Raw genomic sequence first — 115343 nt, 5'->3', positions numbered from 1 at the left:
TTTGTGCATTCTCTCTGACGGCGACAACTCCTCTTCCGAGTTTTTCTCGCTGCAGTTTACTGAAATCATAATTCGTTTGTGCGGAGCTGAGTACTCCCAGGCTGCAGGCAGCCAATGCCATGAGCCATTTCCTTTGTGTCTTCATTTTATGTGATATTTGATTATTGATTTATTGTGATTGAAACGTCTTCTCCATTCTCCCGAATATCTGTAAAGCGGATGTTTTCTACATCTTTGGTTACGAATAAAGGACGTCCATCCGGTTTCTCATAATAGAAATTGATATGATGAAACGAGATATTCTTAGCATGTGAAATGTAGAAGCCTTTTGCCGGGATAGTACCGAACATCCATGGTTCAGGATATACCTTTTCTTGTTCCGGAAGCTCTCTTTTTCCATCTTCTTTTGTATATCCTCCTTTATAATACAAGTGAATATGGTCGAAGGTAACATCTTCTATAATCCCATTAGGGATACCGCTGATAATGGAAGAATAACGGGAATCTACATCGTATGCATTGATGTGACTGATACGGATGCGCTTCATGCTTCCGGCTGGAGTTCCTTCGGGGCTTCGCATACGGGCCCCCAGACGGAGAAAGATGCCGGCATTGACAATGTGTCGCATGGTGATATGGCTGATTTCGATGTCTTCCAGATGCCCTCCGTCTACCGTTTCCAAAGCCAGTCCCCTGCAATGTTCGAAAATGCAGTTGGTTACGGTGATATTCTTAAATCCTCCACTAGATTCTGTACCCAGTTTGATACGTCCTGTACGGTAGCCATGGTCCGGTGCCTGAGGCTCATCCAGTTCCCAAGTACCGCTGAGCATAGTTCCGCGATCGTATCCGCTGACGTAACAGTCGGAGATTGTTACGTTTTCTGTATCTTTAAAGTAGCCTAACGCATAAGATGATTTTAGTACAATAGCATCATCCCATGGAGTATTGACGCTGCATCGGCTGATACGTACATTTTTGCAACAGTCGATGTCAAATCCGTCACGGTTGGTATCTACTTTCAGGTTATCGATGGTCAAGTTGTCTACTCCAGTAGCCAGTAGGGCAAAGTGACCGCAGCGAAACATAGACAGATCTTTCAGTGTAACATTCTTGCATTCTTTCAGACTGATGGCTTTATTGCCTACTCCGTCGCGTCGGCTTTCTTCGCGTGTCAATCCTTTTCCGTCAATCTTTCCTGGACCACTGATTGTAATATCTTCCAGGTTAATTCCCCAGATAAGGGAATTCTTCCAGTGACTGTGTCCGAAGTCTTGATAGCTGTTATGGGGATTGGATTCTGCTTTGTCATATCCCTTTTCGGCCGTAGGGAAAGCAGCCACAATTGTAGCACCTTGTTCCAGATACAGATGAATCTGGCTGGCAAGTCGGATAGAATAACAGGCATATTTTCCAGCAGGAACATATATTGTTCCCCCTCCTTCGCGGGCAGCTTGCACGATAGCCTGATTGATGGCTTCAGAATCAATGTGCTGTCCGTCGCCTACGGCTCCGAAATCTTTTACGTTATAAATTTTTGCTTGCAGTATGTTTGTACAGAGAAACAAAATCCACAAGCAAATGATGATTTTCTTATTCATGGTTGTTGCTTTTCTTGGTAAAACAATGCTGGTAACATGTAGTCGGCATAGTCGGCCTTTGCATTTTGCTTGTATGCACAGAAGTACACTTTTTCTCCTTTACGAATCAGGCAGGTTGCTGCCAGTACGGGAGCATCCGTTTTCTTTCCAGATGTGAAAAGTGCCAACGGAGTATCTTGCTTGTGTCCGTCGGATAAACGAATGGAAGAAGCTGAGGGAACTATAAGATTGGTCACTTTTAGTTGCATAACTTTTCCGTGGTAGACTGTAACTTGTGTACCTTCTACATTGAAAACATTGTCTTTGCAATATTGAGGTTCAATATCTGTTTCTGGAGTGGTCGCATCACATCCTCCAAAAGCCCATCCCAATGTGATATCTTCTCTCTTATTTTCGATTTCTAGAATGAATCCTTTTGTATCACTGAGTGGATGGCAATCGATATGCAGCTGTGTCTGTTTCTCATCCAGCCATTGGCTTGAGTCGTTTTCAATAATGCCTAGTCTGAGTGTACCTGAACCATCGGGCATAGAGAAAGAAAGTGCTTTGTTTTGAGCAGAAATTCCCCCCAAAATGCTCCATAAAAAAAATCCAGTCACAAATGATTTCAGTGAATTCATAGTTCTTGATAAAATGTTGTCCTTGTTTCAGCAAAGTTACGCATCTTGAATTGAAAGGAGCATGGATTATTATACATGTTCCTCGATTATCATACACTTTCCTGAAAAAAATGAGCTATCATGCAGGCTGATTGTGATTTCCTTCTACCTTTGCAAGAGTAATACATTTCAAAACTAATACTTGAATACGATGAAAAAACGTTTGCTTGCAATGGTATGCGGGTGCTTGTTCTATGGGGGAGTTTTTGCTCAGCATACCTGGTTTAATGACAAAGATTTGACCTTGACAGGAGCTTATTATTATCCGGAACATTGGGATGAAAGTCAATGGGAACGCGACCTGAAACAGATGCATGAACTAGGATTTGAATTTACTCATTTTGCAGAATTCGCTTGGGCGCAGCTTGAGCCACAGGAGGGGGTATATGATTTTTCTTGGCTGGACCGGGCAGTTGCCTTGGCGGCCAAATATGATTTGAAGGTCGTGATGTGCACTTCTACAGCTACTCCTCCTGTATGGTTAAGCCGTAAATATCCGGAGATTTTGCTGAAGTCCGAAGATGGCACTGTGCAAGATCATGGGGCACGCCAGCATGCTTCTTTTGCTTCTCCTGTTTACCGGAAACTCGCTTATCGTATGATTGAAGAACTGGCCCGCCATTATGGAAAGGATTCGCGCATAATTGGCTGGCAGTTGGATAATGAGCCTACTGTACAATTTGATTATAATCAGGCAGCAGAAGAAGCTTTCCGGGAATTCTTGAAAGAAAAATACCATCACAATATTCAGGAACTGAATGCAGCCTGGGGCACTGCCTTCTGGAGTGAAGTCTATTCTCGGTTTGAGGAAATCACCTTACCTAAAACTGCCCAGATATTTATGAATCATCATCAGATTCTGGATTATCGTCGGTTTGCAGCCAAGCAGACTAATGATTTCTTGAATGAACAATGCAGGTTAATCAAGAAATATGCCAAGAACCAGTGGGTGACTACCAATTATATTCCAGATTATGATAAAGGACATATTGGAGGTAGCAAGGACCTGGATTTTGTCAGCTATACCCGCTATATGGTATATGGTGACAATGAAGGTATCGGTCGTAGAGGATATCGTGTGGGAAATCCTTTACGGATTGCCATGGCAAATGATTTTTTCCGTCCGGTAGACGGTACTTACGGGGTAATGGAGTTGCAGCCGGGACAGGTAAACTGGGGAAGTATCAACCCTCAACCCTTGCCAGGTGCTGTCCGTTTGTGGTTATGGAGTGTATTTGCCGGAGGCTCTGATTTTATCTGTACGTATCGCTATCGTCAGCCTTTGTATGGAACTGAACAGTACCATTATGGTATTGTGGGCACAGACGGTGTAACTGTGACACCAGGCGGACGAGAGTATGAACAGTTTATGAAAGAAATCCGTTCTTTGAGAAAAGATTATCGCCCGAAGGAAGATAAACCGGAAACCTATCTGAAACGGAAGACAGCTATTTTATGGAATCCGGAAAATTATTGGAGCATTGATCGTCAGAAACAGAATGCAACATGGAATACTTTTGCTCATGTAGATAAATATTATCGTACACTTAAGTCTTATGCAGCTCCTGTAGATTTTATTTCTGAAGAGAAAGATTTCTCACAATATCCGGTGATGATAGTTCCGGCATATCAGTTGGCCGATAAAGAACTGGTAGCAAGGTGGAAAAAATATGTGGAAGAAGGAGGAAACTTGGTGCTGACTTGCCGTACCGCACAGAAAGACCGTTTTGGACGTTTACCGGAGGCTCCTTTTGGTTCAATGATTGATGAGTTGACTGGAAATCACATGGAGTTTTATGATTTGTTGTTGCCTCAAGATCCAGGACAAGTAAAGATGGATGGAAAAATCTATACTTGGAATACTTGGGGAGAGATTTTGCAACCCAGTGCTTCCAATGAGGTTTGGGCTACTTATACGAATGAATTTTATGAAGGAAAACCTGCGGTTACTTTCCGTAAATTAGGAAAGGGGTCTGTGACTTATATCGGAGTAGACAGTTCAGACGGGGCTTTGGAGCGTCAGGTTTTGGATAAGTTGTATAGTCGTCTGCAAATCGAAGTAATGAATTTACCTTACGGTGTGACAATGGAATACCGTAACGGATTAGGTATAGTGCTAAACTATAGTGACCAGCCTTATCAGTTTGCACTTCCTCAAGGAGCAAAAGTGTTGATTGGTACTCCTAATATTGCTACAGCCGGTGTATTGGTCTTCAAATTTTAGAAGAGAGAAAATATAGAATGTAAAAAACGGCTTTAAATGATGTTTTCCTGTCATTTAAAGCCGTTTTTATTATCTATTAATATGGTGTTACTGCGGAATTACCTCCTGCATATAAATCGCATCCAGACTCCACAAAGCAGCATCATTGGTGCTGATTGTCTTACATTCATCCATAGTTGCCGGAACTTCTGGAGGAAGCACTTTTTCTATCTTGAATTCCGGTGCCGGAGTATGTTCCAGTTTGCTCCATAAATCCTTCCAGGCCTCTGCAGCTGTTTTCGGGTCATACAGATGGGATGCAGCGTATGCCATCAGTCTGCAAACCCGGAAACGATTATGCGTAATTTCGAGTGCTTTTTGTTTGTAGTCACGTGCATGTTCCAGCCATACTTTGTTGAACTCCGGAACCTGAATCATTTCCTGCATTTCATTCATTATTTCAAAGCCTCCCATAATAGTCATCAGGTGATTGGTATTTTGTTTATTGGGGTCTCCCTCATAACTGATAACTCCAGTTGCCGGGTCATATCCTAAGGCCATATTTCCGGTGAACAATCCATTTTTCAGGGCTGCAATGCTCTTCATGCCTGTGATAATCTTGTCACGGTACTTCGTATTTTGCGTACGTTCCCATTCAGTCATCCAATTACCAGCGTAGGCCAGCCAGTCGGGGCCGATGCGTAATCGGGCAGGTGCGCTGCATGGGAACTGACTCTTCGGCTCAGCCAAACGCATCGGGTCAAGTGTATACAGCTTCTGGTCTGCATCGGTTACTTCTTTCATTAAGTCGCCGGCTCTTTCGTCTGTGGTCAGGTAATAATAGAAACGATTCCAGGCGGCCTGACTGATACGAGCCTCTTTTGCACCGCATCCCCAGTGACTGACGTTGTGACGGCTTCCTAAGCCTGCATTGGGACCAATGTGATATACATCCACTTCTGCCGTATGACGTGTGATGGCTTCTGCCATTTTCCAGATGTCCTGCCGTCCTGTACGCAGGAAATTATACCACAGCCACATGTTGGATGCTAGTTCGGTGTTATCCCACGCATATCCGCCTACATCGTATCTCCAAGAGTGGCGTATCGGATCGTAAGCATGCATTAAGTCACCATAGTTCCAAAAGCCATACCATTTATGTTGGGCAATAGCGTTTTGATATAAATCGATATAAGCATTCAGGCGGTCTTCTACCTTACTGCGCTGCGCATTACTTCTGTCAGGTAATGACCAGATGCCAAAAGCCCGGCAGGCATGGAGATATTCCGGTGTACACATCAGCGGAGCTGCTTCTGATAGAATCTGTGCCGTTTCTGCAATGCCGGCTTTACCTGGATAAGCAGCTTGTGGAACAACGGTCAGTGTGTGTGTGCGAGCAATACCATAGGGGGTACTCATTCCTTCCTGTACGTCTTCGTAGCTGGCTATCAGGTCATGTGCCACCTTGTCATAGTGTCTTAAGTCCATAGCTTCTGACTCCGGACTCCATAGCCAGACAATCAGTGAAGCTTCCTGGCTGCGTGCATGTTGTACTTCCAGGGTAGAAGGATAAGCTTGCCAGAAATCCTGTAAGGCAACTCCTATTCCTCCACTGACATCACCGGCAAAAGCATATCCTCCGGCTTGTGTGCCGGTAAACGTACCAATCCAGGGACTGTCTTCTGTGGCCCGTTTGCGGATGCTGAAAGAATTGTCTGTAAGTTGAGAGAGACGGAAATTATCCCATGCAGCCCAATTGTCAATCAAACTTCTGTTTTTTGCATCAAAACGTTGGTATTCAGGAATGCGTTTTCCTTCCATCTGTTGTTTCTGCCAGCTTTGGTCTTTGTCGAGTGTCAGGATTCTTCTTCCCACCAGCGGTTTAACCGGTTCGCTCCATACACCTCCGTCGGCACAGGCGAAGGCTACATGACGGTTATATAAATCCTCTCTCATCGGAACCTGGAATCGTACTCCTAGTGAGCGGATAAAATCTTTGTTTTGGTCTCCATCGTAGATGAAAGAGTGTACCATTTTGATTTGCTCATTTCCTGCGTAAAAATACATACGCAGAGTGAACGGAAGCCATTCACGTCCGTCTTTTCCCTGCTGTACACCCTCCAGTTTGATGGTAGTACGTATTTTTCCTTGCTGTTCAATTACGGCTTTTTTGATGAGGCTATTGAATGACTGATAATGAATCTCAGTGGCATCTTCTCGTGATGGAGAATCTTGTGTGCTGGCAATTAAATCCGCCTTTCCACCTACTTTCACATTCCCATACAGAAGACTGTCTAGAATACAAGTTCCAGATTTAGGGATAAAAGCAGTAATTTTTCCAGTGGCTATAGTCAGTTGGTTATCGGATTCTGTGACATGAATTTCTTCTGTATTGGTCGTTTTTTTCTTTTTAGAAGAAGGTATTACTTTTACTGAACGGGTATTACCCGGAATAACAGCAGCCATACCTGCCCATTTTACAGATCCATCGGGCCAGTATGCTGTGGTCCATGTGTCGGCCTCCACTAATTCTCCGTTTTCAGTTTGTACACACAAGGGGGTACCTGATTTTACTTTACCTTGTTTGAACGGAACTCCAAAACTGATGGGGCGTGCTTGTTCTGGAACCTTTCCAATCCAGTGTAAAGGAGCTTCAGTAGCTTTTTCTTTTTCAATGGAGTATTTGAAATTAGTAATACGGGTTCGGGACAATGTGGTACGGAAACCGAACCAGCCGGAAGTCAGTGGTGACGGGTCATAAAAGTCGACAAGTAATTTCCCATCGATGTAATAGCGTACCCTGTTGTCTGTATTTTGAATCTTAATGTGATACCATTTATTTGCTGTCAACAGATTATCTTGGTCTTTGTATTCTTTCAAAATGGCAGGACGTACCTTTTCATCTGTTACCGCGGCTTCATTGCCGTCATAACGGCGGAAACGAGTGGTAGAATTGTAGTTACCTCCATATCCCAGATAATACAGCTGAAGGCTGTAGCAGTTTACGAAAACTCCGTTTCGCCAGTTCATGCGTTTCCAGATGTCAGAAGCTTTCGGGTCGGAAGCCATCCAGAAGCAGTTTAAGTCGCTTAGTCTGTCACCTGGTTTCCCTTCTACTGCCACACAGGCATCGTATTCAATGGTGACGTTGCCCGACATTTTTTCTTTTCTCCACAGAGTCAGTCCTTTAGGAGACAAAATTTCACAGGTATCTCCTGAAAAGGAAACTTTATAGTCAGGAGATTCGGATTCCACCTTCCAGTATTTGCTGAAATGGCTTTTGTCCAGTCCGGATGTTGTTCCGGATTGTGCATTCATCGTAAACGGACTATACATCAAAAGTCCTATTAACCACAGTTTCTTCATAGTTTTATTGGAAAAATAATCATTTTACAAAGTACGGGAAAGCTTCTGTCTTAGGGACTGGAGTATTGTACATGTTGCTGTAAATTTGTATAAAAAGAGACGCTTCTCTTTTTTGAAAAGCGTCTCTTAAAATTGTATGGAAAAATAAGGTTTTGGTTAATAGCCAGGATTCTGCATTGCTTGTTTTTCCTCATTGGTCAAAGCTGCTCCACTCTCATTTGTGATACCATCAAGGAATGATTGTGGAATTGGGCGATAGTAATGTTTGTCTGGGTTAAACTCACCGATACCACGGCTTACACCGTCGTTAAATGCATGCCAGCGTGCATCAAGAGTTTTTGTACGTGCCAGGTCTTCCCATCTATATCCTTCACCACAAAGTTCACGTGTACGTTCGTTCAACAAGAAGCACATCATTTTTTCTGCATTGCTAGTGCAATTCAGTGCCTGATAGATAGGTGCATCTGTTTGAGAATTATATACATCGTCTACGCTGTTCAGGTGCATGCCTGAAAGAGATGACTGTGCATTGTAAACACTTTCCTGTCCTTCCAGGTTATTAGATTCATAATAAGTGTTCTGTTCAGAATAGATGGCTCCGTCAGCAGAGTAACCTCCTCCTTTTCCGGAGCAGTATGTGTTGTTTTTGTAAGATTGACCACCATCCACGTTTACACTTCTGTCTTCACCTTCTTTATAGGCAGCACGGTCACGCAATTTGTTAATCCAGGTGATAGCGTCTGCATAATGGCTTTCTCCTTTACGGATATAAGCTTCTGCTACCATTAGCACATCATCAGCTGAACGTGCGATAATGGCATCACGAGTTCCAAACTGAGAAGCAATAGAGTTACGCGAACCGTCACGGAACTTAGACAATGCAACAGAGCGTTTGTGAGGAATAATGTTATAATAGTTTCCTGTGTGTGTAGAGAGGTTCCAGTTCAGCTGATTTTCACCTTTGAAATAACGTACAAATGTGTGTGGTGCACAAATCTCTCCATTTTTCTTTACTTTGATATCAGCTGCCCCTGTTGAGTAGTTTTCAAAACGGTCGTCTCCCGGTTCGTTAACGATATATTTGATACCTACTTCTCCAGCGATAAAACGCTTATCTCCCACATTAACACCTGCGGGTGCGCCGTTATTTATATCTTCTTCAGTCCATGTAGGTGCTCCGGCTGTGTCGTTTGCTCCATAGCAAGTAATAAATGATTTCCAGAATCTGGAGTCATTAACTCGGTCGAATACCTGCATGGTATATTCAGTTGCACTTACATAAGAGAATTCACGGCCACCAGAGATGTCACGTTTAGTTCCCTGTATATCCTGGTATACAGATGGGTAATACAGATGCATCTGATTACCGTAACGTCCCCATGTAGATTCATCGTTTGAGAACTGTGCTGCCAATACGACTTCACTGACTTTTTCATTTGCTCCATTAGGTTCCTGGTAGTCCCAAAGTTCTACGTAGTTAGTACATATCGGGTGTTTGCTTACCACTTCCGAACCGTACTGAATTACGGCGTCCAAGTCTTCAGCAACATAGCTTGAGTTCCATCCACTGTATAACTCAGAAGCACGGAACAGATGTGCTTTAGCTAAAAAATGGGCAGCGGCATATTTTGTAATACGGCCTGTCTGCTCTGGGCTTTCTGGCAACAAGTTATAAGCTTCTTGGAAGTCGCTGATAATCTGTTTGTAAACATCTTCTTCAGATGCGCGTGTGAAATAGGTCTCTACACTGGTTGAAGGGGTTAGCTTAAGGGGCACACCGCCAAATTGTTTAACCAGTTCAAAATAGGCAAACGCTCTTAAAAAATAGCCTTCTCCCAAACGGGTTTTATAGGTAGCACTATTTTTATCGTAATATTGAGGCATATTGGCAATGATGATATTTGCCGGTTCTACCAAGCCATAGAAATTATCCCAGACCGGTTGGTTAGCGCCTGTTTCTGCAGAGTTCAAGTCTTGGCTGTAGTGATTCCATGCAGGCATAGTATTGTTTGCATCGGTAAATTCATCTACTCCCATGTTGTAGCATTCGATTGCCCAAATGTAGTTATATTTAAATTTCAATTTCTGATATGCACCGGTAACCAGTTCATCGAGACCTTCTTGGGTTTCAAACCGGTCAGTACTATATTGGGTAATTAGTTCTTCATCCAGGAAAGAATCTTTACATGAAGACAGACTGCTTCCCATAGAACTGATCATTAATGCAGTATATAATATTTTATTTAGTTTCATAGTTCCTTAATTTTATGATTAGAATCCAATATTAACACCGATAACAAAGCTCTTCAGAGTTGTTGCAGAACCAAATGTTTTAGTGTTATTATCATAGTTAAGCAAATCAGTATCCAACCAGTCACAAGCTTTATAAATAGTGAATGGGTTCATGGCCTGTACGTATACTTTAAGATTGTTCAATCCTACATTTTTCAGTTGCTTAGAAGTAAAGTTATATCCCAAAGAAATATTACGTACTTTGATGTATGAACCATCCTGATAGTTCATAGAAGAGCTGTATGTATCTGCAGCCTCTCCATTTGAACCCGGAGAGTAATATTGTGCATTTTCGTTGGTGCCAGCTACCCAATAGTCCAATTTACGCATCATGTAACGGCCGTCAAGAGTGGCAGCTCCTTGTGGAACGGTAAAGCCCCAACGTGAAAGGATAAAGAATGAAAGTTCAAAATTCTTGTAGCTGAATGTATTATTCCATCCGGCAGTCCAGTCAGGACGTACTTTACCGACAATCTGACGGTCGTTTGTGGCATCAATAGAACCATCCTGATTTAAATCTTTTACTTTAATCTGACCAGGTTTACGACCATATTTTGCAGCTTCTTCAGCTTCAGATGTTTTCCAGATTCCATCATATACATAATCATAGTATACACCGATTTCTTCACCTACAAACCATCTGTTGTTTACATCTTCAGTTCTTCCATTAGATAACTGTTCAATCTTGTTACGGTCCATAGACCATGTCAATGTAGTATTCCAAGAGAAATCTTTTGTTTGAACAGGAATGGCATTTACCTGTAAGTCAATACCCCATCCGGATGTCTTTCCTACGTTGGCATATGTAGAAGTGTAACCTGTTAATGAAGGAATTGTCATACCGAGCAACAAGTCATTGGTCTTAGTCTTATAGGCATCAATACTACCACTTAAGCGGTTATTAAAGAATCCATAATCGATACCTACGTTGTACTGAGTTGTTTTTTCCCATCCTAAATCCTGATTAGCCATCTTAGCCGGATCTTTTGCAGAAGGATCTGAAGGAACATATCCTAATGAAGAATCTGTTTGTCCCCAGTTGTAGTATAATCCGGTAATAGCTCCTTTAGTGGCATAAGCTGCAATAGCGGCATTACCTGTGATACCAAATCCAAGACGTAATTTCAATTGGCTTAACCAGTTAACGTCTTTCAGGAAGTTTTCCTGATCCAGGCGCCATGCCAACGCCATAGAAGGGAAGCTTGCCCATTTATGTCCTGGAGCTAACTGTGAAGCACCATCCCAACGCATAGATGCAGTCAGTAAGTATTTATCCATGAATCCGTAGTTTGCACGAATCATGTAAGAAGTCATCTGGGTTTCTGTCAGTCCAGTGCCGAATGAACTTAATGTACCAGCTGTAGACATATTATACCATAATTCTTCTGATGAAGCAACATTAGTAGCACGCATATCACCCATTTCATAGTGATAAGCAGAAGCTGATTGCATCAAAGTCAATCCTAAATTATGTTTTTCAGCAAATGTCTTGTTGTAATAAATCAAGTTATCCAGTGTCCATGAACGTTTCTGTTCATTTTTGTATTGAGCTCCATTGTTTCCATCTCCGTTGATACCTTCTGCAGCATTGGCTATTCCCAGAGTATAATACTGGAATTCAGGACCAAACTGAATTCTATAAGAAAGTCCTTCCAGTGGTTCCCAGATTTTTCCGAAGTCTACTTGTGCATACATGCTGGCATTAGCTCGGAATGTACGGCGCTGGTTGGTATTGTAATCCAGTTCACGAATAGGGTTGATGATGTTTACATCACCATTCGGGTTACGAATGTATTCTCCGTTTTCATCATAAGGTACAGTCCATGGCAGCATGCTTCTCAATGCTCCATAAAGGTCTCCAGAACCTGTAACAGATTTTGTGAAGCTGTAACCATAATCCTGATCTGAATAAGATGCGTTGATTGAAGAACCCATCTTAAAGAAACTCAGAGGAGAAGCGTCGAAAGAAGTTTTTAATGTATAGCGTTCATAGGATTGTCCGGGCTGTGTACCTTTCTGATTTAAATATCCGAATGAAGCATAACCCTGGAATTTGTCTGTACCGCCAGAAGCGCTTAATGTATGTTCATGAGTGATACCCGTTTGTTTGCCATTGGAAGCCCAATCATAGGAACCTACTTTTGAAGGGTCATAAGTTCCTCCTTCCCATGCTTTTTCAATGTTTGCCCAAGAAGCGGCTACACTGCCAAACGCAGCTTTATCAGCTTCGTAATCAGGAGTTGCAGATGCATAAGATCCCATGTTATATTTGGCAAGACGAGCGTAATCCAACCATTCTGAAGCAGACATCATTTCTGTTACATCATGCAGGGTCTCAAAGGTTACGGTTCCTGAATAATTCAATGAAATCTTTCCTTCTTTTCCTTTCTTAGTAGTAACCAAGATTACACCATTGGCACCGCGCGAACCATAAATAGCAGTAGCAGAAGCATCTTTCAATACGTCGATAGATTCAATATCACTCGGGTTGATATTTTCGATACCGCCGTTTTGGATAATCATACCATCTACTACATACAGCGGGCCTTGATCGGCAGTGATAGAACGTACACCACGGATATTAATGCTTCCTACTTCACCCGGACGCTGGCTGGAAGTAATGTCCACACCGGCGGTTTTACCTTGCATACCTTCCAGTGCATTTTTAACAGGCATCGCTTTCAATTCTTTTTCTCCGACACGTGCCATTGCACCAGTAACATCCGATTTTTTCTGTACACCGTAACCTACTACGACAACTTCATCGAGCACTTCGGTGTCTTCTGCCATTGTGACATTAAATGTTGTTTTTCCTTGTACCGGAATCACTTGAGTCTTGTAGCCAACAAAGCTGATTTCAAGTGAAGCGTCATTAGGTACATTAGATAAGGTAAACTTACCGTCAAAGTCAGTAATTGTACCGTTAGTAGTTCCTTTTACTACTACACTTGCACCAATTACAGATTCCCCACTTTTATCGAGTACCGTACCCGACACCGTCTTACCTTGTGCATACGCTCCAATAGCGATAACAGAGAACAAGGCTAAGAAGAACAGGCGTTGCAAGTTAGAAGCGCAACGCATCAGACTAGAATAAGTTCTGTCTTTCATACCTCTAATTTGGTTAAGTTAAACAAAAGTTAGTTTCATTATATCTTTGTATTTTGCATTTTTGAATGCGATGTAAAAGTACAATTGTATGAGAGGGTAAACAATGTAAAATTGTGTAGAAACATGGAAAAATCAGCACGAGATTATTGGATACAGGTGGATAGGTATATTTTGCATTAAAAAGCTTTCTTCACCTCTTCCGAAGAAGTGATGTACTTATTTCTTTTTGAAATGTTAATAATAGAATTGATTTTAAGTTTTTAATTTAACATCTTAACGTACGTTTTAATATAGTTGGGAAAACTCAATAGCAAAGAGCCGAATTTGTGCTTGTAAATTTTATGTGTTGCTTATCGGAAATATATGTTTTTCAGTCCTAAAACGTAGGTTTGCAGATTGAGAAACTTATGGATTCAGATAAGAATACATAGAACTGGTAAAAGGATTTTCTGTTTAATCCTTTGGGATTTTTATTCAGATAAAATTCTGTTAGTTTGAATCTTGTCCCGCATGAAATGTAAAGAATTTCTGATAACCATCATTTATTCCATCTTAACTATCTATTTTTCCTATACCTTGTAGAAACAAAAAACATACCTTTGCTAAGTAGTTAAAAAGGCAATACTATGAGGTACATTCTAATAAGTTTATTCATTTTTATGGCTTTAGGGCATATTCATGCCGCAGAGCGGGAGAAGTATAATTTCAACAGCGACTGGAAATTAAAGGTGGGTGATATAGTTCAGGCAGAGGAGATGGACTATTCGGATGCAGAATGGAAGTCGGTTACACTTCCTCATGCATTCAATGAGGATGAAGCTTTCAAACTGAATATCAAGGATCTTACCGATACAATTGTATGGTATCGAAAACATTTTCGTTTACCTGCTGATGCGAAAGGACGAAAGGTGTTCATTGAATTTGAAGGAGCACGACAAGGAATTGATCTGTATGTGAACGGTCACCTGGTCGGCCAGCATGAAAATGGAGTGATGGCTTTTGGTTTTGACCTTACTGCATTTGTAAAGCCCGGTAAGGAAAATGTCATTGCTGCACGTATTGATAACAATTGGGACTATGCAGAGAAGGCTACTGGCGTAAAGTATCAGTGGAGTAACCGTAATTTTAATGCAAATTATGGAGGCTTACCCAAGAATGTGTGGTTGTATGTGACGGATAAATTATACCAGACCTTACCTTTATATAGTAATCTGCAAACTACGGGTGTCTATATTTATGCGGAAGATATTCAGGTACGTGCTCGTAAAGCTCGGATTCATGCCGAATCGGAAGTGAAAAATGAAACAAAGAAAAGCCAGACGGTTGGTTATCTGGTGGAACTTTTTGACCGTGACGGGAAGCTTGTAAAGTCGTTCTGTGGCGAGGAGAAGAAAATTAATCCAGGAGAAAAAATAGTGCTTTCAGCTGAAAGTGAAGTAGAAGGTTTACATTTCTGGAGCTGGGGGTATGGCTATCTGTATACGGTAAAGACTGCTTTGTGCATAGAGGGAAAGAAAACGGATGAAGTAATTACGCGTACAGGTTTTCGCAAGACACGATTTGCTGATGGAAAAGTATGGTTGAACGACCGGGTGATTCAGTTGAAGGGATTTGCTCAGCGAACAAGTAATGAATGGCCTGCTGTAGGAATGTCGGTACCGGCCTGGTTGAGTGATTATAGCAATGGCCTCATGGTGAAAGCCAATGCTAATCTGGTGCGTTGGATGCATGTAACTCCCTGGAAGCAAGATGTAGAGTCATGCGACCGTGTCGGTTTGATTCAGGCCATGCCGGCAGGAGATGCAGAAAAAGACTGCAAAGGACGTCAGTGGGAACAGCGTAAACTGGTAATGAGGGATGCAATTATCTATAACCGCAACAATCCGAGTATCCTTTTTTATGAATGTGGCAATGAATCAATCAGCCGTGAACACATGCTGGAGATGAAGAAGATACGTGATGAGTTTGATTATCATGGTGGGCGTGCAATCGGTTCTCGTGAGATGCTGGATATTCGTGATGCCGAGTATGGGGGAGAGATGTTGTATATTAACAAAAGTGCGCATCATCCTATGTGGGCCATGGAGTATTGCCGTGATGAAGGCTTGCGCAAGTATTGGGATAATTACTCCTATCCATATCATAAGGATGGAGAAGGAAACAGTGCTTATCATTCTGCGGCTACCGGAAAAACGAAAAAACAGGCAGATGCCAGTGTATACAATCGCAATCAGGACTCTTTCACCATTGAGAATGTGATTCGTTGGTTTGATTACTGGCGTGAACGTCCGGGTACGGGCAAAAGGGTAAGCTCAGGCGGCGCTAAGATTATTTTTTCAGATACAAATACTCATTTTCGTGGGGTAGAGAATTACCGGCGTAGTGGAGATACAGACCCGATGCGTATTCCGAAAGATTCTTATTTCGCTCATCAAGTGATGTGGGACGGATGGGTAGATACGGAAAATCCTCGTTTGCATATCGTAGGACACTGGAATTATGAACCGGGAGTGGTCAAGCCTGTGTATGTGGTTTCTAATACGGATAGTGTGGCGTTATTTTTAAACGGAAAACCAATGGGACAGGCTCAGCGTGACTATCATTTCTTGTTTACTTTTGATAAAATCGCCTTCACTCCTGGAGTATTGGAAGCTGTGGGGTACAATGACGGAAAAGAAGCTGCGCGTATGCAGTTAAGAACCGCAGGTAAACCAGCTAAATTGAATTTAGCTGCCATTCAGCATCCGAAAGGATGGAAAGCCGATGGAGCCGATTTGGTGTTGTTGCAAGTGGAGGTTGTCGATGCGGAAGGGAATCGTTGTCCGCTGGCGAACGATTTGATTCATTTTACGGTAGAAGGTCCGGCAGAATGGCGAGGAGGTATAGCACAAGGCCCGGATAATTATATCTTGTCGGAAAAACTTCCCGTGGAATGTGGGGTGAACCGTGCGTTATTACGCTCGTCTGTTACAGCAGGGAAGGTGGTTGTACGAGCTGAAGCAGAAGGATTGGCTTCCGCTTCATTGGAACTGGTTTCTTCTCCTGTAGAAGTACAAAACGGATTGAGTACATACATTCCTGGAGATGATTTGGAAGGAAGTTTAGATCGTGGAGAAACCCCTTTGTCTCCTTCTTATATAGATCGTGCGGTGGATGTGGCTGTGCTCTCTGCAGAGGCTGGAATAAATACGGAAGAAGCTTGTAAGAGTTGTGATGACAATGAATTGAGTGAATGGAAAAATGATGGAAAAGCTTCCACTGCATGGATTAAGTATCATCTTGAAAGGGTAGCGCGTGTGGATAAGGTATGTATGAAACTTACAGGATGGCGTATGCGCAGTTATCCTTTGGAAATTTATGCGGGCGATGAACTGATTTGGAGCGGAGAAACTGAAAAAAGTCTGGGTTACGTTCATCTGAAAGTGAAACCGGTTCCTGCTTCTGAAATAACTATCCGGTTGAAGGGTTCAAGTAAAGAGGATGATGCCTTTGGACAGATTGTGGAAGTGGCTGCTCCAGTAGCCAATGAATTGGATTTGTTTAAGGCGAAAGATGGAGATAAAACCAATCATGAACTTCGTATTGTAGAAGTTGAATTTAAGGAAAGCCTGAACAGATAGCAGGCTGGGTGAAAATATAAACGGGGAAAAGCAGACATAACGTGGTTGCTTTTCCCCGCTGTTGTTTTGAGGGTTATTTTACTTCGATTTGTATCTTTCCTGATTTCAGCCCTTTTGCGGTGACTTGTAACTCAAGGGTACCTGCTTCTTTTCCTGATTGCACAATTGCAGTCAGCATGCCGTTGAAGGCGTGCATCTGAGGCAGGTGGAACAAATCCAGACAAGTTGGATCTCCATTGGCTGAGGCTTTGTAGCTTCCAGCTCCTTTTACTTTAAATTTCACCAAGCGCATATCTGTGGGGCAGAGATTTCCGTCTTTGTCCACAACACGTACGGTTACGTAAGCCAAATCTTTTCCATCGGCTGTGAGCGACTGGCGTGAAGAAACCAATTCAATATGGTGAGGTTTGCCTGCCGTGCGGATTATCTTTTCTGCTTTAGCCGTACCGTGTTCATCGTATGCCACGACTTTTACTTCTCCCGGTTCGTAAATGGCGTTGTGCCACATCAGGCGGTAACGGTTCTCTACGCTTTGGTTGTTCTTCGTCTGTTTCCCATAACTTTTTCCGTTGATGAAAAGTTCGGCTGTCGGATAGTTGGTATAGACGAATACAGGTACTTCTTTTCCTTCTCTGCCCTCCCAGTTCCAATGAGGAAGAATATGAAGTGTTTCAGCTTGCTTGTTCCATATGCTGCGGTATAAATAGTACCGGTCTTTGGGTAAGGAAGCCAGGTCGATAATACCGAACATAGAGCTGTGGTTGGGCCATGCATCCGTATCGTATGGACTGGGTTCACCCAGATAATCAAAACCTGTCCAGACAAACTGCCCCAAAGTCCATTGGTGGTCATCAGCCAGAGCAAAGTCTATATCGGGAATGTTAGACCAGGAGCAGTATTCCAAGTCGTAAGAAGAAGACTGATGGTCTTCGTATTTTGCATCGGCTTTACGCTCTGCCGGGAATTTGTATACACCGCGTGAACTGACGGTAGAAGAGGTTTCTGAGCCTAATACAAGATTTTGAGGCAGGCGTTGGTAAGCTTCTTCATAGCGGTGTGCGCGATAATTGAATCCCGGAATGTCGAGCATGGCCGCAAATCCGTTGTCGAGTACACAACTAACCTGGTCCATGCCGCAGGTAACCGGACGGGTAGGGTCTTCCCGATGGCAAATGTCTTGCAGGAACTTGGCTACTTTGTATCCTTCACTGCTGCATTGGGTGGGTACTTCATTACCGATACTCCACATCACCACACAGGGATTATTCCGGTATTGCCGTAGCATGTTTACCATGTCTTTTTCGGCCCATTCGTTGAAATAGCGGTGGTATCCGTTTTCACACTTGGCAATGTCCCATTCATCGAAAGGCTCAATCATCATCATGAATCCCATTTCATCGCAGAGTCTGACAAGCTCGGGTGCCGGCATGTTGTGTGCGGTACGAATGGCATCGCAGCCCATGTCTTTTAATAATGTAAGCTGGTGGCGTAGAGCCGATACGTTGATGGCAGCTCCTAAAGGACCTAAGTCGTGGTGGTTGCATACCCCCTGGAATTTACGGTGCTGGCCGTTCAGGAAAAAGCCCTTGTCGGCTACAAATTCGATGGAACGGATACCAAAGCGGGTGGTATAAGTATCTGTAAGTTTTCCGTTGGCATAGATTTTAGATACGGCCTGATATAAGAACGGTGTTTCAGGTGACCACAATTGCGGGTTTTCCACAATGAAATTTTGTGTAAACGGTTGCCCGTGATTGATGCGTCCGCTGTTCTTCTTGAAAGAAACTTTTTTCCCGTTCGGGTCCAGTATTTCTGTTTCTATGGTAATTTCTTCTTTTCCCACATTCTGTAAAGAGGTACGAAGGCAAACAGAAGCATAGTCATTAGCTACGTGTGGGGTGGTAACCTGTGTTCCCCATACAGGTACATGTATTTTTTCTGCAGTAATCAGATGGACATTCCGGTAAAGTCCGGCTCCCGGATACCAGCGGGAAGATTGAGGACGGTTTTCCAGACGTACAGCCAATACATTGTCTTTTCCTTCTTTGTGCAGAAGCTCAGTAATGTCACAATGGAAGGAATTGTAACCGAAAGGCCAGAAGCAGGCTTCTTTTCCATTGACATACACGCGGGCTTCACTCATGGCTCCATCAAAAACCAGTGTTGTCTTTTTGTCAGGGTCTGCATCGAAACGGGTGCGATACCATCCTACTCCCACATAAGGAAGTCCTCCGGTACGTCCGGTCTTGACAGATGCCTGTTTCTCCAAGTTCTGAGTAATGGCTACATTTTGTAAATCATTATTACGGTCAAACGGTCCATAAATGGCCCAGTCGTGTGGAATACAGACAGATTCCCATTGAGAATCATTAAATGAAACAGTTTCAGCTCCATTGGTTTCTCCTTTGTGGAATTTCCAGCCGGTTTCCAAGAGTTGTTCATGTCGCTGTGCGTTGAGACTGCATACACTACAGAGGATAGTAGCGAGCAGAAAGAATTTACGGATGTGCATAGATTTCTAAGATTAGGTTTTCATTTATCAAGCAAAGATAAACTTTTCGTTCGAAACTATCCTTATTTATTCCTGAACTCTTACTATATTTGCGGAGAAATTGGAGAAATACGTAATAATCAATCATATAATATTTCGCTATGGAATATAATTTCAGAGAAATTGAGAAGAAGTGGCAGCAGAGATGGGTGGAACGTAAGACCTATAAAGTTGTCGAAGATGAATCCAAGAAAAAGTTCTACGTGTTGAACATGTTCCCTTATCCGTCGGGAGCGGGACTTCACGTAGGTCATCCGCTGGGATACATTGCCAGCGATATTTATGCACGTTACAAACGATTGCAAGGATTCAATGTGTTGAATCCGATGGGATATGATGCATACGGTTTGCCTGCTGAACAGTATGCCATTCAAACGGGCCAGCATCCGGCCGTTACTACCGCAGCTAACATTGCACGCTATCGCGAGCAGTTGGACAAGATTGGTTTTTCGTTCGACTGGGATCGTGAGGTACGTACGTGCGAACCTGGATATTATCACTGGACACAGTGGGCTTTCCAGAAAATGTTCAACAGCTTCTATTGTAATTCATGTCAGAAAGCACAGCCTATCAGCAAACTGATTGCTCATTTTGAGGCTGAAGGAACAAAGGGGCTGGATGTAGCATGCAGCGAAGAACTGAATTTTACTGCAGAAGAATGGAAAGCTAAGACAGAAAAGGAACAGCAGGAAATTCTGATGAACTACCGTATCGCTTACTTAGGAGAGACCATGGTAAACTGGTGTCCGGCATTGGGTACGGTATTGGCCAACGATGAAGTAGTAGACGGGGTATCTGAACGTGGTGGACATCCGGTGGTGCAGAAAAAGATGCGCCAGTGGTGTTTGCGTGTGTCTGCTTATGCACAGCGTTTACTTGACGGACTGGAAACGGTAGACTGGACAGATTCTTTGAAAGAAACTCAGCGTAACTGGATTGGTCGTTCAGAAGGTACTGAAGTACGTTTCAAGGTAAAAAACAGCGATTTGGAATTTACTATCTTTACTACGCGTGCCGATACGATGTTCGGTGTGACTTTCATGGTACTTGCACCTGAAAGTGAACTGGTGCCGATGCTGACGACTGAAGCACAGCGTGCAGAAGTTGAGGCTTATCTGGACCGTACAAAGAAGCGTACAGAACGTGAACGTATTGCTGACCGTCGTGTAACGGGTGTGTTCAGTGGTTCGTATGCTGTAAATCCGTTTACAGGAGAATCTGTTCCAGTATGGATTAGTGATTATGTATTGGCTGGTTATGGAACAGGAGCCATCATGGCGGTACCTGCGCACGATAGTCGTGACTATGCATTTGCCAAACATTTCAACTTGCCGATTGTACCGTTGGTAGAAGGTTGTGACGTAAGCGAAGAAAGCTTCGATGCGAAGGAAGGAATCGTTTGCAACTCTCCGAAAGCCGGGGTAACTCCTTATTGCGAGTTGACGCTGAATGGCCTGACAATTAAAGAAGCCATTGCAGCTACCAAGAAATATGTGAAAGAGCATAATCTGGGCCGTGTGAAAGTCAACTTCCGTTTGCGTGATGCGATTTTCTCTCGCCAGCGTTATTGGGGTGAACCGTTCCCGGTATATTACAAGGACGGCATGCCGTATATGATTGACGAAAGCAAGCTTCCGCTGGAGCTTCCTGAGGTTGCTAAGTTCTTGCCTACAGAAAGTGGAGAACCTCCTTTGGGACATGCAACCCGTTGGGCATGGGATGTAGCCAAAGGTGAAGTCGTAGAAAATACGAAGATTGATAACGTGAATGTATTCCCTCTGGAATTGAATACCATGCCAGGATTTGCCGGTTCCAGTGCATATTATTTGCGTTACATGGATCCGCATAACAATGAAGCGCTGGTTTCTGAGAAGGCAGATCATTACTGGCAGAATGTAGACCTTTATGTAGGAGGTACGGAACATGCTACTGGTCACTTGATTTATTCTCGTTTCTGGAATAAGTTCTTGTTCGACTTGGGTATCAGCATTAAGGAAGAACCATTCCAGAAACTGGTGAATCAGGGAATGATTCAGGGACGAAGCAACTTTGTATATCGTATCAAGGATACCAATACTTTTGTGTCATTGGGATTGAAAGACCAGTATGAAGTAACTCCGTTGCACGTAGATGTAAACATTGTATCGAATGATGTACTGGATGTGGAAGCCTTCAAGAACTGGCGCCCGGAATATCATAATGCAGAGTTTATTTTGGAAGATGGCAAGTATATCTGTGGTTGGGCAGTTGAAAAGATGAGTAAGTCCATGTATAACGTGGTGAACCCGGATATGATTGTAGAACGTTATGGAGCAGATACATTGCGTATGTATGAAATGTTCCTTGGCCCGGTAGAACAGTCTAAGCCATGGGATACCAATGGTATTGACGGAGTACACCGCTTCCTGAAGAAGCTTTGGAATTTGTTCTATGACCGTCAGGGTACTTTCTTGCCTGCTGAAGGAGAAGCTACCAAAGAAGAACTGAAAGCCATTCATAAATTGATTAAGAAGGTGACAGGAGATATTGAAACCTTCTCTTACAACACCTCTATCAGCGCCTTTATGATTTGTGTCAATGAATTGACTTCATTGAAATGTCGCAACAAGGCTGTGATGAGCAATCTGGTAGTGCTTTTGGCTCCGTTTGCTCCGCATTTGGCAGAAGAATTGTGGGAAGCTTTGGGCAATACTTCTTCTGTATGCGATGCACATTGGCCGGAATTCAATGAGGAATATTTGAAAGAAGACAGCGTAAAATATACTATTTCTTTCAATGGTAAGGCTCGCTTTACAATGGAGTTCCCTGCCGATGCAGACAATAATACCATCCAGGCTGCTGTACTGGCTGAAGAACAGTCACAGAAGTGGATTGAGGGCAAGACTCCGAAGAAGGTGATTATTGTACCGAAGAAAATTGTAAATATTGTACTTTAACCTTTTAAATGCTCGTCCGGAATGAACAGGAGGTATCTTCTGTTCATTCCGGACTGTTTTTTTATTGTCTATGGAAGCTTTATTAAAGAAAAAGTTGGGCCGGGAGTCCAGAGACTATCTGGCCATAACCTTCGGGCTGATTTGTTATTCCATTGGCTGGGCTGCATTTATGCTTCCCTATCAGATTACTACCGGAGGAGTAACGGGTATTGCGGCAATTATTTATTATGCCACAGGCATAGAGATTCAGGTCTCCTATTTTGTGATTAATGCAATATTCTTGGGTTTTGCCTTGAAAATATTAGGGCCTAAATTTAGTATTAAGACCATCTTTGCCATCTTTATGCTGACTTTCCTGCTCTGGTTCTTTCAGATGATTTTGAAGGATGAGAATGGCAATCTTCCTCAGTTGTTAGGCCCTGGTCAGGATTTTATGGCTTGTGTGATAGGTGCTGGTCTGCTGGGTTTTGGAATTGGTATCGTGTTCTGTAATAATGGAAGTACGGGTGGAACGGATATCATTGCCTGGATTATCAATAAGTATAAGGATGTTACGTTGGGGCGGATGATGATGTATTGCGATATCGTCATCATTTCATCCTGTTATTTTATTTTTCACGACTGGCGCAGGGTATTGTTCGGTTTTTGTGTCTTATTTGTGATGAGTATCGTCATTGACTATGTGATTAACAGTACACGGCAGTCTGTGCAGTTTCTGATATTCTCACGCAAATATGAGGAGATAGCCGAAGGGATTGCGACAAAGATTGATCGTGGAGTGACTTTGCTTGATGGAAAGGGATGGTATAGTAAACAGGAAATAAAGGTAGTAGTGGTTTTGGCTAAAAAAAGGGAATCACTCGATATCTTCCGTTTAGTAAAGGACATTGATCCGAATGCCTTCATTTCACAAAGTAATGTAGTTGGAGTATATGGCGAAGGCTTTGATAAGCTTAAAGTAAAATAAACTTTTCCCTTAAAAAACTAAAATAAAATAAGTTTTTTCGATTAATTTGGCTTATCGGAAAAACTTATTTTATTTTGTACCTGATATTGCGATACTTGAATCTATAACGTGAAAAATATGTCAAAAGTCACTCTGATGATGTTACTGGCCTTTTTACTGACTTATGGAAATCATGCGTCGGGCAGTAGTTTATCTCAAATCCATCAGCTGCATACTGGATGGGAATTTTCAATGTACGGTAGTAATGAATGGTTGTCTGCACAGGTGCCGGGCACGGTGCATCAGGACCTGATAGCTCATGATAAATTGCCTGATCCTTTTTATGGCATGAATGAGCAGAAAATACAATGGGTAGAAAAGGAAGACTGGTTGTATCGCACTTCATTTGTACTGACAGAAGAGCAACTACATCATGAAGGGGTGTATCTGGTTTTTGAAGGGCTTGATACCTATGCAGATGTTTTCTTAAATGGTTCTTTGTTGCTGAAAGCAGATAATATGTTTGTGGGATATCGGGTACCTGTCAAGTCTGTTTTAAGAAAAGGAGAAAACAGACTTGTAGTACGTTTTCGTTCGCCTATTCGTGAACTGATGCCTCAATGGGAGAGCAACGGTTTTGATTATCCTGCAGATAATGACCATTATCCTCAAAAATTAAGTGTGTTTAGTCGGAAAGCTCCTTATTCCTACGGATGGGACTGGGGCATCCGTATGGTGACTTGTGGTATTTGGCGGCCAGTGTATTTGCAGTTTGCGGACCGGGCGGTAGTGGAAGATTATTTCGTGCACCAGCAGTCAGTCAGTGCTGAACAGGCAGAGGTAGACAATCGTCTAGAAATAAATAATATTGGTAATCATACACAGCAGGCTGTGGTACGTGTGACGTACAGTTATGCGGGTGAGTCAGATAAAAGCATAGAGAAGGTAGTGGAATTGCAGCCGGGGCTTAATCATATTTCTCTTCCTGTAACAGTGGAGCAGCCACATTTGTGGATGCCTAACGGTTGGGGAGAGCCTGCGTTGTATATGTTTGAGGCTTCAGTGTCGGTCGATGGGCAAGTGGTGTCACAGAAGAGTCACCAGATTGGTCTGCGCTCGATACGTGTAGTCCAGGAGGAGGATAAGGACGGTCAGAGTTTCTACTTCGAAGTGAATGGGGTGCCGATGTTTGCCAAAGGTACAAACCTGATTCCGTCGGATGCCCTGCTGCCGCGTGTCACACGCCAGCGCTACAGCCGTCTGCTGGAGGATGTGCAGTCATCCAATATGAATATGATTCGTGTGTGGGGCGGCGGTATCTATGAAGACGATGCGTTCTTTGAGGAAGCCGACAGGCGCGGCATTCTGGTATGGCAGGACTTTATGTTTGCTTGTACCACCTATCCGCATGATCCGGCTTTCCTGCGCAATGTAGCCCGCGAGGTAGAATACAACATTAAGCGTTTGCGCAATCATGCGTCGCTGGCCATGTGGTGCGGTAATAACGAGATATACGAGGGTATACGCTACTGGGGATGGAAGGAGAAATATTCGCCCGAGGTCTATCAGCAGATGCAGGAGGGATACGACGTGCTGTTCCGTCAGCTTTTGCCGCAGAAGGTGAAAGAATTTGATCCGGGGCGCTTCTACCTGGAAGGCTCGCCGCTGGAGGCCAACTGGGGCAGACCGGAGAGCTGGAAGGTGGGCGACAGCCATAACTGGGGCACGTGGTACGGGCAGAAGCCTTTCGAGAGTTTAGATAAGGAGATACCGCGTTTCATGAGCGAGTACGGCTTTCAGGCCTTTCCGGAGATGAAGACCATCCGCACCTTTGCTTCGCCCGAGGATTATGAGCTGGAGTCGCCCGTAATGAATGCGCATCAGAAGAGCACGATAGGGAATGCCTTGATTAAGAAAACCATGAGCCTGTATTATCCGGTGCCGGAGAAGTTTGAAGACTTAGTCTACGTAGGGCTGGTGCTGCAGGGCCACGGCATGCGCCGGGGCATGGTGGCACACCGCCGTAACCGTCCGTACTGCATGGGCAGTCTGCCCTGGCAGCTGAACGACAGCTGGCCCGTGGTGTCGTGGTCGGCCATCGATTATTACGGCAACTGGAAGGCCATGCAGTATCACACGCGCCGTGCCTTTGCGCCCGTGCTGGTGGATGCCATCCGCGAGGGCGACAAGTTGCGTTTCTATGTGCTGTCCGACCGCCTGCAGACGGAGAAGGTGACGCTGCACCTGGCGCTGACGGACTTTCAGGGAAAGGTGATCCGCCGCCATCGGGTGGAAGGGATGCTGCCGGTTAATGCTTCGGAGGTGTTCTTTGAGGAAGACTGGCAGAAGGCTTTCAAGGGCTGTGACACTACGGCTTCGTTCATCCGCATGACGCTCAGGGGCGCGGACGGACGGGAGGTGCTCTCGGACGAGGTGTTCTATCCGGTGTATCCCAAGGAGCAGCGTCTGCCCAGGGCTGAAATAGCCTGCCGCAAGGTGAAGAAGGGTGGGGTGATGGAACTGACCCTGAAGTCGCGTGTGCTGGCGCGCGACGTGTTCGTGGAGGTGCCCTTGCAGGGGGCGCGTTTCTCCGACAATTTCTTCGACCTGCTGCCGGGCGAGACGAAGCGCATCACGGTGTCTTCGGCCGACGGTACGCCGCTGGAGGACGTTTCCGTGGTGATTCACCAGCTGGCCGATGTGATGGAATAAAATCTGATTACTAATCTTTTATATGTATTGATTATGAAACCATTTTCAAAAATGAATTGTATGGGGCTGGCATTTGCCGGAATGCTGATGGCCTCGTGTACGGACAGTCCGATGGCGGTGGCCGACTATCAGGTGGTGCCCATGCCGCTGGAGATTACGGCGGCATCGCAGGGTTCGTTCCTGCTGAAGAGCGGGGAAACCATCTGCTATACGGCAGGGAATGAAAAGATGAAGAAGAACGCCGAGTTCCTGGCGGCTTTTATCAAGGAACAGACGGGCATCGCGCTGAAGGTGGCGGAAGGTGACGGGGAAGAGGGCATCGTGCTCCGCCTGGGGCTGGAGGCTGATTCTCCGGAAGCGTACCGGCTGAAGGTGGACGACCGCAAGGTGGAGATTTCCGCTCCTTCGGAAGCGGGTGTGTTCTATGGCATCCAGACGCTCCGCAAGTCGGTGTCGGTGCATGAGGGGGCAGGAGCGGTGGAACTGCCGGCAGTGGAAATCAACGACTCGCCGCGCTTCAGCTACCGTGGTATGATGCTCGATGTGGGCCGTCACATGTTCAGCATGGATGAAATCAAGACGTACATCGACATGTTGGCTTTGCACAACATCAACCGCTTCCACTGGCATCTGTCGGAAGACCAGGGATGGCGTATCGAAATCAAGAAGTATCCCAAGCTGACGGAAATCGGCTCCAAACGCAGCGAGACGGTGATCGGACGTAACTCGGGCGAGTATGACGGCAAGCCTTACGGCGGTTTCTATACGCAGGAGCAGGCCCGGGAAATCGTGGCCTACGCGGCGGAACGCTATATCACGGTCATTCCGGAAATCGACCTTCCGGGTCACATGCAGGCGGCGCTGGCGGCTTATCCGGAACTGGGATGTACGGGCGGTCCGTATGAAGTGTGGCGCATGTGGGGTATTTCCGACAACGTGCTTTGTGCGGGTAACGACAAGACCATCCAGTTCATCAAGGATGTGCTGGCGGAAATCATCGACATCTTCCCGTCGGAATACATCCATGTGGGTGGCGACGAATGTCCGAAGGTGAAGTGGGAGACTTGTCCGAAGTGTCAGGCACGTATCAAGGCGCTGGGCATCAAGGGCGACAGCAAGCACTCGAAGGAAGAGTATCTGCAGAGCTACGTGATACATGAAGCCGAGAAGTTCCTCACCGAGAACGGCCGCAGCATGATTGGCTGGGATGAAATCTTAGAAGGCGGACTGGCTCCGAATGCCACGGTGATGTCGTGGAGAGGGGAAGCCGGTGGTATTGAAGCGGCCCGTCAGCAGCACAATGTCATCATGACGCCGAACACGTACCTGTATTTCGACTATTATCAGGCAAAGGATACGGACAGTGAACCGCTGGCCATCGGCGGCTATCTGCCTATGGAACGGGTGTACAGCTACGAACCGATGCCGTCTGCCCTTTCTCCGGAAGAACAGAAGTTCATTACCGGTGTGCAGGCGAACCTCTGGACGGAATATATCCCGACCATGGCACAGGCACAGTACATGGTATTGCCGCGTATGGCTGCGCTTTGTGAAACGCAGTGGAGCGCTCCTGAAAAGAAGCAGGATTATCAGGGATTCCTGAAACGCACGGCTCGTCTGACCAGGATTTACCAGCTGAAGGGATGGAACTACGCGACGCATATCTTCGATGTGAATGTGAACATCGCTCCCAACACGGAAACGGGCAAGCTGGATGTAACGGCAAGCACCATCGACGATGCGCCTGTGTACTATACCCTCGACGGTACGGAACCTACCACTGCTTCGTCCAAGTATGAAAACGGACTGACCATTGATGCGGCATGTGTGCTGCGCATGATGGCCGTGCGTCCGGAAGGCAACTCCCGCATTACGCGTGACAGCATTGCGTTCAGCAAGTCTACAGCGAAACCTATCACCATGTTGCAGCCTATCAATAAGCCTTACGAGTTTAAGGGTGCCACTACGCTGGTAGACGGTATGACGGGCGACCGCAACTACAAGACCGGATGCTGGATTGCTTTCTACAAGAATGACATGGAGGCGGTGATTGATTTGAAGGAAGCTACCGAAATCAGTTCCATGACCCTGCGCACTTGCGTGGAAAAGGGCGACTGGACGTTTGATACCAGAGGTATTACCGTAGAGGTGTCGGACGACAACAAGACTTTCAAGAAAGTGGCTTCGGAAGCTTATCCGGCTATGAAGGAAACGGATGCCAACCAGATTTATACCCATACCTTGACGTTTGACCCGGTAAAGACCCGTTACGTGAAGGTAACGGCTTTGTCCGAAAAGAATATCCCGGCATGGCACGGCGGCAAGGGCAATCCCGGATTCTTGTTTGTAGATGAAATCGTATTGAACTAACGGCGCATAGCCTTCGTGATAAAGGCCTGGTCTCCTGAGGGAAGATCAGGCTTTTTTATCGGCTTTTTGCGGCCGTTAGTTGAAATACTGTCGGGCGATGTGTATCTTTGTGCAGAAATGTATAATTGTCAAGAAAAAGTTCAACATGAAAAAGAAACTGGTTTTTGCTACTAACAATGCCCATAAGCTGGAGGAGATACGTGCCATTTTGGGAGATAAAGTGGAAGTGCTGAGTTTGAAAGACATCCGTTGTGAAGCCGATATTCCGGAAACGGCGGATACGCTGGAGGGAAATGCCGCGCTGAAGGCGGAATATATTCATGCGCATTATGGCATGGATTGCTTTGCCGACGATACCGGTCTGGAGGTGGAAGCGCTGGACGGGGCTCCCGGGGTGTATTCGGCACGTTATGCGGGCGGTGAAGGTCACGATTCGGAAGCCAACATGAAGAAGCTGCTGGCAGAACTGAAAGGCAAGGAGAACCGGAAGGCGCAGTTCCGTACGGCTATCTGCCTGATAGAAGGAGGAGAAAAGCATTTGTTCGAAGGCATTGTGAAGGGAGAAATCATCCGGGAGAAAAAAGGAAGCTCCGGCTTCGGCTACGACCCGGTGTTCGTGCCGGAAGGTTATTCCGAGACTTTTGCGGAGATGGGGGCTGAAGAAAAGAACAGGATCAGTCACCGGGCAAGAGCCGTACAGAGGCTGTGTGACTATCTGAACAGTAAATAAAACAGAAAAAAGGCTGTGGATTATTTCTACAAATGTGCAGAAATTCCACAGCCTTTCTTTTTTTTAATCGCGTGTAACGTTCTTGTAATCAAATTTTTAAAAAATAAAGTATAAAAAGGCTGTTTTTGGCGTGTGTTTTGCGAAGTATTCTACGGAATTAAAAACAAAAATCGTCAAAATGCAAAGAATCAGACTTTTAGTTTTATTGCTGCTGTGTGTGGTGTGTCAACAGACTTTTGCACAACAGCGTACCATCAGCGGATTGGTTATCTCAGCGGAAGATCACGAGCCGCTTATCGGTGCTACGATTTCCGTACAGGGAAACGAAGCGCATGGGGTAGTGACCGACATTGATGGAAAGTATACATTGGAAGTGGGACCGGATGACAAGATTCTGGTCGTGGCTTACCTGGGTATGAAAACTCAGTTGATAAAGGTTCCCAAGAAAGAACACCTGAACGTGGTGCTTCAGCCTGAGACCATGAACCTGGAAGAGGTGGTGGTGACGGGATACGGTAATTTCACCAAGTCTTCTTTTACGGGGTCTGCCAATACCCTGAAGGGAGATATGATGAAAGACATCCCCGTGATGAGCGTGGAGCAGAAGCTGCAGGGAATGACCACGGGTGTGTCTATTACCAGCAGTTCCGGACAGCCGGGAGCCAATCAGAGCATCCGTATCCGTGGTATGGGCTCGTTCAATGCCTCTCAGGAACCGCTGTTCGTGATTGACGGGGTGCCGGTTACTTCCGGTAGCCTGAGTGCCGGAGGAGCCGATGCGGCTTACATGAACAACTCAAAGACCAATATCATGAGTACGCTGAATCCGGCCGATATTGAAAACATTACGATTATCAAGGATGCGGCGGCAGCCTCTCTGTATGGTTCGCGTGCGGCCAATGGCGTAATCCTGATTACGACCAAGAAAGGAAAGGCTGGCAAGGCACAGGTTTCCTTTAATATGTCGGGAGGTTTCTCGAATGCGGCGGTTGATTTCCGTCCGACACTGAACGGCGACCAGCGTCGTGAGCTGCTGTACGAGGGCTTGGTAAACTATGCCACGGACAAGCAGATGGCAGACCCTACCGGCTATGCAGACGGTGAGATTGACAAGTATGCGTCTGTGCCTTCCATGGGCTATACCGACTGGAGAAAAGAGTTGCTTCGTACCGCCATCCAGCAGGATTACGAGGCATCCGTATCCGGAGGAAACGAGAAGACCACTTTCTATGCCTCTTTGGGCTATAACAGCCAGGAAGGATTGGCCAAGAACTCCAGCTTGGACCGCTACTCTGCCCGTTTGAACATGACCCAGAAGGTGGGCCGGTACGGTGAGGTAGGTGCCAACATGATGTTTACCCAGATGAACCAGGAGATGAACGAAGAACGTGGCTCTGCCATCAACCCGTATTTGTGTGTGGCGATGACCATGACTCCTTCCATGCTGGTGAGAGATGAAGCCGGGAATTATGTAGGGGCGTACGACGGCACACAGTTGAACCCGCTGCGTGATATTCTGACGGACTATAACCGCACGCGGATGACGCGTATGTTCTCCACCGGCTATGCGGCCGTAGAACCGATAAAGGGCCTGAAAATAAAGGAAACGTTAAGCTATGACTATACCATCCAGAAGGATTCGCGCTACTACAATCCGTTGAGTTCTGCAGGACCGAAGAGCGGTTCCGATGCACAGTCCTCCAAAGGATTCATCGAGTATGGAAAGCTGATTTCTTCTACTTCGGTGAATTACGTGAAGACCTTTGCGCAGAAGCACCATCTGGATGTATTGGCTGCGTACGAAGTGGAAAGCTACCAGACGGATAAGGCATCCGGCGAACGTTCCAACATTCCTTCGTATGCCGGACTGACGGAGCCGGATAACGCAGCGGTGTTGAACAGCTTCGTTTCATCAACACAGGACTATCGTATGCTGTCGTATATTTCACGTTTGAACTACGATTATGACGACCGTTATTATTTGGCAGGAAGCTTCCGCCGCGACGGTAGTTCCCGCCTCTCACCCGATAACCGCTGGGGAAATTTCTGGTCCGTATCGGGTATGTGGCATGTGAGCAACGAAGCGTTCATGCAGCCTGTGAAGCACATTCTGAGCGATTTGAAGATTCGTGCCTCTTACGGTGTGAACGGTAACCAGCCGAGCTCCCTGTACGGCTATATGGGACTGTATGCTTTCGGGCAGAGCTACATGGGCGGTTCCGGTTCGTATGAATCATCTATCCCCAACTCCAATTTGGGATGGGAAAAGAACTATAACCTGAACGTGGGACTGGACGTATCGTTCATCAACCGCATTTTCCTGAGCGTGGAATACTATAACCGCGATACGAAGGATTTGCTGTATAGCCTTCCTATCAGTGCCACCACCGGATTTACGAACTACCTGAGCAATGTGGGACAGTTGAACAACCGGGGTGTGGAACTGGAACTGCGTACCATCAACTTTGCCAATGACAACTTTAACTGGACAACGGTCTTCAATCTGAGCCACAACAAGAACAAGATTGTGTCACTCAATGGACAGCTGGAGCAGTCAATCGAAGGCACATGGTTCATTCACAAAGTAGGATTGCCTTACTATACTTTCTACGTAACGGAATACGCCGGAGTAAATCCGGATACGGGTAAGGCCATGTATTACCGCAACAAGGAAATACCGCAGGAAGATGGTACGGTGATTATAGACCGGAGCCTGACGGAGGATGCCAGTGAGGCGCAGGCCATTCCTTACAAGTCGGTTAACCCGAAGGTGTCCGGCGGTCTGACGAACATGCTGAACTACAAATGGCTGGACCTGAGCTTTACACTGACCTATTCGTTGGGTGGATATTCTTACGATAAGGTCGGTACCTACATTGAGAACGGAGCGAGCAATATCTATACTTCCAGGTACAACCTGCCGGTATATGCCATGGACCGCTGGCAGGAGCCGGGCGACCAGACCGATGTGCCACGCTTTGTGTATGGGGAAGATGCCGGACCTCAGAACTCTTCGCGCTACATTCACAGCACCAACCATCTGCGTCTGAAGAACCTTACGTTCGGGTTTACGCTTCCTTCCGAATGGACCCGCAAGGTCCTGATAGACAAAGCCCGTATCTATTTCTCAGGCAGCAACCTGCTGACATGGGCCAAATGGAAACAGTATGACCCCGAAACTCCGGTCAACGGAGAAGTGTTCTGCGAGGCACCCGCCATGCGTACCTTCAATTTCGGCGTACAATTAACTTTCTAAAAACGAACTGGATTATGAAACCACTCTATATTTATTTTCTTGCCGCCTCACTGGCATGTACCTCTTGTTCGGACAGCTGGCTGGACCTGAATCCGTCCACGTCCGTAACTACCGACCAGGCCTTTACTACGCTGGAGAATGCCCAGACAGCCCTGAACGGCATCTATCGTCTGGCTTCGGCACACAGCTATTATGGCGATAACTTCTTTTATTTTGGCGACTGCCGTGCGGCCGACGTGCAGGCCCGTATGAGCAAGGGAGACGGAAAAAGAGTCTCTCCCTATTACGAATACAATGTCAAATCGACCGACAGCTTCAACACGAGTCTTCCGTGGAACCAGGTGTACAAGGTGATTCGCCAGATCAATAACCTGATAGCCGCCATCGAAGGCGGACAGGTGAATACCACCGACACGCAGGCGCTGGATGAAATCAAGGCTCAGGCGCTGGCCATGCGAGGACTGGCACTGTACGACCTGATACGCGTGTTTGCCATGCCTTATTCGTACGACAACGGCCAGTCTTTGGGAGTACCCATCGTTACCACTGCTACTGAACCCGACTCCAAGCCGGAGCGCAATACGGTGGCCGAATGCTATGACCAGATTATTGCCGACCTGACGGGTTCGCTGGCCGGCCTTAGCAAGGAGAAGAAAGACGGTTATCTGAACTACTGGGCCGTGCAGGGTATTCTGTCAAGAGTTTATTTGAACAAGCTGGATTATCCGAATGCCTACAAGGCAGCTACAGATGTCATCGAAAACAGTAAAAACCTGTATCAGTTGTACACCATCGACGAGTACCCCACTGTCTGGGGAAAGGAATACACCAGCGAATCGCTTTTCGAGTTCTACTTCTCGCTGACGGAACCTTCCGGCGGCTCGGGTGGAGAAGGAGCCCCCATGGTCTATGCCAATGAGGAAAAAGTGGACTGGAACAACCTGATACTGTCGGAAGACTACCTGAACCTGCTGGATGAAGACCCGCAGGATGTGCGCCACTGTGTGACAGAAGTATCTGCCATAGCAAATAATGAAGGTCTCCCCGAAGCAGCCCGTAACCGCGCGGTCTATCTGACGAAGTTCCCCGGCAAGACCGGCGATCCGCGCGACAACAACCTCTGCATCGTGCGCCTGTCAGAGATTTATTTGAATGCAGCCGAGGCAGGTCTGAAAATAGGGGGCGAGCAGGCTACCAAGGGAATGGAATACCTGAACGACGTGATTACCAACCGTACCACGAATACCGCCATGAAAGTAAATGCCGCTGCCGATTTCACTCTGGAGCGCATCCTGAAAGAAAGAAGAAAGGAACTGGTGGGCGAGGGCCTGGCAGTGTACGATTATACGCGTAATAAACTGCCCGTGGAGCGTAAGGGAAGCTGGCACCTGACTTCGCTGGATACTTCCGGTGCTTATACCATCCAGCCGAATGATTCGCGTCTGGCCATCCCCATTCCGCAGACCGAGATAGACGCCAATCCTAATCTGGTGCAGAATCCTTAACTGGAGGCAGCAGTCAGATAATATCCCCGTCCTCTGGCGGTGGAAATCCGATAATCCGGGAAGTCTTGCAGGACTTTCCGGATTGTTTGTATATGCGCGTCTAATTTCTCATCCGCCTGCGGGTCGTGCGGCCAGCAAGCCGTTTTCAAGTCTTCACGGTTCACACATTCTCCTTTCTTTTCCCATAGCAGGTAAAGAAGCTGCAAGTCGAGACTGGAAATGGCACACTGCATGCCGTCGATAAGCAATATCTGCTGCTTCAGGTCGATGCTCAGCCCTTTTTCAGGCTTATTTTGCCGTTTTTTCAGGTAAAGGCAGACTTGTATACCTGTGGCAGCAAGCAGTAGGCACAGCAGCCCGTAAAAGCCCGCGTGGATATGGCGGAGCAAAGTCAGCCAGTCGTAGTCCGCCCACCCTTGCAGTTGCAGGCTGTGAGTCAGGTCGAGCCAGCAGACCGGAGTCTTATAGGCTGAGGGCGTGGGTAAGATGCCTGCCCGTGTGTGGGTGCGGGCCGACTTGTCGGAATAAAACACACCCGCCGTTCCGCTGACATGCCTTTGTTCGAGCTGTTCCTGAAACAACCGGTTCACTTCCTCCACCTTGACGGGCTGTATGTCTGCCAGCAGGTATTCGTTCAATAGTTTCCGGGCTTTCTCTTCCGGGATGCTGTCCTTGAACAGGTAAGTGGTTTTCCCCTCTGTAGTCTGGAGCGTATAGCTTTTGATTTCCCGGCTGGAGACGGGCGCGAAAAGATAAGCCTTCAGGGCCGGGTCTACGTAGATGCGCGGGTTCCTGCTGAACGCATTCAGACGGTCGTTGTAGTGAAGGCGTTCGGCTTCCTGCAAGGATTGATTGATGAGGGTATGCACCTGCGTCCGGCTATGCCGCAGTGCCGCGTAACCGCCCCCCATGAGTACGATGACAGTGGCGGCTACAGACAGGAACCAGCTTGTTCTTTTTGTCATAACGATATTCTTTAGAAGCAAATTAAGCCACAAAAAGCGGGAAGTCAAAAACATTATTGTATAGATATAAGGGTGTGCTTGTATGTTTTAGGTTTTCCGTGTGGAATCCTTATGTTTCCCAGCCCCGAACTGTAGGTTTCTCTTGTGGAAAACGTAGGGTTCCGCCGTGGGAAACGTAGAACAGAACCCTGCGTTTTGCGCATATTGATGAAGTGTTTGTTTATCTTTCCTTCAAATATTTCTCTACTTTCTCGAAGAACAGTGAGATGTGCGCCCCGTCTACAAAGGCATGGCTCACGGTCAGTGCAATGGGCATGACCAGTCTTCCTTCACGTGTCACCGCCTTGCCCGCGTTCATCAGCGGATAGTCCAGCGGATGGCCTGGGGCATACTGCGTGTAAGAGATGGAGGTAAAGTACAGCTTGGGCGTGGCACTGAGCAGGATGACGTCAAAATCGCCCTGCGCTGCAATCTCCTTGTCGGTGCCGTACGGGTCTCCGTCCTCTGGGATAGAGGTGATGATGCGCCGTGCTTCCTCGTAGAAAGCCTTGAAATCACTGTTCCAGGGAATGCGAACCGTGTAGAACGTCTTTCCCGGCACGGCGATGGGCGTCGTGATGTCTACCGTATCGTGGTAAACCACCTGCCCGTGCTTGTCCCACCGGTAACGGAACTCCTTGATTTCATTCGCCGCACGAAGAATGGCGTACAGGTAATACAGAAAGAAGGAACGGCCCTGCGCCTTCGCTTCCGCATACGCCTCCGTGCAGTCCACTTCGCTGGTCATGGCAATCCAGGAATTATGGAAATCGCGGAAGAAAAGATAGTTCTCCTTCCGCTCCCAGGTGTCAATATCGATAAGATGTTTCATGCTTGACGGAATTTTTGCGCCACCTTCCGGTAAGTAGGCATGTCAATGTGTAACTGTGTGCCCAGGTCAATCATATCGAACAGCAGGCCCTGAATCTCCGACTCATGCCCCCGGGCAATGTCCTTCTGCATGGAAGCCGTGCTGTGCGGGTCGAGCTTGTCTATCACCATCAGGTTGTAGGCCACGGGGTCGCCGGGGTAGGCGATGCCCAGTTTCTCCCCAATCTGCGCACTCTCACGCGACAGGCCGATAAACGTGTCGCGCACCTCACCCTCGTGCTGCACCTCGCCCATCGGCACGTCGTGATAGGCACCCGTGCAGGCCATGGCCGAGATGAACGACCATTTGATGAACGTATCCCGGTTTATGTCGTCCGACACGTCCACCTTGATGCCGCACTCGCGGAGTTCGCCGGCAATCCTCTCCAGCCGTTCGGGAGCCACCTGCTGCTGCGGACGCGCACCGAACACCAGGCGGAAGATGCTGCCCATCTGGCTGATTTCCCCTTCGCCCGACACGAAGCCCACGATGTAGATACACCCGTCGAGCACCTTGACCGAAGGCACCAGGCGACCGATGCGGGGCCCCGTGCCATACACATTCAGGATGGGGATGACCAGGGTGTGGGGGGTAGCCGCACGCTCCAGCACGGGGCGGATGGAGTCAATGGAATAGCCTTTCACGCACACCAGGATGACATCCGCCTTTCCCTGGTATTCTTCGGCAGTACATGCCTTTACGCGGAGGAAATGCTCCCCCTTCAGGTCCGACTTCAGGTGCAGCCCTTGCCGGCGGATGGCTTCCAGGTGCTTTCCGCGGGCAATGCAGGTCACGTCCTTGCCTGCCAGTGCCAGAAAGCCGGCGATGCATCCTCCTACACCGCCCGTTCCGATGATGAGATAATTCATGGTGAAAATAGTTATAAAGAAAAACAAGCACGGAGCGTGTAAGCCCGTGCTTGATAAATAAGTTGATTATACGTTGAAACGGAAGTGCATGATGTCGCCGTCTTCCACCACGTATTCCTTGCCTTCCACGTTGAGTTTTCCGGCCTCACGTACGGCAGCTTCCGAGCCATAGTGGATAAAGTCGTCATACTTGATGACTTCCGCGCGGATAAATCCCTTTTCGAAATCCGTGTGGATGACACCGGCACACTGCGGAGCCTTCCATCCCTTGTGGAACGTCCAGGCACGCACCTCCATCTTTCCGGCCGTGAAGTACGTCTCCAGGTTCAGCAGCTTGTAGGCCGCACGTATCAGCCGGCTCACGCCCGACTCTTCCAGCCCCACCTCCTGCAGGAACATCTGGCGGTCTTCGTACGTCTCCAGTTCGGCAATGTCGGCTTCCGTCTTGGCCGCCACAATCAGGATTTCAGCACCCTCCTCTTTCACCGCCTCACGCACCTGCTCCACGTACTTGTTGCCGCTTACGGCGCTGGCTTCGTCCACGTTGCACACATACATCACCGGCTTCGAGGTGAGCAGGAACAGCTCGTGCGCTATTTTCTGTTCGTCCTTCGTTTCAAACTGCACGGTACGTGCCGATTTGCCCTGCAACAGCGCCTCACGGTAGCGCACCAGCACCTCATACGTCTGCTTGGCCACCTTGTCGCCCCCGGTCTGCGCCTGTTTCTGCACCTTCTGAATGCGGCTTTCAATGGTTTCCAGGTCCTTCAGCTGAAGTTCCGTATCAATGATTTCCTTGTCGCGCACCGGGTCCACACTGCCGTCCACATGCGTCACGTTCTCATCGTCGAAGCAGCGCAGCACGTGCAGAATGGCATCCGTTTCACGAATGTTGGCCAGGAACTTGTTGCCCAGCCCTTCGCCCTTGCTGGCCCCTTTCACCAGTCCGGCAATGTCCACAATTTCCACGGTAGTGGGCACTATACGGTCGGGCTCCACCAGCTCGGCCAGTTTGTTCAGACGGTCATCGGGCACCGTAATCACGCCCACATTGGGCTCGATGGTGCAGAACGGGAAGTTGGCCGCCTGGGCTTTTGCGTTTGATAAGCAGTTGAAAAGTGTCGATTTTCCCACGTTTGGCAAACCGACGATACCACATTGTAATGCCATAATTTATTGTTTATTTCTGATTTATTTCTGATGCATAATACTCTAATTCTCTGCAAAGATAGTTATTTTTTAAGTTCCTGCCTATTCTTCTACGGAATGAGCGGCAATTTTGGCGGACTTCGTCGGTAGAAAATAAAAAAAGAGGCGCTTCATCACGAAGTGCCTCTTTTGTAAAAGAGAGTTTATGAATTTTCTTATTTAATCATTTGTCCATTGTAACAGTCATTTCTGGAATCAGAATGAAATCATTCTTCTTGGAATTCCATTTGTAGTATTCTGTAGTTACACTCTTGTTGTCGTATGTATAACGAATACACAAATCGTTTTCCCAGCAGTTCTTGTTTACATTCCATTTCTGTGACATATTTTCAGTCATCTGGTTGTTGTCATTGTATTTGTAGTTATACTTCATGTAGTTTGTCAGCATGTTACCGTCTTTCTTGTATACAGTTTCTGCAACTTTCAATCCGTTAACTTCTTGTGCATTGTAAATCAGGTTGTTATTCATTTTAGCAGCATAAGTTGACAAGCTTGCAACAAAAGTTATAACTAAAACAACTACACACTTTGCTAAATTCATCTTTTTCATATCTTTCTAATTTTAAGGTTTTACTTACGTTTTGTTCTTTTTGACGGTGCAAATGTAGTAAAAGCTTTGATATGTTGTATGCATTCCGGCAAAAAAAATGCGATAAATTAGCAAAATGTCACTAATTAAACATTGGTTAACAATCCGGATGGCTTAGTGTGCTTCCAGCCAATTGTGTCCCCAACCATGGTCTGCACGCAGTGGAGCTTTCATTTTGTAAGCAGCCTCCATTTCGCTTATCACAATTTGCTGCACTTTTTCTTTTTCTTCCGGCAAGACGCTGAAGTTTAATTCGTCGTGTACCTGGAGAATCATTTTCGAGCGGATACCTTCTTCCTGGAAACGCTGGTATATGCGTATCATGGCTACTTTAATGATATCGGCGGCACTGCCCTGAATGGGGGCATTGATTGCATTTCGTTCGGCATATCCTCTGACGACTGCATTTTTGGAGTTGATGTCCGGCAGATAGCGTTTGCGTTTGAAGATAGTTTCAATGTATCCTTTTTCGCGTGCTTCCTGAATGCTCTGGTCCATATAGGCCTTTACATTCGGATAGTTTTCAAAGTATCCGTCGATAAGTGCTTTGGCCTCCTTGCGGTCAACGTTCAGACGTTCTGCCAGTCCGAACACTGAAATTCCGTAGATGATACCGAAATTGGCAGTTTTGGCTTTGCTTCTTTGCTCGCGTGTCACTTCCTCCAGTTTTACCTTATATATTTTAGCGGCAGTAGCTGCATGAATGTCCTGGTCTTTCTGGAAAGCTTCAATCATGTGCGGGTCGTTGCTCAGATGCGCCATGATGCGCAGCTCAATCTGTGAATAGTCGGCCGAGAAGAATTCGCATCCTTCGTCGGGGATGAAAGCCTTTCGGATTTCCTTTCCGTCTTCGTTACGGATAGGAATGTTCTGCAGGTTCGGGTTGCTTGAACTTAGTCGTCCGGTAGCTGTGACCGTCTGGTTGAAAGAAGTATGAATGCGTCCGGTAGCCGGATTGATAAGCTGGGGGAGGGCATCAATATAGGTACCCAGCAACTTCTTCAGTCCGCGATGTTCCAGAATCTTTCCTACGATTTCATGCTTTCCCCTCAGACTTTCCAGTACTTCTTCCGAAGTGACATACTGACCGGTTTTCGTCTTTTTGGCTTTTTCCACGATTTTCAGGCGGTCGAACAACACTTCACCCACCTGTTTGGGAGAGGCAATGTTGAATTCCATTCCGGCCAGCTGGTGTACCTCTTCTTCTATCTGGTTCATTCGGGCTGTAAAATGTCGTGACGTTTCTTTCAATGCTTCCGTGTCAATACGTACTCCGTTTCGTTCCATATAAGCCAATACCGGTACCAAAGGCATTTCTATCTCTTCGAACAGTTTTTTCACGCCGTTTGTCTCCAGTTCGTTTTCGAGTACCTGTTTCAGTTTGAGCGTTACATCGGCATCCTCACAAGCATATTTGTAGACTGCCTCGGGAGCCAGGTCGCGCATGTTTCCCTGCTTTTTCCCTTTTGCTCCAATCAGCTCTTCAATTTTGATGGTTTCGTACTTCAGGTAAATTTCGGCCAGGTAATCCATGCCGTGGCGAAGTTCGGGCTGCAACACATAATGCGCAATCATGGTGTCGAACATCTTTCCCTTCAGGGTCACTCCATAATTGGCCAGCATGATCAGGTCGTATTTGATGTTTTGTCCGATTTTGAGCGAATCGGGATTTTCGAAGGCTGGTTTAAATATATTCACAATTGTAAGGGCTTCTTCACGATTGGCCGGTACCGGTACATAAAAAGCCTGGTTTTCGGCAAAACTGAAGCTCATTCCTACCAGTTCTGCCGTGATGGGATCGATTCCGGTGGTTTCCGTGTCTAGACTGAAAAATTTCTGAGCAAGTAATTTTTCGGCTAAAACCGCCATTTTCTCCTTATTATCAACTAGTTGATAGTCGTATGACAGGTCTTCTAACCTCGTGAGAATTGAATTTTTGGCGTCAGCTGTATCTTCCTCCGCAAAAAAGCCAAAGAGATCGGGTTGAGCGGCAGGAGAGGAGGGAGCTTTTTTTTCTGTTTTGATTACCCGGTCAATCAGGCTTCGGAATTCCAGCATTTCAAACAGGCGGCGCAGTTCCTCTTCATCGGGCTCTTCTCTTTTCAGTGCTTCCATGTCGAGTGTGATGGGCACATCCGTTTTGATGGTAGCCAGAAATTTTGAGAATGTGATTTGCTCTTTGTTTTCTTCCACCTTCTTCTTGATGGCTCCTTTCAGCTCGTCGGTGTGAGCCAGCAGATTCTCGATGCTGCCGAACTGGGCTATCAGTTTCTGTGCCGTTTTCTCTCCCACACCCGGGCACCCCGGAATGTTGTCGGCTGTATCTCCCATGAGTCCGAGCATGTCGATGACCTGCAAAGGCGACTGGATGTCGAACTTGGCCTTGACTTCTTCCACTCCCATCACTTCAAAGTCTTTGTCACCGTATTTGGGGCGATACATGAACACGTGTTCACCCACCAGCTGTCCGTAGTCCTTGTCGGGAGTCATCATGTAGGTATTGATGCCTCTTTTACCGGCTTCCGTAGCCAGTGTACCGATTACGTCGTCGGCTTCGTATCCGGCAATCTCCAGAATAGGAATATGATAGGCACGTATGATATCCTTTATGACAGGAACCGACTGCCGGATAGCTTCCGGAGTCTCTTCCCGTTGCGCTTTGTATGCTTCATAAGCTTCGTGGCGAAACGTAGGCCCCGACGGGTCGAAGGCAATTCCGATGTGAGTGGGATTTTCTTTCCGTAGCACTTCTTCCAGCGTATTGACAAATCCCAGGATGGCAGAGGTGTTAAAACCCTTCGAGTTGATGCGAGGATTCTTGATAAAGGCGTAATAAGCACGGTAAATCAGTGCATAAGCGTCTAATAGAAATAGCTTCTCCATTCGTGTAAAAATATTAAGTTTTTTCATGTAAAAGTACAAAAAAATACGGTATTCAGTCTTTTATTATTACTTTTGTGGGCCTAAATAAATGTACATGAACAAAATTGATTTAATAAAGCAGCCTGTAGAAAAAGAATTAGAGGAATTCAGAGGGCTTTTTGAGGACTCTTTGACGAGCACAGACCCTCTCTTGGGAGAGGTGTTGGCTTACATCAAGAAACGGAGCGGAAAGATGATGCGTCCTATTCTGGTGATGCTGACGGCTAAACTGTTCGGTACATTGAATGAATCAACCTTTCATGCGGCACTGTCGCTGGAATTGCTTCATACCGCCAGTCTGGTACACGATGATGTGGTAGACGAGAGCGACAAGCGTCGGGGGCAGTCTTCTGTAAACGCAATCTATAATAACAAAGTTTCCGTACTGGTGGGCGATTACATGCTGGCCACAAGTCTGAAGCATGCCGCACTGACCGGTAAGGTAGAACTGGTAGAACTGGTGGCTACTTTAGGGCAGGAATTGTCGGAAGGTGAGATTCTGCAGTTAGGCAATATTGGTAAGGAAGATTTCTCAGAGGAGGCATATTTCGATGTCATCCGGAAGAAGACAGCCGCCCTGTTTAAAGCCAGTTCGCAGAGTGGAGCCGTATCGGTAGGAGCCGTGCAGGAAGAGGTGATGAAAGCCGGATTGTTGGGCGAAATGATTGGCATCGCTTTCCAGATAAAGGATGATATCTTTGATTATTTCGAGAGTCCGGAACTCGGTAAGCCTACAGGAAACGATATGCTCGAAGGAAAACTTACGCTTCCTGCCTTGTACGTGTTGAATCAGACAGGAGATGACAGCTTGAAGCAGACTGCTTTGAAGATACGTTCCTTGGAAGCTTCAAAAGAAGAAATAGCGGCCTTTGTAGAAACCGTGAAAGAAAGGGGAGGAATTGAATACGCCACCCGCATAATGTACGAGTTCCGCGATAAGGCATTGGCATTGGTCCCTGCTTCGGCCGATTCCTGTTTAAAAGAAGCTCTGACTGCCTACATCGATTATGTGATTGAACGAAATAAATGATTCAAAAAAATCCCCTTTCTTCAATGAAGAGAGGGGATTTTTTGTTCCTTATGCGAAGTCTTTTTAGTAAGAACTTGGTTTCACTTCCCACAATGTCAGAAAGCAATAGGTTGGCCATGCGGCTTGTACCCAGACGGAACAGCTCGTTGGTCAGCCATTCTTCTCCTAACAGCTCTTTTACGATGGTGTAGTACACCAGTGCGTCGTGCACGGAGTTAATGCCTCCAGCGGGCTTAAATCCGACTTTTCGGCCGGTCTCCAGGAAGTATTCCTTGATGGCCTGACACATCACGTAAGCAGCTTCCGGTGTGGCAGCCGGACTTTCTTTTCCGGTAGAAGTCTTGATAAAGTCAGCTCCTGAATACATAGAAAGGATAGAAGCTTTCTTGATGTTTGAAGCACTTCCCAATGCACCGGTTTCCAGGATCACTTTTAAGTGCTTGTCGCCGCATACTTCTTTCAGCTCTTCGATTTCGTCGCACATACCTTCGTAGTCACCGCTCAGGAATTTGCCTACAGAAATCACGATATCTATTTCGTCTGCGCCACTATGGATGGCCATGGCAGTTTCGGCCACTTTCACTTCAATGAAGGTCTGTGAAGAGGGGAAACCTCCCGATACGCAGGCAATCTTCACGTCGTCTGCTTCCAGTGTATCGTTGACGATTTCAGCCATGTTGGGATATACACAAATCGCAGCCACGTTCTTCAGGTCAGGGTAGCGGTCGACAAACTCATTGACCTTCTCCGTGAACTTCATCACGCTTGTGTCGCTGTCTGTACACTTCAGTGTAGTCAAGTCAATACAGTTGAAAAGGAACTTCTTTACTTCCTTCGTATTGTTTTCTTCCAGGTGCTTTTCGATGAGACGGGCTGTCTTCTCCGCAATTTCATCGTCCTTCAGATTCGTTTGATATTTACTCAACGCATCTTCGTACTTGTTGTACTGGTTCTCTTCTTCGTGCGTGTGTTCGCATCCGCACGCATGTTCGTGATTAGGATTCATATACTTTATAGTTTAGGGTTGTTTTTATGTCTTTCCTTGTCTCGGCTTGTTTTCTTCTCCAGGTTCTTTCTGAACGCTTCCGTCAGGTCCACTCCCGTCTGGTTGGCCAGGCAGAGCAACACCCAGAGCACGTCGGCCATTTCGTCGCCCAAGTCCGTTTTCTCGCCTGCCTTGAACGACTGGTCGCCGTAGGTGCGTGCCATGATGCGTGCCAGTTCGCCCACTTCTTCCGTGAGTACAGCCATATTGGTCAGCTCACTGAAGTACCTTACTCCGTACGTCTTTATCCATTCGTCTACGGTCTTCTGTGCTTCTTCCAGTGTCATGGTTATTCCTTGTTTTTGGTGTCCATGCAGATGGTCACCGGTCCGTTGTTCAATAATTCTACCTTCATGTCGGCTCCAAACTCACCGGTTCCTACTTGTTTTCCCAGGGCAATGCTCAATTCATTGCAGAAGTATTCGTACAGAGGAACGGCAATTTCATGTCCGGCAGCCCGGATGTAAGAGGGGCGGTTTCCCTTCTTGGTCGAGGCCATCAGTGTGAACTGGCTTACTACAAGGATTTCTCCCTGCACATCCAGAATGGACTTGTTCATTACTCCATTCTCATCGTCAAACACACGAAGGTTGACAATCTTCTTGCAGAGCCAGTCTGCATCTTCCTGCGTGTCGGCAGCTTCAATGCCGAGCAGAATCATGAAGCCTTCTTTGATGGCCGATTTACAAACTCCGTCAATGGTCACGGATGCGTGTGTTACGCGCTGTATAACTACTCTCATGTGATTCGTCTTGTTTCTACAAAAATAGCAATTTATTTGGATTCAGATAGTGATTCCTTCACGCTTTTCGCTGCACTTTCTCCAATTACTTCGGCAATCTCTTCCAGGCTGGCTTGCCGGATGCGGGCCACACTCTTGAACTTTTTCAGCAGGGCCGTTTTCCGCTTGTCGCCGATGCCTTTGATATTGTCGAGGGCAGAGGCAATCTGGCTTTTGCTTCTTTTTTCCCGATGGAAGGTGATGGCAAAGCGGTGCACCTCATCCTGGATATTTTCCAGCAGATGGAAAAGGGGAGTGCCCTGCTTGATGCCGAGCGTCTGCGGCGGAAAACCAAACAGCACTTCCGACGTGCGGTGGCGGTTGTTCTTGGCAAGTCCCACAATGGGAATCTGCAGGTGCAGCTCGTCTTCTATCACCTGCCTTACCACTTCCATCTGTCCTTTTCCTCCATCCGTCAGAATCAGGTCGGGCAGTTCGCCCTGCTCTTCCAGAATACGGCTGTAGCGGCGGCGTACCACCTCCTGCATGGAAGCGTAATCGTCCGGTCCCACCACCGTTTTGATAAGGTATTTCCGGTAGTCTTTTTTGCTGGGTTTGGCTTTCTTGAACACCACGCAGGCAGCCACTGCATCCGACCCTTGAATATTGGAGTTATCAAAACACTCAATGTGGTTCGGCATTTTCTCCAGTTGTAGCTGTGCCTGGATTTCTTTCATCAGCCGTACGCTCCGTTGCTCCGGATTCAGTTTTTCGGCCTGCTTCAGGCGGTCCACTTTATACTGCTTCACGTTCATCAGCGAAAGGTCGAGTAGGTGTTTTTTCTCGCCCTTTTTAGGAATCGTGAACGTTACGCCGTTCATTTCCATGTCCAGTTCAAAGGGCACGATAATTTCCTTCGATGTGCTTTTATAACGTTCGCGCATTTCCACGATACCCAACTGCAGCAGTTCCTCCTTGCTCTCGTTCATGCGTACTTTGTATTCGAAGGTGAAAGCCTGGTTGATGCATCCGTTGGTAATGTGCAGGTAGTTGATGTACGCCGTATTTTCGTCCGTTTCTATGGAGAATACATCGATGTGATGAAGCACCGAACTCACCACTTCACTCTTGGCGCGATAGCTTTCAATGAGCATGTATTGCTCCTTGAGTTTTTGTGCTTCCTCAAACTTCATCTCTTCTGCCAGGCATTTCATTTCTTCCATCAGCGCATTGCTTACCTTCTGGGTATTGCCTTTCAGCAGCTCCCTTGCCTGCGCTATCTGCTGCATGTATTCTTCGTGTGACTGCTTCCCGATGCAGGGCCCTTTGCAGTTCTTGATGTGGTATTCCAGACAGACCTTGAACTTTCCCTGCGCAATGTTTTCGGGCGTCAGTGCCAGGTGGCAGGTACGGAGCGGATACAGCTTTTTAATCAGCTCCAGCAAGGCCATCATGGAAGGCACGTGGCTGTACGGACCGAAGTAATTCGAACCGTCGCGAATAATCTTCCGGGTCTTGTAGATGCGCGGGAAATACTCGTTGCTGATACAGATGGAAGGGTAGGTCTTGTCGTCCTTCAGCAGCACGTTGTATCTTGGCTTGTATTTTTTAATCAGGTTATTCTCCAGCAGCAGGGCATCCTCTTCCGAGTTCACTACGATGTAGCGGATGTCGGCAATCTTGGAAACCAGCATGCGCGTCTTGGCCGACTGGTGATCCTTGGAAAAATAAGAATAGACACGGCGCTTCAGATTCTTGGCTTTTCCCACATAGATGATGACCCCTTCCTTGTTCAGGTATTGGTAGATGCCCGGACCTTCCGGAAGGTTCAATACGATTCCTTTCAGGTATTCGCTGGTGTTGCTTGTCTTTTCTGTTTCTTCCATGTCGTAGGGTTCTTGTCAGGGTGAATACAGCCTTCTTTGAGGAGAGGTTTCCTGCAAAGAAGGCTGCATATAATTTCCCCTTTCTGTAGGGGATTCTTCTCGTGTTATAGTTCTAAAAGGGTAGTAACTTCTACATCCTTTTCGAAGGCGTTTCTTCCGTTCAACCCTTTCAGTTCGATGACGAAGTTAACGTATGCTTTCTCCACGCCGCAGCGTTTTACCAGTCGGTAAGCTGCTGCCATCGTTCCGCCTGTAGCCAGTAAGTCGTCGTGCAACAATACCACGTCGTCTTTGCTGATGGCATCCTTGTGAAGCTGTATGGTGTCGGTACCATACTCTTTGGCGTAAGTTTCTTCAATGACTTCAGCCGGCAACTTTCCGGGCTTGCGGGCCATGATGAATCCGGCTCCTAAGCGGGCCGCCAGGGCGCCTCCCAGAATGAATCCTCTGGACTCGATACCTACCACTTTGGTAATCCCTTTGTCCTTGTATAGTTCATACAACTCGTCTATCATGCCCTGCAAGCATTCCGCATTTTTGAACAGGGTAGTGACGTCGTAGAACAGAATTCCGGGCTTGGGGAAATCGGGTATTTCTCGAAGGTTTTTCTTTAATGTTTCTTTATTCATATCCAGTATTTTATGTGTATTCCTTAAACAAATTGTTTCACGTGAAACATGCCTGCTTTATCGTCCCAGAAGCACTAGCAGCACGTTGATGTCGCTCGGTGATACGCCGGGAATGCGGCTGGCCTGTGCCAGGGTTTCCGGGTCTATCTTCACCAGTTTCTGGCGGGCTTCGGTCGACAGGGATTGCAGGTTCGCGTAGTCAAACTTGCCCTTGATTCGGATGGACTCCAGCCGGTGTATCTTGTCGGCAATCGTACGCTCCCGGTCGATGTAGCCTTTGTACTTGATGCGGATTTCGGCGGCCTCAATCACCTCTTCTTTTCGTTCCTCGATTTTGTCGAGTGCAGCCTGGAAGGCGGGGATATAAGGAGCGATATTTTCAATCGTAATCTGCGGGCGGCTGATTAAATCAACCAGCTTGCACCCATGAGTAAGCGGAGCTGTTCCTAACTTTTCGAGGGCGTCGTTTATCTTGTCGGCCTTCACGGAGAAGGTGCTTACGAAGTTTACGATGCGGTCTATTTCGGCCCGTTTCTTTTGCAGGATTTCGTAGCGGTCGGCCTTCACCAGTCCCAACTGATAAGCTCGTTCGGTCAGTCGCATGTCGGCGTCATCCTGACGAAGCAGGATACGGTATTCCGCTCTTGAAGTAAACATACGGTACGGCTCATCCACACCTTTGGTCACGAGGTCGTCAATCAGTACGCCGATGTAAGCTTCGTCACGTCCCAGCACGAACGGCTCGCCGCCGTGGCAGTTCAGGTGCGCGTTGATACCTGCAATGATACCCTGTCCGCCGGCTTCTTCGTATCCGGTTGTGCCGTTCACCTGTCCGGCAAAGAACAGGTTTTTCACCACCTTCGATTCCAGCGTATGCTTCAGCTGTGTCGGGTCGAAGTAGTCGTATTCGATGGCATATCCCGGACGGTACACCACCAGGTCTTTGAAGCAAGGAATCTTCTTCAGAGCCTCCAGCTGGATGTCCATCGGGAGTGAAGAAGAGAAGCCGTTCAGGTAAAGCTCCTGTGTGGTTTCACCTTCCGGTTCCAGGAACAACTGGTGTTGCGGTTTGTCGGGGAAGGTCACGATTTTGGTTTCGATACTCGGGCAGTAACGCGGTCCGATGCTTTGGATTTGTCCGTTGAAAAGGGGAGAGTCGGCCAGTCCTTTCCGGAGCGTGTCGTGCACCTCTTCGTTGGTAAAGCAGGTCCAGCATTGCAGCTGTTTCAGGTGGCGCGGTTCGCTGATAAACGAGAAACGGTGGAAATCATTCTCGCCGTCCTGCGTGTCCATCAGGTCAAAGTGTACGCTCTTTCCGTCGATGCGCACCGGAGTACCCGTCTTCATGCGTCCGGCCGTAATGCCGTGGCGGGTGATGGATTCAGTCAGGTGATACGATGCCGGTTCCGCACAGCGTCCTCCTGCCAGCATCTTGTGTCCGATGTGCATCAGACCGTTCAGGAAAGTACCGGCAGTCAGCACCACGCATTTGGCATGAAACGTCACTCCCCAGCAAGTCACCACGCCGGTCACTTCTCCGTTCTCCACCAACAACTCTTCCACCGTATCTTGCCAGATATGCAGGTTGGGCAGGTTCTCCAGAATTTCTCTCCAGGCCCAGATAAATTTTCCTCGGTCGCACTGGGCGCGCGGACTCCACATGGCCGGTCCTTTGGAACGGTTCAGCATACGGAACTGGATGGCGGTCTTGTCTGTCACCAGTCCCATGTATCCTCCCAGGGCGTCAATCTCTCTGACGATTTGTCCCTTGGCAATACCCCCTACGGCCGGGTTACAGCTCATCTGCCCGATTTTGTTCATGTCCATTGTAATCAGGCAGGTCTTTGAGCCCAGATTGGCAGCCGCAGCCGCCGCTTCACATCCGGCATGACCGGCTCCGATTACGATTACATCATACTTGAAATCCATTAGCTTTTATGTTTTTAATCCTTTGCAAAAATACGAATTACATGAAATCTTTCCGCATTTCCAGTGCTTTGTTTTCTGCGGCTTCCATGATTTCGCGTTCTCCCGGCCCTTTGTCATTGATGCCGCAAAGATGCAGTATGCCGTGTATGATTACGCGGTAGAGTTCCGTCTCATACGCTGCATCGAACTGTTCGGCGTTGGTGCGTACCGTGTCCAGGCTGATGAACAAATCGCCCGACAGTTTCTTGCCTTCGCAGTAGTCGAATGTGATGATGTCCGTGTAATAATCATGCTGCAGATACTGGCGGTTTACTTCCAGAATCTTCTCGTCCGAGCAAAAGATGTACGCGATTTCACCTACCTTCTTGCCGTAAGTTTCGGCCACGGCTTTGATCCATGCGGTCGTTTCGCGCTTCTTGATGGCGGGCATTTCCACGCCTTCTGTCTGATAACTAATCATAGCTTATGTCAATTGAAAAATAAATATCCGATGAAAATGGCAGCCAGTATTCCGGCGAAGTCGGCAATCAGTCCGCAACTTAATGCATGCCTTGTGCGTGTCACGCTGACGCTTCCGAAATACACCGCCAGAATATAGAATGTGGTATCCGTCGACCCTTGGAAGATGCAGGCCAGACGACCGACAAACGAATCAGCTCCGTAGGTGCTCATGGCATCCACCATCAGGCCGCGGGCTCCGCTGCCGCTCAACGGCTTCATCAGTGCCGTGGGCAGTGCGCCTACAAACTGGTCGTCTATTCCGCAACTCCGAACCACCCCGGCGATGCCCTGAATCAGAAAATCCATGGCTCCCGAAGCACGGAACACGCCGATGGAAACCAGAATCGCCACCAGGTAAGGAATGATGCGCACGGCAGTAGAAAAGCCCTCTTTGGCTCCTTCTACGAACGCGTCATATACATTGATTCTTTTCCGCATGCCCGACACGATAAAGCCGATGATGACGAGAAAGAGAAACACATTGGCAAAGGTCGTAGAGTAGAGGTCAATCTGTTCCCGGCTGAGCTGAAGGAAAAGCCAGATGATGCCCGCAATGAGCAGGCTGGCTCCACCGAGAAACAGCAGGATGGTCCGGTTCAGCAGGTTGATGCGCTGGTACAGGCTGACCGCAATGATGCCGGCCATCGTCGAAAAGAAAGTCGCCAATAGAATCGGAACAAACACGTCCGTGGGTTGTGCGGCTCCCATCTGTGCCCGGTATACCATGATGCTGATGGGAATCAGTGTCAGTCCCGATGTGTTCAGCACCAGAAACATGATCATCGGGTTACTGGCCGTGTCCTTGCGCGGGTTGAGTTCCTGCAGTCCCTCCATGGCTTTCAGACCGAGCGGTGTGGCGGCATTGTCCAGTCCCAGCATATTCGCCGCCAGGTTCATGAAAATACTTCCCGTCACCGGATGCCCTTTGGGGATTTCCGGAAACAGTTTCGAAAACAGCGGACTCAGCAGACGGGCGAAAAGCTGTATAACGCCTCCTTTTTCTCCAATCTTCATGATGCCCAGCCAGAGCGACAGTACCCCCGTCAGTCCCAATGAAATTTCGAACGCCGTTTTGGAAGAAGCAAAAGTAGAATTGATAATCTCCGGAAATACGGCCGTGTCGCCTAAAAATACGAGCTTGACCAGTGCCACCACAAAGGCCAGAAGGAAAAATGCAATCCAGATGTAGTTTAAAGCCATTTCTATCTAAGTATAATTCATGATTAATCTGTGTTACAAAAATATATAATTTCTTTGTCACTTCCTCCACCTTGTCTGAAAACATATAACTTTGTGTGTATGAAAAGTTTTCCCTTGCGTTACGTACGTTGGACCGCAGAGGGACTAGGATTGTGCCTCGTCCTCCTTTGCCGTTTTTTCCCGGATATGGGCGAGTTGTACGCCCGTCAGGTTTATCCCAGTTTGTCCGCATTGTTGTCGGCCCTGGTTTCCTGGATTCCTTTCTCCATGGAAGAATGGTTCTTTGTGGGAGCGTGTGTCCTGCTTGTCGGGATTCCGTTGTGGAGCTGGAAGAAAAAGAAAGGCTGGAAATGGACCTTGCGGGCAGAAGCCGAGCTGCTGGTAGGAGTGTACCTTTGGTTCTACGTGGGCTGGGGAATCAATTATTTTCGGAAAGACTTCTTTACGCGTTCCTCGTTAGAATATGTGGCCTACCAGGATTCTACCTTCCATCACTTCCTGGCCGACTATACCCGTCGCCTGAATCAAGCCTACACGCAGTCGCCTTTTCCTTCGCACGAAGTTATCGAAAAAGAAGCCAAGCAACTCTTTGCCCAAGTGCCTTTCCGCTTTGGCCTCTCTTCACCGAAAGCTTACCAGCATCCCAAGCGGGTCATGTTCAACGCACTCTATTCCGGTGTCGGCGTGTTGGGCTACATGGGCCCTTTCTTTGCCGAGTCACAGCTCAACCGTGAGCTGCCTTCCTTGCAATGGCCGTTCACCTATGCCCATGAGTATTCCCATCTGCTGGGAATAAGCAGTGAAGCCGAAGCCAACTTCTGGGCCTATCAGATTTGCATCCGTTCCGTTTCGCCTGCCGTCCGCTACTCCGGCTATTTCGGTCTGTTGCCTTATGTGCTTTCCAACGCTGCCGCATTGTTGGAGGAAGCAGACTACCGGCAACTGCTTTCTTCCATCCGTCCGGAAATTTTGCAGACCCTTCGCGAAAAGCAGGCTTACTGGCAGGCACGCTATAATCCGGTGGTGGGACGTGTGCAGGAACTGATGTATGAGTATTACCTGAAAGGGAACCAGATTCCTTCCGGGCAGAAGAATTATGCCGAGGTGGTGGCCATGATACTTTCCTTACCCGACGAATGGTGGAACTAACTGCTGTGAGAATTGAAAAATCCCGACCATCTGCCGGGAAAAAGCTGATTTTTCAATTCTCAGGAAGGAAAAGTGTTCTATTTTTCTGTAAAACAAGAACTTACTGATTTATCGGATTTTTTATTCTGGACGCAGAATGAAAAGATAGCTTAAAATCATGTCAAATCCTTAATTTCCCGTCTGTCTTCACCTCCTCCGTAAAAATTCCTTAAAGTGTGAAAATCAGTGAATAGCCCGCTTTTTAGGAGAAAAAACACTATCTTTACAGCCTTAATTTTTCTAAACTCAAAGCGAACGAAAGAAAATTATACCACAATGACTATCACGATTAAAAAAGTCACTACGAAAAAAGAACTGAAGAAGTTCATCCGTTTTAATTACGAACTTTATAAAAATAATCCCTATTCCGTTCCCGATTTGTACGATGACATGCTGAATACCTTCAATCCCAAGAAGAATCCGGCATTTGAATTTTGTGAGGCAGAGTATTTCCTGGCCTACAAGGGCGAGGAGATAGTGGGGCGTGTGGCTGGTATCATCAACCACCGTGCCAATGACACCTGGAACAAGAAAGAAGTCCGCTTCGGCTGGCTGGACTTCATCGACGAAGAAGAAGTGTCTTCAGCCTTGCTGAAAGCCGTAGAACAATGGGGAAAAGAAAAAGGTATGGAAGCCATTGTCGGTCCGCTGGGATTTACAGATATGGATGCCGAAGGAATGCTAGTAGAAGGATTCGACCAGCTGAGCACCATGGCCACCATCTACAACTATTCTTATTATCCGGAACACATGGAGCAGCTGGGCTTTGAGAAAGAAGCCGACTGGGTGGAATACAAACTGAGCGTGCCTCACCAGCTTCCGGAAAAGTTTGTGCGCATCTCCGAAATCATTCTTCAGAAATACAACCTGAAAATCAAGAAGCTCAAGCGGAGCGAAATCAAGAAACAGAACTACGGGCAGAAAATCTTCGATTTGATTAACGAAGCCTACGCTCCCCTTTACGGGTATTCAAAAATGACACAGGGACAGATTGACCAGTATATAAAGATGTATCTGCCGCTCATCGACCTGCGCATGGTGTCGCTGGTAGAAGATGCGGAAGGCAATCTGGTGGCAGTGGGAATTGCCATGCCTTCTTTGTCAAAAGCCTTGCAGAAAGCCAAGGGGAAGATGTTGCCTTTCGGTTGGTTCCACCTGCTGAAAGCCCTCTTCATCAAGCGTCCGCGCGTGCTCGATTTGTTGCTGGTAGGAGTGAAGCCCGAATACCAGAGCAAGGGAGTCAATGCCCTCCTGTTCTATGACCTCGTGCCCATTTTCCAGCAGATGGGATTTGAATATGGAGAAAGTAATCCGGAGCTTGAGCTCAACAAGAAAGTACAGGCACAGTGGAGCGCGTTCGAATCCGTGCAGCACAAACGTCGCCGTGCTTATAAGAAAATGATTTAAAAAACAGAGGGGAGAATAGATATGGAAGAACTCAATGAACAAACCGTTTCCTCTGCTGCCTATACAGAAGAGAACATTCGCCACCTGAGCGACATGGAGCACGTGCGTACCCGTCCCGGTATGTACATCGGTCGTCTGGGCGACGGTTCGCAGGTGGAAGACGGAATTTATGTGCTGTTGAAGGAAGTCGTCGACAACAGTATCGACGAGTTCAAGATGGGAGCCGGAAAACGCATTGACATCCAGATGGAAGACAACCTGCGTGTATCCGTGCGTGACTACGGACGAGGCATTCCCTTGGGAAGTCTGGTCGATGCCGTTTCCATGCTGAATACCGGGGGTAAGTATGACACCAAGGCCTTCAAGAAAAGCGTCGGACTGAACGGAGTGGGAGCCAAGGCGGTCAATGCATTGAGCCGCCGCTTTATTGCCTGGAGTGCCCGCGACGGACAGATGCGCAAGGCCGTGTTCGAACGCGGTGAACTGGTCAGCGACGAAACCTGTGCTACGGACGAAGAAAACGGAACCTATATTTTCTTTGAACCCGACGATACCCTGTTCCTGAACTACCACTTCCGTCCGGAGTTCATTGAGACCATGCTCCGCAACTATACCTATTTAAATACGGGGCTTTCCATCTATTATAACGGTCATCGCATTGTGAGCCGCAACGGACTGGAAGACCTGCTGAACGATAACATGACTGCACCGGGGCTGTATCCCATCGTGCATCTGACGGGCGAAGACATTGAGATAGCCTTTACCCACAGCGCGCAGTATGGCGAGGAATACTATTCCTTTGTCAACGGTCAGCACACCACGCAGGGAGGTACCCACCAGAGTGCGTTCAAGGAACACATTGCCCGTGCCATCAAGGAATTCTACGGAAAGAATCTCGAATTTCAGGACATCCGTAACGGACTGGTGGCTGCCATTGCCATCAACGTGATCGAGCCGACTTTCGAAAGTCAGACCAAAATCAAGTTGGGTTCACTCACCATGGCTCCTGAGAAAGATTCCGAAGGCAATCCCTATCCGTTTTCCGGTATCAGCGTCAACAAGTTTGTGGGCGATTTCGTGAAAGAGCAGGTAGACAACTACCTTCACAAGCATCCCGATGTGGCCGAAGTGCTGCTGCAGAAGATTCAGGAATCCGAGAAAGAACGTAAGGCCATTGCCGGTGTCACGAAGATAGCCCGTGAACGTGCCAAGAAAGCCAACCTGCACAACCGTAAGTTGCGCGACTGCCGCATCCACCTGAACGACCAGAAAGGCGGAAAGAAAGAAGAAGACGATCCCCGTCTGGAAAGTTCTATCTTCATCACCGAGGGAGACTCCGCCAGCGGTTCCATTACGAAAAGCCGCGATGTCAATACGCAGGCCGTGTTCAGTTTGCGCGGTAAGCCGCTGAATTCTTTCGGACTCACCAAGAAGGTAGTCTACGAGAACGAAGAGTTCAACCTCCTGCAGGCTGCCCTGAACATTGAAGAAGGGCTCGACGGACTGCGGTATAATAAGGTAATCGTGGCTACCGATGCCGATGTGGATGGTATGCACATCCGCCTGCTGATGATTACCTTCTTCCTCCAGTTCTTCCCCGACCTGATCAAGAAAGGTCATGTATATATTTTGCAGACACCTCTGTTCCGCGTGCGAAACCGCAAGAAAGGCGTGTACGAAACCATCTACTGCTATTCGGACGAAGAACGGGTGGCCGCCATCGAGAAGCTGAGTCCCAATCCGGAAATCACCCGATTCAAAGGACTGGGAGAAATCTCTCCCGATGAGTTCCGTCATTTCATCGGCAAGGACATGCGCCTGGAGCAAGTCACCCTTCGCAAGACCGACGCCGTGAAGGAACTGCTGGAATTCTACATGGGAAAGAACACCATGGAGCGCCAGAACTTCATCATCGACAACCTGGTGGTAGAAGAAGACCTGATTAAGAATGAAGAATGAAGAATTAATAATTAAAAACTGCCAGTCATCAGTGATGAAAAGAGCGATATTTCCGGGCACCTTCGACCCGTTTACTATCGGGCACTACTCCGTGGTGAAACGTGCCCTGACCTTTATGGATGAAATTATTATCGGTATCGGGATAAACGACAAAAAGAAAACCTGGTTTCCCACCGAAAAGCGTGTAGAGATGATTCGCAAGCTTTATGCCGACGAGCCACGCATCAAGGTAGAGGCCTACGACAATCTGACCGTTGATTTTGCCCGCGAGCGCGAGGCCGGATTCATTATCCGCGGCATCCGTACCGTGCACGACTTTGAGTACGAAGAAACCATTGCCGACATCAACCGCAAGCTGGCCGGCGTAGAAACCATCCTGCTCTTTACCGAGCCCGAACTGACCTCCATCAGTTCCACCATCGTGCGTGAGCTTTTGCAGTATGGAAAAGATGTATCCGACTTTCTGCCCGAAGGCATGGAAGTGGAATAAAATGAAAGAATGCACATGAAAATCAGAAAATACGTATTTGCTTTATTGGCAGGGTGGTCGGCATGGACGGCACTTCCTGCCCAGAACAAGCTGCTCGATTCGCCTTCGCGCAAACTGCAGCTGGCTGAGTTCGCCATCTCCAATCTGTATGTAGACAAGGTAGACGAAGACAAGCTGGTGGAAACCGCCATTGTCAGCATGCTGGAAGAGCTTGACCCGCATTCCACCTATTCTGATCCGGAAGAAGTGAAGCGGCTCAACGAACCCCTTCAGGGAAACTTTGACGGCATCGGTATCCAGTTCAATATGGCTACCGACACCCTGTTCGTCATTCAGCCCGTGTCGGGAGGACCTTCCGAGAAAGTAGGTATTTTGGCCGGCGACCGCATCATTGAAGTGAACGACACGGTCATTGCCGGCGTGAAGATGAATACGGAAGAAGTGATGCGCCGTCTGCGCGGACCGAAAGGCTCTACAGTAACGGTCAAGGTGCTGCGTGCCGGTGTGAAGGAGCTGTTGCCTTTCACCATCAAGCGCGACAAGATTCCCGTATACAGTCTGGATGCTTCGTACATGGTGGAAGGAAAAATCGGTTACATCCGTGTGAGCCGCTTTGCCGCTACCACCGGAAAAGAATTTACCGATGCCCTCCATAAATTGCAGAAACAAGGTATGAAAGACCTGATTCTCGATTTGCAAGGCAACGGAGGCGGTTACCTGAATGCCGCCATCAGCCTGTGCGACCAGATTCTGGGCAAGAAAGAGCTCATTGTCTATACCGAAGGACGCCGCAACCCGCGTTCAGAGTTTGAAGCCAAGGGCGACGGTGATTTCCAGAAAGGCCGTCTGGTGGTGCTCGTCGACGAATTTTCGGCTTCCGCCAGTGAAATCGTGACCGGAGCCATTCAGGATTGGGACAGAGGTATCGTAGTAGGCCGCCGCACCTTCGGAAAAGGACTTGTGCAGCGCCCCATCGATTTGCCCGACGGTTCCATGATTCGCCTGACGGTAGCCCGTTACTACACCCCTTCAGGCCGTTGTATCCAGAAACCTTACGAAAGCATCGAGCAATACAATAAAGACCTGATAGACCGCTACAACCGGGGCGAGATGATGAGTGCCGACAGCATCCACTTCCCCGACTCCCTCAAGGCCAAGACCCTGAAACTGGGACGCACCGTGTACGGCGGCGGAGGCATCATGCCCGACTATTTCGTGCCCATCGACACCACGATGTACACCGACTATTACCTGTCATTGCGCGACAAAGGCGCCATGGTGCAGCTGAACATCAAGCTGATTGACCGCCACCGGAAAGAATGGCTCCAGCAGTACAAGACGTTCGACCGCTTCAACCGCGAGTTTGAGGTGAGCCAGGCCATGCTCGACGAGCTGGTGGCACAAGGCACCTCCATGGGAATCACCTACAACGAGACCCAGTTCCGCACGGCACTTCCGCTGATCAAGACACAGCTGAAAGCCCTGCTGGCCCGCGACATCTGGGACATGAACGAATACTTCCAGGTGATTAACACGCTGAACGACAGCATGAAAAAGGCCATCGAACTGTTGCGCAAGCCCGGCATGAATTTCCCTAAAAGATAAGCTCCGGAAAACGTACTTGCGTTTGACGAAAAACACAAGTACGTTTTCCCTGAAACGCAAGTGCGTTTGAATTGAAACTCTTCGACGTTTTGGTTCAAACGCACTTGCGTTTTTTTGCGTGTGGCTCACAACCTCCGATTACAGAATTTTTTCCATAATCTGTTGCGTTATCTCAATAAATCTTCTAATTTTGCATCATAATTTGGACCTTCGAGTGCGAATTTATAGTTCTAACAATTAAATAATTTAAATTCAATCATTTATGTGGTTAAGTAATTCATCTATTGGAAGGAAAGTGGTGATGAGTGTTACTGGTATCGCCCTTGTCCTGTTTCTGACATTTCACATGGCGATGAACCTTGTTGCATTGTTCTCGGGCGAGGCGTACAACATGGTTTGTGAGTTCCTCGGTGCCAACTGGTATGCGCTGGTAGCTACTGTCGGACTGGCTGCCCTGTTTGTAATTCACATCATCTACGCTTTCTGGCTGACGATGCAGAACCGTGCAGCTCGCGGTCACGAACGCTATGCAGTGACAGCAAAACCGAAAAACGTGGAATGGGCATCTCAGAACATGCTGGTACTGGGTATCATCGTAATCCTGGGTCTGGCTCTTCACTTCGTAAACTTCTGGTACAAAATGCAGTTCGCTGAAATCATCGGCAACCCGATGATGGGTGGTCTTCATGCAGCCGACGGTTACGGTTACATCATGCAGACATTCTCTAATCCGGTGTTCTTTGTGTTGTATATCATCTGGCTGATTGCCTTGTGGTTCCACCTGACTCACGGATTCTGGAGCTCTATGCAGACTTTGGGTTGGAACAACACCATCTGGATTAACCGTTGGAAATGCATCTCTAACATCTATTCTACCATCATCGTACTTGGCTTCATGCTGGTAGCCGTTGTGTTCTTCCTGAAAAACATGATGGGTTGCGGTGCTTGCTAATTTAAGTGTAACTGATTAAATTGAAAAAACATTATGACTAAGATACTTGATTCTAAGATTCCTGAAGGCCCGATAGCTGAGAAATGGACCAATTATAAAGCTCACCAGAAACTGGTGAACCCGGCTAACAAACGTCGTCTGGACATCATCGTGGTAGGTACAGGTTTGGCAGGTGCTTCTGCAGCTGCTTCTCTGGGTGAAATGGGATTCCGTGTGTTCAACTTCTGTATCCAGGACTCTCCTCGCCGTGCACACTCTATCGCTGCACAGGGTGGTATCAACGCTGCCAAGAACTACCAGAACGACGGTGACTCTGTTTATCGTCTGTTCTACGATACAGTGAAAGGTGGTGACTACCGTGCTCGTGAAGCTAACGTATACCGTTTGGCTGAAGTATCAAACAACATCATCGACCAGTGCGTGGCACAGGGTGTTCCTTTCGCTCGTGAATACGGTGGTACACTGGCTAACCGTTCATTCGGTGGTGCGCAGGTATCTCGTACATTCTACGCTAAAGGTCAGACAGGTCAGCAGCTGTTGCTGGGTGCTTACTCTGCATTGAGCCGTCAGGTAGGTGCCGGTACTGTAAAACTGTACACTCGTTACGAAATGCTCGACGTAGTATTGGTTGACGGTCGTGCACGTGGTATCATCGCTAAGAACCTGGTAACCGGTAAGTTGGAACGCTTCGCTGCTCACGCAGTAGTTATCGCAACCGGTGGTTACGGAAACACTTACTTCCTGTCAACTAACGCCATGGCATGTAACGTAACAGCTGCCATGTCTTGCTACCGTAAGGGAGCTATGTTCGCTAACCCGGCTTACGTACAGATTCACCCGACTTGTATTCCGGTACACGGTGACAAACAGTCTAAGTTGACTTTGATGTCAGAATCTCTGCGTAACGACGGTCGTATCTGGGTTCCGAAGAAACTGGAAGATGCCAAAGCATTGCAGGCTGGCACAAAGAAAGGTAGCGATATTCCTGAAGAAGACCGTGACTACTATCTGGAACGCCGTTATCCGGCATTCGGTAACCTGGTTCCGCGTGACGTGGCTTCACGTGCCGCTAAAGAACGTTGCGACCACGGTTTCGGTGTAAACAACACTGGTCTGGCCGTATTCCTTGACTTCTCTGAAAGTATCGAACGTCTGGGCTTGGACGTAGTTCGCCAGCGTTACGGTAACTTGTTCGATATGTACGAAGAAATCACCGACGTAAATCCGGGCGAACTGGCTCGCGAAATCAACGGTGTGAAATACTACAACCCGATGATGATTTATCCGGCTATCCACTACACAATGGGTGGTATCTGGGTAGACTACGAACTCCAGACTACTATCAAGGGTCTGTTCGCTATCGGTGAATGTAACTTCTCTGACCACGGAGCTAACCGTCTGGGTGCTTCTGCATTGATGCAGGGTCTGGCCGACGGATACTTCGTATTGCCTTACACTATCCAGAATTACTTGTCAGACCAGATTACTGTTCCTCGCTTCTCTACTGACTTGCCTGAATTTGCAGAAGCAGAAAAGGCTGTACAGGCTAAGATTGACCACCTGATGAACATCAAGGGTAAGAAGTCTGTAGACTCAATTCACAAGGAATTGGGCCGCGTAATGTGGGAATACGTAGGTATGGGACGTACTGCAGAAGGTTTGAAGACCGGTTTGGCTAAGCTGAAAGACATCCGTAAGGAATTCGAAACAGAACTGTTTATTCCGGGAGCAAAAGAAGGTATGAACATCGAGCTTGACAAGGCATTCCGTTTGGACGACTTCATCACAATGGGTCAGCTTATCGCATACGATGCATTGAACCGCGAAGAATCTTGTGGTGGTCACTTCCGTGAAGAACATCAGACAGAAGAAGGTGAAGCAAAACGCGACGACGAAAACTTCTTCTATGTAGCTTGCTGGGAATACCAGGGAAGCGACGACAAGGCTCCGGTATTGTACAAAGAACCGCTGGTTTACGAAGCTATCAAGGTACAGACTCGTAACTACAAGAGCTAATCAGTGAAGTTAAACAATTAAAGAATCTAAGTAAAATGGATAAAAATATATCATTTACGCTGAAAGTTTGGCGTCAGAACGGACCTAAGGAAAAAGGTCATTTCGATACATTCCAGATGAAGGACATCCCGGGTGATACTTCCTTCCTGGAAATGCTGGATATCTTGAACGAACAGTTGATTGAAGACGGAAAAGAACCGGTAGTGTTCGACCACGACTGTCGTGAAGGTATCTGCGGTATGTGTTCTTTGTACATCAACGGACATCCGCACGGACCTGCTACAGGTGCTACTACCTGCCAGATCTACATGCGTCGTTTCAAAGACGGTGATGTAATCACTGTAGAACCGTGGCGTTCAGCCGGTTTCCCGGTTATCAAGGACTTGATGGTAGACCGTACAGCTTACGACAAGATTATGCAGGCAGGTGGTTTCATCAGCGTACGTACAGGTGCTCCTCAGGATGCCAACGCTATCCTGATTCCGAAGCCGGTAGCTGACGAAGCAATGGATGCTGCTTCTTGTATCGGTTGTGGTGCTTGTGTAGCTGCTTGTAAGAACGGTTCAGCCATGCTGTTCGTTTCTGCTAAGGTAAGCCAGTTGAACCTGTTGCCTCAGGGAAAACCGGAAGCATTGCGTCGTGCAAAGGCTATGATTGCCAAGATGGACGAACTGGGCTTCGGTAACTGTACCAACACCCGTGCTTGTGAAGCAGAATGTCCGAAATGCGTTTCAATCAGCAACATCGCTCGTTTGAACCGCGACTTCATCAAAGCAAAACTGAAAGACTAATCCTCTTTACAGACAGATAAAGATTCGCCCCGAAGCACGCGCTGTTTCGGGGCGAATTCTTTTTGTCTTTTAAAAACTTTTAAAAAGCTGAAAATCAAGGGTTGGATATTTGCACAGAATAAGTGTTATTCTTACATTTGTCACGTGATTTTTTTCATAGTATTAGATTTAAGGTTAACAAGGTTGGGAGAAAGCGTTCTCCCATTTTTTATGCTTCATGTGTAAAAAGAACTTGTTATTTTGATATGAATGTTTTTGGGAAATTTTTTAAGAGTGAAGATAATAAAGTTTTTTTGTTTTTTAGTTTTGTGTGGGGGCGCTTTTTCTTTTGTTTGGGGAGATAGCATTCCTTTTGCTGATTTACGTAAAAAAATAGCACGTGATCCAGTTACTTCTTTAGCTTTGTTGGATAGTATTGAAACAGTATCGTCTTATCCTCAGTATGGCATTGATTATTTGCGTGCGCTGGCTTATTGTACGCAGTCAAAATATTATATGGCTATGCATTATGCTAGCCATGCATTGAATAACCCGCAGATACGTCAGGATTCTGTGCTGACTTCCTATGCTTATATGCTTTTGGCTGAATCTTCTGTAGCTTCATTTCAACTTGCTGAGGCAGCTAATGTAATAGCAGAAGGAAAGAAGTATGCGGAGAAATCTGGGGATCAACTTTTAAAGGCTAATATGCTACAGATGGAAGGTGAGTTGTATCGTAAAATGGGTATACTGCATAAAAGTTATGATTGCATAAAGGAAGCTATCGCTTTGTTATCGGGTGTGCCTGAGTCTGATGCCGGTTTTTTGCTGTCCCATTGTATGGGTTATTTGATGGCATATTATATTAACGATAGAAATCCTAAAGATGCATGGGAAATTGGCCTGCAGCGTGAAGAGTTGCTATCTCGTCTTGCCTCCCGCAAGGATGTAGATACACATATGCTTGATCGTCATAAAGCTTTTTTCTATAGTAAGATGGCTTATTTGTCGTGTAAGTTGGAGAACTGTAAGGTGGGAAAGACTTATGCTGATAAGTTTTATTCTACCAACTTCTCATCTACCTTTATGGGCCAACTTGAGATAAATGACTATCTTCTTGAAAGTAAGGATTATCATTCTGTGCTGCTCCATAGTAAAATCTATTTTTCAAAGATGGATAAGGCAGATTCACTAAGTGTGATTTATCTTCGAACCTTGTATCAGAGTGCCCAGGCTTATAACTCGCTGGGGAAGCATAAAGAGGCTTATAATGCAATGCTTCGGTTATATGATATTCAAAGTCAGATACGTGTAAATATAGAGCGTAATCAGATGCTTGACCTTACAGATGTAACAAAAGCCGTATCGCGTGAGTATGAACTGGAAAAAGCATCTTATCGAATGAAGATACAGCGTTATGTAATCGAGGGATTAGTGGGGGTCATGATATTTCTGCTATTCCTATTTGGCGGGCTTTGCTTGTAATCAAACGCAAGAATAGGAAAATGGCTGAACTAATATTAGAGTTGGATGATCAGCGTAATAATGGTTTGTCGAGATATGCTATGAGAGAGGCTGCGGGCAATCGTAAGGTGTGCACTGAAGAGGTAGGTACTTCAGCTGATCTTGTAGTGTCGGAGAAAGAAGGATTGTTTTTAAAATTCGATCAGAAAGTGAAAGAGCAGAAACTATATCTTGACTATCAGTTGACACGCGATGATTATGCTCGTCTGATGGGAGTAGATAGAAGTCGTTTTGCTAGTATTTTAAAATTATCTACGTCGGGAGGAAATTTAAGTGTATACTTGAATGATCTTCGTCTGGAGTATTCAGTTGGACTGTTCCGCAATCATCCTGATTGGCCTATCAGTAAAGTGGCGGCAGAAAGTGCGTTGCCTAGCTTGTCTACTTTTTATCGCTTGTTTAAAGATAAATATGGTATTAGCCCTAATAGCTTTCGTAAAACACTGGTTTAAAGATAATTTGTGCAGATTTATCAGTTGAATTATTGCTGTCAATAGTTAATTGATAAATTTCTTTTGAAAAAAATAGGAATGATTCTATATTTCCATAATCTAAATATATATTTACCAAATAAATATACAAAAATAAAAGACATGGTGTTATGAAAAAAATACAGGTATGGATATTGTTTCTGTTTGTCTGTATATCGGTTTCTGCCCAGAAAATAGCCGTGAAGACAAACCTGCTTTACGATGTGACCACTACGCTTAATTTGGGTGCAGAGTTTCGTGTGGCTCCGAAGTGGACAATTGATTTGTCGGGTAATTATAACCCCTTTAATTTAGGTGATGACCGCAAGATGAAGCACTGGCTGGTGCAGCCTGAAGCGCGCTATTGGTTCTGTGAAGCTTTCAACGGCCATTTCCTGGCACTTCATGCGCTGGGCGGGCAGTTTAATGTGGCCAATATGGATCTGGGCATTTTCCCTTCTTTTAAGAATTACCGTTACCAGGGTAATATGTATGGCGCCGGCATTGGCTACGGTTACCAGTTTGTGCTGTCCAAGCACTGGAACCTGGGACTTGAAATTGGGGCCGGCTGGATACGCGCCGACTATGACAAGTACGACTGCCCGCATTGCGGTGAATGGCGCGGCAGCGACAAGAAAGACTATTTCGGTTTGACCAAGGCCGCCATATCCTTGATTTACGTAATTAAATGATGGAGGAACGTACGATGAAAAAATATATTATCTCTCTCGCATTTGTACTGGCAGCCGGCATTCCCGTATTCGGCCAGACTTCTTATCTGAGTGAAATAAAGATTGTAAACCGTGAGGTGGTGAAGACGGGCGACCGTCAGGCCAACGTGAAGATGACGGTGAGCCTGGACGACCTGGATATGAAGAACCAGCATTCGCTGCGCGTGGTGCCCGTGATTCTCTCTGCCGACGGCAGTCAGCAGCAGGAACTTCCTTCTTTCGTTATCAACGGAAAGGTGCGCGACAAGGTGCAGCAACGTACCGAAGCCTTTGAAGATACGAACCTTAATCCGGATGCCGTGGTGAAGGTACGCCGTAAAAACGGTACGGCCCAGACGCTCGACTATGACGCTTCTGTTCCTTTCAAGCGCTGGATGATTGGAGGTGACCTCCGTCTTCGTGCGTACGTGACAGGCTGTGCGCTTTGCGATGAAGGTGACGAGAATACTTCTACAGGTGATATTTTCCCGCCGATGACACCGGCTTATTACTCTCCTTTCCTCCAACCGAAAGAAGAAATCGTAAAACGCCGTTCCGAAACTCGGAGTGCCCGCCTGCAGTTCCGTCAGGACAGCTACCGTATTGACCCGAAATTCAAGAACAACGCGGCTGAACTGGATACGGTACGCAACTCCATTTCGCTGGTAAAAGACAACAATGACCTTACCATAACCGGTATTTACGTAACAGGTTACGCTTCACCGGAAGGAACTATGGCCTACAACATGAAGCTGTCTGAACGCCGTGCGAAAGCCTTCACGGAATACATGAAGGATGACTTGAAGAGCGTAGATTCGAAGCTTTACCATGTAGACTGGAAGGGTGAAGACTGGGTAGGCTTGCGTGAAGAAGTGGTGAAGCACCCCAAACTGTTGAAAATTGATGAAGTGCTGAATATTATTGACAACTGCGGTGACGACAAGGATGCTTGCGAAGAACAGTTGAAAGCATTGGTACCGCCTGAAATCTATAAACGTTTGCTGAACGAGATGTATGGTCCGGTTCGTCGTAACGAATACCGCATAGAATACAACGTACGCCATTTCGACCTGGCAGAAGGAAAGGAAATGATTAAGACCCGCCCAGATCTGATGAGCGTGAGCGAAATACAGCAGGTGGCCGACAATTACGGCAAGGGCAGTCCGGAATACATTGACTGCCTGATGCGCGGAGCCAAAGCCTATCCGAACGATGTAACGGCGGTAAACAATGCGGCCCTGGCACTGGTGGAAGCCAACCGTACGGGCGAAGCCATCCGCTTGCTGGAAAATGCACCGGAAGATGGTAGCCTGCTGAATATGAGGGGTGTGGCTTATGCCAAGGCTGGCCAGTATGACAAGGCCTCACAGGCTTTCTCTGCGGCAAAGGCCAAGGGATTCGGCCAGGCAGGTGAAAACCTTACGTTGCTGAAGCAGTATGTGGAATATATGGCAGAATAAATAATTTGAATAATAAAGATAGAATAAAAATGATGTTTAATTAAAATTTTAGTTTACTATGAAATTGTCTAAAAGTTTGTTTTTGGCATTTGCGGGCTTGGGTTTGTTCGCATGCTCTAATGAAGACAATGTACCGTCGACTGACAACAGTCACAACGTACGTTCTTGACGCTGACCCTGGTAGGAACAGAAAACAGCGATTCCAGAACGGTGGCTGGAGAAGATGGTACGGATGAAGGAATAACAGGAGAGTCAACGATTTCAGAAGCCATGGTTCTATTATGTGATCAGGATGGAAACGTTCTGTCAGCAAAAAAAGTGAATTGCAAAAGTGTTACGGGTGGTATGGAGACTTATCCCGTAGAAGCATCTGTCGGTACTTACTATGTGTATGTGATTGCGAACCCAGGTAGTTTGAGCGTTTCTACAGGTGATAATATCACAACATTGCAGAAAACAATAACTTCAAGTGCTGATTTCGCTACAAATGGTAAATTTTTGATGTTTAGTGAGTGTAATGGAACGGATAAGACAGGAGGGCAGAAGATAACCGTATCTGCTGAAAATGATTATGATAACCCTGCCAAGACTGCAAGTCCTATTAAACTGGACCGTTTGGCTGCAAAGATTACCTATACACAGAAGGCGGAAGGTGTAGATATTACAGCCGCAACAGCACAGTTGACAGGTTTGACTGCTATAACTTTTAACGGCTTTAACCTGGTAAATGGAATCAAGGATTTCTATCTGCAACAGCATTGGAGTGCTGCTGCTACTACTACTGCTGGAGTTTCCCATGAAAATACCTTGCTGACCCCGACAGTTGTAAACAATGCTGAAGCTAACTTTTACAATAGATGGAATGATTTCCGTACAATAAATAAGGATGAAAATGATTCTTATACTGGAGCTATTGATTTGAAGGGTACTTATGGAGCTGGTCCTTTGTATTGCATGGAAAATAACTCCGGCTCTACAACTGGAGATTGTTTTGCTGAAGGTTCAGACTTGAATGGTAATACTACTGGGGTAATTTTTAAGGCTACTGCTGCGGTTACAAGTAGTGATGGATTGGCAGGAGCAAACTGTTTCTATGCTTACAATGGCGAGTATTTTGCTTCGTTGGAAGCTGTTCAAGCTAAATATCCGGCAGTATTTGATGATAAAGATGGACTTGACAATGATAGATCGGAAGAACTGGTAGCCGCTCAAACTGAACTGACAGCAGCTAAAGCCGGAACTGCAGACGAATCTGCTACTGTAAAAACTATTTCTGATTTCCGTGTGAAATATGATATTCATGTGTATGAAGATGGCGTGATGTACTATACACATTATATTGAAGACCAGAACTATACTGCAGCTAAAGATGGTCAGCAGGTAAAATACCAGTCTGTAATGCGTAACACTGTTTACGGATTGACTGTAAATTCTGTAAAGAATATTGGTGATGATATTCCGGGTGGATGGAATCCGGATACAGATCCGGAAGATCCTACCACTCCGAAGACTTACTTAGTGGTAGAGTGCCAGGTTAATCCTTGGGTTTTGAGTAATTATGATGTAGACTTGCAATAAAAATTAAGGTATGTCCATGGAACAGCGGTAAGCTGTTCCATGGATAGTACAAAAGTCGGCAGACTATACATGCTTTTTTTGCAACATTTTTATTTTGTTGCCCCGAATTTGAAAGAAATGGCGGAAACCTTATAAAGGCTTCCTATGATATATAAAATAAAAACACAGAATCATGAAACGAAGTCAGAAAGTAGGGATGTGGAGCATGCTGGCAGCAGCGTTCTGGATGTTGCTGTGTACATCGTGTATCCGTGAAGACAGAGATGATTGTCCGGCTACTGTGGGCAGCGGTGTGAAAGTGAATTTTCGTTACACGTACAATGTAGCAGAGAATGATGCCTTTGGAAAAGAGGCCGACGGTGTATGTGTGTGGATTTTTGATGAAGACGGAAAGTTTCTTTCCATGCAGAAAGATGAGGGCGATCACATCGTAAACGGTTATGCCATGCTTATGCCTTCTTTGGCCGTAGGTAAGTACAAACTGGTGGCGTGGGCAAAAAGTATGGAACATGAAGGTGAATTATCAGAGTTTGCTTTTCCGGAACTGACTGCCGGACAGTCGGTGATTGGTGATTTGACTGCTTATCTGAATCGTGACGAGAATAATGTGTGCAGTACCCGTTTGAACGGTCTGTTAAGTGGTACACTGGATGTGGAAGTAAAGGGGACAGATGAGGAAGAATTTACGATTGACATGATGAAGTGTACCAATACCCTGCGCGTAATCCTGATGCCGGCACGTGCGGGACAGACCCTGCATCAGGAGGATTATTCGTTTGTAATTGATGGAAAGAACGGTTGGTTGGATTATAAGGCTGATCCTTATGGGCAGGGTGAAGTGACGTATAAACCTTATTATCAGGAATTGTTGCAGGATGAAACCGTAGCTGGAAAATCACGTGTGAGCGATGCGGAGATCAATCATGCGGTGGTGGCTGAACTGAATACATCTAGAATGATGGCAGAGCAAGGCCCTCGTTTCAGAATTATCAATAACCGGACGGGAAAAGATGTGCTTGATATTAACCTGACGTGGTTCTTGTCATTGCAGGCGGTAGGAGAACATCGTGCAGAATGGGATGATCAGGAGTATCTGGACCGTCAGGATACGTATGCGGTTACTTTTTTTGTGGATGGAGATACTTTCCTGCAAAATTATATCATCGTCAATGGATGGGTGGTTTCACTGGAAGATGTGTCTTTAGGTTGAGAATGTGAAATAGGAAGAAGAGGTTTTTATGTATAAGGAAGGGTGGATTTATTGGTTAGTCCTGCTAGGGTGCGGCATATTGATGAGCCTGTTACCGGGCTGCAGGAAAGAAGCTGAAGAGGGAGTGACGCATGAGCATGTCGTTACGTTGAATTTTCCTTCTTTGCAACCTTATACCACACGTACACGTGCGGAGGGTATTGTGAATGCCGAAGAAGGAGAAAGCACATTTCACAGTGCTCGTATCTGGATTTTCAGTTCTTCTGCTGTCAATACAGACAAGGCATTGGCTTATAAATATGTGCCTGATGCTTTACGTTATACAGACAATACGGGCACGTTGCGTGTAGAAATGGTGCTTTCTTCCGAATTGAAAGATGAATCAGATGTATATGTGCTGGTGAATGGAGGAGAGGAAACAGGTTTGTCCGGTGAATCTTCACGTGAAGAACTTGAAACGGCTGTTTTCAGTAAACCTTATTCTACATTGACAGACGATGGCCTGTTAATGTCGAGAATTGTAACAGGAATCACAAAAGCCCAACTGGAGGCAGGTACTTTCCAGATTCCGCTGGAAAGAGGAGTAGCAAAAGTAGGCTGTTATTTTACCAATCAAACAAGTGTAGATTTTAGGGTGACTTCTGTTTCTTTTAGCGGATTGTCATCGCAAGGCACAGTCTTTCCGGAATCGGTAACGGCTACTAATGTTACTTTGCGTCCGACAGTTCCTTCTGTGCCTACTACTTCTGCCTCTTCTGAAAGATTTACGATTGATGTTTCAAAATCGACAACATTTGGAAAAGAGCAGTCTAAAATCACTCTGCAAGAAGGCAATGAGCAGGCATATCTTGATGCCTTGAATCAAGCAGCAACTTCTTTGACTCCGTATTATATTCATGAAGCAGGTTTAAATCAGGTGAAATGTGTCATTCAGTATGAAGTAAACGGAGAACCCGGAAGTCAGGAGGTTGTGTTGGACGGCAGTATAATACGTAACCATTTTGTAGTGGTATATGCTCACTATGCGGGAGAATTAAGTTTGAGTCTTCAGGTGCTTCCATGGGAAACAGAGAAAGAGATTTCCATCAGTTATAATAATCAGTTTGATGGACAGTTCAAACTCTCCAGTAAGGATGTGCGTGTGGGTGTAGGAGATGCACAAGCATACGCTACGGTGTTTAATGATGAAAACCGTCAGGTGACATTTTCCATGACTATGAATCAGCCTGTCGGGGCAAGATGGACTGCCAATTTGTCGAATGGAAATGCATTTGAGTTGTATAGTGAAACAAGTGCTTCCGGTACGGCTTCAGGAATTGGAGGAGCGGGAGAGGTAATCTTTTCTGTTCGGCCTACACAGGCATTTGATGCCGCGGTTGTACGCGAAACAGAACTTTATATTACATTGACCCGTCTGGTGGATGGAGAACAGACCGAAAATGGAGAGCAGATAATTAATAATGGCAATAGTCATCCAGGAAGTACTACCCGTATTCGGATATGTCAGGTGTCAGCTGACCAATGGGATGCTGCCGTTCAACCATGATAAATTAAGAGAATATGATGAAAAGGCGTTATTTATATATGTTCTTGCTTTCGCTGTGTGGCTTATTTTATTGTGCTGGTTGCACGGAGAATGCGATGTTGGTTGAGGAAGGGACCACTGTTGATGGGCTTGCTCTGAATTTGTTGGCAAGTGGTGAAGCTGTCGTGTCAGAAGGTACTACTGCATCAAATGATGGTTTGAGAGAAAATGTGGTAAAGAATGTAGATATATTTTTCTTTTCTACAGACAAGAAGGGAGAAGTAGCCCGTTATTATCATCGAGAGGTAGGAGAAAATGGAACGGTTCTTTTGGAAACGGGAAACTGGAAATCCAAGTTCACAGCAGTGAGTTATGACATCTATGTAGTGGCCAATTTTCATCAGTACGATGATGCTTCGACTCTAGAAACAGAGACGGATTTAAGCCGGATAAAGACATGGACGGCATTGATGGCTCTGAGTGATACAGATCCAGATATTTTTAAGGTAGAGAATGACCAGTTTGGAAACGAGGAAGTCTATGCGGGAAAGAAATTTATGATGGATGGCAAAAAAGAAGGATGGACTCCCGGTGAAGGTACAGACGAAACAATTGCCATTGATTTAGCGCGGGCTGCCGCCAAGATTGTGGTGAATGTGAGCTATACAAATGGTTTTCTAACCGATGGTATTGAGATTGTAGATGTGAGGAAGAAGCTTGTACGTTACGCGCAGGATGCTCGTGTGCTGGCAGAAGCAGATCCCATACCAATCCTTGATTTGTTTGGTGATGCAGATGCTGCAAATATGTCAAAATCTAATGGAACGGAAGGGAGCGGAGAAAATCGAAGGGATTTGCTTTATGCATATAGTTATCCTAATGAATGGGGGGATAATGTAGCTGATCAGGAAACTTATATATTGATGAATATTCCTTATACCAAAAACCAGGAGGAAGAAACATATCAGAATTATTATAAGATTCCGGTACGTATCTCCAATACGGCCGCCGACTTATGCTTGAAACGTAATACGGTTTATACCATCAATGTGACAGTAGACCGTGTGGGGAATCAAGAAATAGACCAACCTGAGGAACTTACACCTACACTTTCTATTGCTCCTTGGGAAAAGGAGGAAGTACAGGTGGGAGGAGATACCTATAAATATTTGATTGTCAGTGAAGATGAAATAGAGATGCATAATGTGGCTGATACGGTGGTCACTTTTTTCTCTTCTTCAGCCATAACGGTTACATTAGAGAGTGCTTATTATGTAGATAAATATGGGAAAGAAGTTTCGTTGACAGAGAGTGCTTACGATTGGTATTCTGTAGATTATGATGAATCTACCTTGTCTGGAAAGTTAAAGATTCACAGTGATATTCCGGAAATTGTAACGGCACGTTATGTTACTTTAAAAATTACGAATGTGGATGGTATGGAAAAAACAATCAATATAATACAATATCCACTGGAATATATCTCGGGTGTCCCGGGTTTGTATTCGTATGTAGAGCAATATGAGAAAAACGGGGAAATCAAGGTGAATGGTGAATGGCCCAGTAACTTGGCGGGAATGTATTCTGCAGATATACGCGAAGGATTGGATGGTCATATAGGTACGAATCCCTACATGAAATCTAAGTTTTATTGGGAGGGTGTGATTTATCGAATTGATTATAGCTATAAAGACGCTAATAAATATAATCCCTTATATGTTACTGCGAATACCCCGGCAGATAATAACCGGATGTATTTGGTTCAGATTTCAAGTACTAGCGATCAATATACAGTGGCTCGTCCTAATCTGACAAATACAGAGGGAGAACTAGTAACCGCTTTAGGTGAAGAAAACAACAAACTGGTTTCTCCTACGTTTATGCTGGCTTCCAATTTAGGAAATATTGGAAATGTAGATTGGGTTCATGCACAAGATAACTGCAAGCATTATGTGGAATACAGTATTTATACAATTGATGAGGCAGACCGGTTAAGTGGAAAAAAATATGATGGAAAGGGACATCGGCGTTTTGATGACTGGCGACTTCCTACTTATGCAGAGTTACAAATTATTGCAGGTTACCAAACGACACAGAGCGAAGTGATGGATAAAGTATTGACAGATGTGTATTATTGGGCTGCAGACACGAATACTTATTTAATAACAAGCCAACCAGGAAATGATGAGATTCCTACTGGTACAGATTCAAAAAGTGATGGGAAGGTGCGTTGTATACGGGATGTGACTCCAGATGATTTGAAAGAGTTTCGTGCACAGAAAATCAGATAAGTAAAACAGAAAAGTAGTAAGATATATGAAACGGATATATACTTTATGGATGTGTGTGCTTTTGTTGGCAGGCTTGTCTGCTTGTACTGATGAATATGCTGTAAAAAACGGGCAAGAGAGTGTAGCTGAGGGAGAAGTAGTGCTTCAGTTTAGTGCCACTGTTCCAGACGCGAAAGTGGTGGCTACACGTGATATTGACCCCGATGGCTTGGGAATAAAAACACTTTATTTGTTTTGTTTTGATGAGTATGGCTCTTATATAGGACGTCGTGATGCTTCCAACATTCAGTTGGTTAGCGGTGAGAATGGGAGTTATGCATACACGTTCGATGTAACGGTACCGAGTAGCACGCGGAGAATTCATTTTTTGTCGAATGTCTATTTGGATGATATAAATGCTGTACCTGGGATGAGTGAAACAACCTTGATTCCCTCTATTGTTTCAGCTTCAGGGCTTATGGCTTATTGGGGGCGTGTGGCTGTAACAGACTTAGACAATTTTCCTTTGTCAATAGTACTTTATCGTAACCAGGCCCAGGTGTGCTGGGAGGTTGCGGCGTCCGGATTGCAGGTTTTTGGTTATGCGGTTTGTAATCGGCGTGCATGGGGAACAATTGCTCCCTTTAATCCAGATGCGAAGGATGATACGGGCAAGTTTACTTACTCGTTGGATGCTCCTTATGTGACGGAACCTGCAGCGGATTATCAGGTATTGTCGACCGATGCTACGGACGTTACGGTACAGGGCGATGTGGCGCAAGGAGACCCTCATTATATATTTGAAAATCCAAATACACTTGATACGCCTGTTTATGCCGTCATGCTGATTGGAGAAACGAAGGAATCGGCCAAGTATTATAAAATTATGTTTGTAGATAGCAACAAGAATCTGCTGCCTATTTATCGTAATTTTAAATATGTGATTCGAATAAATTCTACTCCTCCCGAGTCAATGGGTTACACCACTTTTGACGAGGCGAAGGAGGGCATTGCAGCTAATAATGCTTGGGTTTCTGTCGATCCGGAGATTCCAGAACTTAGCGACGGAACGCATACGTTGAACATCCTGAATGGAACTACACAGATCTTCAATGTGGGAGGTACACAGACGATTGATTTCACTTATGATGGCAATAGTGACGATGTATCTGTTTCCTGGCTTGATAATGACGGAACACTCTCTAGTGTGAGCCCTCAATTGGGTCATATAGACAATACCAATACATATACAATTACAATGAATTTGTCGCAACCGAAGGAAAATCCGGTAATTGGTACACTTTTGTTGCGGGCCGGAGTGTTTACCCGCCAAATAAAAATTTATCTGATGAAACCTTTTGAGTTTAAACCTGTGTGGGTGTCTACTGGAGTTCCGATGGTGAAAGGCGAAAGAATGTCAATGACTTTTGTAATTCCTGAAAATTATCCGGAGGAGCTTTTCCCTGTCACGATTAAAATTGCAACTAATAAGATGAATGCGAATAGCAAATTGGGGGTGCAGCTTCCTATTGTTTCTGAAGATTGTGATTATGAGATAGAAGATGAAGATGGTAACATAACGAATCGTCATACAGACTGGGGATATAAGTTTGTTTATACAGCGAATAGTTCTGGTATTCAGGAACTGTTCTTTACGTTAAATGTAACTGCGGGTAATGATCCAACGGGAACTGTAGAAGACTGTGAATACGCAGAGAACAATATTAAGCACACTCATGTGTTTGTTGAGGCTGATAATTTCAAGGATGAAGAAAAAATTGTGCTTTTTCAGGAAAGTGAAGAAAACAGTCGTCGTATTGAACTTGAGGGAGCATCTGAGGATAATCCTGGATTTTTGAAGGATTCTTTAGCACCTACAGTGAATCGCGCGGTAGAGATCAAATTGAATTTTAAGGAAAATGATGCTCAATCAACGCCTAAAAAAGGGACAGTCATGCGTATGGCAACGACTTCGCTGATACCTGATTTCGTGAACTATCCAAATGAGCGTAATTTATATATGAATGAAGGTAAACCAACAGAAAATAGTATTGTTAATTACTATTGGATTACCACCCCTGATGCTTCAACTCTTACACTTCATTTTCTGACTAATACGCCTCATGTAGAGGATTTAGTTCGCTTTTCGATAGATAATGAAGGGGGATATAATACTGATGCATCTTATTGGTATAAGTCTGCTGCAGTAGAGTTGGTTTCTGATCCGAATCGTTTTACTTTCAGTAATTTCCATATTGTAGATGATACGCCTGAGATTGATAATGTGAAGTACGGAATTGGTCAGCCTGCAAACATACATTTTACTATCCCTAATGCTGCTGTAGATTCTACTGACGTGAAATTCTTGATTCGCACGAATAACCTTGAGCCTGTGGAAGATGCTCCTAATAGTAGTTGGCTAACACCGACGGTTGGAGGATATTATTTCACTGTGCCTAAGAAATTTCAATTAGATAAACGTGGAACTTTGTATTTTCAAACTAAGCGTATTGCGAGTGCTGAAACTGTAACTATTAGTACGGCAGATGAAAGTCAGGCTTTGTTTATACCGGCGTCAGCATCGTTTGGTAATGAACCTATCACGGGAACTCTTCAATTGAGTGATGGCAGTAATTTAAGTGAAAGCTCCTTTATCGTTTTGGAACGTAAAAATGGTACTCGTGTAGGCGATTTGGTGGTTAAATCGGTTCAAAACGGTATTGCTACTTATCGACTCACATTACGTTCGGAATATGATTTTACGATGGATGAACAGCTTACAATATATTATGCTTCGCCCACGAATCGCTCTGATATTTATCAAGCTGTGACGACATTTAATGATTTGGTTGATCATCCGGTGGGTAGTCAGGTTCCGCTAATTACCTTAGTAAAACAATAAATTCTTATAAAGTTGCGGAGGTAGAGACCGCTCAAAATGGAATATTAAGGTAAAAATCTCCTACTTTAGCCTTAGTTTATTTTAAATTATATGGTTAAAGTTGGAGATTTTTTATGTTGTGACTTATAGATTATAAGTTCCCATTTTTTATTTTGAAACATTTCCTTTGAAATTGGGTAGAACCGAGAAGCATGGACAGCATAACAATACAGAAATAAGTTTTGTGAATTTATTGGTAATAAATCATAAAATTTATATCTTTAGGGCATACCAATATTAAAGAATAAAATGAAAACGGGGATTTTTCTTACCGTGGCGGTGGCTGTAATACTGGGAGCGTGTGCAAAGAACGAACCGGAAATGCAGTCGGCCGCTGACGGCAGCAGGAGGCCTGTGGTCTTCCTTCCTGAAGTGTGTAGCCGGGCGGCTATGGAAAACGGATTCAGACAGAATGATGTGATTGGCATCTTTATGTCGAAGGATGGGGCAGAAGAGGGGTATTCTATGTGGAATATTCCTTACTGGTATGAGAGTGAACAAGAGGTATGGGAGAGCCCGTATGAGTTCTACTGGGAAGATAATACCGTTCCGATGGATGTGGTGGCTTATTATCCTTATTTTTCTTTATCTGAGAGCCAGGATTTGACACGTCTGGCGGTGGATTTGCCGTCCGACCAGTCTTCGTTGGATTCGCTGCGGAAATCGGATTTTCTGTGGGGAAAGGTGGACGATGTGACTGCTGACTCGTATCCGGAGGGGGTACCTTTGCCGATGAAACACCGGTTTAGCAAGGTGAAAATCAATATGGACGTGACGGTGGAAGGGGCTCCTATGACTTCGGAGCCCATGGTGTTCTTGCGTCAGGTGAAGAATCACGGCACGGTGAACCTGAATACGGGTGAGGTGGCACTGAGTACGGACAACCGGATGGAGGTGAAAATGTATTATGACGCACAGGCTCGTACGGCAGAGGCTATCGTTTATCCTCAAACGCTGGAGGCGGGGACTTTGATGCGCTATCTGGTGTTTGGTGAGAATGGCTATGAGGCGTATGGCTATAAGCTGAATGCTCCTTTAACTCTGGAGGAGGGGAAAGAGTATGTGCTGGATTATCAGAAGGATTTTCCTGCTTTCCTGACGCTTCCGTATGATTCGGTGTACTCTTATTTTCGTGAACTTTCTATTACGTATGATTATTTCGCGGCTTTTTTGAATGGGGTGAATGTAAATGCCTATGAAGCTGATCCTTTTACTTCGAACCTGGACATTAAGATAGAAAAGAGTGAGGGGGACGACTGGTTTGACTATAAGTTTGAAGATGGCCGTTTTCATTTTGGTATTCAGGAGAATCTGACTACTCAGGACCGAAAAGGGAAATTATGGCTGACGGCAGGGTCGGTAAAAAAAGAGATTACGGTGTATCAGAGTGCGGTGGCTCTTACGGAGGTACGGAATAATCTGTCCTGGGAGGCTACTTCTTTATCGGGCTATCAGTATTGGATTCTGGGAGAATACACCGGGTTGACTTATGAGGTTGAATATAAAGAGACGGATGTGACGGGTTGGGTGCAGCTTGTGAACCTGGAACCGGATGCTTCCGGTAATTTTTCTATCGAGGTGGCGGCTAATGAATCGGCGGTGTCACGCAGTTGCGTGGTCAGACTTTTTCATAAAGGTGTGTTGCCTGTGATGGAGGTTTCTATTACTCAAGCTGGAAAAACAGAATGAAAGGAGGGGCTATGAAACGATTTTATTTGATAGGCCTGTGGGCTGTATTGACAATGGGATGGACGGCATGTGGCTCTTCACCAGATGAGGAACCTGGCAAACAGCCGGGAGAAGAACAGCCCGGAGGTGAGCAACCGGATGAAGAGGATCCTGATAAGGAATATACTTTTGTGGTATCTCCGGATGTGCTGGAGTGCAGACCTGAAGGGGAGACCTTGAACATAAGTGTGCGGTCGGATGCGGAATGGACTGCGGAAATGGCTGACATGGACTGGGGTACGATGGATATGGTTTCGGGAGATGGGGATGCAGAAGTGCATGTTACCGTGGAAGCTAATACTTCGGGCGTACAGCGGGAAGGGGTGATTCGTTTCCGCTCGCTGGATAAGACGGAGGAAGTGAAAGTGATGCAGGCTTCTATTGACCTGCAGGTGCCTATGGTATTCTTACCTGACGGATTGGGAGAGACTGATGCAGGTATAGGGCTCTTTGTGGTGAACCGTACGGCAGAGGGTGACGGAAAACTGGTGAGTCTGACGGGCAATCAGGTGGACAATATGGAGGTGACCTGGAAGGATGGAAGCTGGAATTTTGTAAGGCCGGCCTGGTGGAAGGACCCGGATACGGCTGTCAATGCGTATGCGTATCTGCCTTACCGGAATGTGTTGCCGGAGGATACTCCTTCTGCCTGGAAGTTGTCTGTGGGGACGGATCAGTCGGTTGCAGTTCCGCAGTGTGCGTATTATGGGGCTGTTTCGGATGTGCTGCCCGGTGAGGAGGGAATCTTGTCGGTAGGGATGAGGCCTTTGAATGGGTGTGTTTCTTTGCAGCTTACGTATGATGCACAGATTTATCGTCTTTTGGGTGTGTCGCTGGAAGGGGGAGCTTCGGAGGCGATGCTTGACTTGAACACCGGATCAGTAACACCTTATACAGAGGGTGCCGAGGTTGTGGCTTACCTTCAGGGGGAGGAAGGCAACAAGACGGCTTCGTGGATATTGTTCCCACAATCGTTGAGTGCTGGAACGGTTTTCCGTCTGGAAATGAAAGATCTCCGTGAAGGGGAGGATGCACCGGCCATGATACGTGAAATCAGACTGGGAGATGACATGGAACTGCTGGCAGGAAAGAGGCTGGAGCTGGCGTGTTATGTGTCGGCTACACTGGAGAAACTGGTTCTGGGGGAGGTCCGGATAACGGACTGGGAACCGGGAGGTGATTTTACTTTTCCTTTTAACTGAATGTAGAATAAAGATCTGAGAAGCTATGAAATATATGATTTTACTGGCGGGTGTGCTGCTGTCTGTGCTGGGAGCTTGTACCCGTAATGAAGATATTACACCGGATGCTTCGGAGGGAAGCCGCACACAGATGGCTTTCAATGTATCGGTGCCTGGCGAACTGGAGGGGAATTTGTTCCGTGAAGGAGATGAAATGGGGGTGTTTATTCTTCCTGAAGGGGGTGGTGAGGAAAATAGTACGGATAACTATAATACCCGGCTGGTGTATGAGTCGGGAGAATGGAAGTCGGAAGCTGCACTTTACTGGCTTTCGAATGAAGCGGGTAGCCGGGTGGAGATGATTGGTTATTATCCTTATCGTCTGGAAGCTGGGAAGGAATTGTTGTCTTTGCAGGTAGAAGCAGACCAGACGGGTGAGGGATGCCGGAACTCGGAGTTCTTGTGGGGAAAAACAACGTTGACAAAGGGGGAACTCGGAGCACCTCAGACGGCAGAAATGCGTCATCTGACTTCTGCGCTGGTCTTTCATGTTAGAATAGACAATGAATTTTCGGGAAAGGATAAGTGTATAGATAATCTGCGTGTCAAATCGTATGCCGACGGATGGCTGGATTGTCTGACCGGAGAGGTGTCGCTGAAGGAAAACCCTCGCTGGCTGGCTCCCTATCGCATGGAAGTGCCTGATAGCTGGGATGATGAAACGTATGTGTGCCGGATTTCTCCGCAGCAGTATGAGGATATGGAGTTTCTGACTTTCCAGTGGGGAGATAAAAGTTTCAGCAAGGATTTTACTTGCTTGTTTGAGGCGGGAAAGGTGTATCAGTTCACATTGCAGATCTCTGATGCTCCTTCGCTGGTGCTGGATAGCCAGATGCCTATCGAAGACTGGCAGGAGGAACAACATACTGCCGAAATGGAGAAATACCAGATGGGTGACCCGTGGCCGGATGCGGATAATGTGCAGGGGTATGTGGTGCGTTTGCGGAAGGGCAGTGAACCCGGACTGGTGGTGGGGATTCCTCCTGAGGATATGTATCAGATGATTGTGCCGGAGAGATATGGTGAAGTAATGGATAGTAAACAGAATGCTCTGCAAAGTATAAACTGGACTGAGAATACAGGAAGTAATAATATGCTGGAAATGAGGATGCAGTTTGGTGACTTGTCGGACTTCCCTGGCTTTAATTATTGTGCTTCGCTGGGGGGAGGATGGTTTATTCCTACACTTGATGAGTTGAGCTGGTTCTTTTATGAATTCTTTTATATGGATTCGAATTTGAAAAAAGAGCGTGTGGAGTGGTGGCAGACTCATATCAGTAGTGGAACGCTCAGGGCATTTACTTCTACACTGTATTTTCAGTGGGAAGAAGGGCGGGAATTTCAGCTTTCTTTTCTGGATGAGACGACGTACGAAGTTAGTTTCCCGTATACAAGCCTGAGGACTTATTGGAGTAGAGTTTTGCCGTTCAGGTATTATTAATTGAAAATGTTGGAAAGATGAAAGTAAAAACGATAATATATAGCAGCTTGCTTGTGTGGGGGCTTGGAATGGCTGGTTGTACACAAGAGGAGATGGATAATGGGGAACCGGTGAATACTATCTTGAGGATTAGTCCGTATGTAGAAGGAGGCCTGGAGAAAGGGCGTCTGATAGAAGAAAATGGTCATCTTAGTTTCTCCCAAGGGGATTCGCTGGCACTGATAGTGATGCCGGAAAGAGGATGGCCGCAGCAGTATGAATCGGGCTATATACAGACGGCTTCGTTCGACGGTACGGAATGGAAGGCTGATTTTGAGTCGCAGTTTCAGTATGGAGCCGATGCGGCCTGGGCACCGATTACGGCTTTGTCATGGCTTTCGGATGATAATTCATTTGATATTTATGCGTATACTCCGAATGTGAAGCAGATGGTGCAATGGCCGATGTATTATCATACGGTACATTTGGACCAGCGGGAAGAGAAGAATTTTTATGGAAGTGATTTTATGATGGGAAAAACGACTTCTTCCCGGACGGGGGCACCGGTATCTATTCCGATGAAGCATAGGCTGTCTATGCTTTCTGTGAAATTGCAGGGGATGGAGCATGTGGACTGGAAAGTGGTAACAATGAGTATAAGTGCGCAGCCTTTATATGGGGCGAATCTTATGTATGATGAGGCATTTGCTGAATATGATGGAGAAAAAATACTTCAGGCGTATAAACAGGATGAGAATTTGTTTTCTCTGATTCTGCCACCGCAGTATCTGACGGAGAAGGAGATTATTCTTTCACTGGATGATGGTACGAAGAGGATTATTAAGGTGACACTGGAGATGCAGATGGGTACAAGTTATGTGGTGACGGTAGATGCAAGCGACAAGAAGGAACTGGAAGTGGTGACGGTAAATCCGATTCCTTGGGATGAGACGGTGGTGATTCAGGGAGGAGAACAGGTGGCCGACAAGGTGTATAATACGGGGGACGTAATTGTATACCAGCGTATGCGTACGGAAAATCCGGTGACTATGGTAGTGACAGGAGACGGATATACGGCGGATGACTTGCTGGAAGGTGGCTTGTTTGAAAGACGGGCTCGGGAAGCGCTGGATTTTTTATTTACTGTGGAGCCTTACAAGACTTACCGCGATTATTTTAATGTGTATATCATTCCGGCCTTGTCGAAAGAGAAGGGAGCGGATAACCACTCTACGGGGGTACAAAAGGATACGTATTTTAATTCCGGATGGCGGGATGACTATAGTGATATGGGAGCTAATGAGAATACGGTAAGTACGTTTCTTGAGACTTATTGTCCTGACATCGTGAATGGAAGCGTGACGGTGGATGACGTGCCGGTTTGTTTGCTGGTGAATGACTCCCGGTATGGAGGTATCTGCTGGTCGTGGTCTTCGGGAAAGGCTTATACCATTGTGCCTACCACGGAAGGTCTTTGGCAGTACTCGTCGGATGAAGAGTTGGGAGTCAGCATAGGAGACTGGAAAAATACTTTCCTGCATGAATATGGCGGACATGCTTTTGGCCGTCTGGCGGATGAGTATTTTACTGAGGAAAGTGGAAAAACATATTATGAGAATTATTATTCATCACATTATTGGGAATACCCGATGGGGCTGAACGTGACTGCTGATGTGAACGGAGAAACGGATGTTGTATATTGGAAACACATGATAGGTGATTCGCGTTTCCCTAAAGTGGATTTTTATGAGGGAGGTGCTACTTATGAATTTGGAATATGGCGCTCGGAGGCTATTAGTGCCATGGATGACAACCGTCGGTATTTCAATGCGATTTCTCGTCAGATTATCGTGGAGAATATTATGCGGAAGGCAAAAGAGACATTTGACTTTGAGGAGTTTTGTGCGAAAGATGTTGATTTTGACGAACTGCGTGACGGACGGTCAAGGGTGTCGTATCCTTCGATGGTGAATGTGCGGAAAGCTCCGCGAAAGAATCCTAGTCCGATATTGGTAGATTAATAAAAGGCCCGTCATTGATACTTTTGTATCAGTGACGGGTTATTTTTTGCGCTTTTGTGTAGGGTTCAGGCCAGCTTGTAGACTCCTCCTGCCAGTGCGCGGACCACGCCTTTCATCTCTAAGTTGAACAGCAGGCTGGTCATGCGGTTGATGGCGATGTTGCTTTCTACTACCAACGTATTGATTTGTATCCCGTCGGGATGCTTCTGTAAATGGGTGATGACTTGTTCTTCTTCGGGTGTCAGCTCCGGGAACAGCTGGCGCTGGACTACCTGAGGGGAAACGGGTACATGGTCCCAGTTCATGGCTTTTACCACATCTTCCGCGCTCTGTATCAAGGCAGCGCGGTTTTTTTGTATCAGCAGGTTGCAGCCGGTGGAGTAGGTATCGCCTACGCGGCCCGGAAAGGCGAAGCAGTCGCGCTGGTAGCTTTCGGCTATCTCGGCGGTAATGAGGGAGCCTCCTTTGGGGCCGGACTCTACCACGAGGGTAGCGTCGCTGATGCCGGCTACGATGCGGTTGCGCTTCACGAAGTTTTGCCGGTCGGGGTTGGTGCCGCTCATGAACTCGGTGAGCAGTCCGCCTTGTGTCAGCATCTCGGTAGCGGTGCGGCGGTGTACGGCTGGGTAGATGCGGTCCAGACCGTGAGCCAGTACACCCACGGTGTCGAATCCGTGGGTCAGTGCCTCGCGGTGGGCATGGATGTCGATGCCGTAAGCCAGTCCGCTCACTATCAGCACGTCGGGAAGCAGGGCGCTGAGTTCCTGCATGAAACGTTGGCAGAGGCCTTTGCCGTAGTCGGTGGCATTGCGTGTGCCTACGATGCTCAGGATGTGCCGGCTGTTCAGGTTGGCCGAGCCTTTGTAGAACAAGACGAGCGGGGCATCGGGACATTCGCGGAGGCGGGATGGATAGGTTTCGTCGTCTTCGGTCAGGCACTGAATCTGGTGCTTCTGGGCAAACGAGAGCTCGGCTTCGCACAGACGGAATACTTCCGTATGCTGAAAGGCGGTAGCTACCTTCGGAGTGACTCCGGGAAGAAGGGCCGGTAGCTCGCGGGCGTGTTCGAAAAGCATGGTCGCACTTCCGGCAGCCTGAATCAGGTGGCGGGCTCCTACCAGACCGATGCCGGGCAGAAGGGGAAGGGCCATGCGGCAGAGGAGTTCTTTTTCGTTCATTGGTTCAGGTAGGGAGCAAAGATTTCATTGAAGAGGGCGCTGTCGCTCAGGCGCCCGTTGACTACGCACACGGTTTCTACGGTCGATTTGATGACGGGTTTCAGGTCGGGCAGGCGGTAGATGTCCTGCACAAAGACGTATTTGATACCTTCCTTGCGGAGTGCCAGACGGGAGATGAACTCGTCGCCGCTGGTCAGCGGGGTTTTGAAAGCCATGTTCAGGCGGGCTACCACGGGGTCGATGCCCTGCTGGTGAAGCTGTGCGAAGCTGACGCCGACGGAGGAGAGAAACTCGTGGCGGGTGTGCTCGATATAGTGCTGGTAATTGGCATTGTTGACGATTCCCTGCAGGTCGCATTCATAGTCGCGGACCTTCATTTTCAGTTCAAAGATGTATTTCTCCATGAGAGTGAAGTTTATGTATTTTCACAAAGATAGCGAATTATTCCTATATTTGCGGGATATGAAAGAGAATGTACCAGTAATTTATGCAGCCCCTTTGCAGGGCTTTACGGAAGTGGCGTGGCGCAATGCACATGCGCAGTGCCTGGGAGGTGTGGACGCGTATTATACTCCTTTTGTCCGGTTGGAGAAGGGGGAGATTCGTAACAAGGACAGGCGCGACGTGTCGCCTGAAGAGAACACGGTGTCCCGGCTGGTTCCGCAAGTGATTGCCTCGGAGCCGGAGGAGCTGAAGGTGCTGACGGACTTTTTGGCCTCGCAGGGCTATCGGGAGATAGATGTGAACATGGGCTGCCCGTTTCCGCTGATTGTACGTCGTGGGAAGGGAGCGGGTATCTTGTCTTCTCCGGAGAAGGTGGAGGCGTTGTTGGAGACGATGAAGGTGTTTCCGGAGGTTCGCTTTTCGGTGAAGATGAGGTTAGGCGGTCAGGATGCGGAGGAGTGGAAGGCGCTCGTGCCGTTACTCAACCGTTCGTGTGTGACGCAGGTGACGCTTCATCCGCGCATCGGGAAGCAGCAGTACAAGGGGACGGTGGACCGGGAGACGTTCCGTGCCTTCTATGAGGCGTGTGAGCGGCCGCTGGTGTACAACGGTGATTTGCTGACGGTGGCCGACATCCGGGAGGTACTGGAAGCGTTTCCCCGGCTGAAAGGGGTGATGCTGGGTCGCGGGCTGCTGGCGAATCCGGCACTGGCACTGGCTTTCCGTGAAGGAGAATTGTCCGATGGCGGATTGAAGGCACGGGTAGCGCAGATGCACCGGCAGATGTATCTGTATTATCATCGGGTGATAGAGGGCGGAGAGGCGCAGCTGCTGGCCAAGCTGAAGACCTGCTGGGAGTACCTGTTGCCTGAGCTGGACAAGAAACAGCGGAAGGCTATCTTGAAGAGCAATCGCCTGGACGGGTATCTGCGGGCAGTGGAAGAGGCGTTGCGGTGAGAGGTATGAAGAACTGAAAAGACTTAACTTTTTTTACAGAAGTAGGATGGTGATTTTGGTATTTTCATCTGTCTCTATTTGAAATAGAAATCGATTTGCACATGGGAAGAGACAGATTAAATATAGATGAGTTATTCAAGTTTTATTATAGACCTTTGTGTTTGTATGCAACACATTATGTACAGGACGTAGAGATGGCCAAAGATATTGTGCAGGATTGCTTTTCGTCTTTGTGGGAGAAAATGAATAATGAAAAGTCTTGTGAGGTAAGTAATATGAAGGCTTATTTGTATGTGATGGTTAAGAACCGTAGCTTGGATTATTTGAGTCAGGAAAATCTGTTCAAATCGGGAGTCTCATTTACTGAATTAGAAGAAACCTTGTTGGATGAGGAGGTGGAGGAACGGAGTGTGATGGAGGCGCGAATGTGGACTGCCATAGATGCCTTGCCTGAGCGTTGCCGTGAGGTCTTTCTTTTGCATAAACGGGATGGCCTGAAGTATCAGGAGATTGCTGAAAAGTTTCATATTTCGGTTCATACAGTCGACAGTCATATTCAGAAGGCATTTCGTTTGATACGTGAGGGGGCATATAAAGTGTATATGTTTCTCTTTAACTAAAATTCAGTGTTTTCACGTAGTGATTTTTGGGGTTTCTATTGTCACAGGGTTGAATGTATAATATCACCAGAAACATGAATGAATTAGAAGAAAAATGCCTTCGTTTTGTGTTGAGGCACTATCAAAAGAATAAATTGGACACACGGCAGGCTTTGGAAGTTTTCAAGGAAAAGCATGGAGTGGTTGGAAGGGCAGGCGGAAAGAACCGGTATTTCCTGTTTTTATCTGGGCTGGCTGCGGCTATATTGCTGGCGTTTATTGTCTGGGTGGGTATATCTCCTGAGAAGCAGTGGACAGAATTGGCAGCATACGAACATGCAGTAAAGTACCAGTTGCCGGACAGTTCGGTCGTTACGGTATATCCCTATTCTTCTATTTGTTTCCGTACAAAGGATTATGCAGATGTATGTCGTGAAGTGAAATTGACGGGGAAAGTTGGTTTTATGATAAAAAGAGATTGTACTCGTCCGTTTAAAGTAATAGGAAAGTTGGCTGAAGTTCAAGTGTTGGGTACTTGTTTCGTGATGGATGAAAGCCGTGCGGATACCGCATGGGTTCAGGTGGAATCGGGAAAAGTACGGTTTTCTGTACAAGGTCAGTCGGAAGGTGTAGAACTTCTGGCTGGAATGGAGGCACAAGTGGTAAAAGGTCAGCATGTTCCGCAAATCGTCCATCGTCCGGATTCTGTAAAGAAAGGAAGTTTTGTATTTGAGAATACTCCTCTTCCGAAAGTACTTGCAGAGCTTTCCCGTTATTATGGGGTAAAGCTGGTAGCTGACCGGACAGACAAACGGTTGACAGCCAATTTCGATGCACACAGTCTGGACGAAATCATCGAGATAATAGAAAAAGTATTAAAAGTGCATATTAAAAAGCAAGTATGATGAGTACCTTGTGGACTGTGGCGGCTGTCTGTTTATGTTTAGGGGGACATCCTTGTTCTGAAACTTCAGAATTGAAGAAAGCAATCGTACGAATGCAAGACTTGTATCATGTGAATTTCGTCTATGATTCTTCTTTGGAAATGATACGGTTATCTGGCATTTTTTCTTCTGGTAAGTCATTGAAGGAGAATCTGCAAACAGTCTTTTCCGGAACCGGAATCAAATGGGAGATAAAAGGCAGCTATGTTTTGTTGTTTAAATCGAGCCGGTATACTTTCTCAGGACACGTGTGTCAGGATAATGGGGAATCACTCCTTAATGTCACGGTGTATGATCAGAATATGCATATCGGTACCTTAACGGATGAACATGGTTTTTTTAGTTTGACATTACCGGAAGGAAAGCATACTTTGCGTTTCTCTTATGTAGGTTATGAAGAGGTGGTGAAAGAATTGGACTTGCGTTCAGATTATTCTGGTACTATTTATTTGAAGGAAAGTTCCACTGCATTGGAAGGGGTAGTGGTAACAGCCGATTTGAATACTTCTCTTTTTACAACTCAGACTGGAAAGATTTCGTTGACTTCAGAACAGTTGAATACGGAATTCTCACTGTTCAGTTCACCGGATTTAGTCAAGGCAATTCAGCAGCTTCCCGGAGTATCTGCTGGCACGGAACTGCTCTCCGGGCTTTATGTACACGGGGGGAAGAATGATGAAAACTTATTCTTATTGGACGGCATGCCTCTCTATCAGGTGAATCATTTTGGAGGATTGTTTTCTGCATTTAATACGGATATAGTGAAGAACGTGGATTTTTACAAGAGTGGTTTCCCGGCACGTTACGGAGGGAGGCTTTCGTCTGTGACAGATGTCCGTATGAAGGAGGGGGACTTAAAGGAGTTTCATGGTATGGTCTCGTTGGGGCTGCTGGACGGAAGGCTACGTTTCGAAGGGCCTGTCATAAAGGAAAAAACTTCTTTTGTGTTCGGTATGCGCCGGAGTTGGTTGGACGTGCTTTCTGCTCCTGCTTTGCGGATTGCCAATCGTTTCTTTCCCGAAGAAGATATCAATGCCCGTTATGCTTTTCATGATATAAATGCGAAAATCACACATCGGTTTTCCAATGAGAGCAGGCTTTCTTTTAGTGTGTATTCTGGAAGAGATTTGTTTAAAATGAAGGATAAACAGCTTTTCCCGTCAGGAAATCTGCTCCATCAAGAGAAAGAACAGACCACGGATGAATATCATATCAGATGGGGAAATCTTTCTGCCGCGTTGTCATGGAATAATCAGTTCAATCATAAACTGACCGGTAACTTTTCTTTGGTATATGCCCGTAATCTGTCTAAATATGACTTCAGGTCAGATGATAGTTTTTATAAAGGGGAAGATGATAAAGAATATTCTGTAGACCGGATGCAGAGGGACAGTTATTCTACTATTGATGACGTAGGTTTTCGCATGGATTTTCATTACCTTCCTACGGCGAGTCATCATGTTCGCTTCGGAAGCGATTACTTGTATCATATCTATTGTCCGCAGCATACGCTATCACAGGATATAAGAGGTACGGAGGAAATGACGGATACGTTATTGTCATCAGTAGAGAGCCATTACAAGGGGAATGAATTCTCTTTTTATGCGGAAGACGATATGAGGCTGACCCGAAAGCTGCGGATAAACTTGGGGGGACGTTATACCATGTATCAAGTTTCGGGAGCAGTATATCATTCGCTGGAGCCGAGAATATCGGCAAGTTACCGTCTGTTCAGTCGTACCACTTTAAAAGTTTCCTATACCGAGATGAGTCAGTTTGTGCACCAGTTATCCAATTCTTATTTAAACTTGCCGACCGATTGTTGGGTTCCTTCTACCTCCCGTATACGTCCTATGCATTCGCGACAGGTGGCAGGTGGTGTGTACATGGAACTTCCGTGGAGGTTGCGCCTGGAGGTGGAAAGCTATTTCCGTACTACCAACCGAATGTTGGAGTACGAGGCGGGAGGCAGTCTTACATTGCCTGCCGGAAACTGGGAACAGGTGGTACGGGTGGGAGACGGCAAATCGTATGGGTTGGAAACATCGCTGGTGTATCATGATGAGCAGAACCTCTTTCAGGCTGGTTATACTTTATCATGGAGCAAGCAAAAATTTGATGATTTCTATTCCGGTTGGTATCCCAGCAAGTTTGATAATCGTCATAAACTGAATTTTGTCTATCGTCGTAAATTCAGCCATCGAATGGATGTATATGCAGCGTGGACTTATCGTAGTGGTGACCATGCGACGGTTCCTACACAGTATGTGGAAAATCCTTGCCTACCTGGAACCTCGCAGTTGTCGGACTTAGAGCCGATGTATGGAAAACCTAACAATATTACTTTGCCTGCCTACCACCGGCTGGATGTGGGTATCAATTTCCGGCGGACTACCAAGCGGGGATTCGAGCGAATTTGGAATGTGAGTATCTATAATGCTTATTGCCGTATGAATCCTTTTTATACAAAGATAGAACGGCAGGTGGATGGAAGTTTCAGAGGAAAGGCTATCGGACTGTTCCCGATAATTCCTTCTTTTAGCTACACCTTAAATTTCTGAATCGGCATGCATTGGAATGTCATTGATTATAACAAATTTCTAAACATTGTATTTATGCATTTAAACAAACAGAATCTCATAATAATACTTGCAGCCTTCAGCCTGTTGTCATCTTGTGTGTATCATTTTGACTTGGATGAGATTTCAGAGGTTCCTAAATTAACGGTATATAGTTATCCTGGAAGTGGTGATACTACGGTGGTACGTCTTTCGCACAGTCTTCCGGTTCATGACAGAGGAAGGAGGATGTATGGATTAAAGGGCAGGAATATCCGCCTGGAAGTGAATGACCGTTCCGTTCCTTTGTGGTGGGCAGAAGATTCATTGCCAGGAGTCCCTGCCAAAAGTTATTATGTGGTACAGTCCTATGAGACGGGCGACCGTGTCCGGCTTACAGCTTCGGTAGAAGGGGTGAAAGCAGTATCTGCCTTTACCATTATTCCTGCTCCTTTCCCTTTAAACGCTATCAAAATAGAACGAAAATCCTCTGAGTTGAATGTGCTCCAGCTTCAGATAAATTTTACCGATTATGCAAAAACTGAAAATTACTATGCGGTAACGGTCAAAGAAAGGGTAAAGTATTGGAAAGAGGGGACTTCGGAAGTGCATTATGGCAAACCGTCTTCTGCTTATATGGACTGGAGTGATGAGCCGATGTTGGATGCTTCTTCGGGTTTGGATGACATTTTTATGGGAAACTATGCGTACTATCAGAATCTGTATTTTTGGAGCGATGAGAAAATTCAGGGAAAGAATTACACACTTCGCCTGAATATGACTTACATACCTGATTACAAGACTTCTATTCAAGATGAAACTTTTATAAACAGAAAGCAATATAAGGTTTATTTATATAGTCTGTCTGAAGAGTTCTACCGTTATTTGAAATCACTTAATGAGCAGAAGAATAATGAACTGGGTAATGTGGAGTTGGCTCCCATGCGGGCTACTTACACCAATGTGGAGAACGGTTTCGGATTGGTAGGTGGTTGCTGCTTGCGGCAAACGGAGTGGATGGATATGTCTGAATCTGAAACACGATCAGATTTTGACCATGCGGTGCTGAATGTAGGATATCAAGTGGATTCGATAAAAAAGAATCATCCGTTTATTTCGCTGAATGATGAATTGTGGAGTAAATAAAACAGAAACCAGATTAAAAATAATAACACTAATTGGAAATCAGTATGAAACGCTTATCTTTTTTCTTATTCCTTTTCTTTTTATGGATGACAGTTCGTGCACAGATGCTCCGTTCTTCAGGCCTGGTACTTTATGGAGGGAAAAATACCGTAAACTACCAGATGGCTTCACCGGGGAAAGGATTGCCGCCTTTCGATTTGGCAAACTCCCGTTTGAGGTCTGATTTTACTTTGGGCGCCGGCTACCGCTGGCGGCTGAATCGTCCGGACACCAGCTGGTTGTTCGACTTGTCGTTATCGGCAAGATATGGCCGCTACAGCTATGGATTCCGTTATCTTTCTTCTGACGTGCATACGACGTATGTGGGCGGGGAAGGAATCCGTAATCTGTGGTCGGCATCTTTTGCTGGAAGTGTGGGACGGTACCTGTTTCGAGGATTGAATCTGTCGGTAGGAGTGGAGCCTACTTTTTATTTTTATGACAAAAGTTTCTTCGACTTGCCGGTATTTGCAAGATTGGCGTATGACTTCAGATTCATGGAAGTGGCTGTGCAATACAAATGGGGTATGACAAGGAAGTTCAATATGCCTCCTTTCTTGCGTAACCGACTTTCAGGCTGGGAGTGTTCGGTCTATATTCCTTTGTCAGGACGGAAATGATTTTTTCCCGAAAGGGATGGCAGGATTCTCTATAAATTTCTGTAATATGTTGAGAAATATAGCTTTATTTACTTCCAGTACTTCCTTGGTAGTACTGGAGTACTTCCATGAAAGTACTGTAGTACTCCAAGGAAAGTACTGGAGTACTGTCAAAGAAGTACTGAGAGACTGACTTTGATTGAAATAAAAGAGTCGTGTGTGAAGGGAGTAAATCTCCGGTTCTTAACTTTCTTTTTTCTTGAAATATTCGTATCCGATGCGGCAGAACAGGCATTTCTTCGGGTCGCAGTAGTTCTTTTTGAGCTGGATGAGTGCCTGACTGTCGCCTGCATGGGCGGCTTGCAGACCACATTCTTTCCACAGCCGGATGATGTAATTATTTTCCGGTTTCAGTTGTTCCAGCAGGTTGCTAGCCCGTTCGATGAGCCGTTCTTCACCTTTGTGCTTGCCATAGGCATAAAGGAAAGGCACCACGGTGTTGATAATCAGCAGGTCGATGGAAGCATCGCTGAGAGTCTTCGGACGGGCGGGCGACGGTTCACCGAATACGTAGTGAGTGAGCCAGTAGAGAGAGGTACCTCCCCGCAACAGGTCGCGCAGCTCTTTCACGGTAGGAGCCAGCAGGAGCTGGGAAAGCATCCCTTGGGAATGGTGATAGAGGTTGGCCAGTTGGGCGATGCGCACGTGTGGAAAATTACCCGGACGCATGCGGAGCATCTTCCAGCGCAGGTGTTCGGAAGGCTGTAGCTCGAATTTGTGGGCCAGGTAGGCGTATTCCTTGGTCAGCTGAGCGGAATAGTCGTCGGACGGGAGTTCCTGCAACAGGCCGGCCTGCCCGAAGAAAATGGCTTCTATCTGAAAAAGATTATCGCGGTGCTTGTTGACGGCTTGCAAGGGAATGGTCTGTGCCCATTGCTCGAAGGCGTCGCTGTTGGTGCCGAAACCGAAATTGCGGGCTAATGTGAGAAAAAAGGCTTGTTCCCAGTCGCCTTTGCTCTGGGTTAGCTGGGCTTGGATGCGCTGTGTCTTCTGTTCGAAACGTTCGGTCTGCAGACTGGAGAGCCAGCTGTGGAGCAGGAGCTTGGGCAGACGAGGGATGAGGCGGTAGCAGGCTGGGTAATGGCTGGTTTCAATCAGCTCGCGGTAGTTGTCTAACAGATAGGGCGGATAGTGCAGCTCCATTTGCGGGATGGGTGTGCCGTCGGTGCGGAAGGTTTCGGTATCGATGTCGGAAGCCACATGCAGAATTACGGAGTCGTAGGCGCGGTCCTGATGATGGTGGTGGCGTTTCCAGTCGGAAGCGTGCACGTGGATTTCTACATTTCCCACCCACAGAATGCCGTCTATCTTGATTTTCGCATTGAAAAAGTCGGGTCCTGCATCGGGATTGGGGAGTCCGGGGTCAATGACTTCCACGGTTTGTCCTTGCGTGGTATGCAGCGGAGTGAGCGGAAAAAGCTTGTGCTTCCATACAAACTGGAGTAGATGTTCCATGTTAACGAGCTGTAAATGTTGGGTAAATGTAATGATTAATACTGAAAAACACTATCTTTGCGAATAAAATTATCATCAGAATTATGAAAATTGCATTAATTGGATATGGAAAGATGGGAAAGGAAATTGAAAAAATTGCCCTTTCCAGAGGTCATGAAATTGTGAGTATCATTGATATAAATAATCGGGAAGATTTTGCTTCGGAGGCTTTCCGCTCGGCCGATGTGGCCATTGAATTTACGGCTCCTTCAGTGGCTTACGGCAACTGTCTGGAGGCGTTCAAGAATGGGGTGAAAGTGGTATCGGGCAGCACCGGATGGATGGGAGAGCATGGCGAAGAGATGCGCCGTCTGTGCCAGGAGGAAGGTAAGACGTTGTTCTGGTCGTCTAACTTCAGCTTGGGTGTGGCTATCTTTGCGGCGGTGAACAAGTACCTGGCAAAGATTATGAACCAGTTCCCGAACTACGATGTGTCGATGGTAGAAACTCACCACGTGCACAAGCTGGATGCCCCGAGTGGTACGGCCATTACGCTGGCTGAAGGGATTCTGGAAAATCTGGACCGCAAGCAGAAATGGGTGATGGGCACACTGACCGCTCCCGACGGTACGGTGACGGGTACGACCGACTGTGCACCGGATGAATTGCCCGTGAGTGCCATCCGCGAAGGGGAAGTGCCGGGTATCCATACCATCAAATATGAATCGGAGGCTGATTCTATCGTGATTACACACGACGCAAAGAACCGCAAGGGGTTTGCATTGGGAGCGGTGCTGGCTGCGGAATATACGGCTGCGCACCAGGGCTTCTTAGGTATGAATGATTTATTTCAGTTTTGAGTATGATACAGGCATCGCGTAAACAATGGATAAAGTTCGGCATAGTGCTGGTGCTTTACCTGATTTTTCTGATTTGGTTGAAAAGCTGGCTGGGGCTGGTAGTGGTTCCGTTCATCTTTGACGCATATATTTCCAAAAAGATTCCCTGGACATGGTGGAAGAAGTCGACCAACAAGACCGTGCTGACGGTGATGGGCTGGGTGGATGCCATCGTGTTTGCGCTGGTAGCAGTCTATTTTGTGAATCTGTACTTCTTTCAGAACTATGTGATTCCTTCTTCGTCGCTGGAGAAATCGCTGCTGGTGGGCGACTATCTGTTTGTAAGCAAGATGAGCTATGGTGCTCGTATTCCGCAGACACCGCTCCACATGCCGCTGACGCAGCATACGTTGCCGGTGTTCAACTGCAAGTCGTACCTGGAATGGCCGAAGTGGGACTACAAACGGGTGGCCGGACTGGGAGAGGTGCAGCTGAATGACATCGTGGTGTTCAACTTCCCGGCAGGGGATACGGTGGCTACCGGCAATCCGGCAGAAGATATCTATCGCATGAGCTATGCCATCGGCAAGCAACTTTCGCAACCTATTGACCTGGCCAGCCTGAACCTGGAGCAGCAACGGGATGTGTATGATTATTATTACGCGGTAGGACGCAAGTATATTGACGAAAATCCGCAGCTGTATGGTGAGGTGATTACCCGCCCTGTAGACCGGAGAGAGAATTACGTGAAGCGTTGTGTGGGTATGCCGGGCCAGACACTGGAAATCAAGAACCGGATTATTTACCTGGACGGTAAGGCCAACAAGGAGCCGGATAATGTGCAGTATCGTTATCTGGTGCATACCAAGGGTATGCTGCCGGAAGATTTATGTCATGAGCTGGGCATCAGCCAGGAGGACCTGATGGCTTATTATACGGAGGAATCGGTGTATAACATGCCGTTGACTGAAAAGGCGAAGGCTGCCTTGCTGGCACGGAAGGACTTGGTGACTGCCATTGAAAACGTGCCGGATGATGATGCCGGCGGACTGTATCCGGATAACAAACTGACGGGCTGGACAGTAGATAACTACGGTCCGATATGGATTCCGAAGAAGGGAGCTACTATAGACCTGACACTGGATAACCTGCCGATGTATGAACGTCCGATCAAGAACTACGAAGGCAACAGCCTGGAGGTGAAAGACGGAAAAATCTACATCAACGGACAGGAAACGACGAAATACACCTTCAAGATGGATTATTACTGGATGATGGGTGACAACCGTCATAATTCGGCCGACTCACGTTTCTGGGGGTTTGTGCCGGAAGACCACATTGTGGGTAAACCTATTTTTATCTGGCTGTCGCTGAATCAGGATCGTGGCTGGTTTGACGGAAAGATTCGCTGGAACCGTCTGTTTAAGTTTGTGGATTCCATTAAATAATCTATGAACAAAGGAAAGTCCGGATGGTGGTGGTTGAGAGCGGCCGGCCTGACGGTGTTGACCGTATGGCTGGTGCGGACCCTGCTTGTGACGACTTGTGTAATTCCTTCTTCCGGGATGGAAAATTCTCTTTATCAGGGAGAACGGATTCTGGTCAACAAGTGGAGCTACGGGCTGCGTTTGCCTTTTTGTTCGCTTTTCGGCTATCATCGGCTGGCATCTTCGCGCGCGGAGAAAGGGGATATTCTCTTGTTCAATAACCCTCATCCCCAGCAGGTGGAGAAAGGAATAGAGTGGAGAGAGCTGTTTATCAGCCGCTGTATCGGCACGCCGGGAGATACGCTGATGCTGGATGCCGACCTGAACTGTGTGGACGGAGAGGTGCTCAGTCCGGACGCTAAATCGCTGTATGCTTATCCGGTATCCTCGGAAGATTTGATGCTGACCGTGCTGTCGGTGCTGGGTATCAAAGGAAATACGCTGGCCGGATATACTTCCGACGGGGGGTATATACGGAGTTTCAGCCAATATGAATATTACTTGATTTCGCAGAAACTGGAGGGGCGGATTCCGCTTGTGCCGCTGGATGAAAAGAACCGTACGGAAGTGCATCCGTATGTGATTCCGGCAAAAGGCGTTCCGGTGAAGGTGTATCCCTGGAATGTGACTTTGCTCTGCAATACGATTGTGGCACATGAACACCAGCCTGCGGAAATTCTCCGTGATACGTTGTATGTGAAAGGAAAGCCCGTGGAGACTTATACGTTTAGCAAGGATTATTATTGGGTGGCTTCCAATGATCCGGTGAATATTTGTGACTCCCGCTTGTTCGGCTTCGTACCGGAGGACCACCTGATAGGGAAGGCCTGGCGCATCTGGTACTCTTCGCGGAAGGGGCGCTTCTGGCAGCGGGTGCAATGACATAAACTAAGAAAGAATGAAGAATGAAGTGATTTTGGGGTCGGCCTATCTGGCTCCCGTAGAATATTATACCAAACTTTTTGCTTATCCTTCGGTGCGTGTGGAGCGTTATGACCACTACATGAAGCAGACTTACCGTAACCGGTGTGTGATTGCATCGGCCGACGGGCCGTTGGTACTGACCATTCCGACGGAAAAGAGTGACGACTTGAAGTGTGTGATGAAGGACGTACGTATTTCAGACCATGGCAACTGGCGGCATGTGCACTGGAATGCGTTTGTAGCCGCTTACAAGCATAGTCCTTTCTTTGATTACTATGCGGATGAGTTTCACCGGTTCTTTGAGCAAAAATATGAGTTTCTGTTTGACTTTAACCTGGAACTGTGTGAGTGGGTGTGCCGGCAGATTGACATGGAACCTCGCCTGATACCTACCGAGGAATACATGCCGGAAGTGGAGTGTGCCGATGATTTCCGGGAGCTGATTCACCCCAAACGGGATTATCGGGAGGCGGACAAGGCCTTCTTTCCCAAGCCTTATTATCAGGTGTTTGACCAGAAGCTGGGCTTTCTGCCTAATCTCAGTGTGATTGACCTGCTGTTCAATATGGGACCGGAAAGCTTGCTGGTGCTGCGTGACTCGGTGCGTACGTTCAATGAAATTTAAGGATACATATTCCTTCAAACCCGATTTTATGTTGTACATTTGTAACTGAATCAATGATTTAACAATATGAATAATCTTCCAACAGTAACGAAAAACCTGCTTATTATCAATGTGCTCTGTTTCTTCGGAATGTTTGTGGCCCGAAAATACGGAGTGGATATAGAGAATATGCTGGGGCTTCACTTTTTCCTGGCTTCGGATTTTAACCTGGGGCAGCTTATCACTTACATGTTCATGCATGCCAATTTCTCGCATATCTTCTTTAATATGTTTGCGGTATGGATGTTCGGACGGGTACTGGAACAGGTATGGGGACCTAAACGTTTCCTGACGTATTATCTGATTTGTGGTATTGGCGCCGGTCTGATTCAGGAAGTGGTGCAGTATGTGGAGTATCTGACCGTATGGTCGAATTACGATTCGGTCAACACGGGACTGGGTATCATTCCTATGGATGCGTTTCTGAACCAGTTGACTACCGTAGGTGCTTCGGGAGCGGTGTATGGCATTTTGCTGGCATTCGGTATGTTGTTTCCTAACAGTCAGATGTTTGTTTTCCCGATACCGATGCCTATCAAGGCGAAGTATTTCGTAATTGGATATGCCGTGCTGGAGTTGCTTTTAGGACTGGGCAGCAACGACGGAGTAGCCCATTTCGCTCATTTGGGAGGTATGTTGTTCGGCTTGATACTGATTGTTTATTGGAGAAAGAAAAATGGCGGCGGACGGATTTATTACTGATTTGAAAAGAAAGTTTCAGCAGGGAGACATTGTGCTGCGTCTGGTGTATGTGAACGTGGCGGTGTTTCTGGTGGTGACACTGGTACAGATTTTTCTGACCTTATTCAATGTGCTTGCTTCACCGTGGATGAATTATCTGGAACTGCCGGCATGGACGGAAACTTTTATCCGTAGACCCTGGACATTGATTACTTACATGTTCATGCATGCCGGTGTGCTGCACATCTTGTTTAATATGCTGTGGCTGTTCTGGTTCGGTCGTCTGTTTCTGGCTTTTTTCTCGTCGAAGCACTTGCGTGGACTTTATTTTCTGGGAGGTATTTGCGGCGGCTTGCTTTATATGCTGGCATATAATGTGTTTCCTTATTTTCAGGATGTCGTGTATTCTTCCTATTTGTTGGGTGCTTCGGCTTCTGTGTTGGCCATTGTGGTGGCGGTAAGTGTGCGTGAACCGAATTATCCGGTACAGTTCCTGTTTATCGGTACGGTACGCCTGAAATATGTGGCTCTGTTTATGGTGGCGCTTGATTTGCTGTTCATGACTTCTGAGAATGCAGGCGGGCACATTGCACATCTGGGTGGAGCACTGGCCGGATGGTGGTTTGCTGCAGGATTGCAGAGCGGTCATGATGCCACGAAATGGATAAACCTGGTGTGCGACTGGTTTGCAGGCTTGGGACGTCCGGTGAAGCGTAAGCCCAAGATGAAGGTGCACTACGGAGGACGTCAGGCGGATTATGAATACAATGCCCGGAAAAAGGAACGTGAGGCAGAAATTGACCGGATTCTGGACAAATTGCGTAAGTCGGGCTATAACAGTCTGACAGACGATGAGAAGAAAAGCTTATTTGATGCAAGTAAGAAATGAGTATTTGGAAACATACATTTAGAGGTGTGCTGATTCTGGCAAACCTGATTGTCGGGGTAGGATTTTTATGTTGTGCCTACAGTCCACTTGTGTCGCCGGTAACTCATCCGGTATTTGCTTGTGCAGGATTGTTTTTTCCTTTCTTTTTACTCGCCATGCTGGGTTTTGTAGTAGTGTGGCTGTTTCATTGCAGGAAGTTAGCGTGTCTTCCTCTTGCTTTTTTGTTGCTCGGAGGAGGAGCTGTATTGACATATACTCCATTTAAAGATGGAGAGGATGAGGCAGACGGCGAGGTAATGAAGTTCCTGACTTATAATGTGATGCACATGCAGGGAGATACGGAAGAGGAGGGGTATCCTTTACGACGATACATTCAGGAGAGTGATGCGGATGTGGTTTGTCTGCAAGAATATTTATGGGATGAGCAAAAAACAAAAAAAGTTTTCCCAATGTATCCCTATCGGTGTCTGCTTAGGGCTTCCAATGAGAACGGAATGGTTTGTTTGTCACGTTTCCCTATTGTCTCAGTGAAGCGGATTCCGTATGTAAGTGCCAATAATGCCAGCTTCTTGCTTCAGCTGAAGATGAAAGAAGATACGCTGTCACTGGTATGTAATCATTTGGAATCAAATAAACTAGATGCACATGACAAGGAACTTTATGAGGGCTTGCTTAAATCGCCTAATGAACAGAAGGTAAAATCGGATAGTAAATATCTTCTGCGTAAACTGGCCGATGCTGTAGCTATTCGTGCCCCTCAGGCCGATTCTGTGGCACAGGTAATTTCTCGACAGTCGGGTAAGTATCTGCTGGTATGCGGCGATTTTAATGATTCTCCAATTTCGTATGCACATCATACCATTGGGAAAGGACTGACGGATGCTTATCGTGAGGCCGGTTGGGGGCCGGGATTCTCGTATAACCGGAATTTTCTGTATTTCCGCATAGACCATTTATTTGTGAGCAAGGGATTTAGAGTATTGAAATGTCGTGTGGACAATTCCATTTCGGCATCTGATCATTATCCGCTGTGGTGTTTGGTAGAGAAGTTATAACCTGATAATAAATAAAAGATGAAGAATTTAATTTTTGCAGCAGCTATGAGTTGTATGGTATGTGCCTGCGGGCAGCAGGCGGCAGACACGGGCAATCCGTTCCTGTCTGAGTTTGAAACCCCTTATGGAACACCTGACTTTGACCGTATCAAGGTGGAACATTATGAGCCGGCTTTCCTGAAAGGTATTGAACAGCAGAATGAAGAAATTAAGGCTATTGTGGAAAATCCGGAGGAACCGAGTTTCGAAAATACGATTGTGGCGCTGGACAACAGCGGGGAGATTCTGGCTCGTGTGAGCGGTGTGTTCTTTGCTTTGACAGAAGCAGATACCAATGACGAAATGATGGCGCTGGAAGCAAAGATTGCTCCGATGCTGTCTGAACACAGCGACAATATTTTCCTGAATCAGGATTTATATAAGAGGGTGGCTGCCGTTCATGCTCAGGAAGAGGCTGGAAAAATTCAGCTGACCACCGAACAGCATTATTTGCTGGATAAATATTATAAAGAATTTGTTCGCTCTGGTGCAGGGCTGGATGCCCAGAAACAGGAACGTCTGCGTGAAATCAACAAGCAGCTTTCTACACTGACCATTGAGTTCGGTAATCATGTGCTGGCCGACAACAACGATTATCTGCTGGTGGTAGATAAGAAAGAAGATTTGGCCGGTCTGCCGGATGCAGTCATTGCTGGGGCTGCACAGGAAGCCAAGGCACATGGAAAAGACGGTAAATGGGTATTTACCTTGCAAGAATCCAGCCGTACTCCATTGCTCCAGTATGCTCAGAACCGTGAACTGAGAAAGAATATCTATCAGGCATATACCAGCCTGGGTAACCGTGGCAATGCCAATGACAACAAGGAAGTGCTGAAAAAGGTGCTTGCTCTTCGTCTGGAAAAGGCACAGCTGATGGGATTCAACAATTTCGCAGAGTATCAGTTGGCTGACAACATGGCGAAGAACCCGAAGAATGCACTTGACCTGCTGTATGGCCTGTGGGAATATTCTATCAAGAATGCCAAAGCAGAAGCTGCTGAGTTGCAGAAAATTATGGACCGTGAAGGAAAAGGTGAGAAACTGGAAGCATGGGACTGGTGGTATTACGCTGAAAAGCTTCGTCAGGAAAAATATGATTTGAATGAAGATGCCATCAAGCCTTATTTCAGTCAGGAAGATGTACACAATGGACTGTGTACGGTAGTCAACAAACTGTATGGCATTACTTTGACTCCTTGTGATTCTATTTCTGTATATAATAAGGATGTGAAGACTTACATTGTGAAGGATGCTGACGGTTCACTGTTAGGCGTGTTCTATAGCGACTACATGCCTCGTGCCAGCAAACGGAGCGGTGCCTGGATGAGTAACTTCCGTGAGCAGCAGGAAGGTGTCCGTCCGTTGATTTATAATGTGGCCAGCTTTACCAAACCGGCAGGTGACCTTCCTTCTCTGCTGACAATCGATGAAGCACGCACCATGTATCATGAGTTTGGACATGCATTGCACGGATTGCTGACTCAGTGTAAGTACAAAGGTGTGTCTGGTACGTCTGTAGCTCAGGATTTCGTGGAACTTCCTTCACAGATTATGGAGCATTGGGCTGTAGAACCTGAAGTGCTGAAAATGTATGCGAAACATTACCAGACTCGTGAGGTTATCCCTGATTCTCTGATTGCCAAGATTGAAAATCAGGCATTGTTCAACCAGGGCTTTATGACCACAGAACTGTTGGCAGCTGCCATTCTGGATATGGAAATGCACTGCCTGACAACGATGGAAGGATTCGACGTGCTTCAGTTTGAAAAGCAGTTGATGGACAAACTGGGACTGATTCCGCAGATTGCACCTCGCTATCGTTCTACTTACTTCAACCACATCATGGGCGGTTATGCAGCTGGTTATTATAGCTATATCTGGGCTGAACGTCTGGATACAGATGCCTTTGAAGCATTTAAGGAACATGGCTTGTTCGACCAGGCTACCGCAACTTCTTTCCGTAAGAACATTTTGGAAAAAGGTGGTTCAGACGACCCGATGAAACTGTATGTAACCTTCCGTGGGGCAGAGCCCAGCCTGGATGCGTTGCTGAAGACTCGCGGATTGAAATAAAATGTCCGGATAGCAGGAAAAATCTGTACAGAGTATAACTAAAAGAGGGAGTATAGCTTCATTTTTGCAAGCTGTACTCCCTTTTTTAGGCTCTAAGCCTTAAATATTTACAATCCTTTCCGCATATAAATGAAAAAAAAACTATATTTGCAACCTTGAATAAACGTATCAAATTTTAAAAGTAAATATAATAAACTAAAGTAACATGCAAAACAAAGGATTTGTAAAGGTTTTTGCGGTATTACTGACCCTTGCGTGTGCTTTTTATCTTTCGTTCTCATTCGTTACACGTTATCAGATGAACAAGGCGGCTGAGGACCCGAAAGGTTCGGCACATTACCTGGATTCCATGCAGAATCAGAAGGTGTGGTTGGGGATTTATACGCTGAAACAATGCCGTGAGATGGAAATCGGGTTGGGTTTGGACCTGAAAGGTGGTATGAACGTCATTCTGGAAGTTTCTGTACCAGATGTAGTGAAGGCGTTGGCCGACAACAAACCGGATGAAGCTTTCAATAAAGCTGTAGCAGAAGCTGCAAAATTGCAAATTAACAGCCAGGAAGACTTTATTACGCTGTTTATCAGAGAATACAAGAAACTGGCACCGGAAGGCAAGCTTGCCGAACTGTTTGCAACTCAGCAGTTGAAGGATAAAGTAAATACCCGTAGTACAGACGCTGAAGTAGAAAAAGTATTACGTGAAGAGGTGAGTGCTGCTGTTGACAACTCATTCAATGTTTTGCGTACACGTATTGACCGTTTTGGTGTAGCTCAGCCGAACATCCAGACACTGGAAGGCAAGATGGGCCGTATCATGGTGGAATTGCCGGGTATCAAGGAACCGGAACGCGTGAGAAAACTTTTACAGGGTTCTGCTAACCTGGAATTCTGGGAAACATTTGAAGCAAAAGACATCGTTCCGGTATTGGCTTCTGCTGACAACCGTGCACGTGGTCTGCTGAATGCAGATGCTCCTGCTGATTCTGCAATGGTAGAAGCTGATACAACTGCTGTAGCTGAGGCTTCTGCTGTGTCTGCAAAAGACAGTCTGGCTGCTGCATTGAAGGGCGAAACTGCTACTGCTTCTAATACAAATATTGAAGAACTGAAGAAAGAACATCCGTTGCTGGCTGTACTGCAGTTGAATCAGAGCGGTGTAGGCTGTATCGTAGGTTATGCTGACTATAAGGATACTGCTGATGTAAACCGTATCTTGAACATGAAAGCTGTGAAGGAAGTAATGCCGCGCGACTTGAAACTGATGTGGGGTGTGAAAGCTTCGGATATGGACAAGACAGGACGTATCTTCGAATTGTATGCTATCAAGTCGACAGAACGTAACGGTCGTGCACCGCTGGAAGGTGATGTAGTAACTGATGCAAAAGATGAATACGACCAGTTCAATAAGCCTTGCGTAAGCATGTCTATGAATACAGAAGGTTCTCGTCGTTGGGCTGCCTTGACCAAGAAGAACATCGGTAAGGAAATCGCTATCGTATTGGATGGATATGTGTACAGTGCTCCGCGTGTAAACTCTGAAATTACTGGTGGTAACTCACAGATTACCGGTAACTTTACTCCGGAAGTTACAAAAGACTTAGCTAACGTATTGAAGTCAGGTAAGATGCCGGCTCCTGCACGTATCGTACAGGAAGACATCGTAGGTCCGTCTTTGGGACAGGAATCTATCAATCAGGGTATCGTATCTTTCATCGTAGCTTTGATTGTCCTGATGATTTATATGTGTGCGATGTACGGATTCATTCCGGGTATGGTGGCTAACGGTGCGTTGTTCATCAACTTCTTCTTCACACTGGGTATCCTTTCTTCATTCCAGGCTGCATTGACCATGTCTGGTATCGCCGGTATGGTATTGTCACTGGGTATGGCTGTGGATGCGAACGTATTGATTTACGAACGTACGAAAGAAGAGCTCCGTGCTGGTAAGGGAACCAAACAGGCATTGGCTGAAGGTTACAAGAATGCATTCTCTGCTATCTTCGACTCTAACTTGACTTCTATCATTACAGGTATCATCCTGTTTAACTTCGGTACTGGTCCGATCCGTGGTTTTGCCACTACCTTGATTATCGGTATCCTCTGCTCATTCTTCTCAGCTGTGTTCTTGACTCGTCTGGTTTACGAACACTTCATGAATAAGGACAAGTGGTTGAACCTGACATTCACTACAGGTATTTCAAAGAACCTGATGCAGAATGTACACTATAACTTCATGGGTATTACGAAACGCTCGTTCACTATCTGGGGAGTTATCATTGTAGTATGTATCATTTCATTCTTTGTACGTGGTCTTGCACAGAGTATCGACTTCACCGGTGGACGTAACTTCGTAGTTCAGTTCGAACAGGTTGTACAGCCTGAAACAGTACGTAGCTTGCTGCAGCCGAAAGTGGGTGATGCAAACGTACAGGCTATTGCTTTGGGTACAGACGGTAAGACAATCCGTGTGACTACCAACTACCGTATCAATGAAGATTCTCCTACAATCGATGCAGAAATTGAAGAGTTCCTTTACAATGCATTGAAAGAAGGTAATCTGTTGGGTGAAGGTACTACACTGGAAATCTTTATCGACCGTGATAATCGTGCCGGAGGTTCTATCATCAGTTCTCAGAAGGTAGGTCCTAGCATCGCCGACGATATTAAGACTTCAGCTGTATGGTCAGTTGTATTGGCTTTGATTGCTATCGGTCTGTATATCTTGATTCGTTTCAACAACATCGCCTTCAGTATTGGTGCTACAGTAGCATTGATGGTGGATACCGTATTGATTATCGGTGCATACTCTTTGTGCTATGGATGGATGCCGTTCTCTTTGGAAATCGACCAGACATTCATTGGTGCTATCTTGACTGCAATCGGTTACTCTATCAATGATAAGGTGGTAATCTTCGACCGTGTACGTGAGTTTATCGGTTTGTATCCAAAACGCGACCGTACACAGCTGTTCAATGATTCGTTGAACACAACTTTGGCTCGTACCATCAACACTTCTTTGAGTACGTTGATTGTGTTGCTGAGTATCTTCATCCTTGGTGGTGACAGCATCCGCAGCTTTGCATTCGCTATGATTTTGGGTGTAGTAATCGGTACGTTATCTTCATTGTTCGTAGCTGCTCCGGTAGCTTACCTGACAATGGGTCATAAGATGCCGAAACAGGCTGGTGAAGCAGAATAAAATAGAGATCTGATATAATGTTTGAAAGCGGCTGTTTTCCTCGTGAAAGCAGCCGCTTTTTTAATGTGGTTTACGGCCTATTTTTCATCAGTTTTTTCATCAATGGATTGTCCTGTCAATTGCTTTAAATACTCAGAAGCAGACATTCCGAATTCCTCCTTGAAGCATTGACGGAAATATACGCTACTATTGATTCCTACCTTAAATGCGATTTCTGAAATCGAATATTTTCCTTCCAGCAGATACTTTTCGGCAAGTTGCATTTTAATTTTCCGGATGTATTCATTGGTTGACATACCGGTAAGTGCTTTTACCTTGCGATAGAGGGTAGAACTGCTCATGCACATCACATTGGAAAGTACGGTAATATCTACGTTTTCTGAGGTGGCTAGGCTTTCGGTAATGGCATTCGTAATCTTGTCCATGAATGCCTTGTCCAGTTTGTTCATAGATTCTGTAATAATAGCTCTTTTTTTCTCCATACTTTGTTTTTCCGGTTTTTCAGGACGGATGGCAAACCGTTCTGATAATAATCTCCTTTGTGTCAGTAGGTTGCTGATGCGACTTTGCAGCAGGCTGGCGCTGAAGGGTTTTGTCAGATAGGAATCCGCTCCGGCCTGATAGCCTTCTTCTTTGTCGGTGATACTGTCTTTTGCTGTCAGCAGAATAACCGGAATGTGACTGGTACGCATGTCTGCTTTCAGTTTCTGACACATCATGATTCCATTCATTACTGGCATCATGATGTCGCTGACTACAATATCAGGGATACATTCTGTGGCTATTTGTAGTCCTTCCTTACCGTTGGCTGCTGTTTTTACCTCATATAAATCTGTAAATGAGTCTGCAATGTAGTCGCGTATATCGGCATTGTCTTCTACCACTAAAATGATAGGACGCGCATTTCTGTCTGGGTCGCTGATTTCCAGCTTTTCAATGTACTTTTCTTTGACGTCTTGCTTTCCGGCATGCATATCTTCTCCGTGTAATGCTTGAGGATAGGTGTTTTCAGCCAGCAAGCGTAGGTAGAATGTAGTGCCGATGTCGGGCAAACTTTTTACTTGAATATCTCCTTCATGTAATTTTACTAAATTCTTTACCAAGGCCAGGCCGATACCTGTTCCAGAAGCTTGATGTTCTCCACTTTCCTGGTAATAGCGCTCGAAGATATGTGTCAGTGCTTCTTGTCCGATTCCATATCCGGTATCTTCTACAGAAAGTTGTGCATATCGTATACCATTTTCTGTAATCCATTCAGCGCGGATACGGATATATCCTTTTTCTGTGTATTTTATTGCATTGGAAATCAGGTTGTCCAGAATCATAGTGATGATCTCTTTGTCAAAAAACAATACCATATTTTCATCTTCTGCTTCTATCAGGACCTGAATCTCTGGTTTGTTATTTAGTTCTTTGTATTTCAGTCCGGTTTCATAGATTACGTTGGTTAGATTCCCCTTTGTGACACAAAGCTTCTTATTTTGTGTTTCTGTTTTTCGGAAATCTAATATCTGGTTTATCAGATTCAATAGTCGTACGGCACTTTGATGGATGACAGAGATTCGATGGTGATCTTTGCTGGAAAGTGTATTGCTTTTCACCAAGTCTTCCAGTGGTCCCAAAATCAATGTCAATGGCGTGCGTAGTTCGTGGGTGATATTGGTATAGAAACGCAGACGTTCATCATTGAGTTCTTGTTCTTGTTCGTGGCTTTTCTTTTCTGATTCGTACAGATACTCCAGGTTCAGTTTACGTTTGTACGCCCATAGTCCAATGAAAAGAAGTCCTACAGCACAGAATACATAAAGCAATTTTGCCCACCAGGAAAGCCATAATGGGGGAGCAATAATAATTTCAATGGATGATATTTCGTTTGACCATTCCTGATTGCGGATACGGGTCTTAATTAAGAACTCGTATTTTCCGGGTGGTAGGTTACGGAATGTGACGTTATTGGGCTCTTTTACCGTATACCATGCGTTCTCCAGCCCTTTTAACATATAGGCATACTCCACTCTTTCATTCAGCGAGTAATCCTGTATATTGAATGAAATATTGAAATTGTTTTGCAGGTGTTTTAACCGTACACTCTCTTTGTTAATTAAAGGAATTTCTGTTTCATTGCTATTCTCGGCGATGAGAGGTTCAAAAACCGTTATTTTTCCAATAATGGCTTTGGGAGCTTGTCGTTTTTCCAGAATATAGCTGGGAGTAAAATAGCAAAGTCCGTTGGTTGATCCGAAATACATAACTCCATTTCTGTCTTTACAGGCACTTCTTCCAATAAAACTTGCCATCGGAATATTGTCTCTGAAATCGTAATTATAGATATTTCCTTCATTTCGGACAAAACAGCTGATTCCTTGATTCGTGCTGAACCAGATGTTCTGGTTTTCGTCTTCTTCGATAGCCCAAATAAAGGTATTGGCTAATCCTTCATTACGCTGGTAGACTTTGTATTTCCAGGGAGTTTTGTTTTCAAATTGTACTAATCCTTCTCCTGTAGCAGCCCATATATAACCTTTTGAGTCTTCAAAAATCTGATTGATAGTGTTAGACGGGAAGCTAAGATAGGTGTTAAAGCTTTTTAATGGTTTCCAGTTTGAAGAATACAGGAAGATTCCGCTTCCAAAGCTTCCAACCCATATTTGTCCTTTTTTGTCTTTAATGACAGTGCGTACAAGATTATCTGGAATATGTGTATGTTGACGAATCTTTTTACTATTTCTTTCTATTTGGAATACGCCATTACTGGTTCCTACCCAGATAATGCCTTCTTTGTCTTCATAAAGTGAACGGACGTCTTGAGTAGCATACTCTTCTGGAAAAATCTGGTGAAATGTTTGTTTGTGCGTATCATAAAACATAATTCCTCCATTAAATATACCAAACCATAAATTACCTTGTTTATCGCATAAGGCTGTCTGTATGGAGTTGCCACTAAGTTTTCCGGCATTTTTGGTGTAAGTGGCTGTTCTTTTCCCTGCTTTTATTACATTAATTCCTCCTCCATCTGTACCAACCCATAAATTGTTCTGCTTGTCAAGGCATACAGCGCTGGCAATATGAGAACTTAGGTTACTTTCAGATGAATTTTGTGAATAACTGAACGATTTAAACAGAGTGGTATTGGAACTAAGAAAATTGACACCTCCTCCCCATGTTCCAGCCCAGATATTTTGATGTGAGTCTTGGTACAGACAGCGTACTGTTGAATTATTTAAGTAATATTCATTATCTCCAGCCTGGATATAATGTATGCTTTCGGCTGTATTAAACAAACTCTTGGAAAGATTGATAATGGCAATTCCTCCAAATTCAGTGGCTACCCATAATTCATTTTCATTGAATTGTTGGATGTCGTATATTCGGTGCGTAAGAGGAGATTCTTGTTCTCCTATTCTAATGAAGTGCTCTGTTTCTGGATTATATAGGGCTAATCCTTTTTCTGTACCAATCCATAGATTTCCAGTATTGTCTTTGAATATGCATTGGACATTATTGCTTGGTATTGTTGTATCGTCCAGTTTGTTATAAGTAAAGTTTTTGATCTTCTTGGTTTTAATCGAGAGAATACTCATTCCGTGTTGTGCATGACCTATGTATAAGTTCCCCTTGTGGTCGTCTACCAGAGTCCAAACGGTATTACTTGGAAGACCTGGAACTGTTTGCTGGTTGTAGTGTGTAAATTTTCCGGTTTTTTTATCTAGATATTCTATTCCTCTCCAATAAGTTGCAACCCATAAATTACCATCTGCTGCAACTGCCAGATCTGTTACGTCATTTGTGGCAATACTATATGGATTGTTTTCATCATGTAAGAAAACAGTTTGTTGATTGGTTTGATAATTGAATGCATTTAATCCAGCACGCTGGGTACCAATCCATAACACTGGGTCTTGAGGGTCATCTAACAGGCAGTTCAACTCGTTTCCTGTCAGATTAAGTGATCTACTATTATCTTTTTTATAATAGGAACTGAATAATCCACCTTCTAACTTATTGAGTCCGTCTTCAGTTGCAAACCAAAGATATCCGTTTTTGTCTTCTGTAATGTCAATGATATAACTGTTGGATAGCTTTTTCTCTAATCCAAGCTTTTTAATTGTATACTGCTGGCCATAGCTGGAAAGAATCTGTATACAAAGGAAAAAAGTAAAAAGATATTTCATATTGTTCATTTTGGTAGATTCAAAAATAGTAATATTTATTGAATTAAAGGGATGTAAATCATACAATGAATGATTTGTGCTCGGTCATTGCATGATGTTTTTTCTTAATTGATAATAAGGTTAAGTATTTTTGAAATCGAAAATATAATGTTTAATCATAAATACTAATAATTATGAGGACAAGATTCTTAAAAGTTTCTTTGCTCTGTGCGCTTTTTGCCACAGGGGTCTTTGTAACAGGATGTAGCGATGATAATGGATATTCGGATGTAGATGGAGAATCACCTGTTGCTGTGTTAAAAACGAACCATATTCAGAGTGGTGCGGGCCATGACTTCACAATTGAAGGAACCCTTACAGATGCAGATGGAATTTCTGCCATTAAATTGGAATGTGCAGATTTGTATTTGAACAAGACTATTGATTTAATAGAAATCTATGGTGAACCCCAAACTTCCTATGATTTAAGCTATAAATTTAGCATTTCAAAGGATGAGGTTGGAGAACAGTTTACAGTAAAAGTGACAGTTGTGGATGTCGGCGGAAGAGAAACATCCCAAGATGTACTGATTACCATGGATGGAGATTTTACAGATCCTGTATTTGCTCTGGCACCGCAGGATGGTAGTTTTGTGACAATGTTGTTGAGAGATGGAGCTGTTGATCCTTATGAGATGAAACTTCAAATGACAGATGATCGTGCCTTAAAATCTCTATATCTGAATATAGAAGGTGCAGCGGGATATAGTGATTTGGTTATAGATATTGATAGTATTCCTTCTTTTGAGTATAATTGGAGAATTGAGTTACCTGCGGAAAAGAAAGATTATCCGACAACAATTGCAGTTACTGATTATGCAGGAAGAACAGATACCGTTAAATGCACGATCTCTGTTACAGATATAATCGATTTTGAGAAAATGTATTTGGCCGATGTAGCAACTGAGGCAGAATTGAATAGCGATGTATTTGGTGTACCTATGGTAATTAACCATGTAGGAGAATATCAATACAAGGCTCGTTATTATAACAAAGCTGCAGGGACAGAGATTTTCTTCCTTCCCCAGAAAACTAGTTTTAATCCGGTTTGTTTTGGCTTGGATCCTAAAGATTCTAATAAACTGACGAGCGATCCGAAGCTTGCTAAACCTATAGTATTGGATACGCCTAATGTGTATTATGAGATTGATATCAATATACAAGAATCTACTTATAACATAAAGACTTATTCTGTGGATGAGGCGACTAGTCCAATAAAATATGAATATGGAAAGCCGTGTTTTGATGTCTGGGAAAATGGCTCTGAAATGATTGATTTCTATATCGGTTGGGGAAGCTCGCCGCAAGATGCTGGAGCTCACTTGTTTGTTCAAGATTCCAATAATCCTCATCTGTTCTACTATCCATCAGAAGGAACGTGGACACTTTCTTCTGGAGAAGAAATGAACTTTATTATTTCTAACTACCATCCTGGAGGCTGGTGGGATCATGTAGAATGGAGATGTGATAATTCTACAGAAATCGAAAAATTTGGATATTTCAGTAAGAAAAATGATGTAAATCCTAATTGGGAAGGAACAAATATGAAATGGGAAGATGGCTCTTCCGTACAAGATAATTGGATGAAGCCTGTTATTGTGAATGGAGGAAATTATCGATTTGAGTTTGATGCTCATCTTGGTAGAGGTAAAATTGTCCCTGCAAATTAATTAACCAATAATCATAGAACATGAAAAAACAATTATTAATTGTGTGTCTATTGCTACTTTCATTATGTAGCTATGCACAGACCCTTACCGTAAAAGGAACGGTAACTTCAGCGTCTGATAAAGAGCCTATGATCGGTGCTACAGTACAAGTCAAAGGTACCGGAAACGGTTCTATTACCGGACTGGATGGTGATTATATATTGACAAACGTTTCTTCAAACGCCGTACTTGTCTTTTCTTCTATCGGATTTGACACACAGGAAATTCCTGTAAATGGAAAAACTGTTATTAATGTAGAGTTAAAAGAGTCTACAGAATTACTGGAAGAGGTGGTTGTTATCGGTTATGGTACAGTGAAAAAGAGTGATTTGACAAGCTCCATTTCTACAGTGAAAGGAGAAGAGATTACACAGACTGTGACGGGTAATGCCATGGATGCTTTGCAGGGTAAGGTAAATGGTGTGCAAGTAGCAAGCGGTGGTGGACCGGGTACTACTCCTAAAGTATTGATTCGTGGTGTTACTACTGTAAATGGTAGTAATCCGCTCTATGTAGTAGATGGTATGCCAGTAGGTGATAATATCAACTTCTTGAATAGTAATGATATTGAATCAATGGAAGTCTTGAAAGATGCTTCTGCGGCAGCTATTTATGGTACTCGTGCTTCTAATGGTGTCATCTTGATTACAACGAAAAAAGGTAAGGCAGGAAAGGCCAATATTAACTTTACAACTTCTGTGGGTTTCCAGACTATCGCGAAACCTAATATGGCAAATGCCAGTGAATATAAAGAGGTGTACAACAAGCGTTATACGAATGATGGTGCTACTTCTAACTGGAATGATACAGGAGCTACTACAAATCCGGGTGGAACCGATTGGTGGGATACTGTAGTGAACAAGACTGCCTTGGTTCAGAACTATGCGCTTAGTGTAGCAGGCGGAACAGACAAATTAGTATATAACTTTAGTTTAGGTTACTATCGTAACAATTCTCAGTTTGATGTAGGTTATTGGGACAAGATAAATATTCGTTTGAACACAGAATATACTTTTAATAAATACGTAAAGATGGGCGTGGACATAGCTCCTCGTATGGAGTCTTGGGAAGATACTCCCGACCAGTTCTCTTCAGCTATGGGTATGGACCCGACTACTCCGGTGTTCAAGCCTGAATCAGAGTGGGTAGATAATGAGTATAATAATTATCAACGCTCTTATAACAACCAGGTTTGGAATCCGGCAGCTTCAATCGCCCGTTCAAACAGTAACTCACGCGAAATGGGGGCAATCTTGAATGCTTATTTGCAGGTAAATCCGATTCAGAAGTTGACTTTACGTACGCAGTTCGGAACAAATGCGCATTTCCGTCGTTCGGATAGCTTTACTCCGGAGTTTAGTCTGGATCCACTGGAAAAGACAGATTTGAATGAAATTTCTCGCCAGTCACAGGAATGGTTAGATTGGAACTGGACCAATACAATTACTTATGCAGATACTTTTGCCGAGAAGCATAATTTGAATGTGATGGCAGGTTTTACGGCAGAACGTTATGCATGGTATAATACAAAAGCGCTGCGTCGTGACTTGCCAAGCAATATGGATCAGATGCAGGAAGTCAATGCAGGTAATGCAGACAATGCAGAGGCTTATGGTGAAACTACATTTAACTCAATGGTTTCTTTCTTGGGACGTGTAATGTACAATTATGCGAACCGGTATTACATTTCAGCTTCATTACGTGCCGATGGTTCATCTCGTTTCCCATCAGGAAATAAATACGCATTGTTCCCGTCAGTTTCTGCTTCTTGGCGTGTGACCAGTGAAGAGTTTATGCAAGACCAGTCTCTTTTTAGCGACTTGAAAGTTCGTGGAGGTTGGGGTCGCGTAGGTAACCAGAACATTGACAATAACGCTACTTTGACTTTGCTGGATCAGACTCAGTATTATTTTGGAACTTCTCCTACATTGGCAAATGGTTATTATATCTCTACTGTAGGTAATGACCAGCTGAAATGGGAAACTGTAGAAGACTGGAACGTAGGATTGGATATGTCATTCCTTGACTCTCGTTTAGGTGTCACTTTTGAATATTTCCAGAAGAAGTCAAAAGATATGCTTTATGAAAAGCAGAATATTTTTGCCATTGGTTATCCTAACTGGAATAGTACAGTATGGATGAATGTAGGTAGCATGAAGGCGTATGGATGGGAACTTGGAATTGATTGGCGTGATCAGAAAGGTGATTTCTCTTACAATATCGGTTTGAACTTGTCTTCTGTACGTAATAAGGCCATTAAATTCTCTGGTGATGGACCGATTTATACAGGTGGATTTAACAGTGATCAGATTATTTGTAATGAAGATGGAGGTTTGATTTCTCGTTTCTATGGATATGTGGCAGATGGTTTGTTCCAGAATTGGGAGGAAGTGTATGCACATACTGACGAGCATGGAAATTTGATTCAGCCCAATGCCCAGCCTGGAGATATTCGTTTTAAAGATTTGAACCATGATGGTAATCTGGACGCAAATGATAAGACTTATATTGGTAATCCTTATCCTGATTTGATGGTAGGTTTGAACTTAGGATTCGCGTATAAGAACATTGATTTTGCAGCTAATTTCTATGGTACAATTGGCAATGATATATTTAATACAACAAAAGGATACTATTCTGGCGCCAATGGACAGAATGTATGGGCTGGTACGTTAAATAAAGCTTGGGATGGAGAAGGTACAAGCTATGATATTCCGCGTTTGTCATACAATGATTTGAACCTGAACTATCAGCGTGTGTCTAGCTTCTATGTAGAAGACGGTTCTTATCTGCGTTGTAAATTGCTTCAGATTGGATATACATTGCCTAAGCAGTGGGTAGGAGGAGCAAACTTGCGTATTTCATTCTCAGCACAGAATCCGTTTACCATTACCGGTTATTCTGGTATGGATCCGGAGCGTCCTATGTTAAATGCAAATGGTAGTGTTATTGAAACTGGTATTGATAACATTGCTTATCCGAATCCACGTACATTCTTGTTTGGTATAGACTTTAAATTTTAATTCTTGAATAACTATGAAACAGCTATTAGCAATATTGACATTGTTTGGCTCTCTGACTTTTACTTCTTGTGAGGATTTCTTGACAGAAGAAGTACGAGGCCAGCAAAACCTTGATACTTATTTTACTACGGCTGATGAGTGCGAGGCTTATATAACAGGCTGCTATCAGGATATTACCTGTGGCGGATGGTGGAACATTAATACTGTTTGGCTTTTGTCGGAAATGTGTAGTGACGATGCCTGGATGGGAAATACTACACAGAGTCAGAGTGATTATATTTCATTGGCACATTACCAAGGTAATGGAGCAAGTAATGGTCCTATTTCCAACTTCTGGCAATATCGTTATAAAGGTATTCTGCGCTGTAATGTCGCTATTGACCGTATCAGCAGTGCTGAACTGGAAGACAAAGAACTGCAGGCACGCTTGGTAGCAGAAGCTCGCTTCTTGCGTGGATATTTCTATTTTGAACTGGCCAGAAACTTTGGAGGTGTACCTTTGATTACAGAGTTCAAGATGCCGGAAGAGATTCAGGGTATAACCCGTGCCTCATTGGAAGATACTTATAAATTTATTGAGGAGGATTTGATTGCTGCTGCTGAGGTATTGCCGAAGCGTAGTGAATATGCGGATGCTGATATGGGCCGTGCTACAAGTGGAGCAGCACTTGGTTTGCTGGGTAAGGTTTATCTGTATCAGGAAAAATGGACAGAAGCCCGCGATGTATTACAGAAGTTGATTCCTGAATCTGGTTATACCGGTGAAGACGCACAGACTACAGAGTATGATTTGCTTCCTAACTTTGGTGATGTATGGGATAAAGACTTCGACAATAGTGTGGAAAGCCTTTTTGAGGTACAATATGAATATCATGCTACATTGGCTGTAGGAGGTTCGCTTTCTACTATAACAGGTGCCCGTAGCTGTGGTGCTGCTTTGGGTGATGGATGGGCATGGTGTCAGCCTACTGCCAATTTAGAGGCAGCTTATAGTGAAGATGATGAACGCCGTGAATGGACTATCATTAAGACTGGCTGTACAGAAATTAAAGGTGAAACAGAAGAGAATTTCGCTAAAATTCTGAATGACAATAAGGACATATCTGTATATGATGACTGTGTAGAGAAATATAATCTGCCAGAGAACAGTTTGGTAATTGATCCTTCAGGTCACAAGTCAGCTCGTATTATTCGTAAATATTACCTTCCTTTGAACGATCGTCCTGAAGTTTATAATACGGATAAGAGCCCGCTTAATCATCGTATTTTGCGTTATGCAGATGTGTTATTGATGTATGCGGAGGCTTGTAATGAATTGAATGATGATACTCATGCTCAGGCTGCATTGAACAGAGTACGTAATCGTGCAGGACTTGCTTCTGTAAGCGTAACTGGAAATGAACTTCGTCATGCAATTCGTAACGAACGTCGTTTGGAGTTGGCTTTCGAACAGAATCGTTTGTACGATATCCGTCGTTGGAAGGATGATAACGGTAAACCGGTAATTGCAAATCTGATGGGTGAAAACGGTTCATTTGTAAAATGGAATACAGATCCTGCTACTCGTGATGCAATGGAGTGGGACAATCAGGGTGAAGCAAGCGATAAGGGTAAGTCATTCCGTGAAGATCGTGACCTTCTTTTCCCAATTCCTTTGTATGAAGTGACTATGTCTAACGGTTCAATAGAACAAAACCCGAACTGGAATTAATAATAAATAAGTAATTTAGGTTATATGCCATTCAGAGGAATGTGTATGTTCTTCTGAATGGCATTCTTGTTTAAAAAATCAAGGTTATGAAAGGATATTCAATAATATTAGGTTTGTTAGCTCTGACTGCATGCAGTGACAATACCCCAGAAAATCCTGAGGATGGAGGTGATTCAGGAGAGATTGTCAGCGTAGAGAAAAGGGTAACAATTGATGCTGGACAGACATTCCAGAAAATGGTGGGATTTGGTGCATCTGATTGCTGGACGCCTGCGTATATTGGAAAGTATTGGACCAGTGGCCGTGATCGTATTTCTGAACTTTTATTTTCTTCGGAGATTGTAGATGGACAGCCTAAGGGAATCGGGCTTTCTATGTGGCGTGTGAATTTGGGAGGAGGAAGTACGGAACAAGGAGATGAAAGTGGAATTGTGGACAAATCTCGACGTGCGGAGTCTTATTTGACAGATAATTTGTCATTAGACTGGACACATTGTGAGGGACAGCGTTATTTCATGAGTCGTGCAAAAGAATTTGGTGTCAATAATTATGTGCTTTTTAGTAATACTCCTCCAGTACAGTACACTCTGAATGGCAAAGGATTTTCTCAGAATGGAGGTAGTGCAAACCTGAAAGCGGATTGTTATGATGATTTTGCTGCTTATATGGCAGAGGTCGCCAAACATTATGTGGATGAAGGCTTCTCTGTCAGCCATATTTCTCCGGTTAATGAACCTCAATATAATTGGGATGGAAATGGTCAGGAAGGTAGCGGATGGAAGAATGAAGAGATTGCTAAGCTTGCAAGAGAACTTGATTCGCAACTGACTCAAAAAGGACTTTCTACTAATATTTTATTAGGAGAATCAGGAGATTGGGAGTATCTTTACAAGGTGAAAGACGATGCAAATCGTAGTAATGTGCTTTCTGCATTCTTTTCTACCTCATCATCTGCTTATGTGGGTGATTTATCGCATGTGAAAAACTTAATTTGTGGACATAGCTACTGGACAGATGGAACATGGGATGGAATGCGTGAGGTACGTAAGAAAGTAGCAGAGGCTGCTACACAGTATGGCGTGGAAGTTTGGCAAAGTGAGTGGAGCATGCTGGGAGATAATTATAGTTCGTCAGAGTTTGTGGGATATGATGCAGCCTCGGAAATGGATATTGCTTTGTATATGTCTAAGGTGATTCATAATGACCTGACAGTTGCCAATGTAACATCTTGGAATTATTGGGTAGCTATGGATGTTTCACGATGGGGACAGAAAAACCGTTTCCTGTTGATTTCACTGACGCCGAAGGGATGGGCTGGAGATAAAGAAAGTGTGGATAATCTGGAAGAAGAGGGAAGTTTTAATGCTACTGCCACTTTGTGGGTATTAGGAAACTATAGCCGTTTTATTCGTCCTGATTATCAACGAATTTCTGCTACTTTAAATGAGTCCATGAGCTTCTTTGGTTCTGCTTGGATCTCACCACAGCAGGATTGTATCGTAGCTGTGTATACAAACTTATCAAGTAAGGGAGTACGCTTAAACGAGACACGTCAAAATTGGCCTGGAGAGCTTAAGTCTATAAAAACTTATACAACTTCTGCAAATAAACAATTGGTTGAGAAGGTTTTAGAAACTGAAGACTCTGTCGTATTAGATGCAGAGAGTGTAACAACAGTAGTCTATGAACTAAAATAAAAAAGTTATATGAAGAACAAGGCATTTTTTATTATTCTTTTGGGGCTGTTGGTATGTACTGTAGTGCAAGCCCAAGTATCTTTTGGCGAAGCCAAAAAATTTAATGAGAATTGGTTGTTCAGTTTGTCGGACGATAGTCTGAGCACTTCCGTATCGTATGACGATAGTAAGTGGCGAAAACTTGATTTGCCGCACGACTGGTCGGTAGAAGGACAGCTTTCTCCTTCCCTGGCAAGCTGTACCGGTTATTTGCCGGGGGGGATAGGCTGGTATCGGAAACATTTTCAGGTTACCGATAAGGCTGCGCGCCACTACATCTATTTTGAGGGAGCATATAACCGCAGCGAGGTTTATTTGAACGGTCACTTGCTCGGTAAACGTCCGAACGGATACATATCTTTTATGTATGACATGACTCCCTACCTGAAGGAAGGAA

Annotated in this window: 76 protein-coding genes (2 of these 76 running past the window's edge); 51 read left to right on the top strand and 25 right to left on the bottom strand. The window is 45.7% G+C overall.

The window, feature by feature from the left end; translation table 11 throughout:
- The 3 genes in view from BACPLE_RS05250 to BACPLE_RS05240 are tightly spaced (at most 16 nt apart) and all read right to left on the bottom strand, a layout consistent with a single transcriptional unit that may run on beyond the window.
- Nucleotides 1-145 carry the beginning of a rhamnogalacturonan lyase gene (locus tag BACPLE_RS05250; protein ID WP_007559562.1) on the bottom strand. The gene continues 1793 nt to the left of window position 1, outside the view, so the window shows 145 of its 1938 coding nt (coding positions 1-145); its start codon is at nt 143-145; its stop codon lies off the left edge, out of view.
- A gap of 16 nt (nt 146-161) precedes the next feature.
- Nucleotides 162-1601: a rhamnogalacturonidase gene (locus BACPLE_RS05245; RefSeq protein ID WP_007559559.1), complete on the bottom strand. Its 1440-nt coding sequence runs from the start codon at nt 1599-1601 to the stop codon at nt 162-164.
- Nucleotides 1598-2221, bottom strand: coding sequence for a DUF4450 domain-containing protein (locus BACPLE_RS05240; protein ID WP_007559557.1), 624 nt, complete (start codon nt 2219-2221; stop codon nt 1598-1600). Before BACPLE_RS05240 ends, BACPLE_RS05245 begins: the two co-directional genes overlap by 4 nt.
- A 211-nt stretch (nt 2222-2432) precedes the next feature.
- On the opposite strand from BACPLE_RS05240, the gene BACPLE_RS05235 reads away from it, so the two are divergent.
- Nucleotides 2433-4484 carry a beta-galactosidase gene (locus BACPLE_RS05235; RefSeq protein ID WP_394357916.1) on the top strand — a complete coding sequence of 684 codons (2052 nt, stop codon included), beginning with the start codon at nt 2433-2435 and terminating at the stop codon, nt 4482-4484.
- A gap of 87 nt (nt 4485-4571) precedes the next feature.
- Here BACPLE_RS05235 and BACPLE_RS05230 read toward each other — a convergent pair whose 3' ends face one another.
- The 3 genes from BACPLE_RS05230 to BACPLE_RS05220 all read right to left on the bottom strand — a co-directional run bounded on the left by BACPLE_RS05230 (nt 4572) and on the right by BACPLE_RS05220 (nt 13232).
- The gene (locus BACPLE_RS05230) at nt 4572-7829 is read right to left on the bottom strand and encodes an exo-rhamnogalacturonan lyase family protein (RefSeq protein ID WP_007559553.1); all 3258 of its coding nucleotides are present in this window, start codon (nt 7827-7829) and stop codon (nt 4572-4574) included.
- A 156-nt stretch (nt 7830-7985) separates the two neighbouring features.
- Nucleotides 7986-10082 (bottom strand): RagB/SusD family nutrient uptake outer membrane protein, encoded by a 2097-nt coding sequence (locus BACPLE_RS05225; protein WP_007559551.1) that lies wholly within the window; start codon nt 10080-10082, stop codon nt 7986-7988.
- A gap of 18 nt (nt 10083-10100) precedes the next feature.
- Nucleotides 10101-13232, bottom strand: coding sequence for a SusC/RagA family TonB-linked outer membrane protein (locus BACPLE_RS05220; protein ID WP_007559549.1), 3132 nt, complete (start codon nt 13230-13232; stop codon nt 10101-10103).
- A gap of 626 nt (nt 13233-13858) precedes the next feature.
- Between BACPLE_RS05220 and BACPLE_RS05215 the strand changes: the two genes are divergently transcribed.
- Complete coding sequence (locus BACPLE_RS05215) at nt 13859-16852, top strand: glycoside hydrolase family 2 protein (protein ID WP_007559547.1); 2994 nt, start codon at nt 13859-13861, stop codon at nt 16850-16852.
- A gap of 73 nt (nt 16853-16925) precedes the next feature.
- Here the strand turns inward: BACPLE_RS05215 and BACPLE_RS05210 are convergent, their stop codons facing one another.
- A complete protein-coding gene (locus BACPLE_RS05210; protein WP_007559545.1) occupies nt 16926-19364 on the bottom strand; it encodes a glycoside hydrolase family 2 TIM barrel-domain containing protein in 2439 nt (812 codons plus the stop codon).
- Between the two features lie 140 nt (nt 19365-19504).
- Between BACPLE_RS05210 and leuS the strand changes: the two genes are divergently transcribed.
- The 7 genes from leuS to BACPLE_RS05175 all read left to right on the top strand — a co-directional run bounded on the left by leuS (nt 19505) and on the right by BACPLE_RS05175 (nt 33858).
- On the top strand, nt 19505-22339 hold the full coding sequence (gene leuS, locus BACPLE_RS05205) for a leucine--tRNA ligase (protein ID WP_007559542.1): 2835 nt from the start codon (nt 19505-19507) through the stop codon (nt 22337-22339).
- A 70-nt stretch (nt 22340-22409) separates the two neighbouring features.
- Nucleotides 22410-23306 carry a YitT family protein gene (locus BACPLE_RS05200; protein ID WP_007559540.1) on the top strand — a complete coding sequence of 299 codons (897 nt, stop codon included), beginning with the start codon at nt 22410-22412 and terminating at the stop codon, nt 23304-23306.
- Between the two features lie 117 nt (nt 23307-23423).
- Nucleotides 23424-25997 carry a beta-mannosidase gene (locus BACPLE_RS05195; RefSeq protein ID WP_007559538.1) on the top strand — a complete coding sequence of 858 codons (2574 nt, stop codon included), beginning with the start codon at nt 23424-23426 and terminating at the stop codon, nt 25995-25997.
- Nucleotides 25998-26030: 33 nt separating this feature from the next.
- A complete protein-coding gene (locus BACPLE_RS05190) occupies nt 26031-28367 on the top strand; it encodes a glycoside hydrolase family 20 protein (RefSeq protein WP_007559536.1) in 2337 nt (778 codons plus the stop codon).
- A 145-nt stretch (nt 28368-28512) separates the two neighbouring features.
- Entirely contained in the window at nt 28513-29097 is a 585-nt protein-coding gene (locus BACPLE_RS05185) for a non-canonical purine NTP diphosphatase (protein WP_040312472.1), read from the top strand.
- A 178-nt stretch (nt 29098-29275) separates the two neighbouring features.
- Entirely contained in the window at nt 29276-32353 is a 3078-nt protein-coding gene (locus BACPLE_RS05180) for a SusC/RagA family TonB-linked outer membrane protein (RefSeq protein ID WP_007559531.1), read from the top strand.
- 14 nt (nt 32354-32367) lie between these two features.
- Entirely contained in the window at nt 32368-33858 is a 1491-nt protein-coding gene (locus tag BACPLE_RS05175; RefSeq protein WP_007559529.1) for a RagB/SusD family nutrient uptake outer membrane protein, read from the top strand.
- Here the strand turns inward: BACPLE_RS05175 and BACPLE_RS18555 are convergent.
- The 6 genes from BACPLE_RS18555 to polA form a co-directional block, all read right to left on the bottom strand.
- The gene (locus BACPLE_RS18555; RefSeq protein ID WP_050792066.1) at nt 33855-34823 is read right to left on the bottom strand and encodes a winged helix-turn-helix domain-containing protein; all 969 of its coding nucleotides are present in this window, start codon (nt 34821-34823) and stop codon (nt 33855-33857) included. The genes BACPLE_RS05175 and BACPLE_RS18555 overlap by 4 nt on opposite strands.
- Before the next feature lie 220 nt (nt 34824-35043).
- Entirely contained in the window at nt 35044-35694 is a 651-nt protein-coding gene (locus tag BACPLE_RS05165) for a chloramphenicol acetyltransferase (RefSeq protein ID WP_007559524.1), read from the bottom strand.
- A complete protein-coding gene (locus BACPLE_RS05160; RefSeq protein ID WP_007559522.1) occupies nt 35691-36602 on the bottom strand; it encodes a ketopantoate reductase family protein in 912 nt (303 codons plus the stop codon). Before BACPLE_RS05160 ends, BACPLE_RS05165 begins: the two co-directional genes overlap by 4 nt.
- A gap of 66 nt (nt 36603-36668) precedes the next feature.
- On the bottom strand, nt 36669-37772 hold the full coding sequence (gene ychF, locus BACPLE_RS05155; protein ID WP_007559520.1) for a redox-regulated ATPase YchF: 1104 nt from the start codon (nt 37770-37772) through the stop codon (nt 36669-36671).
- Nucleotides 37773-37974: 202 nt separating this feature from the next.
- Nucleotides 37975-38361, bottom strand: coding sequence for a DUF3836 domain-containing protein (locus BACPLE_RS05150; RefSeq protein WP_007559517.1), 387 nt, complete (start codon nt 38359-38361; stop codon nt 37975-37977).
- Between the two features lie 153 nt (nt 38362-38514).
- Nucleotides 38515-41283 (bottom strand): DNA polymerase I, encoded by a 2769-nt coding sequence (polA, locus tag BACPLE_RS05145; RefSeq protein ID WP_040312470.1) that lies wholly within the window; start codon nt 41281-41283, stop codon nt 38515-38517.
- A 94-nt stretch (nt 41284-41377) separates the two neighbouring features.
- On the opposite strand from polA, the gene BACPLE_RS05140 reads away from it, so the two are divergent.
- Nucleotides 41378-42352 (top strand): polyprenyl synthetase family protein, encoded by a 975-nt coding sequence (locus tag BACPLE_RS05140; protein ID WP_040312469.1) that lies wholly within the window; start codon nt 41378-41380, stop codon nt 42350-42352.
- A gap of 1 nt (nt 42353) precedes the next feature.
- On the opposite strand, the gene deoC is transcribed toward BACPLE_RS05140, so the two are convergent.
- The 8 genes from deoC to BACPLE_RS05100 all read right to left on the bottom strand — a co-directional run bounded on the left by deoC (nt 42354) and on the right by BACPLE_RS05100 (nt 50263).
- Nucleotides 42354-43358: a deoxyribose-phosphate aldolase gene (deoC, locus tag BACPLE_RS05135; RefSeq protein WP_007559511.1), complete on the bottom strand. Its 1005-nt coding sequence runs from the start codon at nt 43356-43358 to the stop codon at nt 42354-42356.
- A gap of 5 nt (nt 43359-43363) precedes the next feature.
- Nucleotides 43364-43684, bottom strand: coding sequence for a nucleotide pyrophosphohydrolase (locus tag BACPLE_RS05130; protein ID WP_007559509.1), 321 nt, complete (start codon nt 43682-43684; stop codon nt 43364-43366).
- Nucleotides 43685-43686: 2 nt separating this feature from the next.
- On the bottom strand, nt 43687-44139 hold the full coding sequence (dtd, locus tag BACPLE_RS05125) for a D-aminoacyl-tRNA deacylase (protein ID WP_007559507.1): 453 nt from the start codon (nt 44137-44139) through the stop codon (nt 43687-43689).
- Nucleotides 44140-44171: 32 nt separating this feature from the next.
- Complete coding sequence (gene uvrC, locus BACPLE_RS05120) at nt 44172-46004, bottom strand: excinuclease ABC subunit UvrC (RefSeq protein WP_007559505.1); 1833 nt, start codon at nt 46002-46004, stop codon at nt 44172-44174.
- A gap of 104 nt (nt 46005-46108) precedes the next feature.
- Nucleotides 46109-46633, bottom strand: a complete 525-nt coding sequence (locus BACPLE_RS05115; RefSeq protein ID WP_007559502.1) for an adenine phosphoribosyltransferase — start codon at nt 46631-46633, stop codon at nt 46109-46111.
- 57 nt (nt 46634-46690) lie between these two features.
- A complete protein-coding gene (gene mnmG, locus BACPLE_RS05110) occupies nt 46691-48562 on the bottom strand; it encodes a tRNA uridine-5-carboxymethylaminomethyl(34) synthesis enzyme MnmG (protein ID WP_007559500.1) in 1872 nt (623 codons plus the stop codon).
- Nucleotides 48563-48599: 37 nt separating this feature from the next.
- Entirely contained in the window at nt 48600-49022 is a 423-nt protein-coding gene (ybeY, locus tag BACPLE_RS05105) for an rRNA maturation RNase YbeY (RefSeq protein ID WP_007559498.1), read from the bottom strand.
- Between the two features lie 8 nt (nt 49023-49030).
- Nucleotides 49031-50263 carry a nucleoside recognition domain-containing protein gene (locus tag BACPLE_RS05100; protein ID WP_007559496.1) on the bottom strand — a complete coding sequence of 411 codons (1233 nt, stop codon included), beginning with the start codon at nt 50261-50263 and terminating at the stop codon, nt 49031-49033.
- A gap of 99 nt (nt 50264-50362) precedes the next feature.
- Between BACPLE_RS05100 and BACPLE_RS05095 the strand changes: the two genes are divergently transcribed.
- From BACPLE_RS05095 to BACPLE_RS18550, 21 genes are all read left to right on the top strand, one after another.
- Entirely contained in the window at nt 50363-51412 is a 1050-nt protein-coding gene (locus tag BACPLE_RS05095) for a DUF3810 domain-containing protein (RefSeq protein WP_040312428.1), read from the top strand.
- A 315-nt stretch (nt 51413-51727) separates the two neighbouring features.
- Nucleotides 51728-52858 carry an N-acetyltransferase gene (locus BACPLE_RS05090; protein ID WP_007559490.1) on the top strand — a complete coding sequence of 377 codons (1131 nt, stop codon included), beginning with the start codon at nt 51728-51730 and terminating at the stop codon, nt 52856-52858.
- A 21-nt stretch (nt 52859-52879) separates the two neighbouring features.
- Nucleotides 52880-54817, top strand: a complete 1938-nt coding sequence (locus BACPLE_RS05085; RefSeq protein WP_007559488.1) for a DNA topoisomerase IV subunit B — start codon at nt 52880-52882, stop codon at nt 54815-54817.
- A 34-nt stretch (nt 54818-54851) separates the two neighbouring features.
- A complete protein-coding gene (gene coaD / locus BACPLE_RS05080) occupies nt 54852-55307 on the top strand; it encodes a pantetheine-phosphate adenylyltransferase (protein ID WP_040312467.1) in 456 nt (151 codons plus the stop codon).
- A 9-nt stretch (nt 55308-55316) separates the two neighbouring features.
- Entirely contained in the window at nt 55317-56912 is a 1596-nt protein-coding gene (locus BACPLE_RS05075) for a S41 family peptidase (protein WP_007559484.1), read from the top strand.
- A 262-nt stretch (nt 56913-57174) separates the two neighbouring features.
- On the top strand, nt 57175-57864 hold the full coding sequence (locus BACPLE_RS05070; protein ID WP_007559482.1) for a succinate dehydrogenase/fumarate reductase cytochrome b subunit: 690 nt from the start codon (nt 57175-57177) through the stop codon (nt 57862-57864).
- A 33-nt stretch (nt 57865-57897) separates the two neighbouring features.
- On the top strand, nt 57898-59880 hold the full coding sequence (locus tag BACPLE_RS05065) for a fumarate reductase/succinate dehydrogenase flavoprotein subunit (protein ID WP_007559481.1): 1983 nt from the start codon (nt 57898-57900) through the stop codon (nt 59878-59880).
- 35 nt (nt 59881-59915) lie between these two features.
- On the top strand, nt 59916-60671 hold the full coding sequence (locus BACPLE_RS05060; RefSeq protein WP_007559479.1) for a succinate dehydrogenase/fumarate reductase iron-sulfur subunit: 756 nt from the start codon (nt 59916-59918) through the stop codon (nt 60669-60671).
- A gap of 255 nt (nt 60672-60926) precedes the next feature.
- Complete coding sequence (locus BACPLE_RS05055) at nt 60927-62135, top strand: hypothetical protein (RefSeq protein WP_148374620.1); 1209 nt, start codon at nt 60927-60929, stop codon at nt 62133-62135.
- Nucleotides 62136-62155: 20 nt separating this feature from the next.
- Nucleotides 62156-62626 carry a helix-turn-helix domain-containing protein gene (locus BACPLE_RS05050; RefSeq protein ID WP_040312426.1) on the top strand — a complete coding sequence of 157 codons (471 nt, stop codon included), beginning with the start codon at nt 62156-62158 and terminating at the stop codon, nt 62624-62626.
- A 149-nt stretch (nt 62627-62775) separates the two neighbouring features.
- Nucleotides 62776-63336 (top strand): DUF3575 domain-containing protein, encoded by a 561-nt coding sequence (locus BACPLE_RS05045; RefSeq protein WP_007559473.1) that lies wholly within the window; start codon nt 62776-62778, stop codon nt 63334-63336.
- Between the two features lie 14 nt (nt 63337-63350).
- Complete coding sequence (locus tag BACPLE_RS05040) at nt 63351-64814, top strand: DUF3868 domain-containing protein (RefSeq protein ID WP_040312465.1); 1464 nt, start codon at nt 63351-63353, stop codon at nt 64812-64814.
- A 165-nt stretch (nt 64815-64979) separates the two neighbouring features.
- A complete protein-coding gene (locus BACPLE_RS05035) occupies nt 64980-66392 on the top strand; it encodes an Mfa1 family fimbria major subunit (RefSeq protein ID WP_040312425.1) in 1413 nt (470 codons plus the stop codon).
- A gap of 172 nt (nt 66393-66564) precedes the next feature.
- Nucleotides 66565-67602 carry a FimB/Mfa2 family fimbrial subunit gene (locus BACPLE_RS05030; protein ID WP_007559469.1) on the top strand — a complete coding sequence of 346 codons (1038 nt, stop codon included), beginning with the start codon at nt 66565-66567 and terminating at the stop codon, nt 67600-67602.
- 28 nt (nt 67603-67630) lie between these two features.
- Nucleotides 67631-69148 carry a hypothetical protein gene (locus BACPLE_RS05025; RefSeq protein WP_007559468.1) on the top strand — a complete coding sequence of 506 codons (1518 nt, stop codon included), beginning with the start codon at nt 67631-67633 and terminating at the stop codon, nt 69146-69148.
- A gap of 14 nt (nt 69149-69162) precedes the next feature.
- Complete coding sequence (gene fimD / locus BACPLE_RS05020) at nt 69163-71418, top strand: fimbrial tip adhesin FimD (protein WP_081458102.1); 2256 nt, start codon at nt 69163-69165, stop codon at nt 71416-71418.
- Between the two features lie 25 nt (nt 71419-71443).
- On the top strand, nt 71444-74299 hold the full coding sequence (locus BACPLE_RS05015) for a hypothetical protein (protein ID WP_007559466.1): 2856 nt from the start codon (nt 71444-71446) through the stop codon (nt 74297-74299).
- 288 nt (nt 74300-74587) lie between these two features.
- Nucleotides 74588-76027 carry a fimbrillin family protein gene (locus tag BACPLE_RS05010; RefSeq protein ID WP_007559465.1) on the top strand — a complete coding sequence of 480 codons (1440 nt, stop codon included), beginning with the start codon at nt 74588-74590 and terminating at the stop codon, nt 76025-76027.
- A gap of 11 nt (nt 76028-76038) precedes the next feature.
- On the top strand, nt 76039-77268 hold the full coding sequence (locus tag BACPLE_RS05005; protein WP_167535716.1) for a fimbrillin family protein: 1230 nt from the start codon (nt 76039-76041) through the stop codon (nt 77266-77268).
- A gap of 25 nt (nt 77269-77293) precedes the next feature.
- A complete protein-coding gene (locus BACPLE_RS05000; protein WP_007559463.1) occupies nt 77294-78748 on the top strand; it encodes a fimbrillin family protein in 1455 nt (484 codons plus the stop codon).
- Between the two features lie 17 nt (nt 78749-78765).
- Complete coding sequence (locus BACPLE_RS18550) at nt 78766-80748, top strand: fimbrillin family protein (protein ID WP_007559462.1); 1983 nt, start codon at nt 78766-78768, stop codon at nt 80746-80748.
- 65 nt (nt 80749-80813) lie between these two features.
- Here BACPLE_RS18550 and dprA read toward each other — a convergent pair whose 3' ends face one another.
- Complete coding sequence (gene dprA / locus BACPLE_RS04990; RefSeq protein WP_040312422.1) at nt 80814-81926, bottom strand: DNA-processing protein DprA; 1113 nt, start codon at nt 81924-81926, stop codon at nt 80814-80816.
- Nucleotides 81923-82330, bottom strand: coding sequence for an acyl-CoA thioesterase (locus tag BACPLE_RS04985; protein ID WP_007559458.1), 408 nt, complete (start codon nt 82328-82330; stop codon nt 81923-81925). The genes dprA and BACPLE_RS04985 overlap by 4 nt, the downstream gene beginning before the upstream one ends.
- Nucleotides 82331-82388: 58 nt before the next feature.
- Between BACPLE_RS04985 and BACPLE_RS04980 the strand changes: the two genes are divergently transcribed.
- From BACPLE_RS04980 to BACPLE_RS04955, 6 genes are all read left to right on the top strand, one after another.
- Complete coding sequence (locus BACPLE_RS04980) at nt 82389-83327, top strand: tRNA-dihydrouridine synthase family protein (protein WP_040312463.1); 939 nt, start codon at nt 82389-82391, stop codon at nt 83325-83327.
- A 101-nt stretch (nt 83328-83428) separates the two neighbouring features.
- Nucleotides 83429-83947 carry an RNA polymerase sigma-70 factor gene (locus BACPLE_RS04975; RefSeq protein ID WP_007559456.1) on the top strand — a complete coding sequence of 173 codons (519 nt, stop codon included), beginning with the start codon at nt 83429-83431 and terminating at the stop codon, nt 83945-83947.
- A 74-nt stretch (nt 83948-84021) separates the two neighbouring features.
- Nucleotides 84022-84831: a FecR family protein gene (locus BACPLE_RS04970; RefSeq protein ID WP_040312462.1), complete on the top strand. Its 810-nt coding sequence runs from the start codon at nt 84022-84024 to the stop codon at nt 84829-84831.
- Nucleotides 84831-87431 (top strand): TonB-dependent receptor domain-containing protein, encoded by a 2601-nt coding sequence (locus BACPLE_RS04965; RefSeq protein WP_040312461.1) that lies wholly within the window; start codon nt 84831-84833, stop codon nt 87429-87431. Before BACPLE_RS04970 ends, BACPLE_RS04965 begins: the two co-directional genes overlap by 1 nt.
- Nucleotides 87432-87485: 54 nt before the next feature.
- Entirely contained in the window at nt 87486-88574 is a 1089-nt protein-coding gene (locus tag BACPLE_RS04960; RefSeq protein ID WP_148374619.1) for a DUF4249 domain-containing protein, read from the top strand.
- Between the two features lie 44 nt (nt 88575-88618).
- On the top strand, nt 88619-89233 hold the full coding sequence (locus tag BACPLE_RS04955) for a hypothetical protein (RefSeq protein WP_148374618.1): 615 nt from the start codon (nt 88619-88621) through the stop codon (nt 89231-89233).
- A gap of 222 nt (nt 89234-89455) precedes the next feature.
- Here the strand turns inward: BACPLE_RS04955 and BACPLE_RS04950 are convergent, their stop codons facing one another.
- Entirely contained in the window at nt 89456-90727 is a 1272-nt protein-coding gene (locus BACPLE_RS04950; protein WP_007559450.1) for a DUF2851 family protein, read from the bottom strand.
- Between the two features lie 83 nt (nt 90728-90810).
- Between BACPLE_RS04950 and dapB the strand changes: the two genes are divergently transcribed.
- The 9 genes from dapB (at nt 90811) to secDF (ending at nt 102556) form a co-directional block, all read left to right on the top strand.
- Nucleotides 90811-91566 carry a 4-hydroxy-tetrahydrodipicolinate reductase gene (gene dapB, locus BACPLE_RS04945; protein ID WP_007559449.1) on the top strand — a complete coding sequence of 252 codons (756 nt, stop codon included), beginning with the start codon at nt 90811-90813 and terminating at the stop codon, nt 91564-91566.
- A 2-nt stretch (nt 91567-91568) separates the two neighbouring features.
- Nucleotides 91569-92993, top strand: a complete 1425-nt coding sequence (locus tag BACPLE_RS04940) for a S26 family signal peptidase (RefSeq protein WP_007559448.1) — start codon at nt 91569-91571, stop codon at nt 92991-92993.
- Between the two features lie 3 nt (nt 92994-92996).
- On the top strand, nt 92997-93914 hold the full coding sequence (gene lepB / locus BACPLE_RS04935; protein ID WP_007559447.1) for a signal peptidase I: 918 nt from the start codon (nt 92997-92999) through the stop codon (nt 93912-93914).
- A gap of 16 nt (nt 93915-93930) precedes the next feature.
- Nucleotides 93931-94581: a WbqC family protein gene (locus BACPLE_RS04930; protein ID WP_007559446.1), complete on the top strand. Its 651-nt coding sequence runs from the start codon at nt 93931-93933 to the stop codon at nt 94579-94581.
- A 66-nt stretch (nt 94582-94647) separates the two neighbouring features.
- Nucleotides 94648-95322, top strand: coding sequence for a rhomboid family intramembrane serine protease (locus BACPLE_RS04925; protein WP_007559445.1), 675 nt, complete (start codon nt 94648-94650; stop codon nt 95320-95322).
- Complete coding sequence (locus tag BACPLE_RS04920; RefSeq protein ID WP_007559444.1) at nt 95297-96190, top strand: rhomboid family protein; 894 nt, start codon at nt 95297-95299, stop codon at nt 96188-96190. The genes BACPLE_RS04925 and BACPLE_RS04920 overlap by 26 nt, the downstream gene beginning before the upstream one ends.
- A complete protein-coding gene (locus BACPLE_RS04915) occupies nt 96187-97245 on the top strand; it encodes an endonuclease/exonuclease/phosphatase family protein (protein WP_007559442.1) in 1059 nt (352 codons plus the stop codon). Before BACPLE_RS04920 ends, BACPLE_RS04915 begins: the two co-directional genes overlap by 4 nt.
- Nucleotides 97246-97263: 18 nt before the next feature.
- Complete coding sequence (locus BACPLE_RS04910; RefSeq protein ID WP_007559441.1) at nt 97264-99357, top strand: M3 family metallopeptidase; 2094 nt, start codon at nt 97264-97266, stop codon at nt 99355-99357.
- 205 nt (nt 99358-99562) lie between these two features.
- On the top strand, nt 99563-102556 hold the full coding sequence (gene secDF, locus BACPLE_RS04905; RefSeq protein WP_007559440.1) for a protein translocase subunit SecDF: 2994 nt from the start codon (nt 99563-99565) through the stop codon (nt 102554-102556).
- Between the two features lie 77 nt (nt 102557-102633).
- Here secDF and BACPLE_RS04900 read toward each other — a convergent pair whose 3' ends face one another.
- Nucleotides 102634-106728, bottom strand: coding sequence for a hybrid sensor histidine kinase/response regulator transcription factor (locus BACPLE_RS04900; RefSeq protein ID WP_040312458.1), 4095 nt, complete (start codon nt 106726-106728; stop codon nt 102634-102636).
- Between the two features lie 173 nt (nt 106729-106901).
- On the opposite strand from BACPLE_RS04900, the gene BACPLE_RS04895 reads away from it, so the two are divergent.
- The 5 genes from BACPLE_RS04895 to BACPLE_RS04875 all read left to right on the top strand — a co-directional run.
- Entirely contained in the window at nt 106902-108437 is a 1536-nt protein-coding gene (locus tag BACPLE_RS04895) for a hypothetical protein (RefSeq protein ID WP_007559437.1), read from the top strand.
- Nucleotides 108438-108457: 20 nt separating this feature from the next.
- A complete protein-coding gene (locus tag BACPLE_RS04890; RefSeq protein WP_007559436.1) occupies nt 108458-111499 on the top strand; it encodes a SusC/RagA family TonB-linked outer membrane protein in 3042 nt (1013 codons plus the stop codon).
- Between the two features lie 13 nt (nt 111500-111512).
- Nucleotides 111513-113210, top strand: coding sequence for a RagB/SusD family nutrient uptake outer membrane protein (locus BACPLE_RS04885; RefSeq protein ID WP_007559435.1), 1698 nt, complete (start codon nt 111513-111515; stop codon nt 113208-113210).
- 86 nt (nt 113211-113296) lie between these two features.
- Nucleotides 113297-114907 carry a glycoside hydrolase gene (locus tag BACPLE_RS04880; RefSeq protein WP_007559434.1) on the top strand — a complete coding sequence of 537 codons (1611 nt, stop codon included), beginning with the start codon at nt 113297-113299 and terminating at the stop codon, nt 114905-114907.
- Nucleotides 114908-114916: 9 nt separating this feature from the next.
- On the top strand, nt 114917-115343 hold the 5' portion of the coding sequence (locus tag BACPLE_RS04875; protein ID WP_007559433.1) for a sugar-binding domain-containing protein. It continues 1979 nt past the right edge of the window; the window shows 427 of its 2406 coding nt (coding positions 1-427); the start codon lies at nt 114917-114919; its stop codon lies beyond the right edge, outside the window.

The sequence above is a fragment of the Phocaeicola plebeius DSM 17135 genome (genome assembly GCF_000187895.1).
GTDB lineage: Bacteria > Bacteroidota > Bacteroidia > Bacteroidales > Bacteroidaceae > Phocaeicola > Phocaeicola plebeius.
Note: the sequence above shows the minus strand (reverse complement) of the source record. Positions and strands in the feature narration are given on the sequence as shown.

Coding starts and splice junctions, on each gene's coding strand:
- BACPLE_RS05245 (WP_007559559.1), bottom strand. CDS start 1,601: ATGAATAAGAAAATCATCATTTGCTTGTGGATTTTGTTTCTCTGTACA.
- BACPLE_RS05240 (WP_007559557.1), bottom strand. CDS start 2,221: ATGAATTCACTGAAATCATTTGTGACTGGATTTTTTTTATGGAGCATT.
- BACPLE_RS05235 (WP_394357916.1), top strand. CDS start 2,433: ATGGTATGCGGGTGCTTGTTCTATGGGGGAGTTTTTGCTCAGCATACC.
- BACPLE_RS05230 (WP_007559553.1), bottom strand. CDS start 7,829: ATGAAGAAACTGTGGTTAATAGGACTTTTGATGTATAGTCCGTTTACG.
- BACPLE_RS05225 (WP_007559551.1), bottom strand. CDS start 10,082: ATGAAACTAAATAAAATATTATATACTGCATTAATGATCAGTTCTATG.
- BACPLE_RS05220 (WP_007559549.1), bottom strand. CDS start 13,232: ATGAAAGACAGAACTTATTCTAGTCTGATGCGTTGCGCTTCTAACTTG.
- BACPLE_RS05215 (WP_007559547.1), top strand. CDS start 13,859: ATGAGGTACATTCTAATAAGTTTATTCATTTTTATGGCTTTAGGGCAT.
- BACPLE_RS05210 (WP_007559545.1), bottom strand. CDS start 19,364: ATGCACATCCGTAAATTCTTTCTGCTCGCTACTATCCTCTGTAGTGTA.
- leuS (WP_007559542.1), top strand. CDS start 19,505: ATGGAATATAATTTCAGAGAAATTGAGAAGAAGTGGCAGCAGAGATGG.
- BACPLE_RS05200 (WP_007559540.1), top strand. CDS start 22,410: ATGGAAGCTTTATTAAAGAAAAAGTTGGGCCGGGAGTCCAGAGACTAT.
- BACPLE_RS05195 (WP_007559538.1), top strand. CDS start 23,424: ATGTCAAAAGTCACTCTGATGATGTTACTGGCCTTTTTACTGACTTAT.
- BACPLE_RS05190 (WP_007559536.1), top strand. CDS start 26,031: ATGAAACCATTTTCAAAAATGAATTGTATGGGGCTGGCATTTGCCGGA.
- BACPLE_RS05185 (WP_040312472.1), top strand. CDS start 28,513: ATGAAAAAGAAACTGGTTTTTGCTACTAACAATGCCCATAAGCTGGAG.
- BACPLE_RS05180 (WP_007559531.1), top strand. CDS start 29,276: ATGCAAAGAATCAGACTTTTAGTTTTATTGCTGCTGTGTGTGGTGTGT.
- BACPLE_RS05175 (WP_007559529.1), top strand. CDS start 32,368: ATGAAACCACTCTATATTTATTTTCTTGCCGCCTCACTGGCATGTACC.
- BACPLE_RS18555 (WP_050792066.1), bottom strand. CDS start 34,823: ATGACAAAAAGAACAAGCTGGTTCCTGTCTGTAGCCGCCACTGTCATC.
- BACPLE_RS05165 (WP_007559524.1), bottom strand. CDS start 35,694: ATGAAACATCTTATCGATATTGACACCTGGGAGCGGAAGGAGAACTAT.
- BACPLE_RS05160 (WP_007559522.1), bottom strand. CDS start 36,602: ATGAATTATCTCATCATCGGAACGGGCGGTGTAGGAGGATGCATCGCC.
- ychF (WP_007559520.1), bottom strand. CDS start 37,772: ATGGCATTACAATGTGGTATCGTCGGTTTGCCAAACGTGGGAAAATCG.
- BACPLE_RS05150 (WP_007559517.1), bottom strand. CDS start 38,361: ATGAAAAAGATGAATTTAGCAAAGTGTGTAGTTGTTTTAGTTATAACT.
- polA (WP_040312470.1), bottom strand. CDS start 41,283: ATGGAGAAGCTATTTCTATTAGACGCTTATGCACTGATTTACCGTGCT.
- BACPLE_RS05140 (WP_040312469.1), top strand. CDS start 41,378: ATGAACAAAATTGATTTAATAAAGCAGCCTGTAGAAAAAGAATTAGAG.
- deoC (WP_007559511.1), bottom strand. CDS start 43,358: ATGAATCCTAATCACGAACATGCGTGCGGATGCGAACACACGCACGAA.
- BACPLE_RS05130 (WP_007559509.1), bottom strand. CDS start 43,684: ATGACACTGGAAGAAGCACAGAAGACCGTAGACGAATGGATAAAGACG.
- dtd (WP_007559507.1), bottom strand. CDS start 44,139: ATGAGAGTAGTTATACAGCGCGTAACACACGCATCCGTGACCATTGAC.
- uvrC (WP_007559505.1), bottom strand. CDS start 46,004: ATGGAAGAAACAGAAAAGACAAGCAACACCAGCGAATACCTGAAAGGA.
- BACPLE_RS05115 (WP_007559502.1), bottom strand. CDS start 46,633: ATGAATAAAGAAACATTAAAGAAAAACCTTCGAGAAATACCCGATTTC.
- mnmG (WP_007559500.1), bottom strand. CDS start 48,562: ATGGATTTCAAGTATGATGTAATCGTAATCGGAGCCGGTCATGCCGGA.
- ybeY (WP_007559498.1), bottom strand. CDS start 49,022: ATGATTAGTTATCAGACAGAAGGCGTGGAAATGCCCGCCATCAAGAAG.
- BACPLE_RS05100 (WP_007559496.1), bottom strand. CDS start 50,263: ATGGCTTTAAACTACATCTGGATTGCATTTTTCCTTCTGGCCTTTGTG.
- BACPLE_RS05095 (WP_040312428.1), top strand. CDS start 50,363: ATGAAAAGTTTTCCCTTGCGTTACGTACGTTGGACCGCAGAGGGACTA.
- BACPLE_RS05090 (WP_007559490.1), top strand. CDS start 51,728: ATGACTATCACGATTAAAAAAGTCACTACGAAAAAAGAACTGAAGAAG.
- BACPLE_RS05085 (WP_007559488.1), top strand. CDS start 52,880: ATGGAAGAACTCAATGAACAAACCGTTTCCTCTGCTGCCTATACAGAA.
- coaD (WP_040312467.1), top strand. CDS start 54,852: ATGAAAAGAGCGATATTTCCGGGCACCTTCGACCCGTTTACTATCGGG.
- BACPLE_RS05075 (WP_007559484.1), top strand. CDS start 55,317: ATGCACATGAAAATCAGAAAATACGTATTTGCTTTATTGGCAGGGTGG.
- BACPLE_RS05070 (WP_007559482.1), top strand. CDS start 57,175: ATGTGGTTAAGTAATTCATCTATTGGAAGGAAAGTGGTGATGAGTGTT.
- BACPLE_RS05065 (WP_007559481.1), top strand. CDS start 57,898: ATGACTAAGATACTTGATTCTAAGATTCCTGAAGGCCCGATAGCTGAG.
- BACPLE_RS05060 (WP_007559479.1), top strand. CDS start 59,916: ATGGATAAAAATATATCATTTACGCTGAAAGTTTGGCGTCAGAACGGA.
- BACPLE_RS05050 (WP_040312426.1), top strand. CDS start 62,156: ATGGCTGAACTAATATTAGAGTTGGATGATCAGCGTAATAATGGTTTG.
- BACPLE_RS05045 (WP_007559473.1), top strand. CDS start 62,776: ATGAAAAAAATACAGGTATGGATATTGTTTCTGTTTGTCTGTATATCG.
- BACPLE_RS05040 (WP_040312465.1), top strand. CDS start 63,351: ATGAAAAAATATATTATCTCTCTCGCATTTGTACTGGCAGCCGGCATT.
- BACPLE_RS05030 (WP_007559469.1), top strand. CDS start 66,565: ATGAAACGAAGTCAGAAAGTAGGGATGTGGAGCATGCTGGCAGCAGCG.
- BACPLE_RS05025 (WP_007559468.1), top strand. CDS start 67,631: ATGTATAAGGAAGGGTGGATTTATTGGTTAGTCCTGCTAGGGTGCGGC.
- fimD (WP_081458102.1), top strand. CDS start 69,163: ATGATGAAAAGGCGTTATTTATATATGTTCTTGCTTTCGCTGTGTGGC.
- BACPLE_RS05015 (WP_007559466.1), top strand. CDS start 71,444: ATGAAACGGATATATACTTTATGGATGTGTGTGCTTTTGTTGGCAGGC.
- BACPLE_RS05010 (WP_007559465.1), top strand. CDS start 74,588: ATGAAAACGGGGATTTTTCTTACCGTGGCGGTGGCTGTAATACTGGGA.
- BACPLE_RS05005 (WP_167535716.1), top strand. CDS start 76,039: ATGAAACGATTTTATTTGATAGGCCTGTGGGCTGTATTGACAATGGGA.
- BACPLE_RS05000 (WP_007559463.1), top strand. CDS start 77,294: ATGAAATATATGATTTTACTGGCGGGTGTGCTGCTGTCTGTGCTGGGA.
- BACPLE_RS18550 (WP_007559462.1), top strand. CDS start 78,766: ATGAAAGTAAAAACGATAATATATAGCAGCTTGCTTGTGTGGGGGCTT.
- dprA (WP_040312422.1), bottom strand. CDS start 81,926: ATGAACGAAAAAGAACTCCTCTGCCGCATGGCCCTTCCCCTTCTGCCC.
- BACPLE_RS04985 (WP_007559458.1), bottom strand. CDS start 82,330: ATGGAGAAATACATCTTTGAACTGAAAATGAAGGTCCGCGACTATGAA.
- BACPLE_RS04980 (WP_040312463.1), top strand. CDS start 82,389: ATGAAAGAGAATGTACCAGTAATTTATGCAGCCCCTTTGCAGGGCTTT.
- BACPLE_RS04975 (WP_007559456.1), top strand. CDS start 83,429: ATGGGAAGAGACAGATTAAATATAGATGAGTTATTCAAGTTTTATTAT.
- BACPLE_RS04970 (WP_040312462.1), top strand. CDS start 84,022: ATGAATGAATTAGAAGAAAAATGCCTTCGTTTTGTGTTGAGGCACTAT.
- BACPLE_RS04965 (WP_040312461.1), top strand. CDS start 84,831: ATGAGTACCTTGTGGACTGTGGCGGCTGTCTGTTTATGTTTAGGGGGA.
- BACPLE_RS04960 (WP_148374619.1), top strand. CDS start 87,486: ATGCATTTAAACAAACAGAATCTCATAATAATACTTGCAGCCTTCAGC.
- BACPLE_RS04955 (WP_148374618.1), top strand. CDS start 88,619: ATGAAACGCTTATCTTTTTTCTTATTCCTTTTCTTTTTATGGATGACA.
- BACPLE_RS04950 (WP_007559450.1), bottom strand. CDS start 90,727: ATGGAACATCTACTCCAGTTTGTATGGAAGCACAAGCTTTTTCCGCTC.
- dapB (WP_007559449.1), top strand. CDS start 90,811: ATGAAAATTGCATTAATTGGATATGGAAAGATGGGAAAGGAAATTGAA.
- BACPLE_RS04940 (WP_007559448.1), top strand. CDS start 91,569: ATGATACAGGCATCGCGTAAACAATGGATAAAGTTCGGCATAGTGCTG.
- lepB (WP_007559447.1), top strand. CDS start 92,997: ATGAACAAAGGAAAGTCCGGATGGTGGTGGTTGAGAGCGGCCGGCCTG.
- BACPLE_RS04930 (WP_007559446.1), top strand. CDS start 93,931: ATGAAGAATGAAGTGATTTTGGGGTCGGCCTATCTGGCTCCCGTAGAA.
- BACPLE_RS04925 (WP_007559445.1), top strand. CDS start 94,648: ATGAATAATCTTCCAACAGTAACGAAAAACCTGCTTATTATCAATGTG.
- BACPLE_RS04920 (WP_007559444.1), top strand. CDS start 95,297: ATGGCGGCGGACGGATTTATTACTGATTTGAAAAGAAAGTTTCAGCAG.
- BACPLE_RS04915 (WP_007559442.1), top strand. CDS start 96,187: ATGAGTATTTGGAAACATACATTTAGAGGTGTGCTGATTCTGGCAAAC.
- BACPLE_RS04910 (WP_007559441.1), top strand. CDS start 97,264: ATGAAGAATTTAATTTTTGCAGCAGCTATGAGTTGTATGGTATGTGCC.
- secDF (WP_007559440.1), top strand. CDS start 99,563: ATGCAAAACAAAGGATTTGTAAAGGTTTTTGCGGTATTACTGACCCTT.
- BACPLE_RS04900 (WP_040312458.1), bottom strand. CDS start 106,728: ATGAAATATCTTTTTACTTTTTTCCTTTGTATACAGATTCTTTCCAGC.
- BACPLE_RS04895 (WP_007559437.1), top strand. CDS start 106,902: ATGAGGACAAGATTCTTAAAAGTTTCTTTGCTCTGTGCGCTTTTTGCC.
- BACPLE_RS04890 (WP_007559436.1), top strand. CDS start 108,458: ATGAAAAAACAATTATTAATTGTGTGTCTATTGCTACTTTCATTATGT.
- BACPLE_RS04885 (WP_007559435.1), top strand. CDS start 111,513: ATGAAACAGCTATTAGCAATATTGACATTGTTTGGCTCTCTGACTTTT.
- BACPLE_RS04880 (WP_007559434.1), top strand. CDS start 113,297: ATGAAAGGATATTCAATAATATTAGGTTTGTTAGCTCTGACTGCATGC.